Below are 110,098 nucleotides of genomic sequence, written 5' to 3' on the forward strand. Positions count from 1 at the left end.
GCCCGCCGCAGTTTTGATTTCGTATTCGTTCACCAGAATTAATTGCTGTTCATGGCCGAGCGTTTTTAATAAGGTTTGAAACGCATCACGCAAACTACTTTCATTATCCGCCCCCGCCACGCGCTGTAAATCATCTAATTGGCGTTGATAGTGTTGAATAGCATGGTTCATAAGGTGTTCAGTAGGTGATAAACCGCAGGTGAATGATAAATCATAAAAAACCGCCCTCCAGCAGCGCCAGAGAGCGGTAAAACATCAACTCAGGTCAGCCGTAGCCGACCGGATGATTTAAGCGCGTATTATCAATCGCCAGCAATTGGCGCGAGCAAATTAGGAATACTCTCAATCGCCGCGTCGCGGGTGGCTTCATCTGACGTGACATTGGCTAACACATTGCTACCAGCGGCAATGAGGTACTGCTGATTCGCCGCACCCAATTCGCTGTACACAATGCCATTTTCACTTTGGTAGTCAGCAAAAGCCAGTGACACTTCAGTCCGATGCTTAAACCGCAGCATATCGGACTGCGCATCCGCCGAGGTATTGGCCCATCCGCCATTAATGAGGGCAATAATCATCGCGTTGCGCGGCGTACCACGTTCACCCAGCTCGGTCATCCAGTAGTTTCTGCCATTGACATCCGCACCGCGTCCGAAGATGTTGCGGTAAATCTCATCAATGTATTCACCGTCACTCAAGGTTTGCGGATACTTGGCTTGCACCAGCGGTTGCTCGAAGAACGCTTGGGCAACAGTTTCGATGGTCCAAGGATCGCCGTTAGCATCCAACTGACCGGTTTCGATGTTACCTACCCAATAATCCAGCCCTTGTGCATCCATTGCATAGCCCATCGTGGCCATGTACAGCTCGGCAACTTTCCAGCGGGTGGTTTCTTGGCGCGGCACGGCACCGAACGACGCAATGACCTGCTGGGTTGGCTCATCACTGGCCTCCAGTAAGTCGGCAACCGCGACGGTGCAAGTTGGCACTGGGGCAGGTGCCGTTTCACCAGCGGCGGGTTCTTCAGGGGCGCAGATGCCACCCCAACCGGTGAACTCGGCATCGTCACCAATGGCCGTTGCTGTGAAAGTGATGGTCTCATCTTCGCCAAAGGTTTCGCTGCAAGTGCCAGTTAAACCAACGTCACCTTCCGAATCATCTGCCAGAGTACGCGAGCAGTTGATGCCCGATGGGCGGCTGACGATCTTACCCGTACCAACGATCACGGCTTCAATTTGCAGGCGGTCTGTATAGGACTGCTCTTCAAACTCGGCAATGGCCGATTGCGCTCCAGTCAGTTCTACCTGACAAGTCGGCGATGTGCTGCCCGGACAGGCGCCACCACGTCCCCATTGTTTGAACTGCCAGCCCTCAGCGGCGTCTGCTGCAAGCGAAACGCTTGAGGTCGTGGAGGCGAAGCTACCCAGACACATGGACGTCGTGCAGTCAATGCCAGCGGGAGTGCTAACTACGCTGCCTTCACCAACCACCGACACCACCAACTGGCGATTGCCGGTTGGGTAACGGAAGGTCGCGGTGACATCGCGGTCTTGAGCCATCGAGACCGTGCAGGTTAAGCCGTCGTTCGTAGTGCAACCGCTCCAACTACTAAACACCGCACCATTGATTAGCGGCATGGCGGTCAGGGTGACAGATTGATCGGCAGAAAAGTCGCGTTCACACAAACTACCGCAGGCAATGCCGCTGGGCGTACTTCTGACCGCACCCGGCCCGTACACATCAACCGATAAGGTCTGCATCGCCGTTGTCGAGGCGGTGGCGACGACGAAATCCTCTTTGGTGATGTCGTTAGTTACGCCGTCGCTATTCATCACGAACAGGCGCACGTCATAACTGCCGGCAGTGCGGTAAGTATGCTCGGGATTTTGTTCGCTAGAGTATTGACCATCGCCAAACTCCCACTGCCACAACACGATACTCGGCGCTGATGCTTCCCGCGCTTCAAATTTCGGCGGGTACTGAGTACCGCTACGTTCGCCACCGGTGATGTCAGATTCATTTTCCACCAACTCGTTGACGATAGTGAACTGGCCGGTCGCGCCATTCAATTTACCGACATACCAGTATTCACCGAGGCCGGTTACGAGGTCGGTTACGGGGTCGGTTGATGGGGTTGGAGCAGTCAACGACCGTAGCAAACCGTTATCGTCATAGATTTCTACGATTGCACTTGACGTGGCCAGCGTAGTGTCACCCGTCGTGTTGCGTGCCGAGTAGTTATGAACGAAGTAGTAATACGTCCCGTCAACCAGGTCAGTGATGGTGACGGTTTCTGGTCCATAACTGCTGGTGTCGTCAATATCCAAATTGGCGTGGCCAACGTCGCGGTTTTCAAGGGGATAGTAAACGTGCTCCCCATCAGGAGTGAGCAGATGTGAATCCAAATCCCGTGGCGTTTCACCCCACGACAACACAAACCGCATGTTGCCCGCTGCCAGCGGCCGCGTCATGGAAAAGTCATGGCGATTTTCCACACCTGCGACAATCATCACATGGTCATAAGAATACGGCGCATAACCGGTCATGTTAGCCGTGAGGGTTTGCGTGGCATCACTGGAGGCATCATAGAATTCAACATCTAATGGCGCGGGGCCTTCAGTGTTGTTGGCATAAAAGTCGGCACTCAACGAGCCTGGTGGCACGTTTTCAATGCGGTATTCGCCTTCTTCATTGGTGCGAACAATCTGACCACCATTGAGTTTGACGCCCACATTTGCCAATGGTTCACCCGACTGCGCATCCGTCACCACACCCCACAACACAGTGCTAACCGTCGTGGCGCCGGCGACATTCACATACTCTGTTTTCACCACTTCACGCGACATGCCGTCTGAATTGGTGACTGTCAACATGACTGTATAAACGCCCGGCTCGGTGTAGATATGTTGCGGATTCTGTTCGGTGGACGTTTCACCATCGCCAAAATCCCACAACCACGCGGTGATAGTCGGCGCAACCGCCTCACGCGCTTCAGGTTTTGGCGGATACGGCTGTTCGCTGCCAGACCGTGCCGTACTGCCTGGTTCGGTATCTTGAATGCGATTGATGGCAGTGAACTGGCCGGTGGCGCCGTCCAGTGTGCCAACATACCAATAACGCCCTAATTCTTCCGGGACCTTAAACTCGTACGCCGCTTGATCTTGTCGATCGCCCGAATAAATATTCACTATTGCACCAGAGGCTTTTAACCCGGCATCATTCGTATTACTACGGCCACTGTAATTGTGGATGTAATAGTGATAAACACCATTAAATAACCGTGAAATAGTGACAGTCTCTGGACCATAGCCAGACATATTATCCACATCTAATTTAGCAAATGGGGCGGAATCAGGGTGCCCTTTATTGCCGTAATAAACATGGTAGGGTTGACCATTACTGCCAGCGGCAATGGATGTCAATAAATGCGAATCCAAATCACGCGGTGTTTCACCCCAGGTCAAGACAAAGCGCATTTCACCAACAGCCAAGGTCTGCGTCATGGAAATGTCATGGCGATTGTCATCACCCGCTTCAATTCGCACATGGTCATACTGATAAGGAATATAACCATTTAATTCGGCAGTAATGACTTGCGTTGCATCGGTTGACGCATCATAAAAATCCACCGCGAGTGGCGCTTCGCCTTCGGTGTTATTGGCGTAAAAATCGGCATTCAAGCTACCGGCAGGGACATTATTCAGGGTATAGCGACCCTGACTATCGGTGGTGGCGGTTTGTGCGGCAACTGACACGCTGACATTGGCGAGCGGATCGCCTGTTGCAGCATCAGTCACGACGCCCGTTAAGGTATTGGTGACAGCCTGACTGGACAGCGGCAACATCGCTCCTATGAGGAGGACACCGCTCGCGGCCGCAGACCTTAACCAATGAGGCATAAGGTGTGAAGACATATTAAAGGTACTCTCTAACTTAGTTTGGTTGATAAAAAGGAAAGGACACGTTGTGGTAATCGTATAGAATTTTAAGGGTTCCTCCATTCGTGATGTTTATACAATGCAGTCAATGGCTGTTTAATATGGTGACTTGCCAGAGATTCTCAACTCTGCTAAGTCCACACAACAAGTGCTTTAAAAAAGCAAGCACATTATTTTGAAGCGTAGTGGCTTTGGCATGAAATTCCGGCACAATTTATAACACAACGTGTTTAGGATACAACGCTCTATTAAACGGTATCCGTGATCTAATTCGCACAGTGCCATGCTTAAGACCGACCTATATCGTTTATTAAATCGCCCGTCATTTTAACGCTAACTGAGCGTGATCTTGTTCATCACCTAAGCTCGCCGGGTCTTGATGAATAATGATGTCCGAATCAGGATAATAAGCACGAATTTGCATTTCCACCTCAGCCGCAATTTGATGCGCCGCAATTAACAACAGGCTATCATCTAATTCCAAATGTAATTGAATGATGAGCGATTGTCCTGATTGACGGGTACGCAAATCATGCACACCTAATACCTGTGGTACTTGATGTGCCAATGCCAAAATATGCTGGCGCTGCGGTTCAGGTAACTCACGATCTAATAATAGCTGCACTGCATCCCAACCAATTTGAAATGCGCTATACAACACATAGCCGCCAATTGCCAGACCAAATAACGGATCAGCACCGTGCAACCCAAATTGCGCAAATAACAATGCCGCAATCGTTGCACCATTCGTGGCTAAGTCAGTCGCATAATGCATCGCATCTGCTTTAATTGCTGTTGAGCCTGTACGACGAATGACATGGCGTTGAAATAGCAATAACCCCAGTGTTAATACAATTGAAAAAAGCATCACCCACACCCCAGTTTCAGTCGCCGTTAAGGGGCGCGGGTGTAATAACCGATCTAGGGCATGAAGCGCAAAAAATAATGCCGAACCAGCAATAAAAGTCGCCTGTCCAAGTGCCGCCAATGCTTGCGCTTTACCATAGCCAAATCGGTGTTTATCATCAGGTGGACGCAATGACCAGCGTACGGCTAATAAGTTAATCAGTGATGCCCCAGCGTCGAGTGAAGAATCAATTAGTGCTGCTAGTAAACTGATTGATCCGGTTGCTACCCACGCACCAAATTTGGCAATCATTAATACAACCGCAGTGGCAACGGAAGCGTGGGTAGCCCACCACAGCAACCGCGCAACAGTTGCCGTCGTGGGTGGGTGAGACGGAATAGATGGTGTTGCCATAGTCAATTACCATGCAATGAAAATCTGGCCGGTGTTTAATTTTTAGTGATTGCCTCGGCAAAAAACTGCGGGGGCGTAAATGCTGCTTGATGAATTACAGCGTTATAATAGCGAGTGGGAAATAAACACGCCGCCGCGGCTGCTTGACGCCATCCGTATTCATTCGCCACTTTACTTGCTAAAATTGCACTCCACCAACCTGATGGATAAATTGGTTGGGGAAAAAACAGTGAATGACACTGCATAAAATTGGCAGTGTGTAAGCTATTATACATGCCGCGAATAATGTCAAGATGATACAGCGGTGATTCGCTTTGTTGTACTAAAATGCCATCAGTACCGAGCGCCGAATAACAGTTTTGATAAAACGCAGTATTAAATAAACCTTCCGCTGGACCTACCGGATCTGTGCTATCAATAATAATAAGATCAAGACTGCCGGGCGCCGCGTCTTTAATCCAACGAATTCCATCTGAAAATAATAATGTGGCGCGGGAATCATGATTACTCTCAGTTAATTCGGGGAAATACTGCTCTGCCAAACGGGTGACGCGCTCATCAATTTCAATTTGCACCACCGATTCAACTTCGGGATGTTTTAATACCTCGCGCAGCGTTCCGCAATCACCACCGCCAATAATACACACGCGGCGCGGCGCAGGGTGGGTGAATAATGCCGGATGCGTGAGCATTTCATGGTAAATGAAATTGTCTCGTGTGCTGACCATTGTGCAGCCATCAATCACCATTAAATGACCAAACTGCGTTGTGTCATAAATCGCAATTGTTTGATAAGGTGTGCGTTCTTCATGCAGTTTAGCGTTAATGCGCAATGCAAAAGCACTGCCGGCGTCAGTGGCAATTTCAACAAACCAGTCAGGATGATTAAGCATAAGTTTCTTCCTAAATGTGATGCCCAAATAAGGCTATTGAGATTAAATCAAATCGGCAAAGTAAGCGACGAATAATATAGTCAATCCAAGATAAATTGATTCCAATATGGTAACATCGTCATTCCCACCTTGCGAGAATCCAACAACACGCCGCTATCTAAATGTTCGCGTTTGCGGGAATGAAGAAGATTAGACTGCGAATTCAGCAAGCATTTTATATTGGCTTAACTACAACAATTAATGCCAACTAAATGCGGCTATTTTGCCATTAACCTTGCTTATTGGCGATAAAGATAATAGATTATTGAAAATCAATAGCCAACTCTCCTTTTTATTGAATATCTGCCCTTGATTTATTTCAAATATCACACGCATAATTTGATTTACCAACCACGCTGAATCGCGTTGTGCGTATTGCCAAAAAGAACACAACCCCGGTTTTAATCCATTAATCCATATTTTGAAATGCAGATAAACTTGACACAAATAGATGAATAATGAACCACTCCCGACAAATGGTTCGTGGTATTTTCAAATGCGTTGGGCTGCCGCCGTTTAATTTGTTGAGTCGCACGGGACTTGCCGCACGGATGGCACACTGGTCTTTTAATCATCAAATGTCAGGCGACAATTCAAATGAATTATTGACGCGGCGTGTCCGATGGATGAGTAAAGCGTTCATTCAGGCTTTGCACATAGGCTTCACAATCATGCAAGACTTTAGCAACCCGCCCTTCCGCCCATGCATTCCAACCTACCGGCTGACCAGTAATAATCGTTTGCCAACGATGCACATTCATTAAAAAGGCGTCAATGATATTGCCTGGTAGTTTTTCTTGTGCGATCTGTTTTTTTAACCAGGATAATAACGACCAAGTTATTAAACGGCTGATACCAATGTGCATGGCGATCATGCCAATAAATAATAGCATTTCGAGCGTTTCTAATGTCCAAGTCAATCCCAAGTTCTCTAATATAGTGAGCCAGCCCGGTTGATAGGTTAATCCTTGCCAATGGCCGGCACTAATGCTCCAGATGAGAAATAACACAATTAAAGTGGAAATCACTCCGATGTCGGCCAGTAGAGTGCGCATACGCCAGCGTTTCACTGCAGTTATTAATAAAGGAATAGATTCATCAGCTAATATTGTGGCAGTGCTGCGCAATGCTGCAACAATACGATAGGCACGTTCTATTTCAACTTGGGCAATGCGTTCGTAGATTTCACCTAAATCACGATCGCGTTTATGTTCAAAGCGTTGTCGCCGAATTGGATCGGGAATTGGCACCGCAACACTTTGACTATAAATGGTATAAAACCGTCCCGTTGTTAATCCCACTTCACCTAAAGCACGCAGCCAAGCAGCGACTACATCTTCAGGATTATCTTCGCGTGCTGCGGTGTCAATTTGATTAAGAATGTATAAAAATTTGCTGGAATCACCACGGCGCATAGTGTCAGCTACCAGGTGTTTTAAGGTATCACGCATCGCGCCCGGTTCGGGATGGCGTGCATCAAATAACACCAATACCAAATCGGATAAATCAATAATATGATCGGTAATACTTAAAATCGCAGTGCGTTGGGCGTCGGCATCAAATCCCGGTGAATCAATTAAAATCCGCCCACGCAGACGCTCACTTCGGCAGGTGCGTAATTGTAAATACGCATCAATACGTTTGCCCTCCCCGCCCGCCACCCGTTCTATTTGCTGTGACATTTGATAAAACGGAAAACGCGGATCAGAATCAAGCGCCACGCCGGGCAGTGTTAAACTACGCTCATCGCCCCCGTACACAACCACCGTGAAGCGATCATCTACGGCTTGATTGCCGGTGCGCTGAATATCTTGTTGAAGAAAGTCGTTGATAAATGTAGATTTTCCAGCTGAAAATGTCCCTAAAATTGCAATTAGCGGCCACCAGGGCACTTGATTAGCAAAGGATTGATTTTTTGCCAATAACCCGAGTTCATAGGCAACGCTGTCTAAGCGACGAAAGCCTTGTACTGCATTGATTAATATCGGGTTTTCTTGTTCAAGATGCGCCTCAAGCTCGCTCAAACGCTGTTGAACACTCTCAAATCCGGCGGTCACTGCTGACATGAAATTCCCCTATGATGTGGTATAAAAAAGACGGTCATCTGTGAATATTTGCAACGCGTCCGACGTGAACGTGTCGAAAATTGCAACCTGCGTCGCAGATCACGATACCATACGCTCTAATTTTGGTGCGATAGTCGGCACGGTGGGCGGTGTTGCGCCGTTGTCAAACTGACTGATTGCGTTGTTAAAATGCAATCAATGTGCGCTAATATTCAGAATAACAAATAGATTGACGATTACTTAAACCGCCGCTTACTTGAATTAACTCACGCTTTACGCGATACTAAACTGACTGCTCAACGCATAGTGATGGCGAGTCACAAAGCACTGCTATTACTATGCAGTATTGACAGTGGGCTTGGTGAATGGTTTTAATTGCCAAATGCCGCCGCATTATTTTACACGATCTCTTTAGTTGTTTATTTAGGTGTCTCCGCTCATGGCAAAGATAATTTCTTCGCGTACTATTCCTCGAATATTTGCCCATTGTTTATTCGCAACGACATTATTATTGTCACCAGCAGGCGCTGAAGAGACGATTTATATTGTCAAACAAGCTGAAGGTTTACCGACAGTCGCCATTGGTGGCACGGTCATTCCGTATAAAGAAGTCACCTTTGCCGCGCAAATGCCGGGGCGAATTAAATTCATTGCTGGTATTGAAGGCGATGCATTCAAGGCGAATGACACGTTGGCTTCTATTGACGCGACCGAGTTATTAGCTCAACGTCAAGCATTAGTTGCGCAAATGGCAACAGCGGATGCGCAAATGCGAAATGCCGGTGTGCAATTCAATCGTGAGTTATTTTCGCCCCGCGCCCGTTCTTCACCTGGCGGAATGGGAATGCCCAATTTATTCGATCAAATGTTCACTCGCCCAATGGAAGATTTTATGGGTGAACGCGATCAAGGCACTGAACAATCAGCCGATTTATTTGCCTCACGCACCCAAGTGCAAGAAGCACAAAATCAGTTGATGCGCTTGCAAGCAGAATTACAAGCATTAGACGCCAAATTGCGCGATGCCAACTCAATTGCACCGTTTAGTGGCATTATTATTAAAAAATTGGTTGAGGTTGGTGACACCGTTCAACCCGGACAGCCATTATTAAAATATGCCGATGTTGAATACTTACAAGTCGAAGTAGATATTCCCGCTCGATTACGCTCCGGATTGCGTGAAGGCATGATGTTACGCGCCGATTTGGATGTTCCCATACGCAGTCAATCAAGATCAGAACCAAATGAAGATCATCGTGTTTTACCCGTACGTTTAGCGCAAATCTTTCCGATGGCTGATACACAGCGCCATACTATTAAAGTCAAATTTGATCTGCCACAAGGCATGTCAGAACCTGGGATGTATGCCAAAGTGTTAATTCCTGATTTCACGGCCCCGGCACAAGTCAATCCCGTGATTCCACAATTGGCTATTCGTTACAATGGCAGTTTACCCGGGGTGTATGTATTAGATGAACATAATCGTCCACAATTAAGGTTAATTCGGGTTGGTGAACCGGTACCACCGAATGATGTGACTATTTTAAGTGGCTTGCGGGCGGGTGAACGTATTCTGGCTAATCCCGCCCCCACTGTCACGACCGGCTGGTCACAACGCGGGGCGGCGGGTCGTTAATAATTTAATGCCGCACCACATATTGAATGAAACTGGCGTGTCTAACGCATACACAATTCAATCCCAAGAACGACGTTTTATTTTGAATCTGCAACAGGATTAACACCCGTGGCTGATCAGTCAACTCCCACCTCTGAACACCTTGGACTTGCTGGCAAAAGCGCCCGCTTTTTCATTCGTTCTCCATTATCGCCATTGCTATATGTCGCCATGTTAGCAATGGGATTGCTCGGGTTATTAGCAACACCGCGTCAAGAAGACCCACAAATTTCCGTGCCAATGATTGACATTATGGTGCAATACCCTGGTGCATCTGCTCAACAGGTATCTAATTTGGCATTACAGCCATTAGAACGCATGATGAGTGAAATACCGGGCGTGAAACATGTTTATTCAGCTGCGCAACGTAGTCAAGGATTAGTGACGGTTGAATTCGACGTGGGCGAGGAAATGGGTCCATCGCTAGTCAAATTGAATGACAAGATTGCTTCTAATATGGATCGGATTCCACCTGGGGTATTGCCGCCTTTAGTTAAAACCAAAGGCATTGATGATGTGCCAATCGTCACTCTGACGTTATGGTCAAAAGATTTGGACGGTAATGGACAGCCCGATGTAGATGATGGGCAATTGCGTTTATTAGCCCAAGATGTATTACAAGGGCTAAAGGAAGTCGCCAATACTGGTAATAGTTTTATTGTTGGTGGGCGGCGGGAACAGATTACAATTGATGTGTTGCCAGAACGTTTGTCAAGTTATCAAATCAGTTTAGGTCAGGTCGCGCAAACAATTAAAACTGCGAATGCAGAAACAATGGCGGGCGGTGTTGAATCAAGTGGGTCTCATTTCTCAGTCACGACCGGTGCATTCCTTAAAAGTGCTGATGATTTGAATCGGCTAGTTGTCGGTACCTTTAATGAAGTGCCGGTGTATTTGCGTGATTTAGCACAGATTACGCAGGGGCCAGAAGATGCTAGTCAATTGGTGATGTATTACAACGGTCCGGCGGCGGTGAATGATGATCGGGCAAATGGCGCCCCCGCAGTGACTATTGCCGTTGCAAAAAAACCTCTGACCAATGGTGTCACAGTTGCCAATGCAATCCTTACCAAAGTTGCTGAATTGGAAGGGACACGCATTCCTAATAATGTTCAAGTGAGTGTGACGCGCAATTATGGTGAAACAGCTAATCAAAAAGTATCGGAATTAATTTTCAAACTGTTTATTGCCACCTTTTTCGTATTTATTCTAGTGTTATTAGCATTCCGTGCATTAAAACCGGCGCTGGTTGTTATGTTGGTCATTCCCGTTGTCTTGCTAATGACGATTTTTGTTGCCTGGATTACTAATTACACCATTGATCGCGTCAGTTTATTTGCCTTGATTTTTTCTATTGGCATTTTGGTAGATGATGCCATTGTCGTAGTAGAAAACATTTATCGCCGTTGGTTAGCAGAAGGCGCAACCGAAGAAGATATTGCAGTAGATGCCGTGCGCGAAGTGGGCAATCCCACGATTTTAGCAACCTTCACGGTCATAGCCGCGTTATTACCAATGGGATTTGTCAGCGGCATGATGGGACCGTACATGGAACCAATTCCCGCGTTAGGATCGGTAGCCATGTTAATTTCATTATTTGCGGCCTTTGTTTTCACGCCGTATCTCGCGATTTCTAATTGGTTGAGACCAACTATGCGGTATTTAGAAGTTGCCGAAAAACGTGAACATCACGAAGCGCAGCGGTTGGAGAGTATTTACCGCTTTATCCTCATTCCTTTAATTGAAAACAAATATAAACGGGCGGCGTTCCGTCTAGTATTGTGGGGCGTATTTTTATTTACCTGTAGCTTCTTTTATTTCAAATGGGTGCCGGTCAAGATGCTACCGCTGGATAATAAACCTGAGTTTTCAGTTGTGATTGACATGCCGGAAGGTACCGCATTGCCGGTCACGGCCAATCTTGCCCAGCAAATGGCCGAACGCTTGCGTACTTTACCCGAAGTGACTGCCATTCAATTATACGCAGGCACAGCGCGCCCATTCGATTTTAATGGTATGGTACGGCATTATTATTTGCGTTCCGAACCCTGGCAGGCCGAATTACAAGTGCAATTAACCGACAAACATGAGCGTAATCGGTCAAGTCATGAATTAGCTGTAGCGGCACGCGAATTGGTGAAATCATTAGCCGAACAACGTGGTGCGCATTATTCAGTGGTGGAAATGCCGCCGGGGCCACCAGTATTACAAGCAGTGGTGGCGGAGATTCACGGGCCATCGCCTGAAGTGCGGCGCACCTTTGCACGCGAAATGACAGAATTATTTACCCAAGCAGATAGCACCCGTGATGTTGATAATTATTTGCGCGAGCCGTATGACTATTGGCGCTTTCATGTTGATACCGAAAAGGCCGTGCGGCGTGGTATTTCAGTGGATACGATTAATCAAAATCTGGCAATGGCGTTGGGTGGTGCTGAATTGGGTGATGTCAAACAAATTGCTGGGCATGAACCAATACGCATTGTTATTCAAGTGCCATTGAGTGAACGGGCGCAAGTGCAATCACTCGGTGATTTACCAGTGGCGGCAAATACAGGTTTAACCGTGCCATTGCGTGAATTGGGGCGCTTTGAACGGGTGCCAGAAGAAGATGTTATTTACCGTAAAGACTTGCGCGGTGTTGAATATGTCGTTGCAGATGTTGGCGGTAAATTAGCGGCGCCCGTGTATGCGATGTTTCAAATTGAAGATTTATTAGCGCAAACCAATTATCAAACGCCGGATGGTGTGACTCCAGATAATTATTGGCTAGGCGCACCGCCGAGTGATCGTTATTCGGCGTGGGAATGGGCAGGCGAATGGACAGTGACCTTTGAAACCTTCCGCGATATGGGTGCAGCATTTGGTGTTGCATTAGTATTGATTTATATTCTAGTGGTATGGGAATTTGGTAACTTCCGTATTCCGTTGGTCATTATGGCGCCTATTCCACTGACCCTGTTAGGGATCATTCCAGCGCATCTGGTGATGTTTCAATTGGGCATGGGCGGAGAATTCACTGCCACCTCAATGATCGGATGGATTGCATTGGCCGGAATTATTGTGCGTAATTCAATTTTATTGGTAGATTTTTCTATTCACGAATTGAGAAAAGGGGTGCCAGTTGCCGAAGCAGTCATTCGCGCCTGCACCACCCGCACCCGCCCAATTGTCATTACCGCATTAGCATTGGTTGCGGGATCAAGTGTTATTTTCACTGATCCAATTTTTCAGGGCATGGCCATTTCATTAGCATCGGGTGTTTTGGTGTCAACGCTATTAACGTTAATAGTCATCCCATTGGGGTGCGTAGCGGCCAGTCGTGATTTATGTGAAGTGGCGGTGGCACATTCACCGCCAGGTATTGAATTGCCCTGTGTAAATGAGGTGGTTAAACAATCCGTCACGAGTGGGACGCCGCGTCAATCAGTCCAGCAATCGAGTGTTATTGCACGTTTGGCGCAATTTTTATTAGTAATTGGGTATATTTTACGCGGGGTTCTGTTATTGATTTATGATGCAATTAAACCGTCACGGCGTCCGTCCCCACCGCGCTCAGTTGCGCAACCAGTCGCAAATACGGCGGCGTCAACTACAACTGTAGATTCTACGCAACAAGTGGCTGAAATGCCAAAAAATGCCTTGCAACAGTCGGTAGTTACGCCAGAAAAAACAGCGAAAAAAACTGGACGGCGTGGAATTCGGCTAAAAACGGATCAGGCGGGCGATGCGCCAGCCGCGTGAAATTTGTTGCACATACGCTGCTGTGGCGCGCTGGCAACGCAGCAGCGACACTGGTCGGTCTTGCCACGTTGACTGCGCTAAGTTGGGCGCAGTCGCCCGAGTTGCGCAACGACCCGAGCCGGTACGATGCGGGTTCGATACCACTGTCAGCTTTTTCCAACCCTTCTTCAGCAGTGCCGCTTGCCTACCCACCGTCATCAACTATTACCCCGACCGCTACCGGCGAGTGGTCACAGTGGGATTCGCGGGGTACGCAGCAGTTTACGTCGCAATCTTTTTCAAATGAGACCGCCCATGGGTATCGCTATCGCAGCGAAAGTGGACGTGGTAACAATCACTCAGTCTCGTTACCGCAACAAGAGCCACCGTTATTTAGCACAGATCCAACAGCGGCGGGTTGGTATGGTGAGATATCCGCCACGCCGTATCGTTTTCGCAAGGATACGCGGCTAGATAGTCTGACGCCGGCGCAGACGGTGCCGGGCTATCGGTTTCGCCCGCAGTAAGGCAGTCTTGGTCATTTGACACGGCAGTTTATGCGGTATTTGGGGTGCAAATTACGGTAAAATCTTGCTTTATTATCCCGCCGGCACGGTCATTTTCTTTGATTGACTATCGGCTAAACAGTCGCTTGATCTAACCATGATGAAAGCATTGATACATTCTTATTTATTTGCTGCATTCGCTTTATTATTACCAACTTGGGCGGTGGCGGTTGATCTTCCAACACCCGAAGCGCCTAAAATTGAAGCGGGCGGTTACCTTCTGCTGGATTTTCAAAGCGGGAATGTATTGGCACAGTTCAATGCAGATGAACGCATGGAACCCGCTAGTTTGACTAAAATTATGACAGCTTATGTCGTGTTTAATGAATTGTCGGAGGGCAATCTTAAGCTCGATGATGAAGTATTAGTCAGCGAAAAAGCGTGGCGCACCAGTGGCTCGAAAATGTTTATTGAAGTCGGCAAGCGTATTCGCGTCGAAGATTTAATTCAGGGCATGATTATTCAATCGGGTAATGATGCGAGTGTGGCATTAGCCGAACACATTGCTGGTTCTGAAATGACGTTTGCCGAATTGATGAATGCGCAAGCTAAACGCTTGGGTATGATTCATTCTCATTTCACTAATGCGCCGGGATTACCAAATCCCAATCATTACAGTACCCCGCGTGATATTGCAATTTTGGCAACCGCGTTAATTCGAGATTTCCCGCAGTATTATCGCTGGTATTCGCAAGCCGAGTTCACTTATAACGGCATTAAACAGCAGAATCGTAATCGCCTGCTCAGTCAAGACCCGAGCGTAGATGGCGTTAAAACTGGCTTTACTGATGCCGCTGGTTATTGCCTCGTATCATCGGCCAAACGTGACGGTCAGCGCATGATTGCGGTGGTAATGAAAACACCTAATCCCACCGTGCGAGCGCGGGATAGTTTGGCATTACTCAATTATGGTTTTCGGTTTTTTGAAACGCATGTTTTATTCCCCGCGCAAAAGCCATTGGAAACCTTGCGCATTTGGAAAGGCAGTATGAAAGCATTGCCGGTCGGATCAGCAACCGACGTGGCAGTGACCATTCCCCGCGGGCGTTACGATCAATTAACCACGCGCTTAGAAAAACCGGCCGAATTATTTGCCCCAGTGGCCGCTGGCGAAGCAATTGGTGAAATCGTCATTGCATTAGGTGAGCAAGATATTAAACGCATTCCATTAGTGGCATTACAAGAAGTCACCTTAGGTGGCATCTGGCGACGCATGATTGACACAGTATTACGGTGGTTTCAATAATGGCATTAGTCTATCTTAATGGCGCATTTCTCCCATTAGAACAAGCGCAGGTTTCGGTATTAGATCGCGGGTTTTTATTTGGCGATGGCGTGTATGAAGTCATTCCCGTCTATGGCGGTAAGCCGGTGGAATTGGCCGCGCATTTTAATCGCCTAGACGCCAGCCTGCGCGGTATTCATTTAATTAACCCATTATCCCGCGCTGAATGGCGAGCGGTATTGCGGCAATTGGTGAATAATAATCCCGACGGCGATCAAACGCTGTATTTGCAAGTCACTCGTGGCGCCCCGCCCGCCCGCGATCACCGCTTTCCTGACCCTGCGACCACCGCGCCGACCGTGTTTGCGCAAGCCAAGCCGCTCAAACCGCGTGATCCGCAAGTGTTGGCGCAGGGCGCGGCGGTGGTGTTATGTGATGATGTCCGCTGGTCACGCTGCGACATCAAATCCATTTCGCTGGTCGCGGCGGTGCTGGCACGTCAAGCCGCCGCAGCGCAGGGTGCAGAGGAGGCGTTGCTGGTGCGCGACGGTCACGTCACCGAAGGTTCGACCAGCAACTACTTTATTGTCACGTCAAATCAACAACTTATCACACCGCCGCGTGGCCCGTACTTGTTATCAGGTATCACCCGCGAGTTGGTGATGACACTGGCGCAGGCGGCGGGGTTGACCGTGACCGAGCGCGACGTGACTGTTGACGAGTGTCGCGCCGCGGCTGAATTGTGGCTGACCAGCTCCACCCGCGAGGTGTTGCCGGTGACGCGACTGGATGGTGCGCCGATTGGTGATGGTCGCCCGGGGGCGCTGTGGCAAAAATTGGACAGTTGTTATCAGCGCTACAAACAGACGCTCACCGCCGACACGGCGTGGGCGGACTAGTCCACATGTTTGATGCCAGCAACACTCCGTTGCACTTTCCCTGCGCTTTCCCGATCAAAGCCTTCGGGCGTGGCGATCAAGATGTCACCGCTGTCGTGCTGGCCATTTTACAGCGTCATGTGATTGATTTATCAGCAGTCACTTGGCAATCTCGCCCAAGCGGTGGGGGTAAATGGCAGGCCGTGACGGCGGTCATTCCCGCCACCAGCCGGGCGCAACTGGACGCAATCTACACCGATCTCAGCGCCCACGAGTGCATTGTTTATACACTGTGACTAAACCGCCACGCCTGTTGCACCTGCGCCACTTGGGCAGGTGCGATTACCTCAGCACTTGGCAGGCGATGCAGGCGTTCACTGCCGCCCGCGATCTTGACAGCGTTGACGAATTGTGGTTGCTGGAACACCCGCCGGTGTTCACGCTCGGGCAGGCGGGCATCCTTGAACATGTGCGTCACGCGGGCGAGATTCCGGTGATCCGCACTGATCGCGGCGGGCAGGTGACGTATCACGGCCCCGGGCAGTTGGTGTGTTATTTGCTTCTTGACCTGCGCCGCGCTGGATTAGGTGTGCGGCAGGTGGTGCAACTGCTTGAACAGGCAGTGATTTTACTGCTGGCGGAGTTGGGCATCACCGCCGACCGCCGCGAGCAGGCGCCGGGCGTGTACGTCAACGGGGCAAAGATCGCGGCGCTTGGGTTGCGAGTGCGGCGCGGCTGTAGTTATCACGGGCTGGCGCTTAATTTGAATATGGATTTAATGCCGTTCACGCGGATTAATCCCTGTGGTTATTCCGATTTACAGGTCACGCAATTAAGCAACTGCGGTGTTATTTATCAACGATCAGCGATTGAACAGCGGTTGAGTGAATTATTCGCAGAATTGCTGGGGCTGCAATTGCTGGAGTGTGAATAATGGATATTTACAGAATAAATATGGCATCCATATTCATTCGCTATTCATTGTGAATAAACGGACATTTAACGCATGAGTGCTGTGCAAATAATCAATCAAATGCAGCAACGCTGGCGCCAGTTAGGTTATTTGCTTATTCTCACGCTCACCGGCGGATGCGTCACCAGTCCTATTCCCGCCCAATTGAATCATCAACCTGTGCGCAATATTGAATTAACCGCTGTGCAGCAACATCCGACCGCATTTATTGGTCAAGCTGTGCGCTGGGGCGGGCAAATTTTACGCATCATTAATCACCGTCAACAAAGCGAAATTGAATTATTAGCTTATCCACTCGATCAGTCCGGATACCCCCAGCTTAATCGCGCAGGACTAGGGCGGTTTATTGCTAAAGTCACTGGTTTTATTGATCCAAATGTGTATGCAGCCGAACGTTTATTAACAGTAGTTGGCGCCGTTGACGCAACGCAAACTGGTAATATTGGTGAATACAATTATCGCTACCCGGTGATTAAAGTAGCGACACACCATCTCTGGCCAGCAATTGAACCTATCATACTCGCAACACCCAATCCACATGACCATTATTATTATCGCTATTCGCCCTGGTATGATCCCTATCCATTCGGATTTGGCGTTGAACCGTGGCCACGTTCAAGACGTCATCCATTCAGCACCCATTTGAGTATTGGTATACATGGCGGATGGTAATGATTGATTGCTGTTTATCATTCAGCAGCGCATTGCTATTCAACAAAAGACGATTGCTGTAGTCGGCGGTACACACCAACTGCAATTAATAAATTACTCAATGATAAAACACTTTCACTCAAGCCGTGTAAATGATCTGCATGAGATAAACTCGGCAAACCTGCCTGTTTAACAATAGACATTGCGGTAATAGTCGCAGCGACAAATCCTAATAACAACCAAAATCCTACAATTGTCACAGGCGAAAATACGCGCCGGTCTTGGCGATAAACAACTAGCAACATAAATAAAAAACATAAATAAAAAACGTTCGTGCTTGGCAATAGCGTTGTTCCTAAATCTGTCAATCCCGTTGGCATGATTAGTATCAATAACCAAACAAAACCCAACAATGGCACACTCCGCCAAATTAAAACATTCGACTGCCCGCGTAATGCAACACTCAATGCCAGTGTTGCAGTCAATAACAACAAACTGCCACAAAAGGTTAAAACCCGCGCCACATTTAATACCAGTGTCCATTGATCGCCACTTGCGTGAAATAGCAGAATTAATCCACCAGCAATTAAATGCGGCACCATGCTATATGCTAATTGGCACAGTGCGGGCTGTTGGATTTTTAATCCATATTGATAGAATAATCTTATCGCCACCAACCACTCGGTCACTGTTAAAAGATGAATACACCAAGTTGGGAATGAAAGTAACATGATTTAAGCGATCCTCAGCGACACCGCTTTAATAATTTAAACACATCAATTAATGACAATGTCAATTAGTACAAATCCACTAAAACGTCTGGCATCTCAAACTGCTATTTATGGTTTGAGCAGTGTTATTGGGCGATTTTTGAACTATCTATTAGTCCCAGTATTGACCTACCAATTCGCGCCAGCCGAATACGGTGTTATTGCTGAATTTTATGCTTACATGGGGTTTTTAGCAGTCGTTTTAACCCTCGGTTTAGAAACTGGTTATTTTCGTTTTCGTACTGCTGGACATGATGATCCGCAACGTGTTTATGCTACCACAGTGCGAGTTTTATTAGTCATCAATAGCGGTTTATTTTTCGCCATTTGGTATTGGCAACAACCCATTGCTGATTTGCTACGTCATACACAGCGCCCTGAATATGTGGTATGGGCGATTGCCATTGTGGCACTGGATGCAATTGGCGCTGCTGCCTTTGCGCGGTTGCGTGCTGACAATCAAGCATTACGCTTTGCTGGTATTAAATTGATTGAAATTGGTATCAACATTGGGTTAAGTTTGTTTTTTATCGTGCTATGCCAACAAGCTTTTGTCAATCAGTCACACTCCGTATTCGCTCAACTGTGGCAACCAGATGTTGGTATTGGCTATGTTTTTATTGTTAATTTAGTTGCAAGTAGTGTTAAATTATTATTATTAGCGCCACAATTTAAAGACGGGCTGCATGGTATTGATTATGATTTATTGCGGCGAATGCTGCGCTATTCGTTGCCACTGGTGATGATTGGATTGGCTGGCATTGTAAATGAAATGCTTGACCGCGCTGCATTAAAATATCTTTTACCCTTTGATGATCAAACCAACCTGGCTCAGTTAGGTATTTACAGCGCTTGTTATAAATTGTCTGTATTAATGACTTTATTTATTCAAGCATTCCGTTATGCTGGAGAACCTTTTTTCTTTGCATACGCAAAAGCGAGTGATGCGCGTCAAGTATATGCACTCGTATTAAATTGGTTTATGATTGTTTGTATATTTTTGTTCTTACTTGTCACACTTTACCTCAACATTTTTCAATACTTCATAGGCGCCGCTTACCGTGACGGTCTCAGCATTGTTCCCATATTACTCGCTGCCAATGTATTACTCGGTTTATCAATCAATCTATCCATTTGGTATAAATTGACAGACCACACATTATTAGGTGCAACTGTTGCATTACTCGGCGCTGTTATCACGATCATCACCCTATGGATTTTAATTCCACGTTATGGTTATCAAGGCGCAGCTTGGGCGCATCTTCTTTGCTACAGCGTGATGGTGATTGTGTCTTATTATCTTGGGCAACATTTCTATCCTGTCCCTTATGATTTACGTCGTTTATTTGGTTATCCAATAGTCGGGCTAATGCTTTATACAACACACCAAATATTAACAAAAACGTGGCTTATAATACCGCAGTGGGTAACATCCACGTTGTTGTTAATATTATTTATTGCGATGGTGGCATGGTTTGACGGCCGTCATCTTTGGCGTTTACAGCAGCGTTAATAACGATTTATAGTGACACTATTGATGATTATTCAATAATTTTTGTTTTAAAGTAGCACAGCTAACATTGGCGTATTCATTAAGAATTATCACTTGACTCGAAACGAAATGATTCATCAATCAAATAGTTATCATATCAATTTTGTGCTGGTGGCGATGTCAGCCAGTGCTGGAATAAACCCACCAATACCGTCACATCAATTGGTTTGGTGATATAATCGTTCATACCCGCGTCAAGACATTGTTGTAAATTATTTTGCATGGCATGTGCAGTCATTGCAATAATAATAATCTGTGGATTACGCACCGCATGATTTGCTGCTCGAATATGTCGGGTTGTTTCAAAACCATCCATGCCCGGCATTTGAACATCCATTAACACCAAATCATAGTCATATTGTGCAAGCCGCACCAATGCTTCTATTCCATTATTAGCAATCTCGCAGTCAATATGTAATTTTTTTAGAATAGCACTGGCTACATGCTGATTAATTTCATTATCCTCTACTAATAAGACCCGTTTTTTTTCAGCGACATTCACTTTTGGAAATCTTGACACTTGATCGCCAACAATATCTGACGTTGATTTAACAGCTACTGCCAATAATTGATCTAGCGCCGTGTACAGTGCTAAACGTCGTACTGGTTTATTCAAAACTAAATTAAATTCAAACAACTGATGCGGAGCGCATTTATCCGCAGTTGCCAAGGTCTCTAATAAAACTAAAGGGATATTTGCGAAGCGCATATCAGCACGAATGGTGCGTCCCAGAGCAACGCCATCCATGCCCGGTAGATGCTGATCTACTAACATAATCATACGGTCTAGAACGAATGAACGATGCGAAGATTGATACAACATTTGTAACGCATTCGCTGCATTTGCTGCTTCTAATACCTGTACTCCCCAAGTCAATAACCAGCGACGTAATAGATGGCGTTGATGTAAATTATCATCTATAATTAACACGGCGCTATGTTGCCATGCTGCTATTTTATTTTTATACAACGGTAATAACGAATCGCATTGTTCTAACTGTATTGTGAACCAGAATTGCGAACCCTGCCCTAAAATGCTGGTTACACCGATTGTACCGCCCATTAATTCGGCAAGTTGGCGGGCAATAGCCAAACCAAGACCGGTGCCACCATAGTTGCGCGTATTAGAAGCGTCTACTTGTGAAAACTTTTCAAATAACAAATGTTGTTTATCTATCGGAATGCCAATGCCAGTATCGTGTACGTCAAATCGTAATAAAACGGTGTGAGCAAGATGTTTAACCGTCGTCACCAGTATTAAAACTTCACCCTGACTGGTGAATTTGACGGCATTATTTACTAAATTGGTCAATATCTGTTGCAAACGACCAGCGTCACCACGCAGTGCCGTTGGTACATCATCAGCGCAATCGCATAATAACTCAATACCCTTACTGTGCGCTGATAAGGCAAAATTACTCATTAATGTATCTAGTAGATTTTCTAAATCAAACTCTTCTTTAATTAACTCTAGTTTACCGGCTTCAATTTTAGAAAAGTCGAGAATATCTTTAATTAAATTTAATAAAGATTCGGCGCTAGAATTAGCAACTTCGGCATAATGTCGCTGCTCTGTAGTTAGTGGGGTTGATAATAATAAATCTAGCATACCAATGACGCCATTCATTGGGGTGCGAATTTCATGGCTCATATTTGCAAGAAAGGCACTTTTTGCAGCATTGGCGGCCTGCGCTTGTTGTGCTAATAAATTGGCATATTCAATCGCTTGGCATAATTGTTCGTTCATTTTTCTGACTTGATCTTCAGCGCTGCGCCGCGTGGTTGTATCACGGGCGGCGGCATAAATTAGATCATCCACCATGACTGAGCGCCATTCAATCCAGCGATAAGAACCATCGAGATGCCGATAGCGGTTTTCAAAATTAACAATAGGTTGTTCAACGCACAATTGATTAAATATTTCTAGGGTGCTTTTCAAATCATGTGGATGCACAAAATCAATAAAACGCATTCCACGCAATTCAGCTACTGAATAGCCTAAAACTTCTTGCCATTGTGGATTGAGACGCATAAATTCGCCTTCGGTATTGGCAATGCATAGTAAATCAAGGCTGTTGGTAAAATAGCGGTCTAGTTCTTCATTTTTTTTACGCAATTCTTCAGCGGTTGTCAGTCGTTCTTCTTCGGCTTCTTTTAGATTAGTTTGATCCAAAAGATAGCCGCGAATGTGTGTCACCTCTCCAAGATTATTGCGCTCAACACGATTGTAATCATAAAACCAGAGAAACCTACCTGATTTATTTTGAAAACGATAGAATTGTTCATAAGCATCCTCACCGCTCGCAATGTAATTTTTCACTTCGGCAACAATACGCTCATAATCATCTGGATGAATATGTGTACTCCAATGAAAATTTGGCGACAATAGCTCTGCCACCTCATAATCGATAATTTTAGTGACATTTTCTGATACATAAATGACTGGCCAACCTGGACTTGCTGACCAAACAATAGTTAATACCGGTCCTCCAGAAAATAACTCACGTTCAATTAACAGGTCACGCTGACTGGTGCGTAACGCTGTTGTAATCATTTCATTTTCGTGTAAAGCAGCAGTTAAGCGTTCGGTACGTTCTCGGACTTCATTCTCTAATGCAATGCGATGTTGAAAGAAATAAAAATCGGATAATTGGGCATTTGTTTGTATTTCGTTTTGATGCACCAACACTCGAATCAGTTCGTACAAGCGAGTATTTTCAGCAATTAAATCGGTTGCGGGGCGCTGTGTTTCAATCCAGGTGAAATCTAATGGCGGTAAAGCGTTAGTAATTGGTGATGGTGCTGGGTAATGATGTTGATAACCATATTGATAACAACTGCGCTCTTCGCTACCAAATGCAATGCCGGCGAGGGTTTGATTAACATGAATACCGCACACTTGTTGACCATAACTCATATAACCAACGGTACGATAATGTTGATATAACGCTGTCATCTCAACGATGAGATTGCGACGGCTCACTTCTAATGAACGCAATACGCAAACAAATCCAAGCACTAATTGTAATGCGCCGATGGCATCAGTGAGTTCAGTAAAAGTGGTGGTGGTACAGTCAATTAGGTCATTTAACTGAGCGGTGCGTAATACCAGTCCTTCGTGAATAGCGCAATAAAAGGTTAAACTACCGTCTTCATGGGCGCTTTGAATTGAACGGGCGTAATCACGTCCGCCAATACGCACTAATAAAGGATGTGCTGCAAAACAATCGGGATTGAGTTGTTCAATTGTGACGCCAATCAATTGTGCATATTCTGCGGCTGCGGGACGACCGTTGAGGGTTGTAACTAAACGCCGTTTGGGATCAGCGGCGGTGACAATAATGGCGGTGTTGCTCGGTGCAAAATGTTGGCTATACAAAATACGAAAGGGCAAGGTGGTATGTGCAATCATTAAAACCGCTGCATTGCGATGAAACTGTCCATTGCAAAACACCAAAGTTTCTTTAAACTGAAGATCATCACTGGCGGATGCGCCGACAACGGGAATTGCTCCCAGTGCCTGTTGAAAACAATCAGCAACGCGCTCTTCGCATTGACTTAAGCCATCAATAAATTGTAGTGCAAAACATTGATCAGTTGTAATAAATGGCGCTTTTTTTTGCAATTGTTGATAAAGATATTGTGCAAATTCTTGGGCGGCTGCGGCATCAAAATGATCTAAATCATTTAGTTGTCCAGTAACAATTTGAAATGCAGAATTGGGCAGACTTACCCCAGTTAGAGTGTATTGTTGATAGCCGAGTGGTCCAATTTCGCCCGCTGTAGTACAGCCAATGACGGGAATGGAGCCAAACTGATTATTTAATGCGGTACTTAATTGATCTAAATCGTATTGACTTGAACAAAAGAATAGCACACATGCCATTTCTGGTTGAATTACTGCGGCATGAAGTTCGCAGACCGCATCCCAAGCGTTTTGTGCGCATGATTGTCCAGTGTAAAACAATGCTAGTCTCCTTATTCACGTTTGGTAGTGCGATGCTGCATTCAATGAATAAACGCTCAATGAGTGATTGTTTTTAGCACCCATTCAGTTTATTGTCTATGACAACAAGATCAATGCCCCGCTTTTGTTTGAATGAATCATCAGCGATGATGTTTCGTTTTTTCAATATGAATACTGCCGCCAGTCGGTTATTATGTGAACTGAATTGTTGCGCGGTACAATTCACTGCCGTCATCCATGACTCGTATTTTATTTCAGGTAATTTATATGGATTTATCAATGCTGCCGACCAGTCTTATTGCCCATCCAGATCATGCTGTGGTATGGCATGATAATCAATTATATCTACTCGATCAGCGTGAATTACCGCACACCATCACATTTATTATGTGCAATAGCGGGGCGGCGGTGGCCACGGCTATTCGTGATATGGTAGTACGCGGTGCCCCCGCCATTGGTGTCGCAGTCGCCTATGCCGTAGTATTAGCCGCCCGCGAGCGTTTATTAAATACCACCAACGATTGGCGCGAGCATTTGAATGAAGATTTTGCATTACTTGCTGCTGCCCGCCCGACTGCCGTCAATTTATTCTGGGCATTAAAACGAATGCGCGAGTTTATTGCCACACTTGACCATGTTGATCCATTACCGGCATTGCTCGCCGAAGCTCAACGTATTCACGCCGAAGACATTGCTGCTAATCAAACCCTCGGCGCACTTGGGGCGGCGTTAATTGACACACCGACCGCCATCATAACGCATTGTAATGCCGGCGCATTAGCCACCGGCGGTTATGGCACAGCATTAGGCGTGGTGCGCAGTGCGTTCGCCGCCGGCAATATTCGTTGCGTTTACGCCGATGAAACCCGCCCCTGGCTGCAAGGATCACGCCTCACGGCATGGGAATTGCATGAATCTGGCATCCCCGTCACGGTGCAAGCCGACGTCGCCGCCGCTAGTTTGATGGCACGCGGCGACGTCGGCTGGGTGATCGTCGGCGCAGACCGCATCGCTGCCAACGGCGATGTGTGCAACAAAATCGGCACTTACGGCTTGGCAATATTGGCACGCCATCACGGCGTCAAATTCATGGTCGCCGCCCCGCTGTCAACCGTTGACCTCGACACGCCCAACGGCGCCGCGATTCCCATCGAGGAACGGGCGGCGGATGAAGTACTGTGTTGCGGCGGCCAGCGGGTCGCCCCCGCCGGCGTTGCAGCGCGCAATCCAGTTTTCGACGTCACGCCCGCCGCATTAGTGGATTATATTGTGACTGAATGTGGCGTAATTGCCCAGCCGGATGCTGCAAAATTACACGCTTTATATCAAACAGCGCCTATTGCAATGGATTAAACCCGCGTCATTTTCAATTCACGCGCCCCCGAGTGATGCGGGGGAATTGCATAACAATTTATTTACGGTTAAACCAAATTTGGTACAACGCATGATTGGTATTGTTTAATTAAACCGTACTCGCGGATCAAGCCATAGATAAGCCAGATCGGTCAGCGTATTGACACTCACATAAATTAAACTAATTAGCAAAACGCAGCCCTGTACCACTGGATAATCACGCGCTTTAATCGCCTCAACTAATAAACTGCCAATGCCGGGCCATGCAAAGATCGTTTCGGTAATTACCGCCCCGCCTAATACTCCGCCCAATTGCAACCCTAATACCGTAATAATGGGTAGCCACGCATTGCGCAACGCATGATGCCATAGAACCTGCCATTCAGTCGCCCCCTTCGCTCGCGCCGTGCGTACATAGTCTTCATTCAAGACTTCTAATAAACTTGCCCGCACCATGCGTGCTAATAATGCCGCCAACCCAGTACCAAGTGTCATAGCAGGTAAAATTAAACTCGCCGGACTGTCATTACCGCTAATTGGCAACCAACCCAAGGTTAATGAAAAAATCAAAATCAACATCGGACCTAGCCAAAAGTTCGGCATGGATAAGCCAATCAGTGAAAACGTCATTGCACTCATGTCTAATAACCGTTTATGCTGCTGTGCAGCTAATACGCCTAATGGCAATGCGATACCAATTGCTAATGTCAATGCCGCAATCGCTAATAACACGGTCGCCGGCAACCGCGCTGCTAATAATGTCGTAACACTGCTCTGTTCCTGTAATGACTGACCTAAATCACCCTGTGCTAATCGAGTTAAATATTGCACATATTGAATAGTGAGCGGCTGATCCAATCCTAATTGAGCGCGCAAAGCCGCTTGGTCAACTGCCTGCGCCCGTTCACCTAATAACGCTTCGATTGGATCCCCCGGGATGACATGCAATAATAAAAAAACCAGTGTACACACGCCAAAAATGACAATCACTGTTGCACTCAAGCGTGTGAATAAGACGCGCATTATTAATGCCTTTTTATCTTAATTAGTTTATTGGGTTGCCAATAGTTTTTCGCACAAGTGCGTCCAATTCGCATCATTGAGGGGTGCCTTAGTAGCAATCGCCCATAAATCAAATTCAGCCGCTCGCGCCACCACTGCCACACGCCCAAATCCGGCTGTTTTTAATGCCGTGATTAAAGTATCGCGGGTAAATCCAGTTCGATGTGCCATAAATTGATTACCCGCCGCAATTGAACTACCCAATCCATATAGAATATCCAAAGCCGTAATTACACCAACTGGTGCATGATACAAGGGTGTAGTTAATTGACCCGCCGCGACCTGTGCGCACACGGACTGTAAATCAGGACAAATGATAATAACAAAACCGGTTGGTGTTAATACCCGCCAAAACTCTTTTAATGCAATAGATACCTCATGTGCGTATAAATGCTCAAGATTGTGACGTGAGAACACAGCATCCACAGATTGATTATTTAATACACGTAAATCTGTCATGCTGGCTAATACATCTGGCTTGACATCAGGATCAATATCACACCGAATTTCTAACCATTCATTCGACATAAACAATGGCAACGTGGCTGTGCGATTTTGTTTTCCACAACCAACGTGTAATAACCGTTTAATGGTCTGCGCCTGTGCCGCCCGCTGCATTAACCGTTCACTATAGGCACTTAGATACAGCGTTTCTAAATCCCGCGCCTGTTGCGGCATATCAAATGGGCGGGAATGATCGCGGCGCGTTTGCAAATGCTGCCGTAATGTCGCGCAATAATCGGGGGTATTAGCTAAATAAACGGCGCGCTCTTCGTATTCATCCAACGAGGTGGTTATCAATTCAGCTAAACCAAGAGTGGTTAATAAACTGCCTGCCATGCGTGATGCAAATGACCGTCCACTCAGAGTTAATAACGGCAAACCCATCCAAAGCGCATCATTCGCCGTCGTACCGCCATTGAATGGAAAGGTGTCTAAAAACACGTCCGCTAATGCGTAACGTGCCAAATACACCGGCGGCGCAACTCGTGTTGTGAAAATCAAGCGTTCTGGTGTAATACCCGCCTGTTCTGCTGCCGTTTTCATATTCACTTGTGCTTGCGGATTATCTGCCAATAACCATAAAACTGCGTGTGGAACATGATGAAGGATGCGCATCCAGACGGCAAATAACTCTGGCGTGATTTTATAATTATTATTAAAACAGCAGAATACAAAAGCGTCGGTTGGTAATTGACACTCAGCGCGTTGTTGGGGTGGTGCAACTTCGCGTTGGCGATCACAGACTTGAAAGCAATGCGGCATATACAGCGGTCGTTCACTGTAATAGTTTATTTCTTCTGGCGGAATGAGATAATTGTCTGCAATCACATAATCCAATTCAGGATGACCGCTGGTGCCAGGTAAACCCAAATAAGTGATCTGAACCGGGGCCGGCCGATATGCTAAAACATTTGGACGCGCCCCCGAGGTTAAACCGTGTAGGTCAATTAAAATATCAATTTCCTGATCACGAATACATTGTGCCGCCCGTGCATCGTCCATGTCACCAATACGAATGAAATGATCCATCGCATGAATAATGCGGCGGCGCATGGCGGATCCGTCTTCACGACTCCAACAAAAACCATAGAGTTCAAAGCGATCACGGTCGTGCAGTTCAAATAATTCTGCCATTAACAATGCCACCGGATGCAAGCAAAAGTCGGATGATAAATAACCCAACCGCAGGCGCGGATGTGCATAATCACGCACATTTGTTAATGGCATATCAATCAACGTGACCTTATTGGCAATAAAGCGCTGTGTGCCTTCTAATTGCCATTCAGGATCATCTGTTAATGCTAATGTGGAGAGTGTTGAAGCGGCTTGCCACATTTGCAATGGCGTTAAATCCGCCAATGGAATACAAATTGGCCATGCACATTGTTTTTGCCGTAAATGCAACCAATGCTGTAATACATGCGGCTGATTTGAATCACGCTGTAAACTCTCTGCCAATATTGCTTCAGATGCAGGATACTCTCGTTCTATTTCTAATAATCGTCCAAGATTATTTAACGTGAGCTGGTGTAAAGCAGGGTCCGTGTCTAATAACTCTGGAGGTAATGTTAAAATAGCCCGCCATGTTGCTAATGCCTCATTGGTACGCCCCAATTGCTCTAGTTGTGCGCCAATATTAAACCGGGCTGGTAAAAAATCAGGATAACAAAAAATGGCAGCACGATAGGCTTCAATCGCTTCTTCATGCCGTTTAAGATGCCCTAATTCAACGCCAAGATTAAACCATACAGCATAAGCGGTTGTTACGGAATTAACAGCCAACCACGCTCGGTATAACGCCACCACTTCTTCATTTTTTCGATTGGCTTTTAATTGGTCAGCCAGTTGGAAAAGTTGAGGAATTGTTAATTCAGTCAACGACATTGAAATCACCATTCGCAAAATTATTTATAAAAAGCAGGGCAAAATACGAGTTTATTATCACCGCCAGATAGTTGAGCAAGTGAAGATAGCAATGATCAGGTATTGTGTGTTGTTAAAATAAACCACCTATTTAGCGACCAATATCGGATAGGTGCGCGATAACTGATCGTGCCACGCATATTGACTACGACTGATGCTTGACCACAACAAAGCAATTGGCGCCAATGTTATTAATGACCATAGCAGCCGCCATGCGGCTAATGACCAAGTTAAGTGATACCCATGTTGATTAACAAACTGTATTCGCCACGCTCGCATTCCTAATGTTTGGCGACCATGACTCCAAAAGTATAAATAATATCCTACTATAATTAATAATAGGTAAATTTGCAGTGTCAATCGCCCAACGCCGCTGGTCAAATTATTTCCAGTTAAGCTTTGATATGGAATTAATATGATTGCGGTTGCAATAAATAAAAGACTGGCTAATAATAGCACATCATAGCCAGCACAAAATAATCGCCTTAATCCACTAGGAATAGAATCTGTTGTTATTTGTGACATCTCAATATCCTATTAAATTTACTAAAACAACATTATTTTTTAACCACAATTGATGTTCATACATCACCATAGCGCCCATTTCAAAGTATGCAATTCATGATTAAACTCCCGCGTTTTACTATTAAACCTATCGTATTTCGCTTGCTGCGGCGCATCCCAATGCCCCTCATTGCAATTTTAATTGGTTTAATTGCTGGCTTGGCCGTGTGGGGTGTACTCGATCAAATTCAAAGTCGCGCCGTGCAAAAAATATTTGACCGTGAATTACGCGAGCGTTTGGATTTAAGAGCGCGTGAAACCTTACTGCGGTTTAATCAATATCTGACCAGTTATGCGGCTACAACACGATTATTAGCCAATCATCGTCGCTTGGCGCAGTATTTAGAACCATTATTTTGGTTTCCTGAAAAACATGTTGAACCAATCATTTATGAAGGATCGCGTCCATTTTGGTTGCCAGATTTTTTTGAACGCAATGCGCTATTAACACCTAGCCATGTTTTATTAATAGATACACGCGGATATGTGCGAGAAATTTATCAAGCGAGTACACAAAATTTGCCTAAAGAACTACAGCATGATGTGTCACATTGGTTGAATGAAACAGACGATGTTAAGCAATTAATTATCCAAATTAACTATACACCATATCTTGTGGTGAGTGATAAAATTGAAGACGCGGGCGGTTATACGATGGGCAACTTAGTTGTGATTGTGCCAATTAATGCCGCGTTTTTAACGGCATCTGAAGGAACGCTGTCAGCAGATAATGCTATTGTGGCACTAGTTGATGCTGGAAAACAACAGATTTTAATTAGTACTGAACCACAGCGTTTGCCCACTGGAACAACAATAGATAACTGGCATGATAGTTTTTTAGTGACAACTCAATCATTATTAGGCTACGAAAAATCTGATTGGAATCTATTATTTGCTACCTTTATTCCACAGCATAGTGTCAATCGTATGTCACAGCGCGTGGTGCAATTTGAACGCCGCCAACGTGTGATTGCAGCCGTCGTTTTTATTACTGTATTCACATTAGTCATTTATCTTGTGTCAACACGATTAAATCGCGTTTTGAAACGCATGTCATTATTTTCTCAACGTGCATTAAATATTAAACATCCTGGTTTTCGGCGTGGTGGTAATCAGCTGTTGTTATTAGAAGAATGGATTCAGCACTTTACGCATTTAGTATTGAAAGCGCGTGAAGAAATGCGGCGGCAACATGAAACCGAAATGCGTGAAACCGAAGCATTAAAAGCTGCAATTATGGAGGCGTCATTAGATTCGATTGTCACGATCAATCGCGCCGGACAGGTGATTGATTTTAATCCTATGGCTGAAAAAATCTTACAATTTGATTCAGTCAGCATATTGGGAACAGATTTTATCGCCTATTTTTTGGCGCCATCCGATCAAGAATTATTCAAAGAATTATTACGCAAGTCCGCCCATCATCACCGCCATGTGCATCCGGCACATGCTCGCACTGAATTATACGCCTGTCGTGCTAATGGCCACATTTTTCCTGTAGAGCTTTCTATTGTTCCTATTGATCTTGAAGCCGAACGTTTTTATACTCTTTACATACATGATATTACTAAACGCAAACAAACTGAGCGTGAAATCAAAGGATTAGCGCGTTTTGTCAGTGAAAGTCCTCATCCCATTTTGCGAGTGAATAATGATGGTTTAATTGTCTATGCAAATGTTGCAAGTGAGCCGTTAATTCATGCGTGGTCAACCACCGTTGGTGCAGTTTTACCGCCGCCTTGGCATGATGAAGTCATTGTTGCACTTGCCGATGGTGTAACCCGCGAGCGTGAAGATGATCTTGGCAGTCATATTTATTCGTTATTATTTGTCCCAATTCAAGATTTAAGTTATGTCAATATTTATGCGCGTGATATTACAGCCGTGCGGCGGGCCGAGCAAGAATCACGTCAACATCAAGCCGAATTAGTGCATGTCTGTCGTTTAAGTACGATGGGTGAAGTTGCGACCGGCATGGCACATGAAATCAATCAACCGTTATCGGCAATTGCGAATTATGCGAATGGGTGTATTCGCCGTTTGCAAAGCGGCAGCGGTGAAACAACTTCACTCATTGAAGCAATGAAACATATTGCTAATCAAGCGCAACGAGCGAGTGAAATTATTCGACGTTTGCGGACTTTGGTAGGTAAACAACCGCCTATTCGTTCTGAAGTAGATTTGAATTACCTAGTGCGAGAAGTCTGTAGTTTTGTTGAATTTGAAACTGGACGTTTAGCTATGCAAATTCAATTGGACTTAGCCACTGGTGAAATACCTGTTAATGTTGATTTAGTTCAAATTGAACAAGTTTTATTAAACTTAGTGCGCAATGCGTTAGATGCACTGGCTGACCGTCCAGAGGGTAGCCGCACCCTCACAATTGAAACGGTGTTAAATACGTTGAATGATGATGAAATATGTTATGCCGAAGTGCGGGTGCGTGATAATGGAGATGGTATTTCTCCAGCGCGTATGGCATGTTTATTTGATCCATTTTTCACGACAAAGAACACTGGAATGGGTATGGGTTTACCAATTAGTCAAACCATTATTGAAAATCACGATGGGCGAATTTGGGCAGAATCACAACTTGGTCAGGGTGCGACCTTTTATATTCGGCTGCCCGTTGTCAGACATGATAAAACACTCACCACAGAAACGAGTGACTCTATGACGACGTCCACACCATGATTTTAATCGTGAGTTATTATGATTATGGCAACCATGACCACATTTCAATCTGAATAAAACGGGCAATGCCTTTTGTAAATGCAATTCCTAATGGCATAGTCCGCCCGGCAATTTTTGCATAACCAGTTAATCCTGATTTAAGCGACTGGCGATCGTCATTCGGCAATTCACCTATCACGGTCATTACTTGTCCATAGGGTTTATCAGTGATAATTGGAACAATATCCTTGACTTGTCCATGAAAGATTTGTGCGGGTTGTGACCACAGTTTCAGCGTCACGTTCGCACCAATACTCACATCTGCACTATCAAATTCTGGCACCGCAATTTCAATACGCATATACCGATTATCTTCAACTTCAGCAAATAATTCACCTTCTTCAAGATAATCATTTTGCTTGTTTTTTAATTGCATTGTCACAATTCGTCCGGTCACGGGCATAACAAGTTGTGTGCGCTTTAACTGTTCTAAATAAAAAGTTAATTCCGCTTCAAGGCGTACAATGTCTGCTTGAATAATAGCAATTTGGTGTGGATTGATTTGTGTTTTCAATGTTGCTAATGCCGCTTCGCGTTCAACCACCATGCGCTGGTCAAGGTCACTGACCGCCCGCGCTATTTCGATTTTTTGTAAAGACACTGTACCTTTAGCAAATAAGGTTTCCAGCCGTTGAGTTTCATCACGACTATACCGCGCTTTCAATTGTGCCGTTGCCAGTTGCGCCGCTGCCAAAGCAATCTCTTCAATAGATGGCGTAGTCAATAATTGCTGCATTTCACTCTGTTTTGCTGTTAAAGCAGCTCGAGTGACCGCCACATCTTTGGTTTGGCGATGCTGTGCCAATTGCGCAATTAACGTGCCTCGTTCTAACCATTCACCACCATTAAATAGCACCGTTTCTATTTGTCCGTCCGCTTGCGCCGTCATTTGCATTTTAGCGATGGGAAATAAGGTGAATTCTCCACCAATTTCATACGGATAGGGAATAAATCCCATTCCAATTATTGCAGCAATCCACACTCCGCGCACGACAGAATTGCGTAATAAATGATATTTAGAGCGCGTATGCTGCGTTGGGGGTGTGATTAAATGTGGTGGTACAGATTGGGCAGCATGGGTTGTTTTATGTGATAATAAGTTGGCAATTGATGAATCAGTCGGCTTTAATGATGCGCGCTGTTGATAATGATGTTGGCGTAATAGCGTGACGATGACGTAGCCGATTAACAACAATAAGACAACAACGCCAGTGCCATTAAACCGTGATTCGAGCCAATGGCCAATAAAGACTGTGACAAATACGCTGATGGCAATTAAAAATAAAACAACAGCAATGGCGTAAATAAAATGCCCCATATGATAGCGGGTATGTCGTGTAATTGCGCTGGGGGCGCCGAACCACTGTTGTTTCAGTGCTTGAAATGAACGGGCGCGAAATTCGGGTGCGTTGCCGAATGCAGTAATTAGACGATAGCCGTCGCCTTTTAAGAGTGGATTGAGTGTAAAGAACAGGTTAATACTAATTAAAAAAATTAATTCGGCGCTGGCGGTGGCGAGTAAATGTCCAGATGGGCGGGTAATTAACCATATTAAACCGGCGCCGCCTAATAACCATAATCGCATGATTAAGCCAACGCTGGCTAGTTTAATACGGGCGTGACGAATGAGTGCCGTTGTCGGGATGAGTTGGATATTAAAACGAGGAATTAAACCGAGAATAAAAACAATGCCAAAGCTGGGCGTTGCGACGCCATAGTGACGCGCAATGATGGCATGGCCGAGCTGTGATAATAAGTTAATAGTAAATGCGGTAAAGATGAGGCGAGTAATAATACTGAAGTGTGAAAATGCTGTCGCCAAGTCAAGTCGCAGCATTGACCAATTCAATACAATAGTCAGAATTCCGAATAGAACGACGGGCGTTATGATTAAAAATGCAACAGATTGCAATGGCAATAGCTGTTGATGCAGCCAATCTAATAACGGTTGAGGATTGAATAAATGCCAGCGATTGGGTTGTTGAATAAATGAATCTGACGCCGCCGTTTTATCAGTGAAGGGCGGCAAATGATGTGCTGCTTGCTCTGGCGTAGAATGAGCCGGATTAGGTTGAACTGGTGTTAATAAGCCCCAGTCGTTTAATAATGCTAAAAACTCTGTAATCTCTTCAATGGTGTACTGCGCTTGATATGTCGTATTGACCGCAGTCACAATCTGATTCAAATCAACGGAATGTTGGAATTGTTGTAATAGATAGCACTCCTGCTGACCGAATTCAAATGTTTGCTGTGTTTGGGGATCACGAATAACACAATCGCCCGTATTGGCATTGACACTGAAAACAAGATCATCACGCAGTTGTGACATCTTTTGGCATCATGGCGCTAAAAACTGATCCATTTCTTTAATCGTGATGCGGTGGTCGCCATTGCGATCTACTAACAAAAATGCCTGCTGTCCAGCGAGCGTTGGAATATCACGCCATTCAATAATCCCATCACCATTATGATCCAATTGTCCAAGCCGATAAGCAATGTGATTGCGATTGATTGATGAAGAGATGCCGCGATAAGCTGCCCGCTGCTGTGTTGTAGGTTTATTCAATTGGTTGGGCAAAACAGTATCATTTAAGCTGGATAATTGACCATGCAACCGGCGCAAATACTGCATCACAACTTTATTTAAATCAGAATATAAAAACTGTGACATCAATTCAGCGTGACTGAATTCTTCAAAATGCCGATGTTGAATAGTGACACCTTTTGCTGTGAGTTTGTTTTTGAAATGGTTGCTCATGCGATTAGAAAAAGTCTGAGGACCATCGTGCATTCGGCCGGAAGAAATCAATAAAAACTTGAGCCGTTGGGTCTGTTCGGTCAGATATTCTGAGGGTGAAAACTCGCGTTGCTGTGTTGCCGTTCGGCCAAATAAAGTTTCTAATTGCCGCGCCCGTGTTGTTTCATTCCAACCACCAACATCTTCTGTTGCTAATAATTGAAAGGCTTTTGGCACATCGTATTGCGGTACATCCATTCCAATCACACCCGCAATCATTTGAGGCGTGAGGTTCACGCGGCTTAAATAACGCTTATCCATTGCAATTAACGTCGCCAAATGCGCCCCAGATGAATAGCCCCACAGCACCATCTCTGTATTCTTGCCGCCGTATTCTTTAATATGTTGATGTATCCAACGCAAACCATGCGCAATATCGGTTGCCATGTCGGCTAAACCAATCGATTGGTCTTCACTTGCAAGGCGGAAGTTTAATGCGACAAATACATAGCCGCGTTGCACAAAATACTGTGGTATTTCGGCGTTATTTTGATTGCGTAAATTGGCTTTATCACCACCTGTCCAATTGCCACCGTGAATAAACACAATCACCGGGTTTAATGCCGCAGTGGCGCTGGTTTTTTCGGCGTAAAATACGTCCAATTGGTTGAATCCAGACGCTGATCTGGCCGCAGTATCATAGCGAATATCTGTTTTTATGCGCATTTGCGGAGTAGGTACCGTCGCGCCGGCGGTGGCGCAGCCAGTTAATAAGACATTGCTATTGACAATAAGAATACTCACAATGAACAGCGTAAATTGCCAATGATTCATCTTGCTATTAAAACTGAGCATGATCGCTTTCCTCGTGGTTAATTGCCATCAATGATGTTTATCAAGATCGAATTCAATCGTATTGCCCTGTTTAATTCATCAGTTGTGACGCGATAGGTGGTGTACATTCGCTATTTTCCGTTGTGTCAATTCATGTTAGAAAGCGGGCGTGATTCATCATTACGACGGCATCTGTTGCACGGCATACGCCGCCTGCTCGGCAATGGTTTGCAATCGATAGACATCACGCGGCGTTAATTGCAAGCCCGCTTCATTGGCACGGACAAGCATTTTAATACTCAAAATTGAATCGCCACCCAATTCAAAAAAGTTATCGTGAATACCGACCTGTTCTATTCCTAATACCAGCGCCCAAATCTTGGCTAATGTCTGTTCTACTTCGGTGCGCGGTTCAACATAATTCGCCGCCGCGTATTCAATTGGCGTGGTGGCGAGTTGGTTTAATAATGCAGCACGATCAAGTTTATCATTCGCCGTGCGCGGCAGGGCGGGCAGGTTAATAAAACGTTGTGGAATTAAATAATCCGGCAACCGCGGCGCGAGGAATTGATGATAATTCGGCGGCGCATCCGTCGGGTTCATTAACACAATAAACGCCGCTAAACTCGCGCTATTTGCCGCCGGCGGTTGCCAGGCTAATACAATTGCTTGGGCAATCGCGGGATGTTCATTTAATACCGCCGCCACTTCGCCCGGCTCAACGCGATGCCCACGAATCTTAATTTGTTCATCCGTCCGCCCGCAGAATTCTAATTGCCCATCATTTAACCAGCGCACCAAATCACCCGTGCGATACAGCCGCGCTGCGGGTTCTGAATTGAATGGATCGGGAATAAACCGCTGCGCAGTTAATTCCGGTTGTTGCCAATAGCCGCGTGCCAAATGCGCCCCGCCCAAATACAATTCTCCAATTAACCCGAGCGGTAACAATTGCTGGTTTTCATTTAAAACCTGTGCAATCACGCCCGGCAGCGGCCGCCCGAGTGGCGGTTTTTTGTCTAATGACCAATCCCACGCCAGCGTTGCGCCAATCGTGGTTTCCGTCGGTCCATAACCATTTAATAACCGCCGCCCGCGCCCCCAGCGTTGCGCTAATTCAATTGATAAACTTTCACCGCCAACGCTAATGGTGGTTAATTCGGGTAATTCAACATCATTCGGGCAGGCGGCTAATACCGCTGGCACGAGCGTGGCGGTGGTGATGCGTTGATCGCGCAATAGGTGAATTAAACCCGCGCCGGGCAGCAGTGCTTCACGCGGGGCGAGGTAGAGCGTCGCGCCAGCACCGAGCGTGCGGCAGATTTCGCCGAGCGACGCATCAAAACTCAGCGCGATGGTGGCGAGTACCCGCTGATCGGAGGTGAGCCGAAATCGCGGGATTTGGGCGCGAATGACCCGCGTTAAGCTGTGATGTTCGACCATCACGCCTTTGGGGCGGCCGGTCGAGCCGGAGGTGTAAATCAGGTACGCCAATTGGTGCGGGTTGACGTGATTTGATAACGCGGTGGCGGTGGCGGGCATTTCTCCCTCACCCCAACCCTCTCCCGCTGGGAGAGGGAGTGCTACCCAATCCGCTGGGAGTGAAATCACCGCCGCCGTCACCTCGGGCAACTGATCGCGCACGGCGTCACTGGTCACGATCACCGCCGGCCGGGCATCGTCAAGCAACCACGCCAGCCGCTCGCTCGGCAAGTTGGGATCGAGCGGCAAATAGACGCCACCGGCTTTGAAAATCGCCAAAATCGTGACAATTGCCGCCGCGCCGCGTTCCAAAAACATCCCGACCACTTGCTCAGGTTGCAACCCGCGTTCCAACAACTGCGCGGCCAGCGACGTGGCGCACTGGTCAAGTTGCGCGTAACTCAACTGCTGATCCGCCCCCCACGCCAGCGCCGCGTGATCGGGTTGCACCTGCGCCTGTTCGGCAATCAACTGGTGAATGCAGGCGGGCGGTTCGGCGGCGAGCGCGGCAAATGTCGCCTCGTTCACCTGACCACGACTGAACTGGTGCAACTGTTCGCGCTCGGCCGCGCTGATCAAACTGGTCGGGGCGAGCGGCACCTCGGGCTGTTGCGTGATCGTGACCAGCAACGTCAGCCAGTGATTCACCAGCCGCTGCATCGTGCTGCGCTCGAACAGATGCGGGCTGTAACGCAAATCACCTGTCAAGCCGTGCGGCGTTTCGGTCAAGGTCAGCGTCAAATCAAAATAGATCGCCGCGCCGGCCGCACCGCTCATCTCAGACTCGCCCTCTCCCAGCGCGAGCGGGTCGGGGTGCGGGAGAACCGCGGCCGGTAATGCTGATCCCGCGCCAGCACCACTCCCGCCACCGTGCGGCAGGGTTTGCAGCACCAGCAACACCTGCACCAGCGGCTGGGCGTGCAAATCCCGTTGCGGCGCCAGCTCGTCCACCAGTTGCTCGAACGGCAAATCTTGATGGGCGTAGGCATCCAAACAGGTTTGCTTGACCTGCTGCAACAGGTGCCGAAAACTCGGCGCACCGGACAAATCGCTCCGCAGCGCTAACGTGTTGACAAATAAACCAATTAAGCCTTCCAACTCGGCGCGGTTGCGATTGGCGACGGGCGTGCCAACCACCACGTCGGTTTGTCCGCTGTAACAGCGCAGCAGCCACTGGAACGCGGCCAGTAGCACCATGAACAGCGTCGCCTGTTCCAATTGCCCGAGCGTGTGCAGGCGCTGGGTCAGGGCGGTATCCAAGTTGAGCGCCACGCGGGCGCTACCGTTCGGGGGCGTGGCGGTGCGCGGGTGATCGGTCGGCAAGGTCAGTGGCACGACGCCGGCGAGTTTTTGTCGCCAATAATCAAGCAGTTGCTGGCGCGATTCGCCGTGCAGTAACTGCCGCTGCCAGATGGCGTAGTCGCGGTATTGCAGCGGGAGCGGTGGCAGTTGCGCGACCTGACCGCGGCGGGCGGCGGTGTAAAACTGCAACAGTTCACGGCGCAGGATCGCCAGTGACCAGCCGTCGGTGATGATGTGATGTAACGCGACGAGCAGCAGTTGGTGCGTTGGTTCAAGCAGCGCGGCGGTGATGCGCAGCAGCGGCCCCGTCGCCAAATCAAACGGTTGCGCCATGATCTGTAGCCGCAACCGTTGCAACGCGGCGCGGTGTTGCACGCGGGCGACGTGGGTAAAGTCCAACAGTTGGAGCGGCGGCGGCAGTTCGGGCAAAATCCGTTGCACCGGTTCGGCGTTGTCGTCCAAACCAAACACGGTGCGCAGAGTTTCGTGCCGTTGCACCAGCGCGGTGATCGCCTCGCGCAGCGCCAGCTCGTCAAATTGCCCCGTCAAGTTGATCGGGATGAGCGTGGTGTAGAGCGGACTGCCGGGGGCGAGTTGCGCTAAAAACCACAGCCGCTGTTGCCCGAACGATTGCGGAGCGCGGATTTCACCGCTCGCGTCGGTCGTGACCAATTCCGTCGCCAGGAGCGGCAGGTCAGCATCGGCAGCAAAGTGCGGATCGTCACGGTGACTGTCTAACCACGCCGCGACGCTGGCCACCGTGCCGTCGTCCAAAATCACCGCGAGCGGAATTTGCAACTGGAACTGGTCGCGCAGCCGCGTCATCACCTGCGTCGCCAGCAGCGAATGCCCGCCCAAATGAGTGAAGCGGTCGTCAACGTTGAGATGCGGCTGGCGCAGCACGGTTGACCAAATTTCGGCCACGCGCTGCTCGGTGGCGGTAGTCGGCGAGCGCGGCGCGGTGTCAGTCGCTGACTGGTGCTGGCGCTCGGTGAAATCAGTATTCGGATCAGGCAACGCCTGCCGATCTAATTTGCCACTCGGCGTCAGCGGCAGGCGTTCGAGTGGAATCAACCGCGCCGGCACGAGGTAGGCGGGGAGTTGCTGCTGCAAAAACTCCAGTACCGGCAATGGATTAGGCGGCGCATCCGCTGACGCCGACGGGTCAGCCGCGTACACGACAAACGCCACCAGTTGCTGCTGCGCGGTCGCCACCACTGCCGCCTGCGCAATGGTGGGATGTCGCCGCAAAACGGCTTCAATTTCGCCCAACTCGACGCGATACCCGCGAATTTTCACCTGTTGATCGGTGCGCCCGAGCAATTCCAACTGCCCGTCGGGTCGCCAGCGAGCGCGATCACCGCTGCGGTAACACGCCGTGCCACGCTGCGGCTGGAACGGGTCGGGAATGAACCGCTCGGCCGTCAATCCGGGGTGTCCGAGGTAGCCCAGCGTCACGCCGTCACCGCCGATCACCACCTCACCGGCCACGCCGATTGGCACAGAACGTCCAGCAGAATCAAGCACATAGATTTGGCAGTTGGCGAACGGCCGCCCGAGCGGCGCGGGATGTTCACAATTGCGCCCGAGCGCGGCGTAGCGCGTCACATCCCACGTCTCGCTCGTGCCGTACACATTCACTAATAAACGGTCGGGTAATTGCGCGGCAAAGCGTTCGGATAAATCAGCGGGTAATGGCTCGCCACTGCAAATCCATTGCTGTAAATGCGGTAAATGCTGCGCAATTGCGGCATCGGTATCTAATAAACTGCGCAATAATGACGGCACCAAAACCAATCGCGTCACACCCGCAGCCGCCAATGTTTTAATTAACAACACGGGATCACGCGCTGTCGTTTGGTCAATTAACCGCGTCGGGCAATTCCAATGCCAAGCGTAAAATAACTCCCAAATCGAATCAATAAAATTGAATGATGTTTTGGCGGCTAACACTTCATTCGGCCGCAATGGTTCTGGTTCAATAAACAACCGATTAACCGCCACGCGATGCGGCAATAAAGCGCCCTTTGGTTGACCGGTTGATCCCGACGTATAAATCACCACCGCCACGCGCTCGGCATAATTATTTGTATCGGGCGGCAAATTATCTGCTGGCGCGTCGGCCCATAAATGCGCATCCTGATCGAATTGAATCACCTGCACCGCAGATTGGGTCAAGTTTAATTCACGATGCAGCGCGGTTAATGCCGTTTGCGTTAATAACCAATGCACCCCGGCGTCGGCTAACATAAATGCCAAACGCGGCGCAGGATAATCGGGATCCAATGGCACATACCCGCCGCCTGCTTTTAAGATTGCTAATAACCCAATCACCGCGGCCCGCGAGCGTTCAATTGCCAAGCCGACCAGCGCATCCGCCGTCACGCCCAGCGCCCGCAAATAATACGCGAGTTGATTGGCCTGTTGATTCAGCGCGGCAAAAGTCAATTCACCGTCATTATCTATCACCGCAATTGCATTGGGCGTCCGCGCTGCGGCTAATTCAAAAACTTGATGCAAACCCAATTGACGCGGGTAATCAACTTGCGCATGATTCCATTGCGTGATAATGACAGCCGCTTCCGCTGCTGACATGAGCGGCAATTTACCCAATTGCTGCGTGGAATGCGTGGTTAATACGGTTAAAAACCATTGCACCTGCTGCAATAACCGCATGAGCATTTCCGCGCCGTAGTATTGCGTGTGCGCCGTTAAAGTTAATCGCAACGCGGCCGGCGTTTCAAAAACCATCAATGACAACGGAATACTGGTAAAACTCAGCGGCGCATTCGCTTGATTCACATTGTCAATTGCCGGTGCGCCGCCGTTTAATGCTTGACTATTAAAGGTGACGAGCGTATTAAACAGCGGCACGTTGGCGGGTAATTCACTCCAGGTTTGAATCTGCGCGGGCGGCGTGTGTTCATAGGTTTGGACAGTTAATAATTGCGAATGCAGCGCGCTCAACCAATCGGCCACCGACTCCTGCCAATTCAATTGCACACGCACCGGCAACGCATTAATCAATAATCCAATCATCTCGGTTAAATCGGGATAATTCACCGACCGCCCCGAAAAAGTGGCGCCAAATACCAAATCACGCTCGCCACTCCATAATTGTAAAAGCAACGCCCACGCCGCTTGCAATACGGTATTGATGGTTAAATGTAATTGTTGCGCCAGCGATTGAATGGCCATTGTCAGCGCCGCTGGCAAGACTAATTCTTGACTAATAAACGGCTGTGCTGGATGGGCAGTAGCGGTGCGTTTTATTAACCCCGGCAAGGGCGTGGGTGAAATAAAACCGCTGAATTGTTGCCGCCAAAACTGTTCAATTGGCGTGAAATCTTGCGCTGTCAACCACTGCGCGTATTCACCAAATGATGGTGGCGGCGGCAATTGTAACGAGCGCTGTTGGCGAATAGCAATGTAATGCCGCTGCACATCGCGCTGTAATAATCCACCCGACCAACCGTCAAATAACGCATGATGATGGCTTTTAATTACCGTCCAGCGCCGCGCATCGTGTTGAATTAATAACAGGCGCAATAACGGCGGTTCAGTTAAAATAAAACCGCGCCGCCGATCTTGTAATAACAGCGTTTTTAATTGCTGCCGCTGGGTTAATTCGGACAATTCACGCCAATCAAGTTGGGTGATTTGCAAGTCAGCGTGATGATACACGACCTGCATTAAATAGGTGTCATCTTGCCATTGAAACGCGGTGCGCAAAATGGCATGGCGCGTAATGATCTGCTGCCACGCGGTCGTGAAGGCCGGCACGTCAAGATCATTCACGCTTACCGCTAATTGTTGAAAAAATAAACCCGCGTGCGGCGCTTGCAAGGTTTGTAATACCATGCCCTGTTGCAATGGTGAAAGCGGATAAACTGCTTCAATTGCGGGATTGGAGGTTAATTGAGTTGAATCGCAGCCGTGCATTGTGTGCCTGACAGTGAAGAATAAAAATCGAGGTTAGCGGCTGCCGTTGTTATTAACGCGTTATTAATAAAACGTCGGATGTGGTGAGGAATAAACCGCATCAATCAAGTGCGCAACCGCTGCAAATGATTGAATCAATCGAGATGTGTTACTCACACGAAGTATTAACTAACCAATCCAAACGTATTTCCTGCCGCAGGATCGTAGTTAGCAATAATAAGATGCGTGGCGAAAGCGTGAAACCGATTTTTAATATTCACTGCATAGGATTTGTGATATACACCAATAATCATATCGCCATACAAGTGTTCAGTTAGTGGTGTTTTGCCAATCACCAACAACGCTTTACAATTGAGTTTTTTATAGCGAGTGGCCAATTCAAAATGATCTTGTTCACCAAAGCCATATTTGTATTCGGCATTGCCATAATCAGAGAACACGCAATCATAAGGGGGGTCTAAAAACATAAAATCATCGACAGTGGCTAAATCAAATATGTTTTTATAATCAAGATTGTATAGTGCGGTATTCGCCAGCAAGCGCTGGTGCGCAGTGGTCACTAATGACGTATTGAAATGCGCATATCTACCATAAGGCACATTAAATTCGCCTTTAGCATTATAGCGAATCATGCCAGAATACGCGGTTTTATTAATAAAAAAATACAGCAGCGCTTCGGAATATTGCCGCTCAATTAAACCATTAAACATGTCACGGAATTGATAATACAGCGTTTCATTATCATCTGGTACTCGCACATCTGGGTTATTACTTTTTAATTCATCAAACCGATTGCGGTTGACCGTGTACAATTTTTCAATCTTTGCAAGTTCTTGTTGCAGTGTATGAAAATCATATTTCACACCGGCATAAAACGCCATTAACTTTGCGTTGATGTCGTTAATAATCGCTTGTTTAGGTTCTAAATAAAAAAACAGCGCCCCGCCGCCAACAAATGGCTCAATGTACCGACCAGTAAAGGGCGGTATGTATGCTTTTAAATGCTGAATGTCTTTTGATTTTCCACCCCGGTATTTAATCAGTGGTTTCATTAGCGACATTTAAATCTGAAATGAAATCACACATCTGTTTAATTAAACTTGAGCAGTTATCGGCAAGAGCCTGACCGTGAGCAAATCCAGTGTTTTTAATTCCACATCATACGCAAGCGCCCGCGCTTGATCTGTCGCAACAGTGGTGCTAATTGCGGTTAATTCTGGATGATTCTTTAATATATCAGGGGCATGTAATAGTACGGCTTCAAATTCAGCCACTGCTTCAGGATAGCGGTGTTGCTGCAAACCAATCATGGCTAACAGATAATGAATTTTGGGTAAATGTTTTTTGCCTTTACTGAGCGTGATTAACCGCTGGCGGGCTTCAGTAAGTTGATCTTGTGCAATCAGTACTTGCACCAATTGAACATCTGCCAATTGCAATGTTGGTTTTAATTCTAAGGCAGTGCTGAGTGCCGATTGTGCGAGTGAATATTCACCTAACTGGTAACAAACTAAACCCAAAATGAACTGCAACTGCGGATCATTTTTTTGTATTTCTAATGCCGCTTGAATAGCCACAAGTGCCGCGGCATAATCCTGCTGTGTGAAATATAACCGCGCCAATTGCGTTTGAGACTGCCACGCCGTTTTATCTACAGTGGTAATGATTTTTAATTCACAAATGGCCGCAGTTAAATCACCACGTTGTGCAAACAATTGGGCGCGTAATAATCGCGCTTCTTCTAGTTGCGGGCTTTGGCGGATCGCTTCGTCTAAACACATTAACGCATCATCATCGCGTTGAGTGCGCAGATACAAACGGCTTAATTTAATACGCGCTTCACTCAATTTTGCATCCAATTGCAAAGCCTGTTCAAATTGCGTAATCGCCTGATCTAATTGGTCACGCTTCACATGCACCATGCCACTTAATAGATACGGCAGTGGCAATTGTTGATTCAGATGTGATGCGCCGGCGTAATATTCGAGCGCCTCATCGTATTGCGCTTGGCGGGCGCACAGATTGCCAATGCCAATATACGCGGCAATGACTTGTGGATTCTGCTCTAAAATCGCTTCAAAGGCGCGTCGTGCCTCATCATAGCGTTCGGCGGTGACTAATTCACGCGCCGCATCTAATGCAGTTTTAATTTCACGGCCGGCAAATGATGTCAATGAAGGAGACGGAGCATTAGTGGCATGACTTATTGGACTATTTGGTGATGCCGGTAATTGTTCTTGCGGTTTAATTTTTGCGTTCCACAGTGCCATGCTGAAAAAATCCTATTCAATCATCGTATTTAACGTGATAAACCTAATACACGACCCCAGGTCTGCCAATAATTAAATGACCAGCGGGGCCAATGCTGCGCCACCCAAGTAGTGGGAATGCCAAGTGTATTCAAACCGGCTAATACTGGTGCGGGATGCGGTGCAAAACCGAGTAAAAAATAGAGCCATCCAATTAAAAAGAGCGACGCGGGCCAGTTGCGCAAACTTATGGGTTTTAATGCCGTACCAAACGAACGTTTCACTCGATTGCCGCGTACATCTACGCTGGCAAGTTCATCTAATGTGAGATGGGTAAGATAACCCAGTAATATAAATCCAGCGACGAGCCAGCTCATTTGTGTTGATTGAGCAAAAAACGTGTCGGCAGTAATTGCACTAGAAACGGCTAATACAACTGCCATTAATAACGAATGCCAAATGCCACGATGCACGACAAATCGTATAAAGAGTACTTGTAAAATTTGATTGGCGACTAACCAAATCAATAGCCAAAGGACGCCAAATTCTAGTGTGGTGAATTGAAATGGCAGGGTGCGTACTGCCAAATAACCAATGCCAGCGCCGAATAACATTAAAGCACCGCGCATGGGTTTAGATTGTTTAACGTCAATATCAGGCAAGAGGCTGGCAATGGTGCCGATTAAAAATAACCATTGCATTTGGTCGGCATCACCTAGTCCACGATCATAGCCGGCAAGTGCGGTGAGACTGCTGACGGTGATGCCCACGCTTAAATGTGTTTTGAAATTGGCCATGCCAGTTTCACACACGCATCTTGAATACGCTTAATTGCAGTCAATCAATGCGTGGCGACCACTTCAATACAGACTTGACATTCCACTTCAGTGTGCAAACGAATACCGACAAGATGTTCGCCAGTGACGCGCAACGCCCCATTTGGCAAGCGCACCTCGGCTTTTTCAACGGGTGTCCCGGTCGCAGTAATTGCGGCGGCAATATCATTAGCACCAATTGATCCGAACAACCGACCTTCATCACCCGCTTTTCGGCCAACCACAACGCGCAAATCGGTTAATTGTTGTTTGCGTGCCTGTGCATTGGCTAATAGATCGGCGGCGGTTTTTTCTAATTCAGCGCGCTGTGCTTCAAAGGCTTTTAAATTAGTCGCGGTTGCTGGTACTGCGCAGCCAGTTGGAATGAGATAATTGCGCCCATACCCGGGTTTCACCGTGACTTTATCGCCCAATGCGCCAAGCCCGGCGACCTTTTTCAATAAAATGATGTCCACAAACAGTCCTCGATTTAGGTAATACATCCAATTGCTTGAATACAACACAGCGGCGATGTGATAATAACTAACTCATCACAATTAACCGGCTGTGTTCACGCAGTGTCAAGCAGTGTCAAGCATTCAACTATGATAGTTGACGGGTGTTTTTAATGGCTATCGGTATAGGGCAATAGGGCAAGAAACCGGGCGCGTTTAACAGCCAGTGATAATTGACGTTGATAACGTGCTGAAGTGCCGGTAATGCGACTGGGAACAATCTTGCCCGATTCACTAATAAAGGACTTCAACAAGTTGACATCTTTATAATCAACTTCGGCAATTCCTTCGGCGGTAAAACGGCAATAACGTTTGCGGCGAAAATAACGTGACATATTAATCACTCTCCTATAACAAATCTTGTAATGTGTTCATGCTAAACGAATACAAAACGCGCTGGCGTTTTTATTCATCTTCGTCCGCTATATCCGCTTCCATATCATCAGGACGCGGGCGGCGGCTGGCACGTTCATCACCGTTTTCCAGCTCTGGTTCATCGCTGCTGCGCGTGAGTGAGGAGGGTTCAGTAATGGCTTTGTCGCGTTTAATAATGAGATTTCGCAGCACCGCATCATTAAAACGAAACGCATTTTCTAATTCGGTTAATGCGGCATAATCACACTCAATATTCATTAACACATAATGCGCTTTATGCACTTTATTGATTGGATAAGCTAATTGCCGCCGGCCCCAATCTTCAAGGCGATGAATCTTGCCGCCGTGCGTTTCAAGATTGCCACGATAACGCTCAATCATTGCCGGCACCTGTTCACTCTGACTGGGGTGAACTAAAAAAATCACTTCATAATGTCGCATAATACTCCTCACGGATTAAACAGCCTCCTGATTGACAGTGAGGCAAGGAAGTTGCCTAGCTTTAGGCAAGTCTTTTATTATGCTAGATCATGCGGACGCTGTAAATCCGTTCATTTTGCGCGGCTGGCTAATACGCAATAAATCATGCAAATACAGTGGATTAGCAACGACCATTTGCTCTCATCTACAACATCATAGGTAACAATTATCATGGCAGACTCGCCGTTTATCACCATCGCAACAGGTGCGGATTTTGCGCAACGTGTCCTTGAAACCTCCCGCCAACATCCTGTTTTAGTAGATTTTTGGGCGGGTTGGTGCGCGCCGTGTCGGCAATTAATGCCGGTGCTGGAGAAATTAGCGAATGAATTTCAGGGGCAGTTTTTATTAGTTAAGGTTGACACTGATGCCGAACAAGCATTAGCTGGTCAATGCAAAATTCGCAGTTTACCAACGGTGCAATTATTTAAAGATGGGCAGGTTGTTGACCAGTTTCTTGGCGCACTACCAGAGGTGCAAGTGCGGGCGTTTATAGAAAAACATTTACCGCGAGCAGCTGAACAGTTATTAGTGGAGGCGCGGCGGCATTTGGTGAAGAGTGATTTAAGCACCGCGGCAGAGTTAATTGAACAAGCGCGGGCATTAGATGCGCAAGCCAAGAACTTGTTTATCACAGAATTGCAATTAAAACTGGCGGCGGGTGATTATGATACCGCTAACCTAATGCTAGAACACACGCCTTTAGACTTGGTGAATGCACCCGAGGTTTTGACGGCGCGAGGTCAATTACATTTTGCCGCAATTGTCAAGGACACCCCGATGGCTGATGTATTAGAAACCCATATTGAAACGCACCCTGATGATAGTCTGGCGCATTATCAACTGGCGGCGCATCTTATTACAACAGGGCAATTCGCCACTGCCATTGATCGCCTGCTTGCGCTGATGCAAAAAGATCGGCAATTTAATGATGAAGCACCGCGCAAAGCGTTATTAATGGTATTTGATATGCTCGGCAACCATGACGAACGGGTTGCACCAGCGCGGGCGCGAATGGCACGGTTATTATTTTAATGGCAATTGGCCATTAAACGCGCATTGCTTCATCAATCAAGCGCTGCTGTTGTGCAATATGAATGCTGTGTTTGCCAACTGCGGGGGCGGCGGACATCGGGCGACCAATGTAGCGAATTGTTTTGCCCGCCGGTAAAACGGCGTGAAAGCGATGTTTAATTAAATCCCACGCCCCTTGATTCTGCGCTTCTTCTTGACACCACACAATGTCATTCACCTGTGCATAGGTTTTTAATAATTGCAAGAACGCATCACGCGGGAATGGATATAATTGTTCGAGGCGTACGATGGCAATGGTTTCTATGCCGCATTGTTGTCGCGCTTCAATTAAATCGTAATAAACTTTGCCCGTGCAAAAAATCACGCGCTGCAATTGTGTTGGATTGAATGGCGCCGCGTCAGGTAGGATAACTTGAAATTGCCCAGTGGCGAGTTCATCCAATGTGGAGACGGCGAGGCGGTGGCGTAATAAACTTTTCGGAGTAAAAACGATGAGCGGATGGCGATAGGGGCGAATGATTTGCCGCCGTAATAAATGAAAAAACTGCGCCGGCGTGGTTGGAATACAGAGTTGCAAATTATGTTCGGCGCATAATTGTAGATAGCGTTCTAATCGCGCCGAGGAATGTTCCGCCCCCTGTCCTTCTAAACCATGCGGGAGTAATAAAACTAACCCGCATAATAATTCCCATTTGGTTTCGGCTGACGCAATAAATTGATCTATGACCACCTGTGCGCCATTGGCAAAATCACCAAATTGTGCCTCCCACAGGGTTAAACCCTCGGGTGTGGCAGTGGCAAAACCGTATTCAAATCCTAATACCGCGGCCTCCGAAAGAATTGAATCAATTGCAACAAATGCCGCTTGTTCATGGCTTAAATGCTGTAATGGTGTGTAATCACGCCCAGTTTTCTGGCAATAGATTTTGGCATGGCGATGAAAAAAAGTACCGCGCCCGCTGTCTTGTCCGGATAAGCGCACGGGATGACCGGCGGTAATTAACGTGGCATAGGCGAGTGTCTCCGCAAAGCCCCAGTTAATTGGCAGTTCACCTTGTGCCATTTGACGGCGCTCTGCCCAGATTTTATTGACTCGTGAATGCAAAACAAAGTCGGACGGCACCGTCAATAGGCGGTCGGCTAATGCAGTTAATTGTGAACGTGGGTAATGCGTCACCGCCGGCGCTGTCCAATGATTGCCAATAAACGGTTGCCAATTGGCGCGTTGCACTGGATTCAATGTGCATAAGACGGGACGCGCCACCACGACGCCCTGTGCAATGGCTGTGCGATAATTTTTAATTAACGTTTGCGCACTTGACGCAGTGATAATGCTATGATTAATTAAATAATTAGCATAAAGAGTTCTGGCGGTCGGGTGTTGATGAATCTTTTGATACATGATGGGTTGTGTGACGGCCGGTTCATCCGCTTCATTATGACCTAAGCGCCGGTAACACACTAGATCAATTAAAACATCGCGTTTAAATGTGTGCCGAAAATCGAATGCTAATCGCGTGACAAAAATCACGGCTTCTGGATCATCAGCATTGACATGAAAGATGGGCGTCTGCACCATTTTTGCAACGTCGGTGCAATAGAGAGTCGAGCGCGTATCTAATGGATGACTGGTGGTAAATCCAATTTGATTGTTAATAATAATATGCACGGTGCCGCCGGTGCTATACCCGCGAGTTTGTGATAATTGTAAGGTCTCCATCACAATTCCTTGCCCTGAAAAGGCCGCGTCGCCGTGAATTAAAACTGGCAAGACTTGATCGCCATTGATATTACCACGCCGCCGTTGACGCGCCCGCACGGCACCTTCAATTACTGGGTTAATAATTTCTAAATGGGATGGATTAAACCCCAATGCAACATGCACCGCGCCCCCAGGCGTGGCAATATCGGTGGCAAAACCGAGGTGATATTTAACATCGCCGGCGAATTGGTGTGAAGAATGCGGTTGTTGATCTTCAAAAGCGGCGAAAATATCCTGCGGTGGTTTGCCGAGTGTATTAATGAGTACATTCAAACGCCCGCGATGCGCCATGCCAATGACTATTTCTTGAATGCCTTTACGTCCCGCCCGTTGAATCAATTCATCTAATAATGGAATTAATGCTTCGCCGCCTTCGAGTGAAAAACGTTTTTGCCCGACGTAACGGGTGTGTAGATGCAATTCAAGCTCTTCAGCGGCGGTTAATAAGGTTAATAACCAACGCTGGTCATCAGGTTCTAAAACCGGGCGGGTTTGATAGCTTTCTAAGCGTTTTTGTATCCAGCGTTTTTCCGGCATGGTAGTGATGTGCATGTATTCCGAACCGACGCTGCCGCAATACACTTTTTTTAATAAAGCTAAGATGTCGCGCAGTGCCACGAAATCGGGCGCGTATAATGAACCGGTGTGAAATACGCGATTAAAATCTGCACTGCTTAATTGATGATAACCGGGGTCGAGATCGGCCACGTCCGGCTTGGGGTATAATTGAATTGGATCAAGATTGGCGATTTGATGACCGCAACAACGGTAGGCGTTAATGAGCCGCAACACGGCGGCTTGTTTTTCTATTGCAATTGGATTGGATAGTGGCGCTCTGGCGTGTGGTGGCAGAGCGGTATTGCGCGGTGGTTGTATTGCGTTTGAACGTGGTTGTTTTAATTGTTCATGTAATAATTGGTGTATGATGTCAGCATCGGCAGTTTGATCCAATGCGGCGAATTGGTCACGCCAATAGGGTGCAACGCTGGCGGCATCTTGCAAATAACGTGAATATAGCGCTTCAATAAAACTGGCGTTGTCACTATAAAATGCCGAGGTGTGGCGCTGGTCGCTTAAACGGGTGTTCATAATTAAGCACTCAATTGATTAGTTGGTTAATTGGCCGTAGGATATTGTGAAAAATCAATCGTATCAAGTTCGGCCGTTCAATTTACAATAGATGTAGATTTCATTGTACGCTCGAATTGATTATTTAATTTGGAGGAGTGATGTCTGACGTACCGGCGACACCCGATCCGCATGAACAGGTGATGCGGCGGCGATTACAAGTTGTGCAATTGCAATCTGATTTAGCTTATTTCCAGGCGCGCTTAGGGTTGCTTGGTGAACCGAAAACGACCAATCAAGAAGCACAGCGCCGTGCGTTTAAGTTATTGCATCAAGTATTGGGGCAGCAGATGATTCAAACGCGCAAAGTTGGGGGTGATGATTAAAATATCTTGAAACTGCTGCCGGCCATGATTGCACATGCTGCGGGAACGTCCATGTGCCAAGTTGTTTAGGATCGCGTGTATTCTAGTTGCCGATCATGTTAATTCACATCAATTAAGGTTGCGAATAAAAAAGGTGCATTATCAAACATTTCCTGACCCGCCCGCGGCCCGCTCACTTAGTTTTTGGCGCGGGATCGGCGCACGTTTGCTGCTGATCGCGGCCATTCCAACATTTTTCCTCGTGGTATTTGCCGGATTGAGTTTGATTGAACAGCGCGCCCAGTTTAATCAATTAGCGCACATCGCCAATGCCACCGAGTTGTCAGTTGGCATTGGGGCGCTGGTTCACGCCATGCAGCGCGAACGCGGGCGCAGTTCAGGATTTTTGGCGAGTGCTGACACGCGCCCGCCGCCGGCGTTGTCTTCGCAGCGCGCTGAGACTGATGGGCAAGCCGAGCAATTGCAGGCGTTGCTGACCAATTTGCAGGCGATGTTAGCGCCCGAGTTGCGCCAGCGGGTGGAAACCGCCGCAGCGCGGTTGCAACAATTACGGTCATTACGCGATCAGGTGGACGATAAACGTTTAAGCAGTGCGGAGGCGGTGGCGGCCTATTCTGAATTGATTGCACAATTATTATCCGTGCCGTCGGCGCTGCCCAATCTGAGTCATCATGCTGAAATTACTCGTGTGACAAGGGCTTACGCGAATCTGTTGCAAGCCAAAGAACGGGCGGGAATTGAACGAGCACTATTAAATGCGGTGTTTAATCGCGGGCAATTTAATGATGAATTGCTGGTGCGTTATTTGACCAATCGTGCCGAGCAGCGTTATTTGCTGCGGGCATTTTTGCGCGATGCGGACGCGGTGCAGCAGGAATTCTACCGCCGTACCGTGCGCGGCGCTGATGTGGACGCTTTCGAGCAGATTCACACGCAAGTTGGTCAACAATTGCACGGACAAGCGTTCAATATTGCCGCCAACGAGTGGTTTGAGCTGGCCACCGCCCGTATTGATCTGCTTTACACCGTCGAACAGGCGATGGCGACGGCAATTCACGACACGACCACGCAGTTACGCGCTGAAACTGCGCAAAAACAGTGGATTTACGGCGGGGCGGTGGTGATTGCGCTGGTGCTGGTGATGGCGCTGACGTATCGGCAGGTGCGCTGTTTGTTGACCAGTTTGGGCGGCGAGCCGGCGGTGGTCAGCGCGGCGGTCAAGCAGGTGGCGCAGGGCGATTTGACCGTCAGTTTGCCACTGCGCACGGGCGATGAACGCAGTCTGCTGGCGGCATTTGCGCACATGGTGGCGGATATTCACGCGCTGATTGGGCGGGTGATGCACACCTCGCATCAGGTGGCCTCGTCGGCGGAAGAGTTGAGTGCGGCGGCACAAACCACCAGTGAGCAGGTGATGCGCCAGCGCTCGGAGGTGGATCAGGTGGCGACGGCGATGAATCAAATGAGCAGTACGGTGACGGAGGTAGCGCAATTGGCTAGTCAAGCGGCGGATGCGGCCACGGTTGCTAGTCAAGAAACGCGGCACGGCAGCGAGGTGGTGTCGGGCATCATCCGTTCCATTGAGACGATGGCGAGTGATATTGGGCAGGCGGCGGCGGTGATTAGCGAGTTGTCGGAAGATACCCACGAGATTAGCACCGTTCTCGACGTGATTCGCGGGATTGCTGAACAAACCAATTTGCTGGCGCTGAATGCAGCGATTGAGGCGGCGCGGGCGGGTGAACAGGGGCGCGGCTTTGCGGTGGTGGCCGATGAGGTGCGCACGTTGGCCAGTCGTACGCAGAGTTCGACGGCGGAAATTCAGCATAAAATCCAGCGGTTACAAAGCAGTGCGGCGCGGGCGGTGGCGGTGATGGGTGACAATCAACAGCGGGCGACCGAGAGTGTGGGGCAAGCGCAAGAGGGTGAGGCGTCGCTCGGTATCATTGCCAACAGTGTGACGACGATGGGTGATTATAATTTGCAAATCGCCAGCGCGGCCGAGCAGCAGTCGGCGGTGGCGGAGGAAATTAACCGCAATGTGCAGAACATTAGTCAGTCGGTGAATGCGACGGCGGATGGTTCATGTGAATTGGCGAGTGCGAGTCGTGAATTAGCGCGGATTGCGGCGGCGCTCGAAGGGCATATTCAGATGTTTAAGATTTGACGCGCTCAGGTAATGATTTCATGTGTCTGCATGGGAATACTGAGCGCTTCAATAACGGCGGATTCTTGAATCACCTAATTGTGCGCTGGTTAATTGCTGTCGGTCGCAACTTTGCGTAATGTCGTGATTAAATGTGCATCTTGCCAGTGCTGGTTTTCAATTACAAAATCGCCATTAAATCCAATTGATTTGGCCTGATCTGGATGGTCAAGGCTGAAATAATTGCTAAAGGTGTGTTCACTAATGATATTCACCGCTCGCGGGTCACTAAATACCTCTGGATGCGGATACGCGGGCGTGATGGATAAAAACTGCCCACCCGGTTTTAATACTCGCGCAATCTCATTCATTAACGCAATAAACGGATAGCGCCGCGCCGGGGTGTCTAATAAACGTGGAATGAATTGCAATACATCTTTGGCCACGACATATTCAAATGACTGCGCCGGGAAGGGCAACGGTTCAATGATTAAATCGCACGACGCGGGAATAGTCACGACCTCGTCGGCCGCAAATGGATTGAATAGATCAGCGGGTGATGAGGCGGCGGATAAAGCTAAACAACGGGTGCGTGATTGTAATTGCACTGGCGCGGTGGGCGGCGGTGTATTCGCAGGTTCAATTGCTGCAAAACCAACGGACACGTCCGCGCCATTCACCCGCTGCCACATTTGTTCATACAGCGTTTCTAAATTGCGGCAGAATGCTTCGGTATTAAATAAGGCTTGACCAGTCTGCCGTGCTTGAATGACGCGCTGGCGCAGGGCGGCTAATCGCACTGGATCACGCGCTAATGCCAACGCCAATGCTTCGTATTCAATTGGATTGGCCGCGACTAATTCACTCAAGCCCAAACTGTGTAATAAACTGCCCGCCACACGCGATGGGAATGCGCCGCCCATCCAAGTGACGACTGGTAATCCAGCAAATAACGCATCGGCGGCGGTGGTGTGTGCATTACACGGATGCGTATCTAAGAATAAATCGGCGCAACGGTAGCGTGATAAATGGTCTTCAATACGCGGAATACGTCCAGCAAAAATAATACGAGCAGGGTCAATTCCGTATTGAACTGCATTAAGACGCAAATGATGCTGTGCCGTTGAATTATTAGAAGTTAACCATAACACACTATCAGGAATTTGTTTTAATAAACGCATCCAAATTGCGAATGCTAATGGATTCATTTTGTAATTTTGGCTAAATACACAAAAAACAAATGCTGTTTCAGGTAAACCACATTCGGCGCGTGTTAATCCAGGATTTGAAAGCGTGATAGTCGTATCAAATGGAACATAGCAATGCGGCAAATACGCGATTTTTTCACTATAAAACTGCTGATGTTCGGGTGGAATACCCCAGGGATCGGCAATTAGATAATCGAAATAATCCGTCGCCAATGTGCCGGGATACCCCAAATAAGTCACTAATACCGGCGCTGGACGATAGCCAAAGATTTCCACTCGCGCATCGGACGTGTAACCGGCCAAATCAATCACAATATCCACTTCCAATTCACGCACCAATTGCGCAATTTGTTTTGCCGTCATGGTGCGCGCATCAATAAAGCGTTCAAATGCCGCCATCATGCGCGCTCGAATACGGCTATTATCATCAATGCCAATAGAAATCGCAATGGTTTCAAAGCGGGTTTTATCGTGCTGTTCAAATAACCCAACGGTTAAATGACCGACCGGATGTTCACGCAAATCGGGTGAAATATACGCAATCCGAATGCGCGCATGTTGATACTGCTCACCATTCCAATAACTGATCGCTTGGCGGGGCGCATGATATTGCGCAAAGGTACGCGCTGCTTGAAAATGAATCTCGGCATTATCATTAAATGCCATCAATGCCAATGTTTTACACACCCGCTGCCCGGCGCGAATGCCTTGTTCAATTGTTGCAACGGCATTTTCAAAGTCACTCCAATCACATAAGCGCAGCCGTTCATAATTCAGCAATCCCAGCGCGTAATGATAATTGGGATCAACTTGATAAAGACGTTCAAACAGTTTAATGGCCTGTTCATGCTCGCGCATTTCTGACAAGATAATCGCGCAATTCGACAACGCATTGGTGCAATTGGGATCAAATTGTAACACTTGATTAAAGCGTTCTAATGCCGCGTGATGGCGGTGAAAATTGCGCAGCAATACCCCGCTGTTAATTAACACTTCGGGATAATCTGGTTGCAGTTTTAATGCTTTATCATAGCAAACCAGTGCCTCTTCACGCTGTTCTAATCGCTGCAATATCTCGCCATGTGCAAACCACAACGGCGCAAAACTGGGCGTCGTCTGCGTGCCTAATGTGGTGTATTTGAATGCAGTTTCCACGTCGTCACGTTGAATAGCAATCACAGATAGTGAATAGAGCGCGACGGGATTGGTTGGCGCTTGTTGCAAGATGTCATTAAATAATTGCGCGGCTTCATCATTGCGGCCTTGCTGCTGCAATTCCAATCCTTTGGTGAGCAATTCATAGCTAACACTGCCAACCGTTTTATTCGATTTAGCAGTGGTTTTTGGTGATTTTTTAATCCGTTGTTTTGCTGCCATTTTGCCATTATCCAGTTTTGCTTGATCGTTCCCACGCTGGAACGTGGGAACGATTAAATTACTGACTGCATCACTCCTACAATTATAATACTTTACTCACCAATTTAATCCCAGGATCAAGCCGGTCAGTTTCAATCCGAAAACCCAGCGATTTCATTAACGACAACATGCGCGTATTGGCGGTTAATACTTCACCTTCCATCATGCGCAATCCGCGTAAGCGGGCGTTATTCATTAATGAACGCATTAACCGCGCACCAATGCCGCGATTGCGCCAGTGATCGGATACGACAATGGCAAATTCACAGGTATCACCGCCAGGACGTGACATGTAACGTGACACGCCGACCTCGACTTCGCGCCCGTTTTCATTCACCACACCAATTAACGCCATTTCGCGGTCATAATCAATCTGGGTAAAGCGCACCAACATCTCCGGCGTCAATTCTTTAATTGCTTGCATAAAACGAAAATACTTGGTCTGCTCGGATAACCCGCGCACAAATTCCTGTTCCATTTCGGCATCTTCGGGGCGGATGGGGCGAATAGTTAATTCGGTGCCGTCCGGCAGCGGCACAAGTTCAATTAAATGCTGCGGGTATGGATAAATCGCCATGTGACCATAGACCGGCATTTGCGGTGGGCGATAATTCACTTCAATTCGCGCATCCACCGCAATTACGTCAACATCATTGCCAATCAGCGGGTTAATTTCCAGCGTAATGATTTCGGGTAATTCACACACCAATTCAGACACGCGCTGTAAAATTTGCGCCAGCGCCTCGCGGTTCATTGGCGGCACATTCCCAAATGCGCCCATTAACCGCGCCACGCGGGTGTGTTCAATCATGGTTTGAATAATAAACGCATTCAATGGCGGCAAGCCCAATGCACGATCTCCCAATACCTCCATACCCGTGCCGCCGGCGCCGAAACTAATAATAGGGCCGAAAATAGGATCGCGTAATACGCCAACCATTAACTCCCGCGCCGCTCGCGTTGAAACCATGTGTTCAACCGTCACACCTTCAATGCGCGCTTCGGGGCGCATCATCACTGCCCGCTCGGTCAATTCATTAAAGGTGCGCAAGACGGTTTGCGCATCGGTGATATTTAACCGCACCCCGTCCACATCCGATTTATACCGCAAATCCGGCGAATGAATCTTCATCGCCACCGGGAATGACAACGCCTCGGCCGCCATTAACGCCTCATGCGGTGAACGCGCTAAAATTGCCTGCGTGGTGGGAATACGAAATGCCGATAAAATCGCCTTTGCTTCAATTGTCCCAAGCGTTTTACGCCCCGCCGCCATGACGCCTTCAATAATTAACCGCGCCCCCTCGACATCCGGCATTGCTTGATGAGATAAGGGTCCCGGTGATTGCATTAATAGCTTTTGATTCCGCTGTTGCCGCCCTAAAAATGACAAGGCTTCAATTGCCATTTCGGGTAATGAATATTGCGGCACGCCGTGTAATGAAAACTGCGTATGCGCATCTGCCACCCGCGCTGCGCCCATCCAACACGCCACCAGCGGTTTATTCGTGTCGTGCGCCGCGGCGATCACTTCCTCGGCAACCGCGCCGGGTTCGACACTCGCCAGCGGCGCCAAAATCGCAAGTAAACCATCCACTTGCGCGTCAGCAATGCAGGCGCGCACCGCCGCACCGTAGCGCGCGGCCGGGGCGTCGCCGATCACGTCCACCGGATTGCCGTGTGACCAGTGCGTTGGCAGGATGTTTTCCAATTCGGCGCGGGTGGCGTCGGTGAAGCCGGTCAAGGTCAAACCCACTTCGACGGCGCGGTCGGCGGCTAACACGCCCGGCCCGCCGCCGTTGGTGACGATGGCGATGCGCTGCCCGTCCAATCGCTTGCCTGCGCCAAAAATCTGAGCCGCAGCAAAGAGTTGGTCGAGCGTCTCCACCTGCACCGCCCCGCCGCGTTCCATCACCGCGCTGAAAATTTCCGCTGATCCAACCCAGGCGCCGGTGTGCGATTTAGCGGCGCGTGATCCGGCCGGATGGCGACCAGATTTCACCACGATCACCGGTTTTAGCCGCGCCGCGGCGCGCAATCCACTCATAAACCGCCGCGCATCGCGGATGCCTTCGACGTACAACAAAATGCTGTGGGTTTGGGCATCGAGCGCCAAATAGTCGAGAACGTCGCCGAAATCCACGTCTGCGGCCGCGCCGAGTGAGACAACGGCGGAAAAACCGATATGCCGCGGCCCTGACCAATCGAGCATGGCGGTGCAGACGGCGCCGGACTGTGACACTAATGCAACATGCCCGGGCAGCGCCTGCTCGTTGCCGAAGGTCGCGTTCAAGCCGTGTGACGGGCGCATCACGCCGAGGCAGTTTGGCCCGAGGACGCGGACGCGGTTGCGGCGGGCGGCGGCGACTAATTTTTCCTGTAATAACGTGCCACGTTCGCCCTGCTCGGCAAAGCCCGCCGAATGCACGACGGCAGCGCGGACGCCGTACTCGCCGCATTGATCGAGAATGCCGGCGACTTGCGCGGCGGGCGTGGCGATCAGGGCGAGGTCAACGTGTTTGTCGAGCGCGGCGAGCGACGGGGCGCAGGGTTGGTCGGCAACCTGTTGATATTTCGGGTTAATTGCGTAACAGCCGCCTTTGAAACCGCTGTTGAGCAGGTTGCGAAATACCATTCCACCGACCGAGCCGTCGCGGTCGCTGGCGCCGAATACGGCGACGGCTGTGGGGACGAGTAATGGATCAACATCTGATAAGCGCATCATTAAATACCGAATGAAAAAGCGGGTGGGCGGGAATGATTGCAGAATAGCGCAGCGGGGCGGTGGCAATTCAGTTATGAATAAACAATTGGCGCATGAGTCGGGATCACTCAATGATAACAGACATTGAGTATAAAGCAAATGCGGCAATCATTGCGAATAACAGCCAGTGATTAACGCGCTTGACAAATTGGACAGGCGGGATCGGCAATTAACCGAACGCGGCGCCATTCGGTGTGTAACGCATCAAATAATAGTAATTGACCATATAATGGTGCGCCAATGCCGGTGAGGATTTTAATCGCTTCACTGGCTTGCAAACTGCCAATCACCCCGACGGCGGGCGCGAATACACCATTGGCTGTGCAGGTGTTATCTATTAAATCAACGGCCGGGTCTTCCGAATATAAACACTGATAACAGGGGCCGCCGGGTTGACCATTAAACGCGGTGACTTGCCCTTCATAGCGAATAATCGCCCCCGAAACCAATGGCACGGCGGCGGCATAACAAGCGCGATTAATGGCAAAGCGTGTGGTGAAATTATCACTCGCATCCATTACCAAATCAACGCCCGCGATCAGGGTGTTTAATTGCGGGGCGTCTAAATGCGCGGGAATTAAGGTTAATTGCACGTCGGGATTTAATAGCCAAATCTGTTGCGCGGCGGATTCGACTTTCAATTGCCCGAGTGTTGCGGTGTGATGAATAATTTGCCGCTGTAAATTAGATAATTCAACACAATCGCCATCGGCTAGAATTAACTCACCCACGCCGGCGGCGGCTAAATACAATGCAATTGGTGATCCCAAACCGCCCAATCCAATGATTAACACCCGCGCTTGGGTTAATTGTGCTTGCGCTTCAACGCCAAAGTTGGGTAATAAAACATGGCGGCTGTAGCGTAATAGTTGTTCATCATTCATGGCGGCATATTTCATTTAAACAGTCACGGCGCGGCAGCCAACAGTAATACGTTCAATGCCGGCCAAATCGCGTTCACTGGCGACATTGATTAAACCACAGTGAATGAAACGCTGGCGCACTGCCGCAGCCTGTTGCCACCCATGTTCAATTGCCACCCAGCCGCCGGGTTTTAAGCAACGCATTAAATCTGCAATAATACAATCAATAGCAGCCAGTCCATCTTGACCAGCAACTAATGCTGTTTGGGGTTCAAATCGCACCTCACCGCATTGCAAATGCGGATCATTAACGGCAATGTACGGCGGATTGGCGACAACTAAATCGCAGCACTGCGCGGCAATTGAATTTAACCAATCGCCCTGAATGAACTGCACCTGGTTTAATTGTAACCGCTGAGAATTACCTGCCGCAATCTTTAATGCCGCACGGGCATTATCAAGCGCAATCATTTGCCATTTCGGCCGCTCAGTTGCTAATGCAATAGCAATGGCGCCACTGCCGGTGCCAAGATCAAGGCAGCAACACGGCGCGCCAATTGGGAATTGGTTTAAAGCCCAGGTGACTAATAACTCGGTGTCGGGGCGGGGAATGAGTGTGGCGGGTGAGACGGTCAATTCAATCCCCCAAAATTCGCGTTGACCAATTAAATACGCGACGGGTTCACCGGCGCACCGGCGGTCAATAAGATTGGCGAATTGTTGACACTGATCTGGGATTAAACTCCGTTGCGGCCAGGCAAACAAGGTGGTGCGAGTTGAGCGAATAACGTAGGTTAATAACACCTCAGCATCTAATCGCGCTGCCGCTCGATCATAATTGACAAGATCAGGTGGGGAGGCGAGTAATTGGCGTTCCGCCCAAATTAAAACGTCACCAATGGTTGCGGCTGGAGAATGACTAAAGGGCGGCGTTGTGTGATTTGAGATGCACGGGTTTGTCATTATCAAGCAAATAAATCATCAAAGGCTTTAGCGAAACGTTCATACGCATCAAAACCATCTTGATCCATGACTTGATCTATCACCCAGCGGTTCTCTTCGGCATTGCCCATCAATTGCTGAATTTCAAAGCCAAGATGACGTAAAAAGGGATAACTCGGGCCATCATCCGTCAATTGAAATTCGGCATATTCTTCGGAGCGGGTATTTAATAAAGCAAAAAACGGGCTGCCATAATCACCCGGCCCAAATACATCTTCGCTATTATCCTGTAAATGCTCAACTAATTTGCGCGCAATGCCAACAATCAATTCGCGCCGGGCAACGTCATCTAAATTACGATAGGCGAGGCGGTCAGCAACTTGAATAAAAAAGATCAGGTATTCTTGAATCACAGCCAGCCGCTGGTGATCGTCACGATAAATAAACCGTTCGCAATGTAAATGAATTGCTTTATCTACGGCAAGGCGCCAAGCAATGTAGGCTAATGCGCCGCTCATTTCTGGCAATGACCGTTCGTTGTTTTCATTCCACCAGCGGCTTTTAATTCGGATTGCCACACTTGCTCCCGTTATTTAGTGAATCAGGCATCGCGGAAATACATTGCGCAAAATCATAATTCATCAATGCGGTCGCGCTTGCGATACACAGTGCCTTGAAAGATGGCTAAAGTTTCATCATTTTCATTAAACACACGCACTTGATAGGTCGCCAATTTTGGATTAAAACTAATCTCTTCAGCTCGCGCAAATAGCGTACCATCTCGGGTGGCTTTCAAGAATGAAATTGCGACGTTAATGCCGAGCGCCAATTGTCCATGTGAATTAGACGCGGCCGCAAAGGCAAAATCTGCTAATGAAAATATCGCGCCACCATGCACCACGCCCGCGCCATTGCGATGGCAGTCACCTATGACTAAGCGGGTTAAAGCACACCCCGGTGTCATTTCAATTAACTCAATTCCCATGTGTTTGGCGAATAAATCTTTATCTAAAAATTGCCGCAATATGGTTTCATCTGCCATCGGTTAGATTCCTGAATCTATTACTATTATTTTGACCTAATCTAAGTGATTAAATGGCGCCGATCAATCACGCGAGTCGCTTTGCCAGTGAAGCGTTCAATGGTGCGCGGTTCAACTAATTCAATTTGCGCTCGAATACCGGCAACCGTCTGGATTTCATGGCGAATGCGTTCACGCAACCGCTGCATTTGATCCATTCGATCCGAAAATAACTCGCGCTGAATTTCAACCTTAATTGTCACTTCATCGAGAATATGCGGGCGCTCAACTTCAATTAAATAATGCGCAGTGGTGCCCTCCACGCGCAATAGTGCTTCTTCAATTTGCGATGGAAAGACATTCACACCACGAATAATTAACATGTCATCAGTGCGCCCAGTCACGCGGCTCATCCGAATACTGGTGCGCCCACAGGGACAGGGATCACGATAAATACGCGCTAAATCACGGGTGCGATAACGCAATACCGGCATGGCTTCGCGGGTTAATGTGGTGATGACTAATTCACCCAATTCACCGTCGGGAACAGGTTCTAATGTGTCCGGGTCAAGACATTCAATTAAAAAATGATCGTCTTGAATGTGCATTCCCGTGCGGGCGCTGCATTCACCACTGACGCCCGGACCAATCACTTCGGATAAACCGTAATTATTAAACGCAGTGATGTTTAATTCACGTTCGATTTGCAACCGTAAATCGTCACTCCAGGGTTCACCACCAAAGTGGCCGTATTGTAATGATAAACTGCGCGAGTCAAGGTCTAATTCACGCGCTGCATCGGCAATGGTTAACGCATAGCTGGGGGTGCAAATCAATACATCCGGTGTTAAATCGCGTAATAGCGCAATTTGCCGGCGGGTATTGCCGGCGGCGGCGGGAATGATTGCAGCGCCAATACATTCAACGCCGTAGTGCAAGCCAAAGCCGCCGGTGAATAATCCATAGCCAAAGGCAATTTGTACGGTATGCTGTGGTTCTAATCCGCCGGCGAATAAAAAACGGGCGCATAATTCTGCCCAAATTTGTAAATCATTTTTTGTATAGGCGACAAACGTTGGTGTGCCGGTAGTGCCTGATGAGCCATGAATACGCGCTATTTCGTGGCGTGGGACGGCGAGTAATCCGAGTGGATGTTGTTGACGAAAATCGGCTTTGGTGGTGAATGGTAAACGGCGCACATCTTCAAGATGTTTGAATTGATCCGCGCTAATACCGGCGCGTTGTAAGGCTTCACGATAGAAGGGTACTTGGTGATTCACTCGTTCAATTAACGCCCGCAAGCGGGTTAATTGTAATGCGGTGCGTGCCTGAATAGATTGGGTTTCGGCAGCAATATTCCAAATGCGCGACGGGGGCGAAGTAACCATGCTATTAATCTGCCGCACCAACTAATTCACTGCCATCTACAATGCGTAACCCATGTGTCATTAAAACCTGCTGGGCTTGGTCGGTGTTTTCAAAGCGAAAAATTAACATGGCTTTATCAGGGCGATGTGATGAAAACGCATACATGTATTCAATATTGACGCCCGCTTGATCGAGTACTTTTAATACGGCGGCTAATCCACCGGGGCGGTCTTCAACATCAACGGCAATGACTTCGGTTGAATTCACAATCCAGCCGCCGTCTTCTAATACTTGTTGGGCGCGTTCCCAATCGCGGACAATTAAACGTAAAATGCCAAATTGGGCGGTGTCAGCGAGTGATAAAGTCAGGATGTTAATGCCCGCGGCGGCAATCGCTTCAAGGGGCGCATCAAGTCGCCCGGGGCGGTTTTCAAGAAAGACGGAGAGTTGCTGGAGTTTCATTGGTAATAATACCTGTGCTGTGTTACAGCAGTGAGTTAGTTTTTAAAAAATCATATTAAAAACGGCGATTTGTCAATTAACATTTACCTGCTATAAACCAACAGCCGTTTTAGGTTGTAATACATCAAAACCTACAATTTTTTATTGCAAGTCATCCAAATTGCAGGATAGTCATTTCGGTTGTCTAGCTGTTGAAAATTGTCAAAATGTGAACCCAACACATTTTGCAACATTTCGTAACTATAGCCAATAAAATGATGCAAATATTGATTACGTTGCGAGCCAAAAATCCAACTGTTATATTTCAATTCTTCTTCAAGGCTGGACGACTCTAAATACAATTTACAAATCGCTTTGTTGTCGGGTACTGCAATTAACAATGTTGCCTGTGGTGATGATAAACATCGTGCAAGGTTTTCAATAAAATTCGTGCGAGCATACTTAGGAACATGTTCAAATACATGAATCAATTTTATTTCGTCGAATTTAGTCTCAAAACCTGCAATCGTATTTAAGTCACATTTGACATCAACTTCAATTCCAAGTTTTTCTCTGTCGATAGAAGTAAACTGGCGTTTATAATAATTATCAAAGGTTGTTAAATTATCACTTTCGTTGTGATTGCAGATGACTTTTGCGTCATCAGCAAGATCAACATTGAGATGATCTTCAAGAAAAACTGTACCACATCCATAGTGTAGTTTATGCGGGATAAAATGTTTAGATAATAATAAATAGGTTGTAGAAGTTCCCAATTCAGCTTTTTCTGCATCAGACAGCATATCGCTTATTTTACTAAGAGAACCTTCAAATCTGCGCCCATTAATAGCTAAAACTTCATAGCCCGACGTGCGGAAAAGTTGACACCATCTTTCGACTGAAATGAACCGCTCATCGCCATATTCTTGCAACTTGTTTTTTCGTTTATCATTAGGTAAGTCAATAACAGAAAATTTGCTAACCTCACTACACTTACGCAGAATTTTTTGAATATCTTCATCACTAAAATGCTCAAGAAATCCTTGATGAATAACACAATCAAAAGCACCTTTATCTACAAATTGATCGAGATTAAAAACATCAAGTAACTCAAACGAAATTCGTTCAAATCCGGCGTACTTCTCTTTCAAGTTTTGAATAAAAATACGATTAATATCCGTTGCATGAACATTAAAGCCAAGATCATTTAGCAGCACGGAAGTAATGCCACTTCCACAAGCAATCTCAAGTAATTTTGTACCTTGACTAAACTGGTTGACGATGGTTTTAATATAGGTTTCTTGGATCAAACTGGTGCGAAACAACGTGTGCTTCGAATTCATTTCTACCCATTTTTGATCGTCACTCGAATATCTGTTCATGGTATCATTCACTGTAATAGTTGTTCAGTTTTTAGCCATTGGTGTAGCAGTTTTGCCTGTCAATAACACTTGATTTACGCCATATCAATATGGATAATTTAGGTGTGTTATGGTTCAAAAACCAATACTCAAAATGGCTCGGTTTATTTGCTTGAAGTTTTGGTAGAACTGGAAATATCGCGCCCAATTTGCGTTAAATAATACTCGGTTTAACTAATCAGGAACTCACCCATGCCCCCCCAACCCCCTCTCCGCCATGCAAAAACTGGGCAACCCATTGATCATGCCAAACTTGACCGCATCGTCGCCAGCGCCCGCCGCGCCAGTGACGAGCGCGCCGTCGGCTACCGTGAACAGGCGCTGAAATTATATCCCTGGGTGTGCGGGCGCTGTGGACGCGATTTTGACCGTCAAAATCTACGCGAACTGACCGTCCACCACAAAGACATGGATCACGACAATAACCCACCAGATGGCAGCAATTGGGAGCTATTGTGCCTCTATTGCCACGACAACGAACACCAAAAATTCGAGGAACACCTCGCTGCACGGGCGGCGGGCCGAGTGGTCACCGCTGCCGCCGCATCTGGCAATAAAACTGCTACACATCAACCTTTTGCCGCGCTACAGGCGTTACTCAAACCCAACACCGACGTCCCGCATGACCAGTGATAGTGCCAGTGATTTGACGGTCGGGACGCCAGCCATGCCGCCCGTCTTCGCACCTACCACCGCCGAACGCCACCAAATGATCGCCGTTGCCGCCTATTTTCTGGCAGAACGCCGCCACTTCGCCCCTGGCAACGCCGACACCGACTGGATCAACGCCGAACAGCAAATTGACCAAATGCTGGCAGTCATGCGGGAAAGCGGCCGCACACAGCACGATTTGGAGCAAGTCGGATTACGCAACGCCTTATTATTATGGACAAATTGCATCCCCCTGGCGTAATAATTGAATGCAACAATTAAAATGCAGCGCCAACTGTTTTACCCATTTTTTTCAAAATCAACGCCAATGGACAAAAGCGCGTGAATGCCGATTGAAATAGATTCAACCCCACAAATGCGGTGAACCAATACCAATTTGGGCTATGCACAGCACCCAACAACAAAGAGAATAAAATCATCGCTCCGGCAACTGCTAACACGATTCGTTCAATTGTCATCTCCAACTCCTGTGGTTTAATTTCAATACAACACACGTCACAACGTGTGCATCATAAAAATACTGCTCACCAATTGCAAGTCAGCAGTTTAATCCGATTCCACTTGCCACCCATGACCACCGCGCTCGACCAGCTCCACCATCTATTAAACGCCCTACAGCAACCGAGTGCTTATCCCCACCCGGTCGTTGCCGTTAAAATGATTGAAACACACATTTCGGTTGTATTACTTGCCGGCGCCTATGCCTACAAATTAAAAAAGCCATTATCACTCGGATTTCTTGACTTCTCCACCATTGAACACCGCCGCCATTGTTGCGAAGAAGAAGTCCGCATCAATCGGCGATTAGCGGCCGGTTTATATTGCGGCGTCGTCACCATTCGCGGCGACCTAATTAATGCACACATCGAAGGCGACGGTGAAATTCTTGATTATGCCGTTAAAATGCGCCGCTTTTCACAACAAGCATTATTAACACACACCACTTTAACCCGCAATTTAATAGATCAAATCGCGGTCATATTAGCACAATTTCATAGCAAATTACCATCTGCACCACTTGATAGTCATTGGGGAACACCGTCGGCTGTTTTATCACCCATGCTGCAAAATGTCGAACAAATTCGCACCGCCTGTATTGACCCTTACATTCGTACTAGGGTTGATCGTATTGCCCGCTGGACGCACCTGAGTTATAAACAACTATTACCGATTTTAGAACAACGGCGGCGCGACGGTGCAATTCGTGAATGTCACGGTGACGTTCATCGCGGTAATATCGCACTCATTGATGGACAACCAATGATTTTTGACGCTCTTGAATTCAATCCGGCCCTGCGCTGGATTGATTGCATGAGTGAACTTGCCTTTTTAACAATGGACATCCGCGATACCGGCGCCCTACGATTAATGCGGCGGTTAATTAACCGTTACTTGGAATTAACAGGTGACTACAGCGGGCTGGCAGTATTACGCTTTTATCAAGTCTATCGCGCCCTCGTCCGCGCTAAAGTACACGCCATTCGCTTTAATCAACCCAATGTCACCCAAGCCGAACGCACCCGTGATTATAATGGACTACGGCGCTATCTTCATTTAGCGCGTGCCTGTATTAAAAAAAATCGCCCACGTTTATTAATCACACACGGCTTATCAGGTTCAGGTAAAACGTGGCTAGGGCATGTATTATGTGAACGCCTGCCATTAATTCATATTCGTTCCGATGTAGAACGCAAACGACTATGCGGATTAACTCTGGATGTTCGTCCCACGCCAGAACAGATGCGACGTTTGTATGATACAGACATGACTGCTCGCACCTATCAACATCTTACCCAACAAGCCCGCGCTATTCTTACCGCCAATTACAGCGTCTTAGTTGATGCTACTTTCTTAAAACAAATGCACCGTGCTTTATTTTTTGAATTAGCCCAAGAGATTGGCTGTCCAATAATGATAATTTCATTAGCCGCCCCGCCACCTATTTTACGCGCTCGGGTGTTGGCACGATTAGCCGAAGGAATTGATGCCTCGGATGCCAATGCCGAAATACTCGCCAACCAACGGCGCCATTATGAACCATTAAATGAAGAAGAACACCGCTATGCGCATTATCTAACCACCGAAAAACCCTTGCATATCATTGCATTCTTGCGTCATATTAAACGCGAACTTAGTGAACAGTCTCAATCACTCAATACGCGCCATGCAACATCAAGATCGTGATCAATTTATAGCCAGTGTCGCTCTGGTCATTGCCGAGTTATACGGACAGCCACCGACATTAAATTTGGAAACAACACTACAGCAACGTCTCAATCCATTATTAGACAGTTTTTTATTTGAATCACAAGCGATTGTTGCCACCGAGGCCACTATTTTAATTGCCGACATTCGCGGATTTACCAGTCTAACCGAATTCTTTCCGCCACCCGCTTTAATCGCATCATTAAATCGGTATTTTCAAATCACCAGTGAATTAGTGAATCATCATGGCGGTTGGATTGATAAATTCATGGGTGATGCTGTCATGGCATTATTCGGTGCCCCGCAATCACGACCGGATGATTTAAAGCGGGCATTAATCTGTGCCGTTGATATGCAGCGTTCAATGGCGCGCATTAACCGTGAAGCCGAAGCCAATGGTGAACCCAGTTTATATATTGGAGTTGCTGTGAATACCGGCAAAGTCATGGCAGGCAGTTTTGGCTCCAGTGTTTATAATGAATATACGGTCATTGGTGATGCAGTCAATCTCACGTCCCGCATGGAAGCCTATAGTTTGCGCGGACAAATTCTATTAAGTGAAGCCAGTTATCAAGCAGCGCGGGACTTTATAGAAATCGGCGCGGTGAATCAAGTACAGGTCAAGGGGAAAAGCCAGCCGGTCACGCTGTATGAATTAAGAGCGATTAAACATCCGGTGCGTCTTGAGGTGCCGCCAATTGAAATTCGTAAATCCCCTCGCGTCCAAGTTGATTTACCGCTCGCATTTCGCCGCGTTGAATGTAAACGGATTTTGACTGAACGCTATTTTGGGCGGGTCAATGATCTTGGGTATTTCGGCATGAATGCTGATTTGCCCCTCGTTTTACCCCCGCACACCGAGATTTTAATTAACTTACTCGGCGCTGGCATGTCGGAATTGGGATTAGAAACCGCCAGCGATGTCTATGCGCGTGTGTTGCGTTGTCATCAAATTCCCGGCGCATATCGGACACATTTAGAATTCACATCTATTGGAACGCGAGGGCATCAACAGCTTAAACACTATATTGACCAATTATTGTGGCGCGGTTAATAGTGATTAAACTGGATGACAGAGTGTTGCAATTTCATTATTAAGAATTGGCACTTTTTTTGTAGTGCGTACTGCCGCGTTCATAGGTCACAATGACGTTATTCGCACCGAGTAATTGCCGTAACCGTTTAATCACCGCATCGGTTGGTAATAACCGCCATTGCCGCCCGAGTTGAAACCGTGCCTGTACGGTGGGGCTGCGATACAAAATTTGAATTGATAAACCAGTCCCACATTCAGCATTTAATAGCTCTATTAATGTCGTCACCTGTGCCATGCCGTGCGTTTGATAAAACACCGGATCACTCAAATCTAATTCTAATACAACGCGCTCGGCCAATTCGGTCCGCAGACTCATAAAATCACGCACACTAGTAGCGCGTAATGACCATTGATTATGAAAACTATCAAAGTTTAAGATGCCAGTGACGACTAAAATTTGGTCAACAACTAATTTCTCCCGCACCTGATCGTATAATTCACTAAATACCGCAATCTCAATGCGGCCGGTGCGATCATCAAGCATCACATTTGCCACCCGCCCTCGTTGCGTTTTACCAAGACGCACACCAATTACCAATCCAATCACGGTCGTGCGCGTTTCTTGACGATCATTATAATTAGTCGAATAACTATTCAGGCTATTTCGCGCAATATCACAGAGTCGGCTGAATGATTGTTTTGCCGAAAGTGCGGTCATTTCTGCATCATAACTATTCAACGGATGCCCGGTGAGATAAAGCCCCAACGTGTCTTTTTCACCCTTGAGTCGTTCATTATCATCCCATTCTGGATAAATAACTGTATTTGCTTCGTTAATAACAGTGTGGTCGCTTTCTTTATCAGTCGCGGTGGCACTGCCAAATAGATCGTTTTGACCCGTCGTGGCGCTGGTGGCGTGTTGTTCGGCATATTTTAATGCAGTGGGTAATTGCTGCATGAGCGTGGCGCGATTCGCTGCCAGACCATCTAATGCCCCAGAACGAATTAACGCTTCTAATACACGCCGATTGACTTTGCGCTGGTCAAGACGGCGGCAAAAGTCCCATAAATCAGTAAAAACACCATCCTGCCGCCGAGTGCTAATGATGTTGTCAATTGCCGCTTCACCTACACCTTTAATTGCACCTAATCCATAGAGAATGCGGCGCTCATCAACCGCGGTAAAGCGCCATTCTGATTGGTTAATCGTTGGTGGTAGTAGCGGCAATTTTAAGGCGCGACATTCATCAATAAAAATAACAACCTTATCCATGTCATCCATATCCGCAGATAAGACTGCGGCCATAAATGCGGCGGGATAATGCGCTTTTAACCATAGCGTTTGATAAGCAATTAACGCATACGCGGCAGAATGTGAACGATTAAATCCATAGGCGGAAAACTTTTCCATTAAATCAAAAATAGCAGTGGCGGTGGGCGCGGGAATATGATTTTGCGCAGCGCCTTGTTCAAAGGTAGCACGCTGTTTAGCCATTTCATCGGCATTCTTCTTTCCCATTGCCCGGCGTAATAAATCCGCCCCGCCTAAACTATACCCCGCCAATACCTGCGCAATTTGCATCACCTGTTCTTGATAAAGAATGACGCCATAGGTGCTTTTCAAAATCGGTTCTAATGCGGGATGTGAATAGGCCACGGCCGCTTTGCCGTGTTTGCGCGCAATAAAATCATCCACCATGCCCGATTGCAATGGACCAGGGCGGAATAATGCAATTAACGCAGTCATGTCGGCAAAATTATCCGGGCGGAGTTTTTTAATTAACTCCTTCATGCCCGCCGATTCTAATTGAAAGACGGCTGTCGTTTCGCAGCGTTTTAATAATGCAAATGCCTGTGGATCATGCGGATCGATGTGGTTAATATCTAATCCCGGCTGTTGACGTTTGGCGCGGTCAGCGTTAATAGTTTTTAATGCCCAATCAATAATGGTGAGGGTGCGCAAGCCAAGAAAGTCAAACTTGACCAACCCGACTTTTTCAATATCATCTTTATCAAATTGCGTCACTAAATTGGCGCCGCCCGGTTCGCAATAGAGCGGCGCGAAATCCGTTAATTGCGTCGGAGCAATGACTACGCCGCCGGCATGTTTGCCGACATTACGCACTAAGCCTTCTAATTGTTTGGCCATGTCAATCATGGCGGCGACATCATTGTCTTGTTGATAAGCCTGTTTTAATTCGGCACTCTCCGCAAGGGCTTTCTCTAATGTCATACCCAATTCAAAGGGCACCATTTTGGCGACTTTATCAACAAAACCATAGGGTTGCCCTAATACGCGGCCAACATCGCGCACCACTGCTTTTGCCGCCATGGTGCCAAAAGTAATGATTTGTGAAACCGCGTCACGTCCGTATTTATTAGCGACATATTCAATCACGCGGTCGCGGCCTTCCATGCAAAAATCAATATCAAAGTCGGGCATAGACACGCGCTCGGGATTTAAAAACCGTTCAAACAATAACTCATGTTCAATCGGGTCTAAATCGGTGATGCCTAATGCGTAGGCGACTAATGAACCGGCACCTGAGCCGCGGCCTGGCCCAACCGGAATACCGGCTTGTTTAGCCCAACGAATGAAGTCGGCGACAATTAAAAAGTAGCCAGGAAACCCCATTTGGCAAATGACGTTTAATTCGATTTGCAAGCGCGTGGCGTATTGCTTAGGAGCAATCATTGGCACAGTTTTATTTGCCGCTGCGGGCGCGTTAATGTACGTTGTTAATCGCTCATTTAATCCCTGATACGCCAATTCACTAAAGTATTCATCAACGGTTTGACCGGTTGGAATGTGCGAATTGGGTAAAAAACTTTTGCCGAGCGTTAATTCCAATGAACAGCGTTTGGCGATTTCAACGCTATTAGCGATGGCTTCGGGTAAATCGGCGAATAACGCGATCATTTCAGCCGGGGTGCGTAAAAATTGCTGTGGTGTATAATGGCGAATACGGCGTTGATCGGACAGTACATTGCCCTCGTGAATACAAACGCGCACCTCGTGGGCGTCGAATTCGTTGGTACGCAAAAAGCGCACGTCATTAGTTGCCACCACCGGGACACCATGTTTAATGGCTAATTCAACACTGCCGTTGAGACAGGTTTCTTCATTCGCTCGACCAGTGCGGGTTAATTCCAAATAATAGCGGTCGTGGTCAAATAATTGTAGCCAATCGGTTAATGCCTGTTCGGCGAGTGCGTATTGATCGGTAATAAGCGCCCGTCCGACATCGCCAAAGATGCCAGCCGATAATGCAATTAACCCGGCCGTGCTGCTGGGAGTTAACCAACTGCGATCTAATTGCGGCGGTTCATTCGGTTTGCATTCCAAATAAGCACGGGAGATTAAACGGGTTAAATTGCGGTAGCCGTCAAGGTTTTGTGCTAATAACACGAGCCGATGCGGTGATTGGATTTGCTCGGGATTGCGGATGAATAATTCACTACCGGCAATGGGTTTAATGCCGGCTTGCAATGCGGCGCGGTAGAAACGAATTAAACAAAACAGGTTGTTTTCATCCGTAATGGCGACGGCGGGCATATCAGCCGCGACCAGATGTTGCATTAACGGGTTAATGCGTACCAGCCCGTCAACTAATGAAAATTCCGAATGAAGATGGAGATGAACAAATGAAGTTGCCACAGTGCGCGCCGCGTGAGGGGAGAAATGGGCACAATGATAGCGCGGTGCGGGCGGGCTTTAAGAATTCTGATCTAGCGCCGTGAGGCGTAACTGATTGATTGGGAAAGAATTTGTGCTGAAGTGTGGCAACAATCAATCAGTGTGGTTAATTGGTGACAGTGCCGCCGGGCAGCGCGGCGAGTGGCGGGATCACGTCGGCATTTTGCCCGCGTTGGCGCAGCAGATGGTCGGCCAGTACTAGCGCCAACATCGCCTCGGCAATCGGTGTGGCGCGGATGCCGACGCACGGATCATGCCGCCCGGTGGTGATAACCTCGGTCGCCTGCCCATGCACGTCCACCGTGCGCCCCGGCAAGCGCAGGCTCGAAGTCGGTTTTAATGCAATACGCGCAATGATGTTTTGACCAGTGGAAATGCCGCCTAAAATGCCGCCGGCGTTATTCGTTAAAAACCCAGTCGGCGTCATTTCATCACGATGTTCACTGCCTTTTTGTTTAATTGCAGCGAAGCCAGCACCAATTTCAATTCCTTTAACCGCGTTAATACTCATTAGCGCGTGGGCAATATCAGCATCTAATCGGTCAAATACCGGTTCACCCAATCCAGGCGGGACGTATTCGGCAATCACGGTGACTTCTGCTCCAATTGAATCGCCGCTTTTGCGCAATTGATCCATGAATTGTTCTAATTTAGGAACGAGCGCCGCATCACCACAAAAGAATGGATTGCATTCAACTTCATTCCAATCATGCGATTGTGGTTTTAATGGCCCGAGTTGGGATAAATACCCGCGAATACGAATGCCGTGCGTATGCGTTAATACTAATTTGGCAATAGCGCCGGCGGCGACGCGAATAGCGGTTTCACGCGCTGATGATCGCCCACCACCACGCGGATCACGCCGCCCGTATTTCATTGTGTAGGTGTAATCGGCATGACCGGGGCGAAAACGATCCGCGAGGGTTTGATAATCATGCGAACGCTGATCTTCATTCTGAATCAATAGCCCAATCGGGGTGCCGGTGGTTAATCCGTCAAATACGCCGGATAATAATTGAATACGATCTGGTTCACGGCGTTGGGTGGTGTGGCGTGATTTGCCCGGGGCGCGGCGATCTAAATCGCGTTGAATAAACTCAGGTTCAATGGCAATTCCCGGTGGGCAGCCGTCCACAATGCCGCCAATGGCGGGGCCGTGACTTTCGCCAAAGGTGGTGACGACGAAACTTTTACCAAAACTATTGCCAGACATACGGGTTTAATAATTGCAATTTAATTGACGGTAAATGATGAAAGCGTGAGTTGCTGCTGTGACTGTTTTAATTGCGCCAAGCGCTGTTCGGCTAATTGACAATACGCGGGATTTAATTCGTAGCCAATAAAATGGCGCTGGTGCAATGCGGCCGCCACGGCCGTTGTGCCGCTGCCCATGAATGGGTCTAATACCAATCCATTCGGTGGGCAACTGGCCAAAATCATGCGTTCAATTAACTCCAGCGGCTTTTGCGTGGGATGCGCCACCCGCTCCTGATCTAATTGATGCAAGCGCGTCACGCGCCACACATCTTTCGGATTGCAGCCCAGTTCTAACCATTTTTTACCGGCAAATAACGCCCGACTGCGCGCCTTTTTCGTGACGGCATCATAGGGGATGCGAATAGCGTCGAGATTAAAATAATGATCTTTACTCTTGGCAAAAAATCCAATGGTGTCATGCACGGATGAATAGCGGCGGGTGCTGCCACCCATACTCGGCACGGCGCGATCCCAAATAATTTCATTTAACATCAGCAGCGTTTGTTTCAAATGACAAAAGATTTCTGGCGAATAGCGCCAAGTTAAAAACAAATAAAAACTGCCGCTTGGTTTTAATTTGGGCAGCGCCAGATCAAGCCATTGCTGCGACCAGATCAAATACTCTGCTGCCGAGAGTTTATCTGAATCATTGCCATAATCCTTGCCTAATCCATACGGCGGGTCGGCAATGATTAAATCCACGCTGGCGTCGGGTAATAATGGCAATGCGCCGAGCGCATCAATTGCCTCAATATAATCAACACGCATGAATGATTAATAACGCGGCGGCGGCACGACGTCGGTTGCTTTTAACCACGCATTGCCTTTAGCTAATACGTCGCGGGTAAGCGTACTGGTCGCTTGGTGCAATAACACGCCATTCAAAATGTAATCATACCGCGCTGATAAATAATCAAACTCGGCTTGAAATAAATTGCGCTGCGCATTTAATACATCCACCTGCGTGCGCGTGCCAACTTCTAATCCCGCCTGCGTGGATTCCAATGCACTGCGGGCGGAAATAATTGCCGCCTGCCGCGCTTTCACGTCGCTGATGCTCGACAATACGCCGCGAAACGCATCTTTAGCTTGATTAACCACCAGACGGCGTTGTTGATCTAACCGATCCTGCGCAGCGCGGAAATTATGTCCGGCCTGACGAGTGCGCGAACTGACCGTCCCGCCCTGATACAACGGCACGGTGACATTCAAGCCAACGTAACCGGTGTCGGTGTCGCTGCCGTACTCCGACTGCGAGCGTGATAAGTTGTAACCCGCCTCCAAATCCACATGCGGCAAATGTCCCGCCCGCTCGATGTCAATGGTTTTACGCGCAGCCTCCGCCGCCTCCCGCGCCGCGACGATGTTGTAATTATTCGCCAGCGCCGTGTCCGCCCAAATGTTGATGTTATTAGGTTCAGGCGGTGACAGCGGCAGCCGTTCACCCAGCCGCGCCAGTGGCACGGTCACCGGCCCAATGATGCGGCGCAGCGCCTCCCACGCATTGTCCAAATCATTTTCGGCACTGATGAGCGTTGCCCGCGAGCGGTCATATGCCGCCTGACTTTCGTTGACATCGGTAATCGCCACCAACCCGACCTCGAACCGCTGTTTGGATTGTTCCAACTGGCGCTCGTCGGCCTTGACCAACGCCTCCTGCACCCGCACCGCATCCGACGTACGCAGCACGTCAAAATATGCCCGCGTGGTGCGCACCATCAAATCAACCTGCGCGGCGCGGTACTGCGCCTCGGCTTGACCAATGGTGTGCGTGACCTGATCCAGACGCACCCAGTTGGCGCGGTTGTACACCGACTGCGACACCAGCGCCTGCGCCGCACCCGTGTTGTAATCCTCAGAACGGGTGGTTTCGCCAAACAGCCCCTGACTGGTGGAATCAACGTTGTTGTAATTCATTTCGCCGTACATCGACACTTTTGGCAGCAAATAGGCTTGCGCTTGCGGTTGATACTCCCGCGTCGCGTACAAATTTTGCTCCGACTCGCGTAACGTCGGGTCAACTTTCACTGCTAAATCATAGATTTGTAGCAAATCTTCAGCGTGGCCAATGGCGGCGTAACCCGTCAGACACAGCGCAGTCAAGATCGCCGAGAGCGGCTTGGTCATCATCGGACATGTTTCCCTGTAAAAACACGCTATTGAAATCGCGGCTAACCTGTGCAGGTAGCGACGCTTAATTCAGTGGTAATCATAACCGACTCGGCTATCGTGCGCATGATGACGGCGGATAAATGGGCGGCATGTTCACCGCACTTGGTCATTAGCAGCAGCGGCGGTTTTTAATCACCCAATCACCAGCGCAATTCAAACACGCAGGCGGGCGCGCCGGCTGCTTGACACGCAATTTCAGTGACTTGGGTGCGGCGGCTGACCAGTGTTTGGCACAATCGCTCGAATGCGCCGACGTAAAAATCGCAGATCGGCTGCGGCGCGGTGGCATCGCGGCACAGTGGGCAGTGGGCAATGGTGATCTGCACCGGCCGGCGCAGATTGAAGTGGTAATGACCACTGCCGACGAATGTCCAGGCATTTTTTTCAATTGCTTTCAATAACATGCGGCAGGCCAGCGCCGGCGGGAGTAGCCGCAAAACCCGCTGCGCCGGTTTGGGAATGCGGTGCGCGAGCAGGTAATCACCGGTGCGTTGGCCGGCGTCGTGCGAGACAGCGCGGGCGGCATCCGCGTCGAGGTGCTGGCGCAGCGCGGCGGCGAGGGCGGTGACTTCGGTTTCCGGCACCATTTGCGTCGGCAATGCTGTCAAATAATGCGTCAGTCCGGCGGTGGTGAATATTTGCGCAGTTAATTCGGGATTGTTGTATTGCGCAGTTAATGCTTCGGCGACGCGGATAATGGCATTAGGGCCAATGCGGGGGATGTCAGTAGTATTTGAGGTGTGCATGAGAATTGAATGACGATAGATGAGTGGTGACAATGAGAATTGGATTGCTCCAGTGCGGGTATGATCGAATTGCGTTTAATAAAAAACCAGCAACGACCAATCAAATGCCGTGCTGGTTTAAAGATGAATCAATAATGCAAGCGCCGCCGAGTGGGCGGCAATTGTTAGCGCGGTTGATTAACTCGCTTTATAATGCGGATCAATGACATTGTCAGCCAATGATTCGGGTAAAAATTGCAATACCCGCACTCCAACCGCCGTGATAAATAACGCCACGGCCACGCCGCCGATGCCTAATAACAACTCCGGCAAACTCGGCAAATAAGAGGCAATCAAATTGCCCTCAGTCATTGCACCAAATGCCACAATCGTTTTGCCCGGGAACATGTTAATTGGGAAGGCTTGACTGCCAATAATCACGACATACATTGCCGCGAATCCACCGGCAATGGTTAAGCCACACGCGGTCGCAATCCAATTGCGGTCTTGGCTATAGTCGGGGTGATACAGCAATACCAATGGGGCAATGCTACCAATTATAATCCAACCGAACCAGAACATTAACGTATACACGCCGCCGCCCAGCAGAATGAAATGCTCGATGTCGTTGTATTTCGCGCCGTACAGTTTGGTTAAATGATAAACCAACACGACGTACAGCATTACCATAATAAACAGCGCCAGCAGATTTTTTAATCGCTTTAACATGACCTCGCCCAGCGGGCGTTGATCTTCATTAAAGCTGAACATCAGCACCAGCAGATAAATTGCCAAGCCATAGGCGAGTGACATGGCGACAAATAATAATGCCAAGATGGCTGTGTCATAGGCATCGCGCCCAACTAAAAAGCCAAAGATTGAGCCAGTACCAGTGGTCAGGGCTAATCGCCAAACCATTGCAAAACTGCCAATGGAATAATTATACGGCCAGCCCTTGCGGTCAGCCATGCTCCACAAATACGCAATGACCACCGCTAAAAAGCCGGTGTATAAAAAGATATTCCAGGCAAAAATAGAACTGAAATTGTAGGTGGTCATGGCGACAATTAACCGGTCGGGTCGCCCAAGATCAAGTACCAGAATTAACAGGCCGCCAACTAATAAGCCCGCTGCTAATAAACCGGACAAACGCCCCAATGGTTTATAAACGGTTCTGCCAAACACCGTGCCAATGGAGGCGATATTCAATGCACCGGATGCTGCAATAATTAAAAACACGGCGAAGACGTGCGGCATTCCCCAGACAACGGAATTATTCATACCGGTGACCCAATGCCCGTGATGTTCCACATAGAGCGTGGACAAACCGGCAATACCAATCACCGCCGCGAGTAAGGCTAATAAACTCCAATAGCGCGATGGGGGAATCCGCCATTCACGATACACAATTCTTTTCATGCGGGGGAAACCTCGTGCAATTAGAGTCCAGCGTAACGCACGCCGGTATTAAGATTCAATTCTTGGCGAATCTGCCGGCTATTGACTTGCGCCAATGCCTGATGCAATGGGCTATTCGGATCATTTAAATCACCGAATACAATCGCGCCCTGACCTGATGCCGCGCAGGCATCCGCGCAGGCGGTGGAGGTTTGGCGATCATCATCGCGGCGGGACACACACAGATTGCAACTTTCGACGCAGCCCTTGCCACGCGGCACTTGCGTCAATTTTTGCGCCACCGGTTGATGCACAAAAGAGCGCGCCTGATACGGACACGCCATCATGCAGTAGCGACAGCCAATGCAAGTGTGACGATCTACCATCACAATTCCGTCAGCGCGCTTGAACGACGCCCCGGTCGGGCAGACATCCACGCACGGCGGCTCGGCGCAGTGTTGGCACATCAGCGGCAGTTGCGTCACCTGACCGGTCAGGTTATCGCGCAGCGTCACCTTGCGAATCCACGCCGACTGCTGATCCGCCCAGTCAGCCGCGTCATCCGTGGGTGATTGCTGCAAATTCAACCCATTTTCCCGTTCACACGCGGTCACACACGCATCGCAGCCGGCCGCACATTTGGTCGTGTCAATCAACATGCCCCAGCGGTGGGTGGACGTGACCGGCGTGGTGCGCGGCTCGGCGGTAGCAGTCAGCGTCGTCAACACCGCCCCGCCGCCCAGTGCAACGGTCGCCACCCCGGCCGCGGCGTAATGCAGGAATTGACGGCGGTCAGTATCAACCGCATCAATTGAATCGGGTGTATCAATCGCGTCTGGCGATGAATGAGAGTGAGAAGCATAAGTCATTATTCAGCGCCCTCTGAAACAGGTGGCAAAAGCAATAACTGCTGCGCCACTTCATGATTCCAACCTTCCCCGCTGGGAATGGTGGCATGGCAATCAAAACAATTGAGTGTCACGGCGGCGGCGGCATGACACGCATTGCAAAATTGGCCAGTTGCGTTAATTGCAATGGGTGCGCCAGCGGCGGTATGACCGGTATGGCAGCTAATACAATTGCTTAAACTGTATTTGGTGCTGCGTATGCCATGCCGCACGGTGGCATCGCGTTGGTGTTGAATTAATTCCATGTGATAACGGCGCATGTGATCGGCCGGTTCAACGCATTGCTTCACCTGCGCGGCGCGTGAACTTGGCACCACATATTCTCCAATCCGATCCGCCGCCAACGTCGGTTGACTAAACAGGATTTGACTGAAAAAGGCGAGAATGCACACGGCAATCCCAGTGAATTTGAAATGAGGGGTTGTCACAGCCATTCGCGGTTTACCAGTGAAATTCCAGAGTGAATAAGTGCCAATCGGTCAAGCAAACAAAAAATTGGTAAGGTGATAATTTCTGAATGAAAGCGGCGCACAAATACGTTAAACACGGCGCGTTATTTTAATTATTCCTGTTAAACAGTTTGCAATTGTTCAATCCCGCCGCGGTCATTGGTAAATGATTAACCAGCAACACACGGCGGGTATGAACTTTTCAATCCCCAGTGCAGAATTGAATTGCCGTGTTATTCACCCAAACCCATTTTGATGTAACCGGTCGGGCAAACATCCGCGCAAATATGACAGCCAATGCACTTGGCATAATCGGTGGCAACATAACGGCCGGTGGTGCGCTCGGATTTGTCCACGCGATACACCGCCGTTTGCGGGCAGAAAATCACGCAATTGTCGCACTCAAAACACATGCCGCAACTCATGCAGCGCTTGGCTTCGGCCACCGCATCGGCGTCGGTAAACCCAATCACGCGCTCTTTGAAATGCCCCAGCACTTCCTCGGCACTCGGCACCTCTTCCTGCCGAACACGACGCGGCTGATAATTGAAATGCCCGAGGAACAACTCGTCATGCGGGATCACTTCGGCACTACCGCGATCTTCAAAGTTATGCACCGCCCAGTTGCCCTCGGACGTGCCGCGCAAATCACCCCGTTCCGCCGGACTAAACGACTCCGGCGCCAACTCGGCTTCACGCAATTTGTTCAACAAATCAAAATGATGCACGTCAATTTTCGGACGTTTGGGTTGGTCGTGATCTTGCAAATACGCATCAACCGACTGCGCCGCAACCCACGCCTGCCCAATTGCGGTGGTCAACAAATGTGGCCGCACGATGTCACCCGCGACGAAATGCCCTTGTTTATCCGGCACTTGGAAGAATTTATCCGCGTTGATAAACCCGCGGCCGTTATCCATCGCATCCAAACCGGTCAGATCACCGCCCTGCCCAATCGCTGACACGATCAAGTCGGCGTCCAGCACCCGCTCGGTGCCGTCAATCGCCACCGGCCGCCCGTCGGGTTGCACGGTGCAATCGGCCACTTTCAGCCCAATCGCCCGCCCGGCGGCATTTTTCAGCACTTCCAGCGGCATCACCCCGTCCAGCACCGTCACGCCTTCATACAGCGCATCGTGGACTTCATGCTCCGCCGCCGTCATCTTGTCGCGGGTGAACAGCGAGGTCAGGGTCACGGTCGCGCCCTCAGCCTTCGCCGCCGTCACCGCGTCATGCGCAACGTAACCGTCATGGATCACGCGCTCGGGCACTTCGCTCTGCCCGGTGCGATTGATGTGACCCAAGCGGCGGGCGACGGACACCACGTCAATTGACGTATCACCGCCACCGACGCACACGACTTTTTCCGCCGTGACCTTCATCCGCCCTTCGTTAAAGGCTTTCAAAAATGCCACGCCGGACACGCAGTTGGGCGTATCTTTCCAACCCGGGACGGGCAAGCCGCGCCCGCTTTGGCAACCGATTGCCCACAACACCGCGTCAAAGTCTTTTTCCAACTGTTCGATCGTGATGTTCGTGCCGACGCGCATGTTGAACTGCACTTCGATGTCGCCGAGGTCAAGAATGCGTTGGATTTCAGCATCTAACTTGTCACGCGGGACGCGATAGCCGGGGATGCCGAAGCGGAACATGCCGCCCAGCGCGGTGTTGGCTTCAAAAATGGTGCTGGCGTGACCCATGCGGCGCAACTGGTACGCGGCAGCTAAACCCGCGGGGCCGCCGCCGATGATGGCGATCCGCTTGCCACTCAACGCTGGCGCGGCGGGGAAACGGTAGCCGTTCGCAATCGCCGTGTCGCCAATGAACTGCTCGACCGCGTTAATGCCGACAAAATCCTCGACCTCGTTGCGATTGCAACCGGCTTGGCACGGCGCCGGACACACCCGCCCCATCAGTGCAGGGAACGGATTGGCGTCAGTGGAACGCAAAAAGGCGTATTCCTGCCACGTCATGCCTTTGGGCGGCTGTTCCAACCCGCGCACGATCTGCAACCAACCGCGAATGTCCTCACCCGACGGGCAACTGCCTTGACATGGCGGGGTTTTATGCACATAGGTCGGGCATTTGTGACTGGTATCCTGTACAAAAATCTTGTCGGTCAACTTGTCCCAAACGTTGTCGCCATCTTCAAACCGGCGCCAGGAGAGCTTGGTCATATCGTCGCTGGCAGTTGCCATGGTGTCGGTCTCCATTATTTTAATTGCGGGGACGGCCCGCGTTGAATTAGTTCATCAATTAAAACTGAAAACGGGAGGCAGTGCGCGCTCCCAACGTAATTATTTAATCATCACTGTCGTCATCATCATCTTGGTCATCGTCACGCGGAGTGAGAACAATCGCATTCGAGACCAATTGATGCACACTGACAATTTGATCCATGTTCATGCCGTAATAGGGCAGCACTTTAGTGAATTGACTTTTGCAAATCGCGCAAATAGCGGCCATGTGCGTCACGCCCTTTTCGCGCATCACATTGTTCAACGCTTCCATACGCGGCAATGCACCCTTCACGCGCAATTCCATTAAATCATCGGTTAATAACCCACCGCCGCCACCGCAGCAGAAGGTGCGATCACGGATGGTTTCTTCATCCATATCGTAGAAATGATTACAGGTGGCGCGAATAATAGCGCGGGGAATATCGAATTGACCGCCGGGGTAATTACCCATGCGCGAAGCGCGGGCGACATTGCAGGAATCATGGAAAGTCAAAACCTTATCGTCATTCTGACTCTTATCCAGATTTAATTTGCCCTGTTGAATTAACTCGTGCGTGAATTCGCAAATGTGTTGCGGCACTGGATAACGCGGATCAAGAAAATCCCACGGCCCGGCCAGCGTATTCAAAAAGTTATAAGCCACGCGCCACGCATGACCGCATTCACCAAAGACAATCCGCTTGACACCGAGTTTGATGGCCGCTTCACGAATGCGTTGCGACAAGCGCCGCATATTGTCATACGAACCAATGAACATGCCGAAATTAGCGGCTTCAGACGCATAAGAACTGAAAGTCCAACTCACGCCTGCTTCATGGAAAACTTTGCCATACCCAATTAAACCGTCAACATGCGGTTCAGCAAAGAAATCCGCCGACGGTGTAACTAATAAAATATCGACGCCGGCTTTATCAATTGGATAACGTACCTGTACCCCGGTGTCATCATAAACATCTTCTTCTAAGCCTTCTAAAGTGTCAATTAACGCCGGCCCCGGCAACCCGAGGTTATTACCAATACGATAAACTTTAGCAATGATCTCGTTGCAATACTTTTGCCCAACACCGATGCTATCCATGATTTCACGCGCTGCCATTGAAATCTCAGCGGTGTCAATACCATACGGGCAAAACACTGAGCAGCGGCGGCATTGTGAACATTGGTGATAATAGCTATACCAATCACTCAACACGTCTTCAGTGAGGTCTTGCGCGCCCACTAATTGCGGGAATAAACGACCTGCCAGCGTGAAGTACCGCCGATACACTTTGCGCATTAAATCTTGACGCGCTACCGGCATGTTTTTTGGATCATGGGTGCCGAGGTAATAATGACATTTATCAGTACAGGCGCCGCATTTGACACACGCATCTAAATAGACGCGCAATGAACGATACTTGCCCAACAGGTCGCCCATTTTGGCAATCGCCTGTTGCTGCCAGTTCTCCACCAATTCACCGGGGAAACCGAGCGGACCCTGAAATTCTGGCTTCGATTTGAATGGACTAGAATGCGCCATCGCATCCATTTTAAGGGCCGGAATCTCTGGATATTCTTTGAGTTCTGGAACAGCAAAATCAACTTTAGCCATCGGTTAACCTCAGCAAACAGCAATCAACATTGCAATTAAAAGTCATTATAAAACGCAATGGCGATAACGATCACGGTTGTTGTTCTAAACGGCGCGCCCAAGGCGCCAGGTGGCGTTGATCGCGGGCGTTATCTACTTGATTGCGCGTTGGGCTAAAAAAGAGACCAGGGGCGTGGAGCAATTTGCTGTACGGGAAAATAATTAACAATGCTGCAACCAATAATAAATGGATTAATAACACCGGGTCGGCTGGCAACAGGTGAAATTCAAAATGGTACAATCCCTGATAAAACGCTTTTACTTGCATAATATCGGTGTGCATAAAAAAGCGCATAAATAATCCAGTCAGCCCAATCGTAACTATTAACCCTAAAATGAGATGATCTGATCGAGCGGTGATATACTGGACGCGATCAACTAAGAAACGCCGCGCCCACAAACCGGCTAACCCAACCACCATCGCAATACCACCATAAATACCAAAGGGTTGAATCATGGTAATGACAACTGGCACCGGTTCTAATATGTAACGCAAATGTCGCAGGGTCACGAGAAATAAACCGAAATGAAAAATCCACCCAAATAACCACGTCCACTTATTGCCACGAAACAGACTTTCAAAAAACACCACTTCACGCAACATCCGCAAAGTCACACCAGTGCGGGTGATCGGGGCGGGCGTGGTTGGGATTTTAAGCGGGGCAGGGGTACGCGCATATTGCACGATTTTGTTTAATAAACCTACAACTAATACCAACGTGGCAAAGTAGTATAAATAAGCGAAAACACTTGAAATAAAAGACATGTTTCCCGCGACCTCTACCTAATGTCGGGTGCGCTCGGCGTACCCTGCTATTAATTCAACAATCAATCACACCAACAGATTGGCATGTCAGATCGTGGCTAAATTTTCATTACATTCGCCAATTCAGGCTGTGTCATTATATTCAAATTAACTAAACTTTTTTGCCAACAATAGCGACTCGCAGTGTTGCTGACAGCCGTATTACACAAGATGACTGAATATAAACTTCGCCATTCAATCAACACATGGCGATGACTTAAACACAAACACCATTGCCCTGAACACGTCGGAGGGCATCATGTTTAATAACGGCGCACCCAGTTTGACATGAAAAAAATCATACAATTACCGGGACACGCCATCATGCTAAACTGCCACGCAATAATTAAACGCAGCCGGTCGGTTTGGGTAAACCTGCATAACGGCAGGCTTGTTTTGCTGGCCCGTAGGGAAATAAGCCATACAGATATTTGCTATTACCCTTATCCTTACCCATCTTTTTACCAACCGCTTTAGTCAATACCCGCACGGCTGGCGCGATTTGGTATTCTTCATAATACTCGCGCAGGAAGTTAATGATGTCCCAATGCTCGTCAGTCAATTCCAGATCATCTTCTTTTGACATGACGGTTGCAACGCCCGGCTCCCAGTCGTTGATGTTAGCCAAGTATCCTTCTTCATCCGTTTCAAACATTTTGCCATTGACTTCAATTGGCATAATTCAATTCCTCTTTAAGTGATTTAATTAGTAAAGGTTATAGCCAGGCTTGCACTTTATCGTGCTGTGCGACCAGTTCAACAAAACCGTCATATTCAACAACAGCCATGCCTGGAATGAGACGATCGGTATCAAAACCGCGTGCTTTTAAATCCGCACCCAACACATAGATTTTATTCGTCGTGAGGGTCTGTTGCATGTGCGCAGCGATTTGACTGCCCTGTAACGCACCATAAACGCCATCTTCAAACAACAGGATGGTCGCATCAGGCGTGATGTGATTAAGACAGGCAGCCAGTGCTGTCTTTTCAAAAGGCGATTTATTGACAGTGTGCAGAATACTCATGGATGACCTCGATTAAAAACTGAAAATGACATCAGCGTCATCCATTAATGCGGCCATTTCTGCCCGCGAGACGACGGTAATAGAGTCTTTTTCTGCCCAATCGTCATCTTCATCTTCCCACGTTAAATGCTGTAGGTCATCAATTGTCAAGCCGCGTTCTTCTAATGATTCGCGCTCAACAAAGATTTTCTTGACATCATAATCACCCAACGCTGCATAGGTTGGGGAAAAGTTTTTCATGCCAATGCCGGTAGTATCCTGCTGTTTGGTCAATTGAAAAACACCGTCATCAAGAAATGCAAGGCTCACCACTTGATCGAATGCGGCGCCAATTAACACCACTTCCAACGACTCCCAAGCATAAATCGTCCCATAAGGCGCGCGGCGATTTAGATAAAGGAATTGTTTCACGATTTCGGACATACACTCAAATCTCCGTTAGATTTCCCGTATCAATCGCCATTAATCACCAAACACAATTAACCGATCGGCTTGAATGGCTGCTTCGACTAATTGCCCCAACCCCGAAATACGAAAACGGGGATGAATATTAGTCGCGTCTTTACCATTACGTTTGGCTTCACCCTCATCAACCATCCCGCGCCGCTGGGCAGCCGCAACGCAGACTACCAGATCGAGATTGTATTGTTCGGCCAATTCGGCCCAGCGATTGACAATATGACGATCATCTTGCGGCGGTGTCGTTAAGCGCGTCGCATTATTTACGCCATCGTGATAAAAGAAAACACGAAAGATTTCATGCCCCTGCGCTAATGCTGCTTTAGTAAAAAAATAGGCAGAATCGGCCGATTGGTGCTGATAGGGACCTTCATTGATCTGAATAGCAAACTTCATTGCGACCTCGTGCTAATGATACGAATTGCGCCATTACTCGGGTTATTAAAACCGAATATGAGAAGACGCATTGAAGCTACTGCGCGCCCCGCGCCAAGTATCAATATGATATTTGGTGAAGGGCAATTCGACTTCTTCAAAGAAGCGTGGCCAACCAATCCGTTCAATCCATTCATTAACCCGTTCCCAATCGCGGGCGCCGGCTTTGTAGGCTTTCAAGATACGCTTCACAATGGCAGTGGCTTCTGGCCAACGCGGCGGATTATTCGGAATACCCGCAGCGACTAGCTTTTGAAACGTCGGTTTACCGCGTGCATTGGAATGATTTCCGCCAACCCAAATCGCCAATTTTGAATGTTCGGCATCATTGATTTGCATCGGTGGGCAGGGTGGGAAACACGCGCCACAACAAATACATTTGCGCTCATCCACTTCTAATGACGGTTTGCCATTAACAATCGCTGGGCGAATGGCAGCAACTGGGCAGCGGGCAACTACTGATGGGCGTTCACATACATTTGCCACCAAATCATGATTGATTTTTGGTGGTTTCGTATGCTGAATGTTAATTGCAATATCGCCTTGTCCACCGCAATTGATTTGGCAGCACGAAGTCGTGATATGCACCCGATTGGGCATGGTGGCGTTGCGGAACTCATCAATTAACTCGTCCATCATGGACTTCACAACACCAGACGCATCAGTGCCGGGAATATCGCAATGCAACCAGCCCTGCGTATGAGAAATCATAGCGACCGAGTTTTGCGTTCCACCGACAATAAACCCAGCACTTTCTAATGCACCAATTAACGGCTCAACTCTTGATTCATCATTCACCATAAACTCAATATTCGAGCGCAAAGTGAAATGAACATAACCGTCAGCGTATTGGTCACCAATGTCGCACAACTTGCGCAATGTGAATACGTCGAGAATGCGCTGTGTGCCAGCTTTAACAGTCCAAATGGTGTCGCCACTGAAGGCAACGTGGCGCAAAACGCCCGGGCGCGGGTGATCGTGATATTTCCACTGCCCAAAGTTCTTGCGCATAGTCGGGTGAAGGTATTGCCATGGATCCGGACAGCCGGATTCAATTGGCTCACGCATATCTTTTGCAGCCATGAGGGATGCTCCAAGTGATTAGCAACAATGCAAAAATAATGAAATAAACCGCCGCGGAGTGCGCAATAAACATACGCACACCGTCAATCAATAGGTGTATTAACCGGCTGCTGCTTGACGTTCAAACCATTGCTGGGCAGCCTCATCCCAACCATCCATACGGATATAGGAACTTTGACGCGGATGACTCAGCATATTTGGATCGGGTTCAATCCCAATGCCTTCGAGGAAGTTCGCCAAGCCAATGCGCTCGATCATTTCGCCGCACCGCTCATGCTCTAATCCATTTTCCGCCCAGAAGTCAATAATGGTTTCGGCCATTTCAACCAATGACTCGTAATCTTCTTCGGTGTCGAGTTTCTTAAATGGCACCACAACCGTACCCATTAAATCACCGATCTTGAGGGTGCGCTTGCCGCCAATTAAAATAGTCACGCCTTTATCATCGCCCGGATGCAATGCTTTAGGCATCACATTCAAACAGTGCATACAGCGTACGCAATCACGGTTATTCACCGCCAGCGTATCATCGTCATTCAGTGCTAACGCCTGAGTTGGGCAACGAGTAATAACATTATCAATTAAATACTGCCGCCCTTTGCTATTGACGTAATTCTTAATTTCGGCTTGATCCACCTTCATGTCATCACGCCAAGTACCAATCATCGCAAAGTCGGCGCGCTCAATCGCATTCTGGCAATCATTTCCACAACCGGACACCTTGAATTTGAATTTATAAGGCAGCGCGGGGCGATGCACATCATCCACAAAGTTATTGACCAACATGCGATGTGCTTTGAATTCATTGGTGCAGGACATTTCACAGCGTGCCGCGCCAACGCATGACATTGCGGTACGGACACACGGACCAGCACCACCTAAATCCCAGCCGTATTCATTCACTTCATCAAAGAAAACTTGGGTTGATTGAGTGGTCGCACCAATAAACATGATATTGCCGGTTTGACCATGAAAGGTCACTAACCCAGAGCCATATTTTTCCCAACTATCGGCTAATTGGCGTAGCATTTTAGTGCTGTAATGATTGCCGGCGGGTGGCTGAATGCGTAAAGTATGAAACTCTTTTGATTCAGGAAAAGCTTTGGCGACTTCAGAGAATCGCGGAATGATGCCACCACCATAGCCGAATACGGAGACGGTGCCGCCTTTCCAATAGCCTTTGCGGGTTTCATAGGAATGTTCTAATTGCCCGAGTAAATCATTCGTAACTTTATTAATGCGCTCGTCAGGATGTTCATCACGCAACCGCTTAATTCCAGAAATAAAACTCGGCCAAGGGCCTGTTTCCAATTGGTCAAGCATCGGCGTTGGATGTTTATCAATTGCCATCGCGCTACGTCTCCCGTTAATAACGTGGAAGTATGAATTAGGACAACCCAGTGATGGCTGTTATGATAGCCACAATTGATTGTCTTGGGTCTGTATTAGGATTTTTAGTCAGATGTTTTTGTTTCACTAGCGATTTGAGTGTTGAATCGCTTGCCCCCATTTACTAGGATGAAACCCTGATCATTACTTTTGCACTGTAAAGCAAACACCTGAGTGGGTAACATTCCACTGATGGGGGAGATCAATATGTCATGCTATTCCTTTAGGGATAGTTGACGTCTAAAAAATTAACTAAACGGTATCGCCTAAATTGCTGTTTGAACTATTCGCTGCGTGAATGTAACTGACATTTCGGCAATCGCCGTTTTGAAATTGATTTAATAAGGATGAAAAAAGTGATAACGGATTAAATATACCAATCAGTCGGGGTAATGGCACCTCTTAAAAAGAAATCATATTGACTAACGGAACAATGCAACAATATGGTTGTTTTTGGGCGAGTGAGCCGCAATGTGTCAGCACAGCATGTGACAAATTTTCTATATCTGCCCTCAGATTATGAGTTGATTATCAATAGATAATAACGGGTTCAAAAATCATGTTAAAGCTAAGTGATATTTTAATATCCCACCATGAACTTAAATCATTCGATGAACTGATCCCAATCGTTCAAGCAATTGCACGACAGGGCGAACGATTTTTTCGGATGGATGTCAAACCCCCTTTTCCTGATACGCCTGATGCTTGGGAAGATCGTTTAGAGGCAGCATTTAGCGGCTTAATCCGTTAATGTTTTTATGCGGGTGATTACAACCACATCATCAACGCAATCAGTGCGTTATATAGGATTCAACAACTATGAGTCAATTAAACCAATTTGATTTAATGCCAACAACACTTGCAGATCTGGCGGCGGATTCGGTCGGTCGCATGGCCGAACATACTGCTTTAGAAACGCATCTTCTAACATTAGAAGAGCAATACCAACAATTAGGTAGGTCTTGCGCAAATGCAATGGCGTACGCTGAATTAGAATTGCAAATAGCTCGCGTTTTAGTTAACTTAGAACGTGGTGAAAAAGCCTGGTCACTAGGTCGCGCCGCATTTGAGCAGTTTATGGCCGTGCAAGCATTCGAGAGCGCTGTAGATTGTTGTGACGTATTATTCCGTGCTAATCAACCTGATTCGCTTTGCGCCCTTGGACAAGGTATTTGGTTGGCTGTCACTTATCCAATTGATCCTGAATTGGCAATAGAATTATTAACCCATGTTATTGAAGAAACCCCCGATGATGCAGACGGTGCAGCAGTGGCAGCCACAACTGCGTTATTTTTAGCAGATATGCGCGCTACTGATAATGATCGAGAGAACTTACTATTCTTTACATCACGATTGCTTGGGACGGTGGCATACCGGCATAGTCATATTACCACACAAGCGGCTTTCGATCATTGGCGCGATCAGTTAGAATTGCGCGAACCACAGCATTTTTTAGGGCGATTACGCAATATAATCGATGTTTTAGTTCAAGATGATTGGTGGTTTGATCGCACTGCGTTACAAGCACAATTACCATTAAATTGAACGGATTGCTGGTTTATTTGGGCGTATTTTGCATTGATAGTTTAATAAATTGCCCGTTGATAAGAGCATCTAAAAATGACGCGCTATTGGCAAGAACCAGATGAACTTAATACAGCACAGTCCACTATTGCTGTGGTAGATGTATTATTTAATTTAGTTGGACGCAGTTTACCGGTGGATCATGTAGTAGAATTAGCACAGGCAATTCTCGCACACGTTCCCTGGTTAGCAAATGAACCCTGTGGTGGTATTCATTCAATTTACGTTGCTGGATCCCAAAATGGTTGGGAACGACCAGGTGTTAATAGCAATCAACCATTGATGTTATCGCGCCGCACGAAATTGATTATTCGTGTTCCGCAGACACAAGTAGCGATATTACAAGCCGCATTAGCGCATCAAACATTAATGATTGCCGATTTACCATTAAACATTGGCGACAGTAAAACGCGCCTGCTGAGTAACGAAACAACGCTATTTGCGCGGGCGGTGGTGGATGAAAAACTGACTACGGCATTAAAAACCAGTGCGTCTCCAATCATTGATCAAGATGAAACCGCATTTTTAGATTGGGCCGCTAGTGCATTAACTGCATTGAATATTCACATTCGTAAAGCATTATGCGGTAAACTCGCTATAATTGCGCAGCCAAACGGTGAACAACTTGCCACACGCCGCCTATTATTAGCCAATTTATCGCGTGATGAAGCGTTACGGTTGCAGCAATACGGTTTAGGGATGCACCGAATGCTCGGTTGCGGTTTATTTTTACCACATAAAGGCATTGCGGCACTTGCTAAACCTGAAGGATAATACGGTTGTTTAGCACGGTTAAATGTTAAGCGCATAACGGTTGTATCTGTTTATATTCTCATATTGATACTGCAATGGATTAAACGCAGACAACGCATTCGGTTAACCACGACTGTAGTTCACTCGTTTACTTTTCTATTGCACAGTTCTACAGTATAATTTTTATTGTTAATGTGAAATTTGACGTCAGTTATTAAAGCGTAACTGACTCCAACCTGAAGAGGAGTACTTGTGCATGGCCATCGAGGTCAAGGGTCGAACAATTGAAACGACAGAGAGTGGTTATCTGGTTGATCACACTGCATGGGATGAAGATGTCGCATTAGCATTAGCGGCAATTGAAGGAATTGAGTTATCCGATAAACATTGGGATATTATTCATTACCTGCGTGATGAATATAACAACAATAGTCAAAATCAACCAATGGAACGAGCATTACTCAAGGATATGGGCAAGCGTTGGGGAAATAAACCTACTAGCAAGGATGTCTATCTGCTTTTCCCATTAGCACCCACTAAACAAGGCACGAAAATAGCCGGTTTACCCGAGGTGCATCGCAAAGGCGGCTATTAAACCTATTGCGGTAAATCGTGCAGATTATTTGACCCAGGGATGGGTCAATAGATACTTAACAATCACAGCCAGGCGATTTTTGATAAGATGGATATTTATGGCTTACTAAAGCATTCATCCAATACTTCAGTCAATTTTGCAATCCGAATTGGTTTAGTTGTAAAAGCATTCATGCCCGCGTCCATACAAGCCCGGCGGTCGTCTTCTAACGCATTAGCAGTTAATGCAATAATAGTGGGCTGTTGATCGGGTGGTAGCAATTGACGGATTTGCCGACTGGCGCTAATCCCATCTAATTCCGGCATTTGTAAATCCATTAAAATCACATCATAATGTTGACGTTGCACTGCCGTAACTGCTTCAGCACCATTATTTGCCACATCCGCAGTCATTCCCAACGATTTTAACATTTTTAGTGTCACTTGTTGGTTAATCAAATTATCTTCTGCTAATAAAACCCGTAGATTTGACCAAGATGGTGCCGGTTTATCCGTATGCGTTTCTACTGGCGGCGGTTCAATAGCTGTCGGTAATGGTAAAGTCATTACATTGGATGCTAATGGCGGTTTATTTTGAAATGGCGGGTGTGCTGGCAATAGCGGCTCTTGATTAGAACACGCATATAATGGAAAAGTACAGCGGAATAGACTGCCTTGACCGTGAATCCCGCTACTTTCAATATCAATTTGCCCACCAAATAACTCAACCAACCGTTTGCAAATAGCTAATCCTAATCCGGTGCCGCCATAGCGCCGTGTAATAGAACTGTCTACTTGGCTAAACCGTTCAAATAATCGTGACCGGCGTTCTTTGGGAATCCCGATTCCTGTATCCTGAACAATTAATGTCAATTGATAAACGCGGTCATTGGCACTGATTAAGTGATCGGGGGGACGCATTACCACCCCTAAAACGGCAGCAGTTGTTTCCTGCCCATCCAGCGTCACATCAATTCTACCTTGCTCAGTAAACTTAACCGCATTGGCAAGCAAGTTGGTTAAAATTTGACGGAAGCGATTGCCATCACCAATAAATAAACGTGGCAACTGGGGTGCTAAATGAAAATGTAATGCTAACCGCTTTTCCTCAGCCTTAATCCCGATTAACTCCAATACTTCTTTTATACAATCCGCCGGGCTAAACCGCACGGCGTCTAATTCCAACATGCCTGCTTCAATTTTAGAATAATCCAATACATCATTAATTAATGCCAATAGTGAACTGCCGCTATTTGTAATCACTTTTACCAGTTCGTATTGACTAGGTTCTAGTGGAGTAGCCGCTAATAATTCACTGAGACCAATCACTGCATTCAATGGTGTACGCATTTCATGGCTCATATTCGCAAGAAATTCGCTTTTTGCTTGATTGGCTGCCTCGGCGGCAATTCTTGCCTGTTTCAATTCTGTTTCGGCAAGAATCAACCGAATTTGTGTACTAATGCGGGCTTCTAACTCACCGGCATCGAAAGGTTTATTAACAAAATCTACCGCACCTGCTGCAAAGGCGCGCACCTTACTTTGGGTATCCACCTTTGCACTGAGCATAATAACGCGCAGGTGTTCCAATTGCGCACTTGATTTAATAATCTCTAGCACTTCAAAACCATCTAACCCTGGCATCATAATGTCGAGTAACACGACATCTATTCCAGTTTCTGTCTCTAAAGTGACTAGCGCGTCAGTGCCATCTGCTGCTTGTACAATCTCATATTGTTGATTAAAACACATGACAATGAATTCACGAATAGTGTCTTCATCATCTACGACGAGTAATTTACGACGTTGATTTGTCATGGCGATTCTCTGAAGCGTTCAATGAGTTCAACTAATTGTTCACGGCGAAATGGTTTAGTGACAAATCCATCTGCACCAGCAGCGCGAGCGCGTTCTTCATCAATTGCCTGGGTGGCAGCAGTAAAAATAATAATTGGAGTATCGCGGGTATGACTATTGCGTTTTAAAGTACGGCAAATATCATAACCAGAAATGCCCGGTATCCACGCATCCAATAGCAACAAATCAGGTTTTTTATTGATCGCTTCTTTAATGGCAGTGGCGCTAGTTTGTGCAGTAAAAATCGTGTAGTTTTCTTCCAATAAATCGCGTGTAAAAGTAATGACATCGGGTTCATCATCCACAATCAATACCGACAACTTTTCTTCTGCTGGCAAGGCAATTTGCGGTTTATGTTCTTGCTCAAATCGTAAGACTTTAAACGCCGGTACCGCATCCGTATCAACTATTTTCATTGCTTTAGTATCAGCAACAACAGCGTGGTCTATTGTTATCAATTCTGACGGTTGCGCAATTGGAGTGATTGTAGTTGATACGGTTAATTCTGTTGCAATTGGCAAAGTGACATGAAAAATACTGCCTTTGCCATATTCACTTTCAACCCAGATATTTCCGCCGTGCGCCTGAACAATCCCTTGCACAATCGATAAACCTAATCCTGTGCCACCGGCCATAAACTCATTCTTGCCAGTGCGGTGTTTAGTAATATCGCCCAGAGTTGAGAAACGTTTAAATAGCTTGCCAATATCTTCTGGTTTAATGCCAATCCCTGTATCATGTACCTCAATATGAACCTGTTCTTTTTCGGCGTATGCCCGAATCATGATTTGTCCATTGTCAGGCGTGTATTTAATGGCATTACCCAATAAGTTAATAATCACTTGGGAAATACGATCCGTGTCACCATTAACAGGCGGTAAGTCGTTTTCTAATTCAAGGGTTAAACGATGTCCACGACTAGCAAAATACGGCTGTTGCTCTTCAGCAATATCTTGAATTGCTGTTTGCAATGACACCGGAGCAAATTCTAATACTAATTTGTTTTCTTCAATGCGCGAAACATCTAACAATTCAGTCACGATACGCGCCAATCGCGTGGCATTACGCGACACCGTATCTAACATTTTGTGCTGTTCAGGTGAAATTGCACCGCCCTTGCCTTCACGAATTAAATCAACATAGCCCTGAATGGCAATAAGTGGTGTGCGCAATTCATGCGATGCCATTGAAATAAACTTGGATTTCAATTGGTCGAGTTGTAATAACTCTTGGTTAGCCGTTTCGATTTCGTCAATTTTAGCCTTTAAGTCAATTGCCATTTGGTTAAAGGTCACGGCTAACGCTTCAATTTCATCGCCGGAGCGCAGTTGAATACGATGATCCAGTTCACCAGCACCAACACGTCTTGAACCTTCCGCAAGTAATTGGATAGGACGCGAAATAGTGCGTGCAAATAATAGGGCAATTAAAATCAAAACCAGTACTGTACCTACGATTAGCCACAAAAAAGTTTGCACAAGTGATGCTGAACGTTCATTTAACATAGCCGAGGTTGTTTCACGACTTTGTTCAATCTTTTGATTCGTTAGTAATGCCGGTGCAATCACTTCCTTGGCGGGTACGACAATAGCAACACTCCAGCCTGTGACGGGAATGGCGTGATAAGCAAAGAAATATTCCTGACCATTTTTTGGATCGGTATAGGTAGTTAAATCATGTTGTCCTTGTTGCATTGCTTTAATAATGCTTTGAAAAGCAGCATCGCGTACTTCAGTTAATGAATGTTTAAATGCTTCATTTTCTTTAAAAACGCCTTTAAGACTACCATGAAATTCAAGAAACTCTGCGGCACGTTCTGGAAATGCAATTGCCTGACCGCGTTCAGACATTAAAAATGCAAAACCACTGTCTTCAATTTGTAAATTGAGAATGCTTTTAATAATGCGTTCTAGGGTAATATCAATTCCAGTGACTGCCACAACCTTATCTTTAAGATAGACGGGTGCAATACTGGAAACCATCCAACCTAATCCGGCTGGATCCCAATATAGTTCTGTCCATTCAGGTCCGCGGTCGGGGTTATTTTTAGCATCGGCAAGATAATAAAAATCAAATGCTGTAACGTCCTGTATTTTGGCAAATTGAATCGTGGCATCAACCCACTTGAATTGTCCATCAACAAACGGCATACCGCGTGATAATTGGTTAGCGGTATTAATGTATAGCTGTACAGCATAACTATTCGTTTTAGCAACGCTCTTAAACACAATATCCATGTATTCAGTAAAGTAGATTTCTTTGAGCGTTGTTTTACTGACATTGCCTTTTTTATCTACACCATTGCCAAATACTCCAAGCCATGAGTTTTCATTTGGTTGACGGCTACCAAACATTTTATTTTCTGGTGCTGGTTCATAGGTGCTGGGGTAGGCATAACGTTGCAAAGTTTTACTGTGTGTATATAAATAATTTGCAAAATCAGCAAGATGAACTGTGTCAGATTGCACTTGCTGTAATAGTTCGTTAATGTCGCCTGCATACCCTTCGGTGAGTGCTTGCAGGCGAGTTTTTAATTCAGATGACAGAGCGGCACTGCTATCTGTCATCGCTAAATCTGCAATGTTACGATTGGCTTTAGCAGCAATTTGGCTAATGTTTATGGTACTGCTATAGCCCACCCAGCCTATCACCATAATTGGTATGAGTGCAGTGAGTATTAAAATAGTGAGCAGTTTGGTTTTAATCTGAACTTTCATTAGCAGTACAGCTCTATCACGTCAAATGATTGAAAATTAGACGGGCGCGTCGTTGGTAGGATTAACCCGTGCTAAACGATGATTACTTTAGCACAGGTCGGGTGCTATTCTTTAAATAGAAATCTCCGTCAAGTTAACCATCTGTCGTGATGTGTTCAATTAACTCCTTGAGTACATGTTCAGCATTGTTATTTTCAACTTGGCAGGTGCCAGCAGCTTGGTGACCACCCCCACCATATTGCAACATCAATTCACCAACGTTGGTTTTTGAACTGCGGTCAAAAATAGATTTGCCGACAGCAAAAACCGTATTTTGTTGTCTGACACCCCACAAAACATGAATAGAAATATTGCACTGCGGAAAGAGCGCATAAATCATAAAACGATTGCCCGCCCAAATGGCTTCTTCATGGCGCAGATCCAATACTACGAGGTTGTCATATTGGGTGGCACACCGTTGGATTTGCTCTTTAAACTTTGCTTCCTGTTCAAAATATAAATCCACACGCTCTTTTACGTCTGGTAGAGCTAAAATGTCATTAATGCCATGACTTTTGCAATAATCAATTAAATCCATCATCAGGTTGTAATTGGAAATGCGAAATTCACGAAACCGCCCCAATCCGGTGCGCGCATCCATGAGGAAGTTTAATAGCACCCAGTCAGTTGGATGCAGCACTTCATCACGCTCAAATTGCGCCGCATCGCCCTTATCCACTGCCGCCATCATTACATCCCATTCAATTGGGAATGCGGCATATCCACCATAATGACGCCACACGACCCGCGCTGCTGAGGGCGCGTCCGCATCAATAATATGATTATCGTGTTGTTCATTGCGCAAGGTTTCAGATAAATGATGGTCGAATGCTAAATGAACACCATTAACATAGGGTAAATTGGTGGTGATGTCATTTGGGGTAATGTCAATTTTGCCATCCTGCATGTCTTTGGGATGAACGAATTGAATCGTGTTAATGAGTTTTAAATGTTTTAATAACACGGCGCAGACTAGTCCATCAAAATCACTGCGGGTCACTAAACGAAATTGGCGCTTTGACATAGATTGTTCTCCGATTGATGATAGGGTTCAGTGTGATTGCCAACATCATAACTAAACGTTTCTTGTTCAAACAAGTGACTGGTTGATTGAGTCGGCTAATGTGAATATTGACTGCTTAAACCGGTATTGTGTCATAACTTGATCTATCTAATCAAAATTTGGCAAAGGCGAAGTGCGCCACCAAGTCGCTTGCGTCGTATCATAACGCCATTCTTGGCGGTCAATCAGAGATTTTAACCGCTGATGATCGCTGTGGACATAATCAATACGCACCTGTTGCGTGGCCACATCCGCCGGATTAATCACCAGTGGTTGGATGACTTCGTAAGCGGTAATACGAATAGCGCGTAGCGCCGTCAACGGTATTGTAGCGCGTTGTTTGGGTGGTAAAAACCCAATCAGGTTATCGTAATATCCCCAGCGCAGTGTTTGACCATAATGATAAGTGATGTGTTCTAATGCCGCCGCTTTGCGATCTTCTTTTAATGACGCACAACTGGTTGTGAATACAGCAACGATTAAAAATAGGGTAGGAAGAATGGTGGGCATAGTCAGTGCTTATCCAACTAAAATCGGCCAGCTCGTCGGTGGTATGTGCATTGCGTTATTATTCACGGGCTGCGCCACTCCGACTGCACAATTAAACGAATTGGCGGCGCAGCACGGATTAAAACGTGAATTGATTGCCGCGCCGCCCTTTCAACTTGTCGCCTATTCACGCTATTTAAAACCAGAATTAAACGCTGTCAAACATCTTGAGGTTTATTTAGAAGGTGACGGGCTGCCCTGGGCGACGCGCACCCGCATTGCCAATGATCCAACGCCGCGCACTCCATTGGCATTGCGGTTAATGACCAATAGCCAAGCGCCCGCGGTGTATTTATCTCGTCCATGCTACAACGGTTTTGCTACAACGCCTGCGTGCAATGCGTGGTATTGGACGTCCGGACGCTATTCTGATGCGGTGGTGACGGCGCTGGCAACTGCCTTGCACACCCTGTTACAGCGTACCGGCGCGACATCGGTCACGCTGATTGGTTACAGCGGCGGCGGCGTGTTGGCATGGTTATTGGCGGCGCGAGTGCCAGAGGTGACGCGCTTGGTGACGATTGCGGCGAATTTGAATGTTGCGGCTTGGACACAGTGGCATGGATACACACCGCTGACGGATTCGCTCGACCCCGCCACGCAACCGCCGTTGCCGCCGCGTGTTCAGCAGGTACATCTACTCGGAGCGCGGGATGTGACCGTGCCCCCGGCCTTGACGCAACAGTGGTTAGCACGACACAGCCCGACGGCGCAGGTATTTGTGCTACCGTCCGATCATGCGTGTTGTTGGGAAAAACTGTGGCGGGAAAAAGGTGGGATTTGGCTGGGGCGCCAGGATTCGAACCTGGGGATGCTGGGATCAAAACCCAGTGCCTTACCACTTGGCGACGCCCCAAAAAACTCGTTAAAACCGTGACTTATGACTGGTTACAACCCGCGCTCGTCAAGTGGTGTGACCAGCGGATTGCAGGAGCAATTATACCCCCGCGCTACGAAACTTGACCAGTGTTTTGGCACGTCTGACTGCAATTGCCGCGCTGTCGCTTCCGTGTCACAAGTGGCGAAAATACAGCTACCCGTGCCGGTCAACTGCGCCTCCGCCCGCGCTGCCAACCATTGCAACGCTTGATCTACCGCCGGATACCGCTGCCGCACCACCGGGGTACAGTCGTTGCGTTTATCGCCGCGTGTAAAGTCGGCCATTGTGATCGGTGGCGAATTTCTTGTCAATTCTGCCGCGTTAAAAATTGCCGCCGTCGCCACTTCGCAGTCGGGTTTTATTACCAAATACCAGGGTTCTGGTAGCGTAAGTGGTTGTAATTGCTCACCAATCCCCTCCGCCCACGCCGCCCGCCCGCGCACGAACACCGGCACGTCCGCGCCGAGTTGCAAACCCAACTGCGCCAGCGTGTCGAGGTCAAGCCCGAGTTCCCACACCTGATTTAAGCCGTGCAACGTGGTCGCGGCATCTGAACTGCCGCCGCCCAAACCGCCGCCCATTGGAATGCGTTTATCAATGGTAATGTCCACGCCGCGCTGGCAGCCGGTGTATTGTTTTAATAAATGCGCGGCGCGCACAGTTAAATCACGTTCTGCTGGCACTTGATCCGCCCCGCGCAGCAATTCAATACGCGCATCATTACGCGGGTTTAACCAAATTTGATCGCTGTAATCAATGAACTGAAACACTGTTTGTAATAAATGATAGCCGTCCGCTCGCCGCCCAATAATGCGTAACATTAAATTGAGTTTGGCCGGCGCTAACCATGCACCATTCGTTTCCGGGCGCGGTTGAATAGATAAATGTGGTGTCATGGTGAATTGCGTTATTTCGGCGCTGGTGAGTTAGTTTGATTGCAGTGCTATTCAGCACTAATCAACCACGAATTAAAACGGCACCTATCGTCGTTCCCGTAACGGCGGGAATGCGGCAGATGAGACACATCTTACTTATTAGCCAACCTGTGCTACTTGACTATTCGGCTCATGCCCAACTTCATAGGTTTCGATTAAGTCACCCACCACTGCAATCAAAGAATAAAGCGGGTGACAGGCATCATCACGAACCGTATCAAGCAGACCATTGAGTAATGCAATCATCTGTTCATATTGCAGGTCGTTTTCGATTGCGGCGTTCATTTAGAGTTATTTTAACGCAGATCATTAATAATGATCGTTCCCACGCTCCAGCGTGGGAACGCACTCTTCTTTGAAAATCAAACGGTTATCATTCAAGTTGCATGATACTTAATATTAACTAATCGTTTCAATGTTGGGCTGACAATAGAATGATCGTTAAAACATGATGCCGGTTTTAAACTTTAACCGACTGATTTTTTGCAACACTACGTTCCCACGCTGGAGCGTGGGAACGATCAATTATGCGGGAGCGTGGGAAAGATGAATGATTAGTCGCTTGCTGTTATTTCGGCGCTGGTGAATTAGATTTAATTGGCGGTAATGACGCACCCAAATAGCGCTGCATGGTGCGCAATAAATACTCGTGATCGGGCGCCTGTTGCCGCGCATGATCCCAAATGGATTGTGCTTCATCACGCCGTCCCGTCGTCCACAATAATTCACCCAAATGCGCCGCTATTTCGCCATCATCAAATAACTTTAATGCTTTGCGCAAATACGGTTCGGCTTGCGCGATTTGACCGGTGCGATACAACAGCCACCCCATGCTATCCAAAATTGCCGGCTCATCTGGTTCTAATTCTAATGCCCGTTCAATAAACGCCCGCGCTTCATTAAACCGATTGGTTTGATCGGCCAGCGTATAGCCCAGCGCATTTAACGCATCGGCATGATCGGGATTGAGTTTTAATACGCGGCGCAGGTCTTGTTCTAATAACGCCACCTGCTGCATTCGAGCGGCTAATAACGCCCGCGCATAGAGCAGATCAATATCATCCGGCGCTGCTGTTAATCCTTGCGAATACACCTCGCGGGCTAATTCCAATTGCTTGGCCTCGGTCAGCAATTCCCCCTCGGCTAAATAAAACCGGCTCTGGTTATCGGGGAATTGATGGCGCAATTGTTGTAACACTTCCCGCGCCCGCGTTAAATCACCGCCGTTGGCCGCAATTGCCGCCGTGCGTAATTGCGCATCAATTTTTTTATCACCGCCGACTTGTTGATACCAATTCAACGCCGCCGGATTATCCCCCGCCGCCTCTTCCACTTGACCGAGTAAAAACAGCGCCTCATCCACCTGCTGTCCATTGGTTTTTAATTGCAAAAAATAGCGGCGGGCGGCAGGATAATCTTTTAATTGTAATGATAACAACGCCGCCGCCAATAAAACATTTTCGGCATTCGGGCGCTGCTGTAAAATAGTGGCGAAGGTTTGACGAGCGGCGGTGAAATCTTCTGCTTCAATTAACAACTGCGCATATAACAACCGCAAATCTAAATCATCATACCCGCCGGCAAAATAGCGTTCTAATACCGCTCGCGCTTCCGCCGGGCGATCATTATCAATAAACAACTGCGCTAATAACTGCGGCGGCCGTGACCAATTCGGGCGCAGCGCCGCCGCCTGCTCGGCATGGGTGCGCGCCACGTCCAATTGCCCCGCGCCCGCCGCAATCGCCGCCAACGCCAACTGCCCATCGGCATCGCTCGGATGGTCGGCAATCAAGGTGCGCATCAGGTCAACGCGCCGCGCCGGATCGCCCACTCGCGCCACGAGGCGAGCGGCAGTTTGGTAGCCCTGCTGCGGCGTTTTCGCCAGCGCCACGACGGTGCGCAGGTGGTCAAGCGCCGTCTCCAGCCGCTCGGCTTTGATGGCGACGTATGCTGCAAGTTGTTGTGCCGACAAGGATTCTGGTGACAACTGCAACCAGTAATTGACCGCCAACTCCGCCTCGCCTTGCGCCTCCGCCGTGATCGCCGCCCGCGTTGCCAACTCCGCCAGCTCGGCATTGCGCGCCCGTTCGGCGGCGGCGAAATAGTAGCTAAACGCGGTCAGCGGTTGATCGCGCTGCACGGCAATTTCGGCGACCAGCACCTGATACAACAGATCAGTCGTGAACTCGCGGGCGGGCGCGGCGGCGGTGGTCGCGGACGGGGGCGGCGCGGTCGCAGCAAGCGTGACCTGAGCGGTCAGCAGGCAGGCGGCGGCGGGAAGAAATAAGCGATAGTGCATCATTGGCGCGCAAAGTTGGTTGCAGTTTTATTCATGCGACATCATAGGCGAAATTGACCGAGCTAACAAATTGTTATCACTGCCGGACGGCGGCGGTGGATGGGTTAAACTAGACAAGCGCGCCGCTTTATTTGCCATCATTTTATTCAAACCTATTCAATGTTATGACCCAAATTCATCAAACGCAATTCACCGCTCCATTTAATCAAGTCACCGCGTTGGTCAAGCAATTCGCCGCGCACGAGGCCGATTATCTTGCCCCATCCTATAGTGAAGCGCAGGTGAGACAGGATTTTATTGACCAGTTTTTTCATGCGCTGGGCTGGGATGTTTATCATTATGAACAAAAAAATCCGTATGCGCAAGAAGTGAAAATTGAAGCGCCGATTAAAATAGAAACCAGTCAACGGCGGGCGGATTATGCGTTATTTATTGCGCCGGAGTTTCGTCAACCGAAATTATTATGCGAAGCCAAACGCCCGGCGCGGGATGTGCGCAATGCGGATGATTATTTTCAGGCGGTGCGCTACGGGTGGAATCGGCAAACGCCGCTGGTATTATTATTTAATTTTAGGGAATTGCATTTCATTGACAGCCGCTATAAACCCGACATCGCCACTGCATTAGATATTTGGTATAAACGCTATCGCTATCGTGATTATGCCAATCCCGAGCAATTTGCGGAGATTTATTATTTATTGGCGCGGGATGAAGTCGCCAATGGGGCAATTGAACGGTTTGTAATGAATGACATGCCGACGCCGGCAAAAGGGAAGGCGGCGAAACAAAAAAGTGCGTGGTTGGCGAATTATCAACCGGTGGATAGCGCGTTTTTAACTGAATTAGATCGCTACCGCACCATATTGGCATTAGCGTATCAACGAGCGAATCCAACCTGTGCAGTGGAGGAATTGACCGAAGCAGTGCAGCGCACCTTAGATCGGCTGGTATTCATGCGGTTTTTAGAAGATAAACAGATTGAAGAAGCAACGGTTAAATCATTCGGTAAGCGCGATGCCACTTGGCACAATTTTTTAGCGCGGTCGCGGGCGTTGAATGATAAATATAATGGCTTGATTTTTAAGCCCAGTTTAATTGATGATCCACAGCGCTTTACGCCACCCGAGGCGCAGGTGTTTCAAGCCATTATTGAACAATTAGCCGACGCCGCCTCGCCCTATGATTTTAATTCTATTCCCATTAGTATTTTGGGCAGCATTTACGAACGCTTTTTAGGGCAGGCCGTGACTATTAACGCGCTTGATCCGACAATTGACTCTGCAACTGAATTGGCGATTGACTCGGCAATTGATCCAGCGGCGACTCAAGCGCCCGACGTGCGCAAACGTAAAGGTGTTTATTACACCCCAGAATACATCGTGCGCTACATTGTGCAAATGACCGTTGGGCAATTGATCGCCAATAAAACGCCCGATGAGATTGCGCAATTGCGCTTTGCCGACATCGCCTGTGGTTCGGGATCATTTTTAATTGAAATGTACACGGTGTTATTGGAATACCACGCCCGGTATTATGCCGATCATCCGCAATCAGCGCGTCCGGGTGAAACCGAATTAAAAGACGGGGTGCCGGTATTAACGTTGAAAAAACGGCGCGACATTTTGCAGCAGTGTATTTTCGGTGTGGATATTGATTTTCAAGCGGTTGAAGTATCGCAATTATCGCTGTATTTGAAAATGCTGGAGGATGCCACACCCCATGCGTGTTTTATCTTTCCACAGGATTATAAAACGCAGATTTTACCGGATTTATCGCGCAATATTATATGCGGTAATTCATTAGTCGGTAAAGATTTTTGGTCAATGTTTGGCGATGAAGAGCAGAATACGCCACAAGAACGGCGGCAAGTTAACGCAATGAACTTTAATACCGTATTTCCCGCAATTATGCAGCGCGGCGGCTTTGATGTGATTGTCGGGAATCCGCCGTATGTGCGGCAAGAAACATTAGGTGAGCGATTCAAACACTATGCAAAACAGGTGTATCGCACCTATGCTGGCACGGCGGATTTATTCGTGTATTTTATTGAACGTAGCTTGAATGTCTTAAAACCCGGCGGCAGTTATGGTGTGATTGTGGCGAATAAATGGCTGCGGGCAAATTATGGTCAACCGTTACGGGCATGGTTAAAGAAGACGCCAACGCATCAATTGGTTGAGTTAATTGATTTTGGTGATTTGCGCGTGTTTCAGGGCGCTACCACCTATCCGTGTATTTTACGGTTAATGAAAACGGTGGCAACGGATGAATGCAATCAACCCGCAACTTTTTTAGCGGCTGAAGTAAAAACGCTGGTGTTTGCTGATTTGGCGGAGTATGTGAGTGACAAGCGTTTTGTCATGTCAATCAAAGCGTTAGAGGATGCAGGTTGGACGTTGGCGAATACGGCGACGCTCGATTTATTAAATAAGTTGCGCGCCGCTGGGGTGGCGTTGAGTGAATATGTTGACGGCAAGATTTATCGCGGTGTATTAACGGGGTTGAATGAAGCGTTTGTAATTGATGCCGCCACCAAAAATCAACTCATTGCAGCCGATGCGGCCAGTGCTGAATTGATTAAACCGTTTTTAGCCGGGCGGGATATTAAACGCTATGCCCCGCCGCGCAGTGAGCAGTATTTGATTTTCACGCGGCGCGGTGTTGATATTGAACAATACCCCGCAATTAAAGCGCATTTGCTCCAATTCAAAATGCAATTGATGCCAAAGCCAAATGACTGGCGCGGTGCGTATTGGGCAGGAAGGAAAGCGGGCAGTTATCAGTGGTTTGAAATACAAGATGCTGTTGATTATTATGCCGAGTTTGAAAAGCCTAAAATCATTTATCCAAACATTTGCAAAAAACCTGAATTCACGCTCGATGAATGCGGGCTTTTTACCAATCAAAAATGCTTTATTATTCCTGTGCCAGACAAATATCTGTTGGCGATTTTGAATAGCAAAGTGACGCATTTCTTATTTCACGCCATTTTGCCTAAACTGCGCGGTGATTTTTTTGAACCGAGCTACGTTTATTTCAAAGATTTCTCCGTGCCGCAACTCGATCTTGCCAATGAAACACAGCAAGCGACGCGGCAGCAACTGGTGGCATTGGTGAATGAAATATTGCAATGCAAACAGGAATACGCCAGCACGCTGTTGGACTATCGCCACACGCAATTAGAAATGGAAATTGCCGCGCTTGACCAGGCGATTGATACGCTGGTGTATGCGTTGTATGGATTAAATGAAGCGGAGATTGCGTTGATTGAAAACACGACGCGGGGGTGAAATGATTGCTCTATTACCAATAATTCTGTTGATAAACCCTGAATAGGAATACCCACAATGTTACTTAAAAAAACTCAGCCAATAGTATTATTCGCAATTGCTATCATCATTGCAATGCCCAGCTTTGCCGCGCCAACCTTCCCGCCCGCGCCGGCGGGATTTCAATTCCAGTTTAGTCAACCACGCAGTCAAGGTTGGTCACTTGATTTAAATGAACGCGAAACAGCGCGGTTGTTTTTTCAAATCGTTTATCACGCCTCGGATGGCATTGACGCCGAATGGACGGGCGATATTGCAACCTGTCAAGCGGGTACGGTGTCGGCGGATTATCAAGCGGCAACCTTGCGGCGGGTGAATTGGTATCGGGCAATGGCGGGCGTGCCATCTGATGTCATTTTGAATGATGAATACAGCCGTCAAGCGCAGCAGGCGGCGTTAATGATGTCGGCAAATAACGCGCTCAGTCACACGCCCCCGAGTAATTGGAATTGTTATTCAACGGAGGGCGCTACGGCGGCGAGTAAATCCAATTTATCATTAGGTCATGCCGGCGCTGAAGCAGTTACGGGGCAAATGCAAGACAATGGCGCATCTAATTCAATAGTCGGTCATCGGCGTTGGATTCTTTACCCCCAAACGCAACAAATGGGCGCGGGTAGTGTCACGCCAATTGACGGCCGTTCTGCAAATGCACTGTGGGTATTTGATGATAATATGTGGGAATTAAGACCGGCGGGGCGCGATCAATTTGTCGCGTGGCCACCACCCGGTTATGTCCCCTATCAAGTGGTGTATCCGCGCTGGTCATTTTCTTATCCCGATGCCGATTTTTCACTCGCATCAGTCGAGCAATTGCATAATGGAACGCCAATTAACGTATCGCTGGCGAGTGTGCAAAATGGCTATGGGGAAAACACATTAGTTTGGATACCGTCGCCCTATGCAGATGGCGATAATTGGGCGCCGCCACCAGCGGATGATGTCTATGCAGTGACCATTAACAATGTGCGAATTAACGGGCAATCACGCAGCTTTAATTACAGCGTCACAGTATTTGATCCCGCTGTTAAAGGACTGGATTATGAACCGCAATATATCACCGGCGCCGATCAACTCAACCGCAATGAATCAGCAACCTATACCTTTAATGAACTTGCCATTGCGGACGGTTATGAGTGGCGCGATAGTGGCGTCAACTCTTATACAACGGTGAATGATGCGGAGAATGGCTTGAGCAATTTTATTGCTGAGATTTCATCGAATTATCAAGCAGTTGACAGCACCCGTCCTGCCACTGGTGATGCGGCTTATCATTTAGCCCACCCGACGGCCACGAATCAGTTTTTAACTCTGGATAAAACCTTTTTGATTAGTGCAAATAGTCAATTGCAATTTAACAGTTATCTTGGATATGCAAGTGCTAATCAAATTGCGCAGGTTGAATTGTCTGAAGATGACGGCAATTCGTGGATTGGAATTTGGCAACAAGCTGGTCAAGATCGCCCCGCTACGCGCTATGAATTGCAAACCGTTTCACTCGGCGAGTATGCGAATAAAACCATTCAACTGCGCTTTAGTTATCTATTTGATACCGGCAGTTATTATCCGCAAACGACGGGTAACGTGGGATGGTTTTTTGATGATGTTGAATTGATTAATGTGAATCAAGTGACACGCGGCAACCCGCAACCTACGACCACACAAACCAGTTTGGTGTTTAATAGCAGCCAAGCGGGGCAGCATTTATTACAAGTCAGACCGCGTGTATTTGGTGAATATAGCGGTGAATGGAGCGCGGCAAAGTTAATCACTGTGAATGAGAATACCACGCCCGATGCGGATGATTCATTTGATCGGACTACATTAGAGTGGCAAGTCACCGAAATCTATATTGCCACGCTCGGCTATGCACCTGATAATGAAGGTTTGCAATACTGGGTGAATGAATTACGCAATGGCGGTTGGACAACTACGACCGTCGCACAGGCGTTTTTTGATAATGAAATTGTGCAAAATTTGTATCCAGAAGATCAGGGTTATGCGCCGTTAATTGAGGCGCTCTATCGCAATATTTTTGGGCGAGAAGCCGATACAACCGGCAAAGAATACTGGTTGGGCAAATTAAACAGCGGTGCAATTAACCGCGATCAAATGATCATTGCACTGATTAACGGTGGGTGGGAAAACGCTGCCGCAACAGCTGATATGAAACGCTTTGGCAATCGTATTCAAGTTGGATTAGCATTTGCAAACTATCAAGCGCAACATCGCATTGTGTACACTGCATTATCTACCGCCGCGCAAACGCTATTAAGACAACGGGGAGCGGAGGTATTAACATCTGTCACTGATAATAATGCAACCCGTGACGCCGCCATTGCCAGTATTCCAAGTTTATTCAGTGCGTTTTGAATTAGCACAATTGAAAAACAATTCAATTGGTGCAATAGTTGAATTAAACAAAGCGGGCGGATTGCAGAATGAACCGCCCGCGCCGGCGTTATCGCATTTTATTGCAGTAAAAATCACTTGCTTTTTGGGCGCTCAGTAGTTATTATGCGCAACATCAATTGCGGGGTGGAGCAGTCAGGCAGCTCGTCGGGCTCATAACCCGAAGGTCGTAGGTTCAAATCCTGCCCCCGCTACCGTTTTCCCTTCCCCAGCGCATTTAATACGCGCACATTCCCCCCACTGTTAATCAAACACAACTCGATCATTATTGCCGGGTTTATTCGGTTAATAGGGCATCTGGTTTTTGATTATTTGTCATTTCAAGTTCCAACTGTTTAGCCAACCACGCCTGCGCGGCATCGCGTCCCTGCCCGGTGTGCGCCGAAAATGTTAATACCTCAACCGTCGTTGCATTGAATAACAACGGATCACGTTGCACCGCCAAGCGCGTTTTTTCCATTGCCCCGCGACTCAATTTGTCAGCCTTAGTTAATAGCACTAGCAATGGCAACGCTGCTATTTGACTCCATTCAATCATTTGCCGATCTAATTCGGTCAACGGGTGACGGCAATCCATCACCATGACCAACCCGCGTAATGAAACCCGCTGTTGTAGATAACTAGCCATGACCGTTTGCCATTGCAGTTTAATTGACAACGCCACCCGCGCAAAGCCATACCCGGGCAAATCAACTAGGCGCCGGTTTTCCACCGCTAAATTAAAAAAAATCAATTGCTGAGTACGCCCTGGTGTTTTACTGGTGCGCGCCAAATGACGTTGTTGACAAATGACGTTAATTGCACTTGATTTACCTGCATTCGAGCGGCCAGCAAAAGCGACTTCATAGCCGCAATCAGTGGGTGCCTGTTTTAATTGCGCGGCGGCGCTTAAAAAGGTGACTTGTTGAAAATACGGCTGCCAGGTCATCATAATGCTATTATTTCCTTAGCCAAGTGAACATTGATTAACAATTCACACGATAGTTGGCGACGATATGATCCATTTGCCCAGCTAACTCTTTTAAGGATTCGCCCGCTTGGGCGCTCTGTTCTGCCGAATAGGCCGTCTCTTCGGCACTATCACGAATGCGGGATAAACTACGATTGATTTCTTCAGCCACTGCGGTTTGTTCATCCGTTGCTGTTGCAATTTGACCATTCATTGTTGCAATAGCATTCACTGCCTGCTGAATACTGTTTAATGCGGTACCAGCCAATTCAATTTGTTGCACACATAAATCGGCTTGTTGACATTCCTGGTGCATTGTCGCTACGGCAACTTGAGTATCGGTTTGTAAATGACTAATCATTTCTTGAATCTGTTGTGTAGATTGCTGAGTACGCTGCGCAAGTGTGCGTACTTCATCGGCTACTACTGCAAAACCGCGCCCTTGTTCACCCGCTCGGGCTGCTTCAATTGCAGCATTTAATGCCAATAAATTAGTTTGTTCAGCAATACCACGAATCGTATCCACTACTGAGCCAATCGTATTGCTGTGATTTGCCAGCGTTGCAATAGCGCATTCTGCGTCACGCACTCCATTTGCTAAATTTTGAATAGCAATAATCGTTTGATTTACTACACCTAATCCGCGAGTTGTTTCTTGATCGGTCTGTTGCGTCGCCTGTGCGGATTGATTTGTATTAGAGGCAACCTCTTGCACCGCACAACTCATTTCATTCATAGCAGTCGCCACTTGTGCAATGTCTAATCGCTGCTGTTCCATGCGCGTATTGGTTTGTTCAGTCATCGCAGATAATTGTAATGCTGCACTGGATACTTGATTGGATACTTCCGCTATTTTAATAATGGTTTGCTGCAAGTTATTAATCAAAGAATCCGTTGCTTCGCCCAAATGTCCTAATTCGTCTTTGCCCGTCACCTGAGACCGAATACTCAAATCATGGGTTTGCTGCACCCGTATTAATGCTGTGCGCAATTGCTCAACTCGTCGGATAATAGTATTAGCAATGAGTAAAGAAAAGGTCACTAAACCAACAAACAAGATGAGATTCATCGTCACCATGCGCAAAATACGATTATAAAAAGTTTTATCCAAATCATCAATGTATAACCCAGTACCAATAATCCAGTTCCAATTGGAAAAGCGTTTTAAAAAAGACACCTTACGCACGGGTTCTTCACTGCCTGGCTTTGGCCACGAATAACTGGAAAAACCACTTCCATCTTCTTGGGCAATGCGCACGAATTCTTTGAACATGTACACGCCGTTTTTATCTTTAGCGCCGAGTAGATTTCTACCTTCTTGCTCAGGTTTAGCCGGGTGGATTAGCGCCACGCCTTCCATGTTAATAACCCAAATGTATTCACCATCACCATAGCGCATGGCACGAATGATTTCACCCACCAGACGCTGTGCTTCAACCTCGGTCATTTGCTGATTTGCGGCTAATTGTGCATACTGTTGAATAATGCCATAAGCAGTTTCGACAATATGCTGCAATTGCGCCTCACGTTCGGTTAACATGGTAGTGCGTAAATTAAAGCCGCTCCAAATACTAATACCAATCATACCAAGTGCGGCGAAAGCAATAATTAGACCGAGTTTAATTTTAATGTTGAGTTGGTTAAACACTGCGTAACCGCCCGGTGAAAAATGGTGAACATGTTTAA

General features: G+C 47.7%; 80 protein-coding genes, 2 tRNA genes and 1 pseudogene. 26 read left to right on the forward strand and 57 right to left on the reverse strand.

The annotated features are described in order from the left end of the window. Window positions 1-302: 302 nt before the first annotated feature. The 4 genes from HUK38_RS15355 to HUK38_RS05495 form a co-directional block, all read right to left on the reverse strand. Entirely contained in the window at window positions 303-3,914 is a 3,612-nt protein-coding gene (locus tag HUK38_RS15355; protein WP_182583280.1) for a PKD domain-containing protein, read from the reverse strand. A gap of 346 nt (window positions 3,915-4,260) precedes the next feature. Next, entirely contained in the window at window positions 4,261-5,199 is a 939-nt protein-coding gene (locus tag HUK38_RS05485; RefSeq protein WP_182583282.1) for a cation diffusion facilitator family transporter, read from the reverse strand. 35 nt (window positions 5,200-5,234) lie between these two features. Further along, window positions 5,235-6,092 carry a polyamine aminopropyltransferase gene (gene speE, locus HUK38_RS05490; RefSeq protein WP_182583284.1) on the reverse strand — a complete coding sequence of 286 codons (858 nt, stop codon included), beginning with the start codon at window positions 6,090-6,092 and terminating at the stop codon, window positions 5,235-5,237. 641 nt (window positions 6,093-6,733) lie between these two features. Beyond that, the gene (locus HUK38_RS05495; RefSeq protein WP_194365779.1) at window positions 6,734-8,197 is read right to left on the reverse strand and encodes a dynamin family protein; all 1,464 of its coding nucleotides are present in this window, start codon (window positions 8,195-8,197) and stop codon (window positions 6,734-6,736) included. 439 nt (window positions 8,198-8,636) lie between these two features. On the opposite strand from HUK38_RS05495, the gene HUK38_RS05500 reads away from it, so the two are divergent. The 8 genes from HUK38_RS05500 to HUK38_RS05535 all read left to right on the forward strand — a co-directional run bounded on the left by HUK38_RS05500 (window position 8,637) and on the right by HUK38_RS05535 (window position 17,909). Next, window positions 8,637-9,833 carry an efflux RND transporter periplasmic adaptor subunit gene (locus HUK38_RS05500; protein ID WP_182583286.1) on the forward strand — a complete coding sequence of 399 codons (1,197 nt, stop codon included), beginning with the start codon at window positions 8,637-8,639 and terminating at the stop codon, window positions 9,831-9,833. A 108-nt stretch (window positions 9,834-9,941) separates the two neighbouring features. Further along, a complete protein-coding gene (locus tag HUK38_RS05505) occupies window positions 9,942-13,616 on the forward strand; it encodes an efflux RND transporter permease subunit (protein ID WP_182583288.1) in 3,675 nt (1,224 codons plus the stop codon). Beyond that, window positions 13,613-14,122: a hypothetical protein gene (locus HUK38_RS05510; protein WP_182583290.1), complete on the forward strand. Its 510-nt coding sequence runs from the start codon at window positions 13,613-13,615 to the stop codon at window positions 14,120-14,122. The genes HUK38_RS05505 and HUK38_RS05510 overlap by 4 nt, the downstream gene beginning before the upstream one ends. Window positions 14,123-14,261: 139 nt before the next feature. Further along, window positions 14,262-15,407, forward strand: coding sequence for a D-alanyl-D-alanine carboxypeptidase family protein (locus HUK38_RS05515; RefSeq protein WP_182583292.1), 1,146 nt, complete (start codon window positions 14,262-14,264; stop codon window positions 15,405-15,407). Continuing rightward, the gene (locus HUK38_RS05520; RefSeq protein ID WP_182583294.1) at window positions 15,407-16,285 is read left to right on the forward strand and encodes an aminotransferase class IV; all 879 of its coding nucleotides are present in this window, start codon (window positions 15,407-15,409) and stop codon (window positions 16,283-16,285) included. Before HUK38_RS05515 ends, HUK38_RS05520 begins: the two co-directional genes overlap by 1 nt. A 5-nt stretch (window positions 16,286-16,290) precedes the next feature. Continuing rightward, window positions 16,291-16,560, forward strand: coding sequence for a YbeD family protein (locus tag HUK38_RS05525; protein ID WP_182583296.1), 270 nt, complete (start codon window positions 16,291-16,293; stop codon window positions 16,558-16,560). Further along, window positions 16,557-17,198 (forward strand): lipoyl(octanoyl) transferase LipB, encoded by a 642-nt coding sequence (lipB, locus tag HUK38_RS05530; protein WP_338065364.1) that lies wholly within the window; start codon window positions 16,557-16,559, stop codon window positions 17,196-17,198. The genes HUK38_RS05525 and lipB overlap by 4 nt, the downstream gene beginning before the upstream one ends. A 72-nt stretch (window positions 17,199-17,270) precedes the next feature. After that, the gene (locus tag HUK38_RS05535; protein WP_182583300.1) at window positions 17,271-17,909 is read left to right on the forward strand and encodes a Slp family lipoprotein; all 639 of its coding nucleotides are present in this window, start codon (window positions 17,271-17,273) and stop codon (window positions 17,907-17,909) included. Between the two features lie 35 nt (window positions 17,910-17,944). Here HUK38_RS05535 and HUK38_RS05540 read toward each other — a convergent pair whose 3' ends face one another. Continuing rightward, on the reverse strand, window positions 17,945-18,619 hold the full coding sequence (locus HUK38_RS05540) for a DUF2499 domain-containing protein (RefSeq protein WP_182583302.1): 675 nt from the start codon (window positions 18,617-18,619) through the stop codon (window positions 17,945-17,947). 58 nt (window positions 18,620-18,677) lie between these two features. On the opposite strand from HUK38_RS05540, the gene HUK38_RS05545 reads away from it, so the two are divergent. Further along, window positions 18,678-20,171, forward strand: a complete 1,494-nt coding sequence (locus tag HUK38_RS05545; RefSeq protein ID WP_182583304.1) for a lipopolysaccharide biosynthesis protein — start codon at window positions 18,678-18,680, stop codon at window positions 20,169-20,171. A gap of 136 nt (window positions 20,172-20,307) precedes the next feature. On the opposite strand, the gene HUK38_RS05550 is transcribed toward HUK38_RS05545, so the two are convergent. Further along, window positions 20,308-24,177: an FIST N-terminal domain-containing protein gene (locus HUK38_RS05550; RefSeq protein WP_182583306.1), complete on the reverse strand. Its 3,870-nt coding sequence runs from the start codon at window positions 24,175-24,177 to the stop codon at window positions 20,308-20,310. Between the two features lie 279 nt (window positions 24,178-24,456). Between HUK38_RS05550 and mtnA the strand changes: the two genes are divergently transcribed. Beyond that, window positions 24,457-25,530: an S-methyl-5-thioribose-1-phosphate isomerase gene (mtnA, locus tag HUK38_RS05555; protein ID WP_182583393.1), complete on the forward strand. Its 1,074-nt coding sequence runs from the start codon at window positions 24,457-24,459 to the stop codon at window positions 25,528-25,530. A gap of 105 nt (window positions 25,531-25,635) precedes the next feature. Here the strand turns inward: mtnA and nikB are convergent, their stop codons facing one another. The 3 genes from nikB to HUK38_RS05570 all read right to left on the reverse strand — a co-directional run bounded on the left by nikB (window position 25,636) and on the right by HUK38_RS05570 (window position 29,544). After that, entirely contained in the window at window positions 25,636-26,553 is a 918-nt protein-coding gene (gene nikB, locus HUK38_RS05560; RefSeq protein WP_182583308.1) for a nickel ABC transporter permease, read from the reverse strand. Between the two features lie 27 nt (window positions 26,554-26,580). Continuing rightward, window positions 26,581-28,980, reverse strand: coding sequence for an O-linked N-acetylglucosamine transferase family protein (locus HUK38_RS05565; protein WP_182583310.1), 2,400 nt, complete (start codon window positions 28,978-28,980; stop codon window positions 26,581-26,583). A gap of 126 nt (window positions 28,981-29,106) precedes the next feature. After that, complete coding sequence (locus HUK38_RS05570) at window positions 29,107-29,544, reverse strand: RDD family protein (protein WP_182583312.1); 438 nt, start codon at window positions 29,542-29,544, stop codon at window positions 29,107-29,109. Window positions 29,545-29,703: 159 nt separating this feature from the next. Between HUK38_RS05570 and HUK38_RS05575 the strand changes: the two genes are divergently transcribed. Next, on the forward strand, window positions 29,704-32,277 hold the full coding sequence (locus HUK38_RS05575; RefSeq protein WP_182583394.1) for a PAS domain-containing sensor histidine kinase: 2,574 nt from the start codon (window positions 29,704-29,706) through the stop codon (window positions 32,275-32,277). Between the two features lie 22 nt (window positions 32,278-32,299). On the opposite strand, the gene HUK38_RS05580 is transcribed toward HUK38_RS05575, so the two are convergent. From HUK38_RS05580 to rpsF, 9 genes are all read right to left on the reverse strand, one after another. Continuing rightward, window positions 32,300-34,645 carry an HlyD family secretion protein gene (locus HUK38_RS05580; protein WP_182583314.1) on the reverse strand — a complete coding sequence of 782 codons (2,346 nt, stop codon included), beginning with the start codon at window positions 34,643-34,645 and terminating at the stop codon, window positions 32,300-32,302. A 9-nt stretch (window positions 34,646-34,654) separates the two neighbouring features. Next, window positions 34,655-35,908 carry an alpha/beta hydrolase gene (locus HUK38_RS05585; protein ID WP_182583316.1) on the reverse strand — a complete coding sequence of 418 codons (1,254 nt, stop codon included), beginning with the start codon at window positions 35,906-35,908 and terminating at the stop codon, window positions 34,655-34,657. Between the two features lie 159 nt (window positions 35,909-36,067). Then, window positions 36,068-42,613, reverse strand: a complete 6,546-nt coding sequence (locus HUK38_RS05590; RefSeq protein ID WP_182583318.1) for a non-ribosomal peptide synthetase — start codon at window positions 42,611-42,613, stop codon at window positions 36,068-36,070. A 164-nt stretch (window positions 42,614-42,777) separates the two neighbouring features. Then, window positions 42,778-43,665, reverse strand: coding sequence for a DNA adenine methylase (locus HUK38_RS05595; RefSeq protein ID WP_182583320.1), 888 nt, complete (start codon window positions 43,663-43,665; stop codon window positions 42,778-42,780). 42 nt (window positions 43,666-43,707) lie between these two features. Continuing rightward, window positions 43,708-44,883 carry a tetratricopeptide repeat protein gene (locus HUK38_RS05600; RefSeq protein WP_182583322.1) on the reverse strand — a complete coding sequence of 392 codons (1,176 nt, stop codon included), beginning with the start codon at window positions 44,881-44,883 and terminating at the stop codon, window positions 43,708-43,710. Window positions 44,884-44,912: 29 nt separating this feature from the next. Beyond that, window positions 44,913-45,659 carry a metal-dependent hydrolase gene (locus tag HUK38_RS05605; protein WP_182583324.1) on the reverse strand — a complete coding sequence of 249 codons (747 nt, stop codon included), beginning with the start codon at window positions 45,657-45,659 and terminating at the stop codon, window positions 44,913-44,915. Between the two features lie 44 nt (window positions 45,660-45,703). Continuing rightward, a complete protein-coding gene (gene rplI, locus HUK38_RS05610) occupies window positions 45,704-46,153 on the reverse strand; it encodes a 50S ribosomal protein L9 (RefSeq protein ID WP_182583326.1) in 450 nt (149 codons plus the stop codon). A 149-nt stretch (window positions 46,154-46,302) separates the two neighbouring features. Beyond that, complete coding sequence (gene rpsR, locus HUK38_RS05615; protein WP_182583328.1) at window positions 46,303-46,527, reverse strand: 30S ribosomal protein S18; 225 nt, start codon at window positions 46,525-46,527, stop codon at window positions 46,303-46,305. A 70-nt stretch (window positions 46,528-46,597) separates the two neighbouring features. Beyond that, the gene (rpsF, locus tag HUK38_RS05620) at window positions 46,598-47,008 is read right to left on the reverse strand and encodes a 30S ribosomal protein S6 (RefSeq protein WP_182583330.1); all 411 of its coding nucleotides are present in this window, start codon (window positions 47,006-47,008) and stop codon (window positions 46,598-46,600) included. Between the two features lie 210 nt (window positions 47,009-47,218). On the opposite strand from rpsF, the gene trxA reads away from it, so the two are divergent. Next, window positions 47,219-48,082 carry a thioredoxin gene (gene trxA, locus HUK38_RS05625; protein WP_182583332.1) on the forward strand — a complete coding sequence of 288 codons (864 nt, stop codon included), beginning with the start codon at window positions 47,219-47,221 and terminating at the stop codon, window positions 48,080-48,082. A gap of 13 nt (window positions 48,083-48,095) precedes the next feature. Here the strand turns inward: trxA and HUK38_RS05630 are convergent, their stop codons facing one another. Further along, entirely contained in the window at window positions 48,096-50,933 is a 2,838-nt protein-coding gene (locus tag HUK38_RS05630; RefSeq protein WP_182583334.1) for a 2-oxoglutarate dehydrogenase E1 component, read from the reverse strand. 140 nt (window positions 50,934-51,073) lie between these two features. Here HUK38_RS05630 and HUK38_RS05635 point away from each other — a divergent pair, with 140 nt between their 5' ends. Next, window positions 51,074-51,298 carry a hypothetical protein gene (locus HUK38_RS05635; RefSeq protein ID WP_238787486.1) on the forward strand — a complete coding sequence of 75 codons (225 nt, stop codon included), beginning with the start codon at window positions 51,074-51,076 and terminating at the stop codon, window positions 51,296-51,298. 34 nt (window positions 51,299-51,332) lie between these two features. Beyond that, complete coding sequence (locus tag HUK38_RS05640; RefSeq protein ID WP_182583336.1) at window positions 51,333-53,465, forward strand: methyl-accepting chemotaxis protein; 2,133 nt, start codon at window positions 51,333-51,335, stop codon at window positions 53,463-53,465. An 89-nt stretch (window positions 53,466-53,554) separates the two neighbouring features. On the opposite strand, the gene HUK38_RS05645 is transcribed toward HUK38_RS05640, so the two are convergent. From HUK38_RS05645 to HUK38_RS05685, 9 genes are all read right to left on the reverse strand, one after another. Beyond that, a complete protein-coding gene (locus HUK38_RS05645; RefSeq protein WP_182583338.1) occupies window positions 53,555-56,029 on the reverse strand; it encodes an O-linked N-acetylglucosamine transferase family protein in 2,475 nt (824 codons plus the stop codon). Window positions 56,030-56,111: 82 nt separating this feature from the next. Further along, a complete protein-coding gene (locus tag HUK38_RS05650) occupies window positions 56,112-58,790 on the reverse strand; it encodes a bifunctional acetate--CoA ligase family protein/GNAT family N-acetyltransferase (RefSeq protein WP_182583396.1) in 2,679 nt (892 codons plus the stop codon). A gap of 173 nt (window positions 58,791-58,963) precedes the next feature. Then, entirely contained in the window at window positions 58,964-59,716 is a 753-nt protein-coding gene (locus HUK38_RS05655; protein WP_182583340.1) for a HesA/MoeB/ThiF family protein, read from the reverse strand. Window positions 59,717-59,731: 15 nt separating this feature from the next. Beyond that, on the reverse strand, window positions 59,732-60,658 hold the full coding sequence (gene prmC, locus HUK38_RS05660; protein WP_182583342.1) for a peptide chain release factor N(5)-glutamine methyltransferase: 927 nt from the start codon (window positions 60,656-60,658) through the stop codon (window positions 59,732-59,734). A gap of 2 nt (window positions 60,659-60,660) precedes the next feature. Beyond that, window positions 60,661-61,215, reverse strand: a complete 555-nt coding sequence (locus HUK38_RS05665) for a hypothetical protein (protein ID WP_182583344.1) — start codon at window positions 61,213-61,215, stop codon at window positions 60,661-60,663. A gap of 53 nt (window positions 61,216-61,268) precedes the next feature. Further along, window positions 61,269-61,679 carry a PaaI family thioesterase gene (locus tag HUK38_RS05670; protein WP_182583346.1) on the reverse strand — a complete coding sequence of 137 codons (411 nt, stop codon included), beginning with the start codon at window positions 61,677-61,679 and terminating at the stop codon, window positions 61,269-61,271. Window positions 61,680-61,720: 41 nt separating this feature from the next. Next, window positions 61,721-63,046: a phenylacetate--CoA ligase family protein gene (locus tag HUK38_RS05675; RefSeq protein ID WP_182583348.1), complete on the reverse strand. Its 1,326-nt coding sequence runs from the start codon at window positions 63,044-63,046 to the stop codon at window positions 61,721-61,723. 4 nt (window positions 63,047-63,050) lie between these two features. Then, complete coding sequence (locus HUK38_RS05680; protein WP_182583350.1) at window positions 63,051-63,488, reverse strand: ACT domain-containing protein; 438 nt, start codon at window positions 63,486-63,488, stop codon at window positions 63,051-63,053. A gap of 131 nt (window positions 63,489-63,619) precedes the next feature. Next, complete coding sequence (locus HUK38_RS05685) at window positions 63,620-64,849, reverse strand: class I SAM-dependent methyltransferase (protein ID WP_238787487.1); 1,230 nt, start codon at window positions 64,847-64,849, stop codon at window positions 63,620-63,622. A gap of 231 nt (window positions 64,850-65,080) precedes the next feature. Here HUK38_RS05685 and HUK38_RS05690 point away from each other — a divergent pair, with 231 nt between their 5' ends. Together HUK38_RS05690 and HUK38_RS05695 are read left to right on the forward strand one after the other, a co-directional pair. Then, entirely contained in the window at window positions 65,081-65,521 is a 441-nt protein-coding gene (locus HUK38_RS05690; RefSeq protein ID WP_182583354.1) for a YajD family HNH nuclease, read from the forward strand. Continuing rightward, complete coding sequence (locus tag HUK38_RS05695; protein ID WP_238787488.1) at window positions 65,511-65,801, forward strand: DUF2934 domain-containing protein; 291 nt, start codon at window positions 65,511-65,513, stop codon at window positions 65,799-65,801. Before HUK38_RS05690 ends, HUK38_RS05695 begins: the two co-directional genes overlap by 11 nt. A 16-nt stretch (window positions 65,802-65,817) precedes the next feature. On the opposite strand, the gene HUK38_RS05700 is transcribed toward HUK38_RS05695, so the two are convergent. Beyond that, window positions 65,818-66,018, reverse strand: coding sequence for a YgaP family membrane protein (locus HUK38_RS05700; RefSeq protein ID WP_182583356.1), 201 nt, complete (start codon window positions 66,016-66,018; stop codon window positions 65,818-65,820). Window positions 66,019-66,130: 112 nt separating this feature from the next. On the opposite strand from HUK38_RS05700, the gene HUK38_RS05705 reads away from it, so the two are divergent. Then, the gene (locus HUK38_RS05705) at window positions 66,131-67,744 is read left to right on the forward strand and encodes a bifunctional aminoglycoside phosphotransferase/ATP-binding protein (RefSeq protein ID WP_182725829.1); all 1,614 of its coding nucleotides are present in this window, start codon (window positions 66,131-66,133) and stop codon (window positions 67,742-67,744) included. Further along, window positions 67,725-68,819 carry an adenylate/guanylate cyclase domain-containing protein gene (locus HUK38_RS05710; RefSeq protein ID WP_182583360.1) on the forward strand — a complete coding sequence of 365 codons (1,095 nt, stop codon included), beginning with the start codon at window positions 67,725-67,727 and terminating at the stop codon, window positions 68,817-68,819. Before HUK38_RS05705 ends, HUK38_RS05710 begins: the two co-directional genes overlap by 20 nt. Window positions 68,820-68,859: 40 nt before the next feature. On the opposite strand, the gene dnaE is transcribed toward HUK38_RS05710, so the two are convergent. The 17 genes from dnaE to dsrA form a co-directional block, all read right to left on the reverse strand. Continuing rightward, window positions 68,860-72,459 (reverse strand): DNA polymerase III subunit alpha, encoded by a 3,600-nt coding sequence (gene dnaE, locus HUK38_RS05715; protein WP_182583362.1) that lies wholly within the window; start codon window positions 72,457-72,459, stop codon window positions 68,860-68,862. A gap of 145 nt (window positions 72,460-72,604) precedes the next feature. Then, window positions 72,605-73,711: a chorismate synthase gene (gene aroC, locus HUK38_RS05720; protein WP_182583364.1), complete on the reverse strand. Its 1,107-nt coding sequence runs from the start codon at window positions 73,709-73,711 to the stop codon at window positions 72,605-72,607. A gap of 20 nt (window positions 73,712-73,731) precedes the next feature. Next, window positions 73,732-74,523, reverse strand: a complete 792-nt coding sequence (locus HUK38_RS05725) for a DNA-methyltransferase (RefSeq protein ID WP_182583365.1) — start codon at window positions 74,521-74,523, stop codon at window positions 73,732-73,734. Window positions 74,524-74,529: 6 nt separating this feature from the next. Further along, on the reverse strand, window positions 74,530-75,882 hold the full coding sequence (locus HUK38_RS05730; RefSeq protein WP_182583398.1) for a TolC family outer membrane protein: 1,353 nt from the start codon (window positions 75,880-75,882) through the stop codon (window positions 74,530-74,532). 185 nt (window positions 75,883-76,067) lie between these two features. Next, window positions 76,068-76,706 (reverse strand): bacteriochlorophyll 4-vinyl reductase, encoded by a 639-nt coding sequence (gene bchJ, locus HUK38_RS05735; protein ID WP_338065366.1) that lies wholly within the window; start codon window positions 76,704-76,706, stop codon window positions 76,068-76,070. 144 nt (window positions 76,707-76,850) lie between these two features. After that, on the reverse strand, window positions 76,851-78,071 hold the full coding sequence (gene nrfD / locus HUK38_RS05740; protein WP_182583366.1) for an NrfD/PsrC family molybdoenzyme membrane anchor subunit: 1,221 nt from the start codon (window positions 78,069-78,071) through the stop codon (window positions 76,851-76,853). Between the two features lie 20 nt (window positions 78,072-78,091). Next, entirely contained in the window at window positions 78,092-78,919 is an 828-nt protein-coding gene (gene dsrO, locus HUK38_RS05745; protein ID WP_182583367.1) for a sulfate reduction electron transfer complex DsrMKJOP subunit DsrO, read from the reverse strand. Further along, window positions 78,919-79,392 carry a sulfur reduction protein DsrJ gene (locus HUK38_RS05750; protein ID WP_182583368.1) on the reverse strand — a complete coding sequence of 158 codons (474 nt, stop codon included), beginning with the start codon at window positions 79,390-79,392 and terminating at the stop codon, window positions 78,919-78,921. Before HUK38_RS05750 ends, dsrO begins: the two co-directional genes overlap by 1 nt. Before the next feature lie 248 nt (window positions 79,393-79,640). After that, on the reverse strand, window positions 79,641-81,605 hold the full coding sequence (locus HUK38_RS05755) for an NAD(P)-binding protein (RefSeq protein WP_182583369.1): 1,965 nt from the start codon (window positions 81,603-81,605) through the stop codon (window positions 79,641-79,643). Between the two features lie 103 nt (window positions 81,606-81,708). After that, window positions 81,709-83,238: a sulfate reduction electron transfer complex DsrMKJOP subunit DsrK gene (gene dsrK / locus HUK38_RS05760; RefSeq protein ID WP_182583370.1), complete on the reverse strand. Its 1,530-nt coding sequence runs from the start codon at window positions 83,236-83,238 to the stop codon at window positions 81,709-81,711. A gap of 70 nt (window positions 83,239-83,308) precedes the next feature. Next, the gene (locus tag HUK38_RS05765) at window positions 83,309-84,043 is read right to left on the reverse strand and encodes a respiratory nitrate reductase subunit gamma (protein WP_182583371.1); all 735 of its coding nucleotides are present in this window, start codon (window positions 84,041-84,043) and stop codon (window positions 83,309-83,311) included. 385 nt (window positions 84,044-84,428) lie between these two features. Beyond that, window positions 84,429-84,761 (reverse strand): TusE/DsrC/DsvC family sulfur relay protein, encoded by a 333-nt coding sequence (locus HUK38_RS05770; RefSeq protein ID WP_182583372.1) that lies wholly within the window; start codon window positions 84,759-84,761, stop codon window positions 84,429-84,431. 37 nt (window positions 84,762-84,798) lie between these two features. Then, entirely contained in the window at window positions 84,799-85,107 is a 309-nt protein-coding gene (gene tusB, locus HUK38_RS05775) for a sulfurtransferase complex subunit TusB (RefSeq protein ID WP_182583373.1), read from the reverse strand. Window positions 85,108-85,119: 12 nt separating this feature from the next. Continuing rightward, window positions 85,120-85,530: a sulfurtransferase complex subunit TusC gene (gene tusC, locus HUK38_RS05780; RefSeq protein WP_182583374.1), complete on the reverse strand. Its 411-nt coding sequence runs from the start codon at window positions 85,528-85,530 to the stop codon at window positions 85,120-85,122. Between the two features lie 39 nt (window positions 85,531-85,569). Further along, entirely contained in the window at window positions 85,570-85,962 is a 393-nt protein-coding gene (gene tusD / locus HUK38_RS05785; protein WP_182583375.1) for a sulfurtransferase complex subunit TusD, read from the reverse strand. A 45-nt stretch (window positions 85,963-86,007) separates the two neighbouring features. Continuing rightward, window positions 86,008-87,084 (reverse strand): dissimilatory-type sulfite reductase subunit beta, encoded by a 1,077-nt coding sequence (gene dsrB, locus HUK38_RS05790; RefSeq protein WP_182583376.1) that lies wholly within the window; start codon window positions 87,082-87,084, stop codon window positions 86,008-86,010. Window positions 87,085-87,183: 99 nt separating this feature from the next. Beyond that, window positions 87,184-88,434 (reverse strand): dissimilatory-type sulfite reductase subunit alpha, encoded by a 1,251-nt coding sequence (gene dsrA, locus HUK38_RS05795; protein WP_182583377.1) that lies wholly within the window; start codon window positions 88,432-88,434, stop codon window positions 87,184-87,186. A gap of 598 nt (window positions 88,435-89,032) precedes the next feature. On the opposite strand from dsrA, the gene HUK38_RS05800 reads away from it, so the two are divergent. From HUK38_RS05800 to HUK38_RS05815, 4 genes are all read left to right on the forward strand, one after another. After that, window positions 89,033-89,224 carry a sulfur relay protein DsrC gene (locus HUK38_RS05800; RefSeq protein ID WP_182583378.1) on the forward strand — a complete coding sequence of 64 codons (192 nt, stop codon included), beginning with the start codon at window positions 89,033-89,035 and terminating at the stop codon, window positions 89,222-89,224. A 68-nt stretch (window positions 89,225-89,292) separates the two neighbouring features. Then, window positions 89,293-90,018, forward strand: coding sequence for a hypothetical protein (locus HUK38_RS05805; protein WP_182583379.1), 726 nt, complete (start codon window positions 89,293-89,295; stop codon window positions 90,016-90,018). Between the two features lie 75 nt (window positions 90,019-90,093). Continuing rightward, complete coding sequence (locus HUK38_RS05810) at window positions 90,094-90,831, forward strand: type I-MYXAN CRISPR-associated protein Cas6/Cmx6 (protein WP_182583380.1); 738 nt, start codon at window positions 90,094-90,096, stop codon at window positions 90,829-90,831. A 235-nt stretch (window positions 90,832-91,066) separates the two neighbouring features. Next, window positions 91,067-91,405: a TusE/DsrC/DsvC family sulfur relay protein gene (locus HUK38_RS05815; protein ID WP_182583381.1), complete on the forward strand. Its 339-nt coding sequence runs from the start codon at window positions 91,067-91,069 to the stop codon at window positions 91,403-91,405. 95 nt (window positions 91,406-91,500) lie between these two features. Here the strand turns inward: HUK38_RS05815 and HUK38_RS05820 are convergent, their stop codons facing one another. The 4 genes from HUK38_RS05820 to HUK38_RS05835 form a co-directional block, all read right to left on the reverse strand. Further along, window positions 91,501-93,201 (reverse strand): response regulator, encoded by a 1,701-nt coding sequence (locus HUK38_RS05820; RefSeq protein WP_182583382.1) that lies wholly within the window; start codon window positions 93,199-93,201, stop codon window positions 91,501-91,503. Then, a complete protein-coding gene (locus tag HUK38_RS05825; RefSeq protein ID WP_182583383.1) occupies window positions 93,198-95,957 on the reverse strand; it encodes a hybrid sensor histidine kinase/response regulator in 2,760 nt (919 codons plus the stop codon). The genes HUK38_RS05820 and HUK38_RS05825 overlap by 4 nt, the downstream gene beginning before the upstream one ends. 133 nt (window positions 95,958-96,090) lie before the next feature. After that, a complete protein-coding gene (locus tag HUK38_RS05830; RefSeq protein ID WP_182583384.1) occupies window positions 96,091-97,020 on the reverse strand; it encodes an exopolyphosphatase in 930 nt (309 codons plus the stop codon). Window positions 97,021-97,167: 147 nt separating this feature from the next. After that, on the reverse strand, window positions 97,168-97,569 hold the full coding sequence (locus HUK38_RS05835; RefSeq protein ID WP_182583385.1) for a hypothetical protein: 402 nt from the start codon (window positions 97,567-97,569) through the stop codon (window positions 97,168-97,170). A gap of 301 nt (window positions 97,570-97,870) precedes the next feature. On the opposite strand from HUK38_RS05835, the pseudogene HUK38_RS15590 reads away from it, so the two are divergent. Then, window positions 97,871-98,110 (forward strand): annotated as a pseudogene (locus HUK38_RS15590) (alpha/beta fold hydrolase); the annotation flags it as partial. Here HUK38_RS15590 and HUK38_RS15080 read toward each other — a convergent pair. The 5 genes from HUK38_RS15080 to HUK38_RS05860 all read right to left on the reverse strand — a co-directional run bounded on the left by HUK38_RS15080 (window position 98,059) and on the right by HUK38_RS05860 (window position 101,725). Next, on the reverse strand, window positions 98,059-98,208 hold the full coding sequence (locus HUK38_RS15080) for a hypothetical protein (RefSeq protein ID WP_238787489.1): 150 nt from the start codon (window positions 98,206-98,208) through the stop codon (window positions 98,059-98,061). The pseudogene HUK38_RS15590 and the gene HUK38_RS15080 sit on opposite strands and share 52 nt — an antisense overlap. Window positions 98,209-98,389: 181 nt before the next feature. Next, a tRNA-Gln gene (locus HUK38_RS05845) sits at window positions 98,390-98,464 on the reverse strand. A 32-nt stretch (window positions 98,465-98,496) separates the two neighbouring features. Beyond that, complete coding sequence (ispE, locus tag HUK38_RS05850; RefSeq protein WP_182583386.1) at window positions 98,497-99,384, reverse strand: 4-(cytidine 5'-diphospho)-2-C-methyl-D-erythritol kinase; 888 nt, start codon at window positions 99,382-99,384, stop codon at window positions 98,497-98,499. 138 nt (window positions 99,385-99,522) lie between these two features. After that, window positions 99,523-99,708: a hypothetical protein gene (locus HUK38_RS05855; protein ID WP_182583387.1), complete on the reverse strand. Its 186-nt coding sequence runs from the start codon at window positions 99,706-99,708 to the stop codon at window positions 99,523-99,525. Window positions 99,709-99,991: 283 nt separating this feature from the next. Then, a complete protein-coding gene (locus HUK38_RS05860) occupies window positions 99,992-101,725 on the reverse strand; it encodes a tetratricopeptide repeat protein (RefSeq protein WP_182583388.1) in 1,734 nt (577 codons plus the stop codon). Window positions 101,726-101,886: 161 nt separating this feature from the next. Here HUK38_RS05860 and HUK38_RS05865 point away from each other — a divergent pair, with 161 nt between their 5' ends. The 3 genes from HUK38_RS05865 (at window position 101,887) to HUK38_RS05875 (ending at window position 107,657) form a co-directional block, all read left to right on the forward strand. Further along, window positions 101,887-105,012: an Eco57I restriction-modification methylase domain-containing protein gene (locus tag HUK38_RS05865; protein WP_182583389.1), complete on the forward strand. Its 3,126-nt coding sequence runs from the start codon at window positions 101,887-101,889 to the stop codon at window positions 105,010-105,012. Between the two features lie 57 nt (window positions 105,013-105,069). Further along, on the forward strand, window positions 105,070-107,424 hold the full coding sequence (locus tag HUK38_RS05870) for a DUF4214 domain-containing protein (protein ID WP_182583390.1): 2,355 nt from the start codon (window positions 105,070-105,072) through the stop codon (window positions 107,422-107,424). Between the two features lie 159 nt (window positions 107,425-107,583). After that, window positions 107,584-107,657, forward strand: a tRNA-Met gene (locus tag HUK38_RS05875). 83 nt (window positions 107,658-107,740) lie between these two features. On the opposite strand, the gene yihA is transcribed toward HUK38_RS05875, so the two are convergent. Both yihA and HUK38_RS05885 read right to left on the reverse strand, forming a co-directional pair. Beyond that, entirely contained in the window at window positions 107,741-108,394 is a 654-nt protein-coding gene (gene yihA / locus HUK38_RS05880; RefSeq protein ID WP_338065367.1) for a ribosome biogenesis GTP-binding protein YihA/YsxC, read from the reverse strand. 34 nt (window positions 108,395-108,428) lie between these two features. Then, on the reverse strand, window positions 108,429-110,098 hold a 1,670-nt coding region (locus tag HUK38_RS05885; protein ID WP_238787490.1), incomplete at its 5' end, for a methyl-accepting chemotaxis protein.

The sequence above is a fragment of the Thiospirillum jenense genome, from assembly GCF_014145225.1.
Classification (GTDB): Bacteria; Pseudomonadota; Gammaproteobacteria; order Chromatiales; family Chromatiaceae; genus Thiospirillum; species Thiospirillum jenense.

Coding starts and splice junctions, on each gene's coding strand:
- HUK38_RS15355 (WP_182583280.1), bottom strand. CDS start 3,914: ATGTCTTCACACCTTATGCCTCATTGGTTAAGGTCTGCGGCCGCGAGC.
- HUK38_RS05485 (WP_182583282.1), bottom strand. CDS start 5,199: ATGGCAACACCATCTATTCCGTCTCACCCACCCACGACGGCAACTGTT.
- speE (WP_182583284.1), bottom strand. CDS start 6,092: ATGCTTAATCATCCTGACTGGTTTGTTGAAATTGCCACTGACGCCGGC.
- HUK38_RS05495 (WP_194365779.1), bottom strand. CDS start 8,197: ATGTCAGCAGTGACCGCCGGATTTGAGAGTGTTCAACAGCGTTTGAGC.
- HUK38_RS05500 (WP_182583286.1), top strand. CDS start 8,637: ATGGCAAAGATAATTTCTTCGCGTACTATTCCTCGAATATTTGCCCAT.
- HUK38_RS05515 (WP_182583292.1), top strand. CDS start 14,262: ATGAAAGCATTGATACATTCTTATTTATTTGCTGCATTCGCTTTATTA.
- HUK38_RS05520 (WP_182583294.1), top strand. CDS start 15,407: ATGGCATTAGTCTATCTTAATGGCGCATTTCTCCCATTAGAACAAGCG.
- HUK38_RS05525 (WP_182583296.1), top strand. CDS start 16,291: ATGTTTGATGCCAGCAACACTCCGTTGCACTTTCCCTGCGCTTTCCCG.
- HUK38_RS05535 (WP_182583300.1), top strand. CDS start 17,271: ATGAGTGCTGTGCAAATAATCAATCAAATGCAGCAACGCTGGCGCCAG.
- HUK38_RS05540 (WP_182583302.1), bottom strand. CDS start 18,619: ATGTTACTTTCATTCCCAACTTGGTGTATTCATCTTTTAACAGTGACC.
- HUK38_RS05545 (WP_182583304.1), top strand. CDS start 18,678: ATGTCAATTAGTACAAATCCACTAAAACGTCTGGCATCTCAAACTGCT.
- mtnA (WP_182583393.1), top strand. CDS start 24,457: ATGCTGCCGACCAGTCTTATTGCCCATCCAGATCATGCTGTGGTATGG.
- nikB (WP_182583308.1), bottom strand. CDS start 26,553: ATGCGCGTCTTATTCACACGCTTGAGTGCAACAGTGATTGTCATTTTT.
- HUK38_RS05565 (WP_182583310.1), bottom strand. CDS start 28,980: ATGTCGTTGACTGAATTAACAATTCCTCAACTTTTCCAACTGGCTGAC.
- HUK38_RS05570 (WP_182583312.1), bottom strand. CDS start 29,544: ATGTCACAAATAACAACAGATTCTATTCCTAGTGGATTAAGGCGATTA.
- HUK38_RS05575 (WP_182583394.1), top strand. CDS start 29,704: ATGCCCCTCATTGCAATTTTAATTGGTTTAATTGCTGGCTTGGCCGTG.
- HUK38_RS05580 (WP_182583314.1), bottom strand. CDS start 34,645: ATGTCACAACTGCGTGATGATCTTGTTTTCAGTGTCAATGCCAATACG.
- HUK38_RS05585 (WP_182583316.1), bottom strand. CDS start 35,908: ATGCTCAGTTTTAATAGCAAGATGAATCATTGGCAATTTACGCTGTTC.
- HUK38_RS05590 (WP_182583318.1), bottom strand. CDS start 42,613: ATGCACGGCTGCGATTCAACTCAATTAACCTCCAATCCCGCAATTGAA.
- HUK38_RS05595 (WP_182583320.1), bottom strand. CDS start 43,665: ATGAAACCACTGATTAAATACCGGGGTGGAAAATCAAAAGACATTCAG.
- HUK38_RS05600 (WP_182583322.1), bottom strand. CDS start 44,883: ATGGCACTGTGGAACGCAAAAATTAAACCGCAAGAACAATTACCGGCA.
- HUK38_RS05605 (WP_182583324.1), bottom strand. CDS start 45,659: ATGGCCAATTTCAAAACACATTTAAGCGTGGGCATCACCGTCAGCAGT.
- rpsR (WP_182583328.1), bottom strand. CDS start 46,527: ATGTCACGTTATTTTCGCCGCAAACGTTATTGCCGTTTTACCGCCGAA.
- rpsF (WP_182583330.1), bottom strand. CDS start 47,008: ATGCGACATTATGAAGTGATTTTTTTAGTTCACCCCAGTCAGAGTGAA.
- trxA (WP_182583332.1), top strand. CDS start 47,219: ATGGCAGACTCGCCGTTTATCACCATCGCAACAGGTGCGGATTTTGCG.
- HUK38_RS05630 (WP_182583334.1), bottom strand. CDS start 50,933: ATGAACACCCGTTTAAGCGACCAGCGCCACACCTCGGCATTTTATAGT.
- HUK38_RS05635 (WP_238787486.1), top strand. CDS start 51,074: ATGTCTGACGTACCGGCGACACCCGATCCGCATGAACAGGTGATGCGG.
- HUK38_RS05640 (WP_182583336.1), top strand. CDS start 51,333: ATGCTGCGGGAACGTCCATGTGCCAAGTTGTTTAGGATCGCGTGTATT.
- HUK38_RS05645 (WP_182583338.1), bottom strand. CDS start 56,029: ATGGCAGCAAAACAACGGATTAAAAAATCACCAAAAACCACTGCTAAA.
- HUK38_RS05650 (WP_182583396.1), bottom strand. CDS start 58,790: ATGCGCTTATCAGATGTTGATCCATTACTCGTCCCCACAGCCGTCGCC.
- HUK38_RS05655 (WP_182583340.1), bottom strand. CDS start 59,716: ATGAATGATGAACAACTATTACGCTACAGCCGCCATGTTTTATTACCC.
- prmC (WP_182583342.1), bottom strand. CDS start 60,658: ATGACAAACCCGTGCATCTCAAATCACACAACGCCGCCCTTTAGTCAT.
- HUK38_RS05670 (WP_182583346.1), bottom strand. CDS start 61,679: ATGGCAGATGAAACCATATTGCGGCAATTTTTAGATAAAGATTTATTC.
- HUK38_RS05675 (WP_182583348.1), bottom strand. CDS start 63,046: ATGGTTACTTCGCCCCCGTCGCGCATTTGGAATATTGCTGCCGAAACC.
- HUK38_RS05680 (WP_182583350.1), bottom strand. CDS start 63,488: ATGAAACTCCAGCAACTCTCCGTCTTTCTTGAAAACCGCCCCGGGCGA.
- HUK38_RS05685 (WP_238787487.1), bottom strand. CDS start 64,849: ATGAACAGATATTCGAGTGACGATCAAAAATGGGTAGAAATGAATTCG.
- HUK38_RS05690 (WP_182583354.1), top strand. CDS start 65,081: ATGCCCCCCCAACCCCCTCTCCGCCATGCAAAAACTGGGCAACCCATT.
- HUK38_RS05695 (WP_238787488.1), top strand. CDS start 65,511: ATGACCAGTGATAGTGCCAGTGATTTGACGGTCGGGACGCCAGCCATG.
- HUK38_RS05700 (WP_182583356.1), bottom strand. CDS start 66,018: ATGACAATTGAACGAATCGTGTTAGCAGTTGCCGGAGCGATGATTTTA.
- HUK38_RS05705 (WP_182725829.1), top strand. CDS start 66,131: ATGACCACCGCGCTCGACCAGCTCCACCATCTATTAAACGCCCTACAG.
- HUK38_RS05710 (WP_182583360.1), top strand. CDS start 67,725: ATGCAACATCAAGATCGTGATCAATTTATAGCCAGTGTCGCTCTGGTC.
- aroC (WP_182583364.1), bottom strand. CDS start 73,711: ATGTCTGGCAATAGTTTTGGTAAAAGTTTCGTCGTCACCACCTTTGGC.
- HUK38_RS05725 (WP_182583365.1), bottom strand. CDS start 74,523: ATGCGTGTTGATTATATTGAGGCAATTGATGCGCTCGGCGCATTGCCA.
- HUK38_RS05730 (WP_182583398.1), bottom strand. CDS start 75,882: ATGACCAAGCCGCTCTCGGCGATCTTGACTGCGCTGTGTCTGACGGGT.
- nrfD (WP_182583366.1), bottom strand. CDS start 78,071: ATGAAAAGAATTGTGTATCGTGAATGGCGGATTCCCCCATCGCGCTAT.
- dsrO (WP_182583367.1), bottom strand. CDS start 78,919: ATGACTTATGCTTCTCACTCTCATTCATCGCCAGACGCGATTGATACA.
- HUK38_RS05750 (WP_182583368.1), bottom strand. CDS start 79,392: ATGGCTGTGACAACCCCTCATTTCAAATTCACTGGGATTGCCGTGTGC.
- HUK38_RS05755 (WP_182583369.1), bottom strand. CDS start 81,605: ATGGCAACTGCCAGCGACGATATGACCAAGCTCTCCTGGCGCCGGTTT.
- dsrK (WP_182583370.1), bottom strand. CDS start 83,238: ATGGCTAAAGTTGATTTTGCTGTTCCAGAACTCAAAGAATATCCAGAG.
- HUK38_RS05765 (WP_182583371.1), bottom strand. CDS start 84,043: ATGTCTTTTATTTCAAGTGTTTTCGCTTATTTATACTACTTTGCCACG.
- HUK38_RS05770 (WP_182583372.1), bottom strand. CDS start 84,761: ATGCCAATTGAAGTCAATGGCAAAATGTTTGAAACGGATGAAGAAGGA.
- tusB (WP_182583373.1), bottom strand. CDS start 85,107: ATGAGTATTCTGCACACTGTCAATAAATCGCCTTTTGAAAAGACAGCA.
- tusC (WP_182583374.1), bottom strand. CDS start 85,530: ATGTCCGAAATCGTGAAACAATTCCTTTATCTAAATCGCCGCGCGCCT.
- tusD (WP_182583375.1), bottom strand. CDS start 85,962: ATGAAGTTTGCTATTCAGATCAATGAAGGTCCCTATCAGCACCAATCG.
- dsrB (WP_182583376.1), bottom strand. CDS start 87,084: ATGGCTGCAAAAGATATGCGTGAGCCAATTGAATCCGGCTGTCCGGAT.
- dsrA (WP_182583377.1), bottom strand. CDS start 88,434: ATGGCAATTGATAAACATCCAACGCCGATGCTTGACCAATTGGAAACA.
- HUK38_RS05800 (WP_182583378.1), top strand. CDS start 89,033: ATGTTAAAGCTAAGTGATATTTTAATATCCCACCATGAACTTAAATCA.
- HUK38_RS05805 (WP_182583379.1), top strand. CDS start 89,293: ATGAGTCAATTAAACCAATTTGATTTAATGCCAACAACACTTGCAGAT.
- HUK38_RS05810 (WP_182583380.1), top strand. CDS start 90,094: ATGACGCGCTATTGGCAAGAACCAGATGAACTTAATACAGCACAGTCC.
- HUK38_RS05815 (WP_182583381.1), top strand. CDS start 91,067: ATGGCCATCGAGGTCAAGGGTCGAACAATTGAAACGACAGAGAGTGGT.
- HUK38_RS05820 (WP_182583382.1), bottom strand. CDS start 93,201: ATGACAAATCAACGTCGTAAATTACTCGTCGTAGATGATGAAGACACT.
- HUK38_RS05825 (WP_182583383.1), bottom strand. CDS start 95,957: ATGAAAGTTCAGATTAAAACCAAACTGCTCACTATTTTAATACTCACT.
- HUK38_RS05830 (WP_182583384.1), bottom strand. CDS start 97,020: ATGTCAAAGCGCCAATTTCGTTTAGTGACCCGCAGTGATTTTGATGGA.
- HUK38_RS05835 (WP_182583385.1), bottom strand. CDS start 97,569: ATGCCCACCATTCTTCCTACCCTATTTTTAATCGTTGCTGTATTCACA.
- ispE (WP_182583386.1), bottom strand. CDS start 99,384: ATGACACCACATTTATCTATTCAACCGCGCCCGGAAACGAATGGTGCA.
- HUK38_RS05855 (WP_182583387.1), bottom strand. CDS start 99,708: ATGAACGCCGCAATCGAAAACGACCTGCAATATGAACAGATGATTGCA.
- HUK38_RS05860 (WP_182583388.1), bottom strand. CDS start 101,725: ATGATGCACTATCGCTTATTTCTTCCCGCCGCCGCCTGCCTGCTGACC.
- HUK38_RS05865 (WP_182583389.1), top strand. CDS start 101,887: ATGACCCAAATTCATCAAACGCAATTCACCGCTCCATTTAATCAAGTC.
- HUK38_RS05870 (WP_182583390.1), top strand. CDS start 105,070: ATGTTACTTAAAAAAACTCAGCCAATAGTATTATTCGCAATTGCTATC.
- yihA (WP_338065367.1), bottom strand. CDS start 108,394: ATGATGACCTGGCAGCCGTATTTTCAACAAGTCACCTTTTTAAGCGCC.